113 protein-coding genes (1 of these 113 cut by a window edge) are annotated in these 113,170 nt (G+C 70.3%); 57 read left to right on the top strand and 56 right to left on the bottom strand.

Annotation, left to right across the window (positions count from 1 at the left end; translation table 11 throughout):
* Positions 1-403: 403 nt before the first annotated feature.
* On the top strand, positions 404-715 hold the full coding sequence (locus tag Psi02_RS09000; protein WP_203972979.1) for a hypothetical protein: 312 nt from the start codon (positions 404-406) through the stop codon (positions 713-715).
* A gap of 238 nt (positions 716-953) precedes the next feature.
* Here the strand turns inward: Psi02_RS09000 and ku are convergent, their stop codons facing one another.
* Positions 954-1,859 carry a non-homologous end joining protein Ku gene (ku, locus tag Psi02_RS08995; RefSeq protein WP_203972978.1) on the bottom strand — a complete coding sequence of 302 codons (906 nt, stop codon included), beginning with the start codon at positions 1,857-1,859 and terminating at the stop codon, positions 954-956.
* 77 nt (positions 1,860-1,936) lie between these two features.
* On the opposite strand from ku, the gene ligD (Psi02_RS08990) reads away from it, so the two are divergent.
* From ligD (Psi02_RS08990) to Psi02_RS08970, 5 genes are all read left to right on the top strand, one after another.
* A complete protein-coding gene (gene ligD, locus Psi02_RS08990) occupies positions 1,937-2,899 on the top strand; it encodes a non-homologous end-joining DNA ligase (protein ID WP_203972977.1) in 963 nt (320 codons plus the stop codon).
* Positions 2,896-3,783, top strand: coding sequence for a non-homologous end-joining DNA ligase (gene ligD, locus Psi02_RS08985; RefSeq protein ID WP_203972976.1), 888 nt, complete (start codon positions 2,896-2,898; stop codon positions 3,781-3,783). The genes ligD (Psi02_RS08990) and ligD (Psi02_RS08985) overlap by 4 nt, the downstream gene beginning before the upstream one ends.
* A gap of 45 nt (positions 3,784-3,828) precedes the next feature.
* Positions 3,829-4,032, top strand: coding sequence for an Rv3202a family protein (locus Psi02_RS08980; RefSeq protein ID WP_203972975.1), 204 nt, complete (start codon positions 3,829-3,831; stop codon positions 4,030-4,032).
* Between the two features lie 65 nt (positions 4,033-4,097).
* Entirely contained in the window at positions 4,098-4,718 is a 621-nt protein-coding gene (locus tag Psi02_RS08975; RefSeq protein ID WP_203953653.1) for a TetR/AcrR family transcriptional regulator, read from the top strand.
* A gap of 95 nt (positions 4,719-4,813) precedes the next feature.
* Positions 4,814-5,044, top strand: a complete 231-nt coding sequence (locus Psi02_RS08970; RefSeq protein WP_203953654.1) for a DUF3107 domain-containing protein — start codon at positions 4,814-4,816, stop codon at positions 5,042-5,044.
* A gap of 47 nt (positions 5,045-5,091) precedes the next feature.
* On the opposite strand, the gene Psi02_RS08965 is transcribed toward Psi02_RS08970, so the two are convergent.
* The 4 genes from Psi02_RS08965 to Psi02_RS08950 all read right to left on the bottom strand — a co-directional run bounded on the left by Psi02_RS08965 (position 5,092) and on the right by Psi02_RS08950 (position 7,263).
* Entirely contained in the window at positions 5,092-5,607 is a 516-nt protein-coding gene (locus Psi02_RS08965) for an SRPBCC family protein (protein ID WP_203972974.1), read from the bottom strand.
* A 216-nt stretch (positions 5,608-5,823) separates the two neighbouring features.
* Positions 5,824-6,162: an ArsR/SmtB family transcription factor gene (locus Psi02_RS08960; protein ID WP_239094728.1), complete on the bottom strand. Its 339-nt coding sequence runs from the start codon at positions 6,160-6,162 to the stop codon at positions 5,824-5,826.
* 12 nt (positions 6,163-6,174) lie between these two features.
* On the bottom strand, positions 6,175-6,522 hold the full coding sequence (locus Psi02_RS08955; RefSeq protein ID WP_203972973.1) for a VOC family protein: 348 nt from the start codon (positions 6,520-6,522) through the stop codon (positions 6,175-6,177).
* Between the two features lie 69 nt (positions 6,523-6,591).
* Positions 6,592-7,263, bottom strand: a complete 672-nt coding sequence (locus tag Psi02_RS08950; RefSeq protein ID WP_203972972.1) for a ferritin-like fold-containing protein — start codon at positions 7,261-7,263, stop codon at positions 6,592-6,594.
* A 399-nt stretch (positions 7,264-7,662) separates the two neighbouring features.
* Between Psi02_RS08950 and Psi02_RS08945 the strand changes: the two genes are divergently transcribed.
* The 3 genes from Psi02_RS08945 (at position 7,663) to Psi02_RS08935 (ending at position 11,496) form a co-directional block, all read left to right on the top strand.
* Positions 7,663-9,471: a DEAD/DEAH box helicase gene (locus tag Psi02_RS08945; protein ID WP_239094727.1), complete on the top strand. Its 1,809-nt coding sequence runs from the start codon at positions 7,663-7,665 to the stop codon at positions 9,469-9,471.
* A 221-nt stretch (positions 9,472-9,692) separates the two neighbouring features.
* On the top strand, positions 9,693-10,571 hold the full coding sequence (locus Psi02_RS08940; RefSeq protein ID WP_203972971.1) for an alpha/beta fold hydrolase: 879 nt from the start codon (positions 9,693-9,695) through the stop codon (positions 10,569-10,571).
* Between the two features lie 13 nt (positions 10,572-10,584).
* Complete coding sequence (locus tag Psi02_RS08935) at positions 10,585-11,496, top strand: oxygenase MpaB family protein (RefSeq protein WP_203972970.1); 912 nt, start codon at positions 10,585-10,587, stop codon at positions 11,494-11,496.
* On the opposite strand, the gene Psi02_RS08930 is transcribed toward Psi02_RS08935, so the two are convergent.
* From Psi02_RS08930 to Psi02_RS08920, 3 genes are read right to left on the bottom strand one after another with little or no spacing between them, the layout of a single operon-like run.
* Positions 11,493-12,500 (bottom strand): RecB family exonuclease, encoded by a 1,008-nt coding sequence (locus Psi02_RS08930; RefSeq protein ID WP_203972969.1) that lies wholly within the window; start codon positions 12,498-12,500, stop codon positions 11,493-11,495. The two genes, Psi02_RS08935 and Psi02_RS08930, sit on opposite strands and share 4 nt — an antisense overlap.
* Positions 12,501-12,506: 6 nt before the next feature.
* The gene (locus Psi02_RS08925) at positions 12,507-13,217 is read right to left on the bottom strand and encodes an MBL fold metallo-hydrolase (RefSeq protein ID WP_203972968.1); all 711 of its coding nucleotides are present in this window, start codon (positions 13,215-13,217) and stop codon (positions 12,507-12,509) included.
* A 39-nt stretch (positions 13,218-13,256) separates the two neighbouring features.
* The gene (locus Psi02_RS08920; RefSeq protein ID WP_203972967.1) at positions 13,257-13,901 is read right to left on the bottom strand and encodes a DUF6758 family protein; all 645 of its coding nucleotides are present in this window, start codon (positions 13,899-13,901) and stop codon (positions 13,257-13,259) included.
* A 73-nt stretch (positions 13,902-13,974) separates the two neighbouring features.
* Between Psi02_RS08920 and Psi02_RS08915 the strand changes: the two genes are divergently transcribed.
* The gene (locus tag Psi02_RS08915; RefSeq protein WP_239094726.1) at positions 13,975-14,379 is read left to right on the top strand and encodes an NUDIX hydrolase; all 405 of its coding nucleotides are present in this window, start codon (positions 13,975-13,977) and stop codon (positions 14,377-14,379) included.
* On the opposite strand, the gene Psi02_RS08910 is transcribed toward Psi02_RS08915, so the two are convergent.
* Together Psi02_RS08910 and Psi02_RS08905 are read right to left on the bottom strand one after the other, a co-directional pair.
* Entirely contained in the window at positions 14,360-17,740 is a 3,381-nt protein-coding gene (locus tag Psi02_RS08910; RefSeq protein ID WP_203972966.1) for a sialidase family protein, read from the bottom strand. The two genes, Psi02_RS08915 and Psi02_RS08910, sit on opposite strands and share 20 nt — an antisense overlap.
* Before the next feature lie 147 nt (positions 17,741-17,887).
* Positions 17,888-18,868 (bottom strand): CPBP family intramembrane glutamic endopeptidase, encoded by a 981-nt coding sequence (locus Psi02_RS08905; protein ID WP_203972965.1) that lies wholly within the window; start codon positions 18,866-18,868, stop codon positions 17,888-17,890.
* 132 nt (positions 18,869-19,000) lie between these two features.
* Between Psi02_RS08905 and Psi02_RS08900 the strand changes: the two genes are divergently transcribed.
* Positions 19,001-19,690 carry a hypothetical protein gene (locus Psi02_RS08900; RefSeq protein WP_203972964.1) on the top strand — a complete coding sequence of 230 codons (690 nt, stop codon included), beginning with the start codon at positions 19,001-19,003 and terminating at the stop codon, positions 19,688-19,690.
* A 40-nt stretch (positions 19,691-19,730) separates the two neighbouring features.
* Positions 19,731-20,282, top strand: a complete 552-nt coding sequence (locus tag Psi02_RS08895) for a DUF6529 family protein (protein WP_203972963.1) — start codon at positions 19,731-19,733, stop codon at positions 20,280-20,282.
* 6 nt (positions 20,283-20,288) lie between these two features.
* Here Psi02_RS08895 and Psi02_RS08890 read toward each other — a convergent pair whose 3' ends face one another.
* Complete coding sequence (locus Psi02_RS08890; protein WP_203972962.1) at positions 20,289-21,230, bottom strand: HpcH/HpaI aldolase/citrate lyase family protein; 942 nt, start codon at positions 21,228-21,230, stop codon at positions 20,289-20,291.
* Positions 21,231-21,499: 269 nt separating this feature from the next.
* Here Psi02_RS08890 and Psi02_RS08885 point away from each other — a divergent pair, with 269 nt between their 5' ends.
* Together Psi02_RS08885 and Psi02_RS08880 are read left to right on the top strand one after the other, a co-directional pair.
* Positions 21,500-22,066: a biotin transporter BioY gene (locus tag Psi02_RS08885; protein WP_203972961.1), complete on the top strand. Its 567-nt coding sequence runs from the start codon at positions 21,500-21,502 to the stop codon at positions 22,064-22,066.
* Positions 22,067-22,075: 9 nt separating this feature from the next.
* Positions 22,076-22,426, top strand: a complete 351-nt coding sequence (locus Psi02_RS08880; protein ID WP_239094725.1) for a hypothetical protein — start codon at positions 22,076-22,078, stop codon at positions 22,424-22,426.
* Between the two features lie 27 nt (positions 22,427-22,453).
* On the opposite strand, the gene Psi02_RS08875 is transcribed toward Psi02_RS08880, so the two are convergent.
* Positions 22,454-23,395, bottom strand: coding sequence for an EamA family transporter (locus Psi02_RS08875; RefSeq protein WP_203972960.1), 942 nt, complete (start codon positions 23,393-23,395; stop codon positions 22,454-22,456).
* Between the two features lie 83 nt (positions 23,396-23,478).
* On the opposite strand from Psi02_RS08875, the gene Psi02_RS08870 reads away from it, so the two are divergent.
* Complete coding sequence (locus tag Psi02_RS08870) at positions 23,479-24,687, top strand: magnesium transporter MgtE N-terminal domain-containing protein (protein WP_239094724.1); 1,209 nt, start codon at positions 23,479-23,481, stop codon at positions 24,685-24,687.
* Positions 24,688-24,691: 4 nt separating this feature from the next.
* Complete coding sequence (locus Psi02_RS08865; RefSeq protein WP_203972959.1) at positions 24,692-25,153, top strand: DUF1003 domain-containing protein; 462 nt, start codon at positions 24,692-24,694, stop codon at positions 25,151-25,153.
* Here the strand turns inward: Psi02_RS08865 and Psi02_RS08860 are convergent.
* On the bottom strand, positions 25,150-25,884 hold the full coding sequence (locus Psi02_RS08860) for an aspartate/glutamate racemase family protein (protein ID WP_203972958.1): 735 nt from the start codon (positions 25,882-25,884) through the stop codon (positions 25,150-25,152). The genes Psi02_RS08865 and Psi02_RS08860 overlap by 4 nt on opposite strands.
* Positions 25,885-26,001: 117 nt before the next feature.
* Between Psi02_RS08860 and Psi02_RS08855 the strand changes: the two genes are divergently transcribed.
* Positions 26,002-27,141: an Mrp/NBP35 family ATP-binding protein gene (locus Psi02_RS08855; RefSeq protein ID WP_203972957.1), complete on the top strand. Its 1,140-nt coding sequence runs from the start codon at positions 26,002-26,004 to the stop codon at positions 27,139-27,141.
* A gap of 11 nt (positions 27,142-27,152) precedes the next feature.
* Here Psi02_RS08855 and Psi02_RS08850 read toward each other — a convergent pair whose 3' ends face one another.
* The 4 genes from Psi02_RS08850 to sigE form a co-directional block, all read right to left on the bottom strand.
* Positions 27,153-27,500: a sec-independent translocase gene (locus Psi02_RS08850; RefSeq protein WP_203972956.1), complete on the bottom strand. Its 348-nt coding sequence runs from the start codon at positions 27,498-27,500 to the stop codon at positions 27,153-27,155.
* Between the two features lie 68 nt (positions 27,501-27,568).
* A complete protein-coding gene (locus Psi02_RS08845; protein WP_203972955.1) occupies positions 27,569-28,888 on the bottom strand; it encodes a S1C family serine protease in 1,320 nt (439 codons plus the stop codon).
* 59 nt (positions 28,889-28,947) lie between these two features.
* The gene (locus Psi02_RS08840) at positions 28,948-29,508 is read right to left on the bottom strand and encodes an anti-sigma factor family protein (protein WP_203972954.1); all 561 of its coding nucleotides are present in this window, start codon (positions 29,506-29,508) and stop codon (positions 28,948-28,950) included.
* On the bottom strand, positions 29,505-30,113 hold the full coding sequence (gene sigE / locus Psi02_RS08835; protein WP_203953890.1) for an RNA polymerase sigma factor SigE: 609 nt from the start codon (positions 30,111-30,113) through the stop codon (positions 29,505-29,507). The genes Psi02_RS08840 and sigE overlap by 4 nt, the downstream gene beginning before the upstream one ends.
* Positions 30,114-30,298: 185 nt before the next feature.
* On the opposite strand from sigE, the gene Psi02_RS08830 reads away from it, so the two are divergent.
* Positions 30,299-30,934 carry an O-methyltransferase gene (locus Psi02_RS08830; protein WP_239094723.1) on the top strand — a complete coding sequence of 212 codons (636 nt, stop codon included), beginning with the start codon at positions 30,299-30,301 and terminating at the stop codon, positions 30,932-30,934.
* On the opposite strand, the gene Psi02_RS08825 is transcribed toward Psi02_RS08830, so the two are convergent.
* Positions 30,931-32,349: a leucyl aminopeptidase gene (locus Psi02_RS08825; protein WP_203972952.1), complete on the bottom strand. Its 1,419-nt coding sequence runs from the start codon at positions 32,347-32,349 to the stop codon at positions 30,931-30,933. The genes Psi02_RS08830 and Psi02_RS08825 overlap by 4 nt on opposite strands.
* 84 nt (positions 32,350-32,433) lie before the next feature.
* Complete coding sequence (locus Psi02_RS08820; RefSeq protein WP_203883600.1) at positions 32,434-32,601, bottom strand: DUF3117 domain-containing protein; 168 nt, start codon at positions 32,599-32,601, stop codon at positions 32,434-32,436.
* Between the two features lie 180 nt (positions 32,602-32,781).
* On the opposite strand from Psi02_RS08820, the gene Psi02_RS08815 reads away from it, so the two are divergent.
* On the top strand, positions 32,782-33,555 hold the full coding sequence (locus Psi02_RS08815) for a PaaX family transcriptional regulator (protein WP_203972951.1): 774 nt from the start codon (positions 32,782-32,784) through the stop codon (positions 33,553-33,555).
* A 1-nt stretch (position 33,556) separates the two neighbouring features.
* Entirely contained in the window at positions 33,557-34,336 is a 780-nt protein-coding gene (locus tag Psi02_RS08810) for an enoyl-CoA hydratase-related protein (RefSeq protein ID WP_239094722.1), read from the top strand.
* Here Psi02_RS08810 and Psi02_RS08805 read toward each other — a convergent pair.
* Positions 34,302-34,877 carry a DNA-3-methyladenine glycosylase I gene (locus Psi02_RS08805; protein WP_203972949.1) on the bottom strand — a complete coding sequence of 192 codons (576 nt, stop codon included), beginning with the start codon at positions 34,875-34,877 and terminating at the stop codon, positions 34,302-34,304. The genes Psi02_RS08810 and Psi02_RS08805 overlap by 35 nt on opposite strands.
* Positions 34,871-35,371, bottom strand: a complete 501-nt coding sequence (locus Psi02_RS08800; protein WP_203972948.1) for a hypothetical protein — start codon at positions 35,369-35,371, stop codon at positions 34,871-34,873. Before Psi02_RS08800 ends, Psi02_RS08805 begins: the two co-directional genes overlap by 7 nt.
* A 44-nt stretch (positions 35,372-35,415) precedes the next feature.
* Between Psi02_RS08800 and Psi02_RS08795 the strand changes: the two genes are divergently transcribed.
* Positions 35,416-35,688: a hypothetical protein gene (locus Psi02_RS08795; protein ID WP_203972947.1), complete on the top strand. Its 273-nt coding sequence runs from the start codon at positions 35,416-35,418 to the stop codon at positions 35,686-35,688.
* A gap of 16 nt (positions 35,689-35,704) precedes the next feature.
* On the opposite strand, the gene Psi02_RS08790 is transcribed toward Psi02_RS08795, so the two are convergent.
* Positions 35,705-36,283, bottom strand: coding sequence for an LOG family protein (locus tag Psi02_RS08790; RefSeq protein ID WP_203972946.1), 579 nt, complete (start codon positions 36,281-36,283; stop codon positions 35,705-35,707).
* A gap of 4 nt (positions 36,284-36,287) precedes the next feature.
* Positions 36,288-37,034, bottom strand: a complete 747-nt coding sequence (locus Psi02_RS08785; protein ID WP_203972945.1) for an LOG family protein — start codon at positions 37,032-37,034, stop codon at positions 36,288-36,290.
* A gap of 106 nt (positions 37,035-37,140) precedes the next feature.
* Here Psi02_RS08785 and Psi02_RS08780 point away from each other — a divergent pair, with 106 nt between their 5' ends.
* Positions 37,141-37,605 carry a hypothetical protein gene (locus Psi02_RS08780; RefSeq protein ID WP_203972944.1) on the top strand — a complete coding sequence of 155 codons (465 nt, stop codon included), beginning with the start codon at positions 37,141-37,143 and terminating at the stop codon, positions 37,603-37,605.
* On the top strand, positions 37,602-39,764 hold the full coding sequence (locus tag Psi02_RS08775) for a bifunctional polysaccharide deacetylase/glycosyltransferase family 2 protein (protein ID WP_203972943.1): 2,163 nt from the start codon (positions 37,602-37,604) through the stop codon (positions 39,762-39,764). Before Psi02_RS08780 ends, Psi02_RS08775 begins: the two co-directional genes overlap by 4 nt.
* Positions 39,765-39,773: 9 nt before the next feature.
* Here the strand turns inward: Psi02_RS08775 and dapE are convergent, their stop codons facing one another.
* The 5 genes from dapE to fdxA are packed head-to-tail and all read right to left on the bottom strand — an operon-like array spanning position 39,774 to position 43,766.
* Positions 39,774-40,835 carry a succinyl-diaminopimelate desuccinylase gene (gene dapE / locus Psi02_RS08770; protein ID WP_203972942.1) on the bottom strand — a complete coding sequence of 354 codons (1,062 nt, stop codon included), beginning with the start codon at positions 40,833-40,835 and terminating at the stop codon, positions 39,774-39,776.
* A gap of 11 nt (positions 40,836-40,846) precedes the next feature.
* A complete protein-coding gene (locus Psi02_RS08765; RefSeq protein ID WP_239094721.1) occupies positions 40,847-41,650 on the bottom strand; it encodes a hypothetical protein in 804 nt (267 codons plus the stop codon).
* Positions 41,651-41,671: 21 nt separating this feature from the next.
* Entirely contained in the window at positions 41,672-42,316 is a 645-nt protein-coding gene (locus Psi02_RS08760) for a DUF4178 domain-containing protein (protein WP_203972941.1), read from the bottom strand.
* 11 nt (positions 42,317-42,327) lie between these two features.
* On the bottom strand, positions 42,328-43,407 hold the full coding sequence (gene dapC / locus Psi02_RS08755; RefSeq protein ID WP_203972940.1) for a succinyldiaminopimelate transaminase: 1,080 nt from the start codon (positions 43,405-43,407) through the stop codon (positions 42,328-42,330).
* Between the two features lie 32 nt (positions 43,408-43,439).
* Positions 43,440-43,766: a ferredoxin gene (gene fdxA, locus Psi02_RS08750; protein WP_203953690.1), complete on the bottom strand. Its 327-nt coding sequence runs from the start codon at positions 43,764-43,766 to the stop codon at positions 43,440-43,442.
* Between the two features lie 97 nt (positions 43,767-43,863).
* On the opposite strand from fdxA, the gene Psi02_RS08745 reads away from it, so the two are divergent.
* The 7 genes from Psi02_RS08745 to Psi02_RS08715 all read left to right on the top strand — a co-directional run bounded on the left by Psi02_RS08745 (position 43,864) and on the right by Psi02_RS08715 (position 52,968).
* A complete protein-coding gene (locus Psi02_RS08745) occupies positions 43,864-44,109 on the top strand; it encodes a hypothetical protein (RefSeq protein ID WP_203972939.1) in 246 nt (81 codons plus the stop codon).
* Positions 44,110-44,130: 21 nt separating this feature from the next.
* On the top strand, positions 44,131-45,216 hold the full coding sequence (locus Psi02_RS08740; protein WP_239094720.1) for an ABC transporter substrate-binding protein: 1,086 nt from the start codon (positions 44,131-44,133) through the stop codon (positions 45,214-45,216).
* 75 nt (positions 45,217-45,291) lie between these two features.
* Positions 45,292-46,068 carry a class I SAM-dependent methyltransferase gene (locus tag Psi02_RS08735; protein ID WP_203972938.1) on the top strand — a complete coding sequence of 259 codons (777 nt, stop codon included), beginning with the start codon at positions 45,292-45,294 and terminating at the stop codon, positions 46,066-46,068.
* Positions 46,069-46,134: 66 nt separating this feature from the next.
* Positions 46,135-47,781: a hypothetical protein gene (locus tag Psi02_RS08730; protein ID WP_203972937.1), complete on the top strand. Its 1,647-nt coding sequence runs from the start codon at positions 46,135-46,137 to the stop codon at positions 47,779-47,781.
* 4 nt (positions 47,782-47,785) lie between these two features.
* Complete coding sequence (locus tag Psi02_RS08725) at positions 47,786-49,846, top strand: UvrD-helicase domain-containing protein (RefSeq protein WP_203972936.1); 2,061 nt, start codon at positions 47,786-47,788, stop codon at positions 49,844-49,846.
* Between the two features lie 49 nt (positions 49,847-49,895).
* Entirely contained in the window at positions 49,896-51,740 is a 1,845-nt protein-coding gene (locus Psi02_RS08720) for a sigma factor-like helix-turn-helix DNA-binding protein (protein WP_203972935.1), read from the top strand.
* A gap of 10 nt (positions 51,741-51,750) precedes the next feature.
* Positions 51,751-52,968: a CysS/YqeB C-terminal domain-containing protein gene (locus tag Psi02_RS08715; RefSeq protein ID WP_203972934.1), complete on the top strand. Its 1,218-nt coding sequence runs from the start codon at positions 51,751-51,753 to the stop codon at positions 52,966-52,968.
* Here the strand turns inward: Psi02_RS08715 and rraA are convergent.
* Genes rraA through mshB form a run of 4 tightly spaced genes read right to left on the bottom strand, consistent with a single transcriptional unit; the run spans position 52,950 to position 55,203 of the window.
* Positions 52,950-53,432, bottom strand: a complete 483-nt coding sequence (gene rraA, locus Psi02_RS08710) for a ribonuclease E activity regulator RraA (protein WP_203972933.1) — start codon at positions 53,430-53,432, stop codon at positions 52,950-52,952. The genes Psi02_RS08715 and rraA overlap by 19 nt on opposite strands.
* Positions 53,413-53,865, bottom strand: a complete 453-nt coding sequence (locus Psi02_RS08705; RefSeq protein ID WP_203972932.1) for a hypothetical protein — start codon at positions 53,863-53,865, stop codon at positions 53,413-53,415. The genes rraA and Psi02_RS08705 overlap by 20 nt, the downstream gene beginning before the upstream one ends.
* Before the next feature lie 44 nt (positions 53,866-53,909).
* Complete coding sequence (locus Psi02_RS08700; protein ID WP_203972931.1) at positions 53,910-54,287, bottom strand: DUF6113 family protein; 378 nt, start codon at positions 54,285-54,287, stop codon at positions 53,910-53,912.
* A gap of 10 nt (positions 54,288-54,297) precedes the next feature.
* On the bottom strand, positions 54,298-55,203 hold the full coding sequence (mshB, locus tag Psi02_RS08695) for an N-acetyl-1-D-myo-inositol-2-amino-2-deoxy-alpha-D-glucopyranoside deacetylase (protein WP_203972930.1): 906 nt from the start codon (positions 55,201-55,203) through the stop codon (positions 54,298-54,300).
* Between the two features lie 57 nt (positions 55,204-55,260).
* On the opposite strand from mshB, the gene Psi02_RS08690 reads away from it, so the two are divergent.
* Positions 55,261-57,333 carry a DPP IV N-terminal domain-containing protein gene (locus Psi02_RS08690; RefSeq protein ID WP_203972929.1) on the top strand — a complete coding sequence of 691 codons (2,073 nt, stop codon included), beginning with the start codon at positions 55,261-55,263 and terminating at the stop codon, positions 57,331-57,333.
* Positions 57,334-57,400: 67 nt separating this feature from the next.
* Here the strand turns inward: Psi02_RS08690 and Psi02_RS08685 are convergent, their stop codons facing one another.
* The gene (locus tag Psi02_RS08685) at positions 57,401-59,149 is read right to left on the bottom strand and encodes an ABC transporter ATP-binding protein (protein ID WP_203972928.1); all 1,749 of its coding nucleotides are present in this window, start codon (positions 59,147-59,149) and stop codon (positions 57,401-57,403) included.
* Positions 59,150-59,151: 2 nt separating this feature from the next.
* Positions 59,152-60,852, bottom strand: coding sequence for an ABC transporter ATP-binding protein (locus Psi02_RS08680; protein WP_203972927.1), 1,701 nt, complete (start codon positions 60,850-60,852; stop codon positions 59,152-59,154).
* Positions 60,853-60,951: 99 nt separating this feature from the next.
* Between Psi02_RS08680 and Psi02_RS08675 the strand changes: the two genes are divergently transcribed.
* Both Psi02_RS08675 and Psi02_RS08670 read left to right on the top strand, forming a co-directional pair.
* Entirely contained in the window at positions 60,952-61,185 is a 234-nt protein-coding gene (locus Psi02_RS08675) for an RNA polymerase subunit sigma-70 (protein ID WP_203972926.1), read from the top strand.
* A gap of 3 nt (positions 61,186-61,188) precedes the next feature.
* Positions 61,189-61,761: a Clp protease N-terminal domain-containing protein gene (locus tag Psi02_RS08670; RefSeq protein ID WP_203972925.1), complete on the top strand. Its 573-nt coding sequence runs from the start codon at positions 61,189-61,191 to the stop codon at positions 61,759-61,761.
* Positions 61,762-61,914: 153 nt separating this feature from the next.
* Here Psi02_RS08670 and Psi02_RS08665 read toward each other — a convergent pair whose 3' ends face one another.
* Genes Psi02_RS08665 through Psi02_RS08655 form a run of 3 tightly spaced genes read right to left on the bottom strand, consistent with a single transcriptional unit; the run spans position 61,915 to position 65,346 of the window.
* On the bottom strand, positions 61,915-62,655 hold the full coding sequence (locus Psi02_RS08665; protein WP_203953706.1) for a succinate dehydrogenase/fumarate reductase iron-sulfur subunit: 741 nt from the start codon (positions 62,653-62,655) through the stop codon (positions 61,915-61,917).
* A 31-nt stretch (positions 62,656-62,686) separates the two neighbouring features.
* Positions 62,687-64,618, bottom strand: coding sequence for a fumarate reductase/succinate dehydrogenase flavoprotein subunit (locus Psi02_RS08660; RefSeq protein ID WP_203972924.1), 1,932 nt, complete (start codon positions 64,616-64,618; stop codon positions 62,687-62,689).
* Entirely contained in the window at positions 64,615-65,346 is a 732-nt protein-coding gene (locus Psi02_RS08655) for a succinate dehydrogenase cytochrome b subunit (protein ID WP_275415168.1), read from the bottom strand. The genes Psi02_RS08660 and Psi02_RS08655 overlap by 4 nt, the downstream gene beginning before the upstream one ends.
* A gap of 165 nt (positions 65,347-65,511) precedes the next feature.
* On the opposite strand from Psi02_RS08655, the gene Psi02_RS08650 reads away from it, so the two are divergent.
* The 7 genes from Psi02_RS08650 (at position 65,512) to Psi02_RS08620 (ending at position 73,246) form a co-directional block, all read left to right on the top strand.
* Positions 65,512-66,456 carry a LysR family transcriptional regulator gene (locus tag Psi02_RS08650; protein WP_203972923.1) on the top strand — a complete coding sequence of 315 codons (945 nt, stop codon included), beginning with the start codon at positions 65,512-65,514 and terminating at the stop codon, positions 66,454-66,456.
* Between the two features lie 51 nt (positions 66,457-66,507).
* On the top strand, positions 66,508-67,689 hold the full coding sequence (locus Psi02_RS08645) for a PP2C family protein-serine/threonine phosphatase (RefSeq protein WP_203972922.1): 1,182 nt from the start codon (positions 66,508-66,510) through the stop codon (positions 67,687-67,689).
* A complete protein-coding gene (locus Psi02_RS08640; protein ID WP_203972921.1) occupies positions 67,686-69,260 on the top strand; it encodes a sensor histidine kinase in 1,575 nt (524 codons plus the stop codon). The genes Psi02_RS08645 and Psi02_RS08640 overlap by 4 nt, the downstream gene beginning before the upstream one ends.
* Positions 69,253-69,690: a response regulator gene (locus Psi02_RS08635; protein ID WP_203972920.1), complete on the top strand. Its 438-nt coding sequence runs from the start codon at positions 69,253-69,255 to the stop codon at positions 69,688-69,690. Before Psi02_RS08640 ends, Psi02_RS08635 begins: the two co-directional genes overlap by 8 nt.
* Positions 69,691-69,792: 102 nt before the next feature.
* Positions 69,793-70,593: a succinate dehydrogenase subunit SdhC gene (sdhC, locus tag Psi02_RS08630; RefSeq protein ID WP_203972919.1), complete on the top strand. Its 801-nt coding sequence runs from the start codon at positions 69,793-69,795 to the stop codon at positions 70,591-70,593.
* 2 nt (positions 70,594-70,595) lie between these two features.
* A complete protein-coding gene (locus tag Psi02_RS08625) occupies positions 70,596-72,491 on the top strand; it encodes a fumarate reductase/succinate dehydrogenase flavoprotein subunit (RefSeq protein ID WP_203973040.1) in 1,896 nt (631 codons plus the stop codon).
* Entirely contained in the window at positions 72,491-73,246 is a 756-nt protein-coding gene (locus Psi02_RS08620; protein WP_203972918.1) for a succinate dehydrogenase/fumarate reductase iron-sulfur subunit, read from the top strand. Before Psi02_RS08625 ends, Psi02_RS08620 begins: the two co-directional genes overlap by 1 nt.
* Before the next feature lie 61 nt (positions 73,247-73,307).
* On the opposite strand, the gene Psi02_RS40670 is transcribed toward Psi02_RS08620, so the two are convergent.
* The 12 genes from Psi02_RS40670 to ychF all read right to left on the bottom strand — a co-directional run bounded on the left by Psi02_RS40670 (position 73,308) and on the right by ychF (position 88,555).
* Positions 73,308-74,387, bottom strand: coding sequence for a hypothetical protein (locus Psi02_RS40670; protein WP_203972917.1), 1,080 nt, complete (start codon positions 74,385-74,387; stop codon positions 73,308-73,310).
* 107 nt (positions 74,388-74,494) lie between these two features.
* Positions 74,495-74,890: a (deoxy)nucleoside triphosphate pyrophosphohydrolase gene (locus Psi02_RS08610; protein WP_203972916.1), complete on the bottom strand. Its 396-nt coding sequence runs from the start codon at positions 74,888-74,890 to the stop codon at positions 74,495-74,497.
* Between the two features lie 6 nt (positions 74,891-74,896).
* On the bottom strand, positions 74,897-75,985 hold the full coding sequence (locus tag Psi02_RS08605; protein ID WP_239094718.1) for a C40 family peptidase: 1,089 nt from the start codon (positions 75,983-75,985) through the stop codon (positions 74,897-74,899).
* Positions 75,986-76,035: 50 nt separating this feature from the next.
* Positions 76,036-76,683 carry a hypothetical protein gene (locus Psi02_RS08600; RefSeq protein WP_203972915.1) on the bottom strand — a complete coding sequence of 216 codons (648 nt, stop codon included), beginning with the start codon at positions 76,681-76,683 and terminating at the stop codon, positions 76,036-76,038.
* Positions 76,684-76,693: 10 nt separating this feature from the next.
* Positions 76,694-78,994 carry a type IV secretion system protein gene (locus tag Psi02_RS08595; protein WP_203972914.1) on the bottom strand — a complete coding sequence of 767 codons (2,301 nt, stop codon included), beginning with the start codon at positions 78,992-78,994 and terminating at the stop codon, positions 76,694-76,696.
* Positions 78,991-81,471, bottom strand: a complete 2,481-nt coding sequence (locus tag Psi02_RS08590) for an ATP-binding protein (protein ID WP_203972913.1) — start codon at positions 81,469-81,471, stop codon at positions 78,991-78,993. Before Psi02_RS08590 ends, Psi02_RS08595 begins: the two co-directional genes overlap by 4 nt.
* Positions 81,472-81,557: 86 nt before the next feature.
* On the bottom strand, positions 81,558-84,497 hold the full coding sequence (locus Psi02_RS08585; RefSeq protein ID WP_203972912.1) for a TcpE family conjugal transfer membrane protein: 2,940 nt from the start codon (positions 84,495-84,497) through the stop codon (positions 81,558-81,560).
* A 21-nt stretch (positions 84,498-84,518) separates the two neighbouring features.
* Positions 84,519-84,806 carry a hypothetical protein gene (locus Psi02_RS08580; protein ID WP_203972911.1) on the bottom strand — a complete coding sequence of 96 codons (288 nt, stop codon included), beginning with the start codon at positions 84,804-84,806 and terminating at the stop codon, positions 84,519-84,521.
* Positions 84,807-84,856: 50 nt separating this feature from the next.
* A complete protein-coding gene (locus Psi02_RS08575) occupies positions 84,857-85,876 on the bottom strand; it encodes a conjugal transfer protein (protein WP_203972910.1) in 1,020 nt (339 codons plus the stop codon).
* 516 nt (positions 85,877-86,392) lie between these two features.
* Complete coding sequence (locus Psi02_RS40665; protein WP_275415165.1) at positions 86,393-86,527, bottom strand: hypothetical protein; 135 nt, start codon at positions 86,525-86,527, stop codon at positions 86,393-86,395.
* A 210-nt stretch (positions 86,528-86,737) separates the two neighbouring features.
* Entirely contained in the window at positions 86,738-87,130 is a 393-nt protein-coding gene (locus Psi02_RS08570; protein WP_203972909.1) for a hypothetical protein, read from the bottom strand.
* A 336-nt stretch (positions 87,131-87,466) separates the two neighbouring features.
* Entirely contained in the window at positions 87,467-88,555 is a 1,089-nt protein-coding gene (gene ychF, locus Psi02_RS08565) for a redox-regulated ATPase YchF (protein WP_203972908.1), read from the bottom strand.
* 122 nt (positions 88,556-88,677) lie between these two features.
* On the opposite strand from ychF, the gene Psi02_RS08560 reads away from it, so the two are divergent.
* Positions 88,678-89,991 carry a DNA recombination protein RmuC gene (locus Psi02_RS08560; RefSeq protein WP_203972907.1) on the top strand — a complete coding sequence of 438 codons (1,314 nt, stop codon included), beginning with the start codon at positions 88,678-88,680 and terminating at the stop codon, positions 89,989-89,991.
* A 9-nt stretch (positions 89,992-90,000) separates the two neighbouring features.
* On the top strand, positions 90,001-90,498 hold the full coding sequence (locus Psi02_RS08555) for a DUF6542 domain-containing protein (protein ID WP_203972906.1): 498 nt from the start codon (positions 90,001-90,003) through the stop codon (positions 90,496-90,498).
* A gap of 22 nt (positions 90,499-90,520) precedes the next feature.
* Here Psi02_RS08555 and Psi02_RS08550 read toward each other — a convergent pair whose 3' ends face one another.
* Positions 90,521-91,486, bottom strand: a complete 966-nt coding sequence (locus Psi02_RS08550; RefSeq protein WP_203972905.1) for a 4-hydroxy-3-methylbut-2-enyl diphosphate reductase — start codon at positions 91,484-91,486, stop codon at positions 90,521-90,523.
* 88 nt (positions 91,487-91,574) lie between these two features.
* On the opposite strand from Psi02_RS08550, the gene Psi02_RS08545 reads away from it, so the two are divergent.
* The gene (locus Psi02_RS08545; protein WP_203972904.1) at positions 91,575-92,387 is read left to right on the top strand and encodes a DUF8129 domain-containing protein; all 813 of its coding nucleotides are present in this window, start codon (positions 91,575-91,577) and stop codon (positions 92,385-92,387) included.
* 8 nt (positions 92,388-92,395) lie between these two features.
* On the top strand, positions 92,396-93,598 hold the full coding sequence (xseA, locus tag Psi02_RS08540) for an exodeoxyribonuclease VII large subunit (protein ID WP_203953736.1): 1,203 nt from the start codon (positions 92,396-92,398) through the stop codon (positions 93,596-93,598).
* A gap of 4 nt (positions 93,599-93,602) precedes the next feature.
* Here xseA and asnB read toward each other — a convergent pair whose 3' ends face one another.
* The gene (gene asnB / locus Psi02_RS08535; protein ID WP_203972903.1) at positions 93,603-95,447 is read right to left on the bottom strand and encodes an asparagine synthase (glutamine-hydrolyzing); all 1,845 of its coding nucleotides are present in this window, start codon (positions 95,445-95,447) and stop codon (positions 93,603-93,605) included.
* 125 nt (positions 95,448-95,572) lie between these two features.
* Here asnB and Psi02_RS08530 point away from each other — a divergent pair, with 125 nt between their 5' ends.
* Positions 95,573-95,812 (top strand): exodeoxyribonuclease VII small subunit, encoded by a 240-nt coding sequence (locus tag Psi02_RS08530; protein WP_239094717.1) that lies wholly within the window; start codon positions 95,573-95,575, stop codon positions 95,810-95,812.
* Between the two features lie 11 nt (positions 95,813-95,823).
* Here the strand turns inward: Psi02_RS08530 and Psi02_RS08525 are convergent, their stop codons facing one another.
* Together Psi02_RS08525 and Psi02_RS08520 are read right to left on the bottom strand one after the other, a co-directional pair.
* The gene (locus Psi02_RS08525) at positions 95,824-96,363 is read right to left on the bottom strand and encodes a DUF4245 domain-containing protein (protein ID WP_203972901.1); all 540 of its coding nucleotides are present in this window, start codon (positions 96,361-96,363) and stop codon (positions 95,824-95,826) included.
* An 11-nt stretch (positions 96,364-96,374) separates the two neighbouring features.
* On the bottom strand, positions 96,375-96,965 hold the full coding sequence (locus Psi02_RS08520; RefSeq protein WP_203953740.1) for a TetR/AcrR family transcriptional regulator: 591 nt from the start codon (positions 96,963-96,965) through the stop codon (positions 96,375-96,377).
* 139 nt (positions 96,966-97,104) lie between these two features.
* On the opposite strand from Psi02_RS08520, the gene glpX reads away from it, so the two are divergent.
* Positions 97,105-98,133 (top strand): class II fructose-bisphosphatase, encoded by a 1,029-nt coding sequence (gene glpX / locus Psi02_RS08515; RefSeq protein ID WP_203972900.1) that lies wholly within the window; start codon positions 97,105-97,107, stop codon positions 98,131-98,133.
* A 97-nt stretch (positions 98,134-98,230) separates the two neighbouring features.
* On the opposite strand, the gene Psi02_RS08510 is transcribed toward glpX, so the two are convergent.
* Positions 98,231-98,887, bottom strand: coding sequence for a DUF1707 SHOCT-like domain-containing protein (locus tag Psi02_RS08510; protein WP_239094716.1), 657 nt, complete (start codon positions 98,885-98,887; stop codon positions 98,231-98,233).
* A 111-nt stretch (positions 98,888-98,998) separates the two neighbouring features.
* Here Psi02_RS08510 and Psi02_RS08505 point away from each other — a divergent pair, with 111 nt between their 5' ends.
* Positions 98,999-100,180, top strand: coding sequence for an MFS transporter (locus Psi02_RS08505; RefSeq protein ID WP_203972899.1), 1,182 nt, complete (start codon positions 98,999-99,001; stop codon positions 100,178-100,180).
* 18 nt (positions 100,181-100,198) lie between these two features.
* Here the strand turns inward: Psi02_RS08505 and pdxR are convergent, their stop codons facing one another.
* A complete protein-coding gene (gene pdxR, locus Psi02_RS08500) occupies positions 100,199-101,566 on the bottom strand; it encodes a MocR-like pyridoxine biosynthesis transcription factor PdxR (RefSeq protein ID WP_203972898.1) in 1,368 nt (455 codons plus the stop codon).
* 67 nt (positions 101,567-101,633) lie between these two features.
* On the opposite strand from pdxR, the gene Psi02_RS08495 reads away from it, so the two are divergent.
* From Psi02_RS08495 to Psi02_RS08480, 4 genes are all read left to right on the top strand, one after another.
* Complete coding sequence (locus Psi02_RS08495; RefSeq protein WP_239094715.1) at positions 101,634-102,599, top strand: DMT family transporter; 966 nt, start codon at positions 101,634-101,636, stop codon at positions 102,597-102,599.
* Positions 102,600-102,786: 187 nt separating this feature from the next.
* Complete coding sequence (locus tag Psi02_RS08490; RefSeq protein WP_203972897.1) at positions 102,787-104,457, top strand: fumarate hydratase; 1,671 nt, start codon at positions 102,787-102,789, stop codon at positions 104,455-104,457.
* Between the two features lie 293 nt (positions 104,458-104,750).
* Entirely contained in the window at positions 104,751-104,999 is a 249-nt protein-coding gene (locus Psi02_RS08485) for a hypothetical protein (RefSeq protein WP_203972896.1), read from the top strand.
* Positions 104,996-105,274 carry a hypothetical protein gene (locus Psi02_RS08480; protein WP_203972895.1) on the top strand — a complete coding sequence of 93 codons (279 nt, stop codon included), beginning with the start codon at positions 104,996-104,998 and terminating at the stop codon, positions 105,272-105,274. Before Psi02_RS08485 ends, Psi02_RS08480 begins: the two co-directional genes overlap by 4 nt.
* A 59-nt stretch (positions 105,275-105,333) precedes the next feature.
* Here Psi02_RS08480 and Psi02_RS08475 read toward each other — a convergent pair whose 3' ends face one another.
* Positions 105,334-105,660 carry a hypothetical protein gene (locus tag Psi02_RS08475; protein WP_203972894.1) on the bottom strand — a complete coding sequence of 109 codons (327 nt, stop codon included), beginning with the start codon at positions 105,658-105,660 and terminating at the stop codon, positions 105,334-105,336.
* A gap of 362 nt (positions 105,661-106,022) precedes the next feature.
* On the opposite strand from Psi02_RS08475, the gene Psi02_RS08470 reads away from it, so the two are divergent.
* The 6 genes from Psi02_RS08470 to Psi02_RS08445 all read left to right on the top strand — a co-directional run.
* Complete coding sequence (locus tag Psi02_RS08470) at positions 106,023-107,186, top strand: serine/threonine-protein kinase (RefSeq protein WP_203972893.1); 1,164 nt, start codon at positions 106,023-106,025, stop codon at positions 107,184-107,186.
* 42 nt (positions 107,187-107,228) lie between these two features.
* The gene (locus Psi02_RS08465) at positions 107,229-108,770 is read left to right on the top strand and encodes a serine/threonine-protein kinase (RefSeq protein ID WP_203972892.1); all 1,542 of its coding nucleotides are present in this window, start codon (positions 107,229-107,231) and stop codon (positions 108,768-108,770) included.
* Between the two features lie 12 nt (positions 108,771-108,782).
* On the top strand, positions 108,783-110,174 hold the full coding sequence (locus Psi02_RS08460) for a class II fumarate hydratase (RefSeq protein WP_203972891.1): 1,392 nt from the start codon (positions 108,783-108,785) through the stop codon (positions 110,172-110,174).
* A gap of 67 nt (positions 110,175-110,241) precedes the next feature.
* Complete coding sequence (locus tag Psi02_RS08455) at positions 110,242-111,003, top strand: 3-hydroxybutyrate dehydrogenase (protein WP_203972890.1); 762 nt, start codon at positions 110,242-110,244, stop codon at positions 111,001-111,003.
* Position 111,004: 1 nt separating this feature from the next.
* Positions 111,005-112,858 carry a helix-turn-helix domain-containing protein gene (locus Psi02_RS08450; protein ID WP_203972889.1) on the top strand — a complete coding sequence of 618 codons (1,854 nt, stop codon included), beginning with the start codon at positions 111,005-111,007 and terminating at the stop codon, positions 112,856-112,858.
* A gap of 78 nt (positions 112,859-112,936) precedes the next feature.
* On the top strand, positions 112,937-113,170 hold the 5' end (the start) of the coding sequence (locus tag Psi02_RS08445; protein WP_203972888.1) for an MFS transporter. The gene runs 1,113 nt beyond the window's last position; 234 of the gene's 1,347 nt are visible here — the first part of the coding sequence; the start codon lies at positions 112,937-112,939; the stop codon falls past the right edge of the window.

Here is a 113,170-nt window from a genome sequence, read left to right as displayed (position 1 = left end):
AGCCCGCCCGCCGCCCAGGAGGGACCAGGCGCACAGCGAAGCCGCTCGGGTCCCCGGAATACCGCGGGAGCTGCGTCGATGCCCCAGCGGGCCACTCAGGCCCGCGCGCCGTTTCACCCGCCTCCCGCCTCCACGCACCGCAGAGGACGGTACGGACGGAGCACATTCGATCAGCTTCGTTGAATCGGACATTTCGTGACAAAAACGTCATTAATGGTCTATGCTCGGTTATAAAGAGACAATAAGCCATCAAAAGCGCTCGCCGGTCGTTTGTGATCCGACTCTTCCGGCAATTAACTCAGCGCGGGAAAGATAGTCCATTAGGGGCTATCAGGGGCATTTTCTCTTTCGACGGAAAATGCGCCGATTAAGGGCAATCGAATCCTTTCAAGGGGGACACGCAATGCCCAAGTACAAGAACGTCATCGCAGGGCTCGCGATCAGCACGGCGCTGACCGGTGGGGCCGTCGCGCTCGGCGCTGCCACCACCACCACGACCGCGAGCGCGACCACTGTCTCCAGCTGGGGCGGCGGCGGCTGCGGCGGCGGCGGCTTCTGGCGCAGCGGCCACCGCCGCTGCGGTGGCGGCGGCTGCCACCGCGGCTGGTCGCGTGGCTGCCACAACCGGTTCCGCTCCACCTGGCGCAACAACGAGCACCGCCAGCTGAACAACATCAACGTTCGCAACTCGGACGCCGACGTCGTCGTCGGCTGACCACGCGGCCCGTCGCGATGAGCTCCGCGCCCCGAACTGAGGAGTGGGGAGACCGTAGTGCCCGGATGACACGGGCACCAGGCCTCATGACGCATCGACCTTTCATGGGCCGCCCCTCAGCGGAAACTGGAGCCCGTTCTCCAGGGGCGTAGAGGCGAGGGCTCCGGTGGATCACTTCCACCGGAGCCCTCACAGCGAGACATCACAAAACAACACGACGGCGAGACATCGGAGCGGCTCAGGCCGAGCGGCGGGTCCTCCGCTTCGCGGGCGCCTTCTCCTCAGATTTCTCCTCAGCCTTCTCCGCGGCCTTCTCAGACGCCTTCCCGGGAGCCTTCCTCTTGGCGGCGGGCGCCTCCCGGCCTCCCTCCCGCTCTTTCTTCGCGGCCTCGACGCTGGCGCGCAGCGCGGCCATCAGGTCGACGGCGGGCCCCGTCTCGGACGGAACCTCTGCGGCGACGACCTCCTTCCCCTCGATCTTGGCCTCGATGACCTGCTGGAGCGCCTCGCGATAGGCGTCCCGATACTCACCCGGGTCGAAGTCGGCGACCATGGTCTCGATCAGGGACTCGGCCATCTTGAGCTCCTGAGGCCGGATGTCGACGTCCTCCTCCAGGAACGGAAACTCGACCTCTCGAACCTCGTCCGGCCAGAGCATCGTCTCCAGCACGAAGATCCCGTCACGGACCCGGAGCGTCGCGAGCGCCTCCCGCTGACGCAGCGCCACCTTCACGATCGCCACCTGGCCGGACCGCTCCAGGGCGTCGCGCAGCAGCACGTACGGCTTGGCCCCCTGGGCGTCGGGCTCGAGGTAGTAGGACTTGGCGAAGTAAATGGGGTCGATCTGGTCGGCGGGGCTGAACTGCAGCACGTCGATCCGCCGCGAGGTGGTCAGCGGCAGGTCGGCGAAGTCCTCGTCGGTCAGCACCACGATCTCGCCCGTGGCCAGCTCGTATCCCTTGGCGATGTCGGCGTACGGCACCTCCTCGCCGTCCACGGTGCAGACCCGCCGGTACTTGATGCGCCCGCCGTCCGTCCGATGCACCTGGTGGAAGGTGACGTCCTTCTGCTCGGTCGCCGAGTACAACTTCACTGGGATGGTGACCAGTCCGAACGAGATGGCGCCTTTCCAGATGCTGCGCATAACCACATTCTCGTCTCTGTGTTCGAATACCACCATGGGGGGATTCAAGGGACTTACCTCATGGGCAGGTACCCACTATGGCAATGCCATATCCGGTCGAACCCATGCTCGCGGTCGCCGGCGACCTCCCCCTCGATCGTTCCGCGTACGCCCTGGAGGTGAAGTGGGACGGCATCCGGGCGATCGTCTACGTCGACGGCGGTGTCCGCGCCACCGGCCGCAAGGGCACCGACTGCACCTCCCGTTACCCCGAGATCGCGCGGGTCGTCGCCCCCCTCGCGGGCCGCAGCGCCGTCCTCGACGGCGAGGTCGTCGCCTTCGACGCCCTCGGACGGCCCAGCTTCGAGCTGCTCCAGCGGCGCATGCACGTGGCCGACCCCGCGGCCGCCGGGCTCCTCACCCTCGTGCCCGTCACCTACATGCCCTTCGACCTGCTCTATCTGGACGGCCACGCGCTGTTCGACCTGCCCTACCGTGACCGCAGGGAACTCCTGGACTCGCTCGGGCTGGAGGCCCCGCCGTACCTTCCCTGCGACCCCGACGTGCTGGAGGCCACCCGCCTGCAGGGCCTCGAAGGCGTCGTGGCCAAGCGGCTCGACTCGCCGTACCGGCCGGGACGGCGGACGGATTGGTGGGTGAAGGTCAAGAACCTCGACACCGCGGACGTCGTGATCGGCGGCTGGCGCCCCGGCAAGGGCCGCCGCGCGGGCGGCGTCGGCTCGCTGCTCCTCGGCATGTACGGACGACCGTCGCCGGGGCCGTCGGAATTCCTGTTCGTCGGCCATGTCGGCACCGGGTTCAGCGATGCGATGCTGGATGACGTGCATCGGCTGCTGGAACCCCTCGAAATCAGGCAGAGCGCCTTCTCCGCGCTGCTTCCACGGGAGATCAGCAGGGACGCGCGCTGGGTCAGGCCCGAGCTCGTCGGCGAGGTCGCCTTCACGATGTGGACGCACGAGGGGCGCCTGCGCCACCCCGTGTGGCGCGGCATCAGGGCGGACAAGGTGCCCGCGGACGTACGGCGAGAGGAGCAGGGGTGACAGAGAAGGTGCTGGTGCGGGTCGACGGCCGGGAGCTCTCCCTGAGCAACCTGACCAAGGTGCTCTACCCCGCAGGCGGCTTCACCAAGGCCGAGGTCATCGACTACTACACCCGGATCGCCCCGGTCATGCTCTCCCATCTCCATGGCCGGCCGCTGACCGTGAAGCGTTTCCCCAACGGAGTCGAGCGCCAGTCGTTCTTCGAGAAGAACGCCCCCGCCCACACCCCGAAGTGGGTCCGCAAGGTCACGCTTCCCGTGCCGGGCAGCACGATGAACCGCGAGAAGATCGACTTCGCGGTGGTCGACGATCTGCCGACGCTGGTCTACTACGCGAACCTCGCGGCCATCGAGTTCCACGTCCCGATGTGGCGGGTGGGCGTGGAGGGAGATCCGCTGCCGCCCGACACGCTCGTGTTCGATCTCGACCCCGGGGCCCCGGCCACGATCGTCGAGTGCTGCCGGGTCGCCGTCCTGCTCCGCGACGAACTCGAGCGGGACGGCCTTGAATGTCACCCCAAGACCAGTGGGAACAAGGGCATGCAGCTCTATGCACGCTGGGATCGCGGCCCGGGCACCGCCGACTACGCCAAGGGGCTCGCGCAACGCCTGGAGGGCGCCCACCCTCTGGTGACGAGCGTGATGGCCCGCAAGGTCCGCCCCGGCCGCGTATTCATCGACTGGAGCCAGAACAACCCGGCCAAGACCACGGTGGCGCCTTACTCGATGCGCGCGAACAGTCTCCCCACCGTGTCGACGCCGCTTCTCTGGGACGAGGTCGAAAAGTGCGACGAGCCCGGCCGGCTGGTGTTCACGGCCTCGGAGGTCCTGGCCCGGGTGGAGGAGCACGGCGACCTGTTCGGGCCCTCAGGCTCCGCGCCGTAGTGTGGGAGCTGTCGCAGCAGGCCCCTCGAACGAGAGGACGTGCACATGTCCGAGATGGACTCGCTCGACGACGTCGTCGAGGAGCTCTCGATCGAGGCTCCGGAAGCGGACGCCGTGGAGCAGCACCAGCTGGCCCGATCGTCCGGGGACGACCGCTGGCCCGAGCACGTCCCATTCGACGCCGACCCCGCGGACGTCGCGGAACAGGAGCGCACGGTGGACGTCGGCGACGATGAGGAATATCGCTGACCTGGCCACCCGCCCCGTAGGATGGGACGCTGGGGCGGCGAGCCCCTCGTATCAAGGAGACTGCCGTGACCACACCCCCGGACGCCAAACCCCGGGGCACCCGGCTGCCCCGCTTGGCCCGCCGCCGCCAGTTGTTGAGCGCCGCCCAGGAAGTCTTCGTGGAGAACGGCTACCACGCGGCCGCGATGGACGAGATCGCCGAGCGCGCCGGCGTCAGCAAGCCGGTCCTGTACCAGCACTTCCCGGGCAAGCTCGAGCTCTACCTCGCCCTGCTCGACCTGCACGTCGACGACGTGGTGAGCCGCTGCCGGGACGCGCTGGCCTCCACCACCGACAACAAGCAGCGGGTCCAGGCGGCCATCGGGGCGTTCTTCGACTTCGTCTCCAGCCAGGGTGAGGCCTTCCGGCTCGTCTTCGAGTCCGACCTGCGCAACGCCGCCCCGGTGCGCCAGCGCATCGAGCGCTCGCTGCGGGAGAGCGCCGAGGCGATCAGCCAGGTCATCCAGGAGGACACCGGCTGCTCCAGCGACGAGGCCCATCTGCTGGGCGTCGGCCTGGTCGGCATGGCCGAGGTCAGCGCCCGCTACTGGCTCACGAGCCAGGGCTCGATCCCCAAGGAGGCGGCCACCCAGCTGATGGCCCGTCTCGCCTGGCGCGGCATCAGCGGCTTCCCCCGCACCGGCTGACGGCGAATTCCTGTTCGCTTGACGCGATCAAAGGGCTCGGCGCGCCGCGAGGCGACGACGATGGGTACTACAAGCCCTCTCGAAAGGGGAGCCCGATGGAAATCAAGATCGGCGTACAGTCGGTGCACCGAGAGATCATTGTCGAGACCGACCTGTCGGCCGACCAGATCGAGGAGGAACTCCGCAGGGCGCTCGCCGCGGACAAAGGCGTGTTCTCACTGACCGACACCAAGGGCCGCCGCGTGGTCGTCCCCGTCCAGTCGCTCGGATTCGTCGAGATCGGCGAAGACGAGACGCGGCCCGTCGGCTTCGGCGGAACGTTGTGACCGTTCGGCCCCTGTGACCGACTCCATTTGACCAGCGCGACGTGTGACTAACGGCCCTCGGCGTGGGTCGCCAGGCGGTCCAGGATGAGACTCCACCCCGCGTTGTAGCTCCCGGGATAGCGGCGGGCGAGGTCGGGCGAAAGGCGTTCCCAGCCACGGTGCTCCAGCTCCACACGGGTCAGTGCGGGGCCGAGGGCCAGGAAGCGCAGCTCGACCTCGGTCACCGCCCCGTCGGGCGACAGCCGGCGCTCCGGCGCGCCGTGCTCGTAGCGGGTGGACTCCCAGGTCATGGCGAACCGTTCCGGCGGTTCCCAGGCCAGGACCTTCCCCCAGGCGCACTCCGTGCCGTCCGCGTCCGTCTCGTACACCCGGCCGCCGACGTGCCGCTCGACGGTGACGGAGACGACCTCGGCGGTCCCCAGCGAGTGGGACGACGTCGGCCACCACTGCCCGATCTCACGGACGAAGACGTCGAAGACATGGTCGCGATCGCTGCGGACCATGACGGACTTGTGAATCGGCGGGACGATCTCGGGCCCGGTTCCCTGCTCAGCTCCGGCCATGACGGCACCCGCGCGGGCGGCGGGTGAGGTCGGCGCCGTGGGTTTCACCCCGCCGCTGGCCGACAGTCGGGCAATGCTCGCTTCCTCTGCGCAACACCGCGCGCGAGGTCCAGCGATTCGGCCCACATCTCGTCAAGGAACTGCCGTAGCGGCGCGAGGCCCTCATGCCACGCACGCTACAACCATTTGGCCGCCGGAACAGCAGACCGGCCCATCTCATCCCGCCTGCGACCGGTGATCGGACACCCCGCGTTCGGCCTCCACGATCCGGCGCGCGAAGTCGAGCGACTCGCCCCACATCTCGTCGAGGAACTGCCGCAGCGGCGCGAGGCCCTCACGGCGGGCCCGATACAGCCGCTTGGTGCCCTCACGCCGCTCGATCAGCAGGCCGGCCTCCTTCAGCACCTGAAGGTGCTGGGAGACCGCCGGCCGGGTCACCTCGAAGTGCTCGGCGATCCGGCCCGCGGGCATCTCCTGGTTCGCGACGAGCCGCAGGATGGCACGGCGGCGCGGCTCCGCTATCGCCCGCAGCGCCTCATCCATCGGCTCGGTCATGCGTCGCTCCTGTCAGCGCTTCCAGAGCCCGATCCGGTTGCCCTGGGGGTCGGTGAACTCCGCGAGCGTACCCGTCCCCGGGACCTCGTACGGCGGCACGACGGTCTTGCCGCCGAGCGCCTCGGCCCTGTCCAGGTGTCCCTGGACGTCGTCGACGGCGACCACGATGCTCACGCCCTTCGCCGCCCCCTCCGCAGCGGTTCCGATGCCGCCCGGGACGCCGTCCTCGGCGGCCTCGACCAAGCCGTACCCCATGGGGTTGTCCGCGTCGATTCGCCAGTCGAACAGGTCGGCGTAGAAGCCGAACAGAGACGGCGCGTCACTGGTCGCGATGTCGAAGAAAACCACAGGCCGAGCCATGGCTGTGCTCCTTTCCTGGAACTGTCTCCAGGAAAGTTAGCCATTGCTTTCGTAAGTGTCAACTAACGCTTAGCCGCTCGTGGTGAGACCGATCGCCGCCATGCGCCTGCCGTGCTCCTCGGTCAGCCGGGCGAACAACCTGCCGATCTCCGCGAGGTCCTCCCCCTCCTCGCCCACCAGCATCGCGGCCAGTTCCGGACGCGCGGCGGCCAGTCGCTGGCCCTGGCTCAGCGCCTCCCCCACCATCCGCCGCGCCCACAGAGCCAGCCGGCCGCTCAGCCGGGGGTCGGCCTTGATCGCCGCCCGCACGCGCTCGACCGCGAACTCGGAACGGCCCTCGTCGGTCAGGACGTCGTCGACGAGCCGGCGGACGGACTCCTCCGCGTGGCGGGCGGCCTCGCGGTAGAAGTCCCCCGCGATGCCCGTGCCGACATAGGCCTTCACGAGTGCCTCATGCCAGTCCCTGGGCCTGGTCTGCGCGTGCCAGGCGTCGATCGCGTCCACGAACGGGTCCATCGCCTCCTCCGGGTCCACCCCGAGAGACGACAACTTGTCGCGCAACACCCGGAAGTGGCCGTATTCGGTCGCCGCGACGTCGCCCAGTGCCGCCCTGTCGTTAAGGGTCGGGGCGAGCAGGGCGGCGTCCTCCGCCAATTTGAGGAATGCCGTCAGCTCGGCGTACGCGAGCACGCCCAGCAGGTCCACGACGCCGGGGGAGAGGCCGGGAGAGGAATCAGTCATGGGTGCAGCGTACGTGTCCAAGGTCACCTCCCATCAGCCCGTCGACCACCTCCGCATCACTGGTGCGATGGAGACTATTGGTGGGAAGAAACAGAAATCGGTTCCCCGTTGTGGTATCGAGTAGACTGCTCAGTGAAAAGTGCGACCGCGCTGTGTTGATCCGGGGTTCGGCCCCGGCGCCCCCAGTTATTGGATGTGGCGGTCGCTCATCACGACGAAGGCGTGATCCACGAGGACCCGGACCGGGAAAGATCTGCCGGCTGGATGACCAGGAGGCCGCCTTCGCACCGATTTAGGCAGGCCACACTGACAACGACGTTCCGAGACCTGGGAGTCATCCCAGAGATCGCCGATGCCCTCGAGACCGAGGGCATCTCTTCACCGTTCCCGATCCAAGAGATGGCGCTCCCGCTGGCACTCGCCGGCCAGGACGTCATCGGCCAGGCGCGCACCGGCACGGGCAAGACCTATGCCTTCGGCGTCGCCATGTTGCAACTCGTCGGCAAACCGAGGAAGAACCGCAAGAAGCCACGCGGCCTGGTCATCGTGCCGACCCGTGAGCTCGCTCTGCAGGTGACCGAGGACCTGGTCCTCGCGGCCGGCAAGCTCGGCTCGCGGATCCTCACCGTGTACGGCGGCCGGGCGTACGAGCCCCAGATCGAGTCGCTCAAGAACGGCGTCGACGTCGTCGTCGGCACGCCGGGGCGCCTCCTCGACCTGGTCAAGCAGAAGCACCTCGACCTCGGCCAGGTCACCATGCTCGTCCTCGACGAGGCCGACCGCATGCTCGACCTCGGCTTCCTGCCGGACATGGAGCGGATCATCAAGCTGGTCCCCGAGCAGCGGCAGACCATGCTGTTCTCGGCCACCATGCCCGGTGAGATCGTCACGCTCTCCCGCCGTTACCTCACCAGGCCCACCCACGTCCGCGCGGAGAACAGCGCCGCCGAGGACGAGGCGCTCCCCCAGACGACCCAGTTCGTCTACCGCACGCACCGCATGGACAAGATCGAGATCGTCGCCCGGCTGCTCCAGAGCAACGGAAGCGGACTGACGATGGTCTTCTGCGAGACCAAGCGCGCCTGCGACATGGTCTCCGAGCAGCTTCAGGAGAAGGGCTTCGCCGCCGCGGCGGTCCACGGCGACCTCGGTCAGGGACAGCGCGAGCAGGCGCTGCGGGCCTTCCGCAACGGCAAGATCAATGTGCTGGTGGCCACCGACGTGGCCGCGCGCGGCATCGACATCGACGATGTCACCCACGTGGTCAACTACGACTGCCCCCAGGACGAGAAGGCCTACGTCCACCGGATCGGCCGCACCGGCCGGGCCGGGCGCACGGGTGTCGCGGTGACCTTCGTCGAGTGGACCGAGCTGACCCGCTGGAAGGTCATCAACAACGCGCTCGACCTCGACTTCGCCGACCCGGTCGAGACCTACTCCAGCTCACCGCACCTCTACTCCGACCTCGACATCCCTGAGGGGACGAAGGGCGTGCTGCCGCGCGCCAACCGCTCCCGTGCGGGGCTCGCGGCCGAGGAGATCGAGGACCTGGGCGAGACCGGGCGCATCCGGACCCGCAAGCAGGGACGCGGCGAGCGTGATCGCGACGAGGACGCGGAGGAGCGCCGCAAGCGCCCGGCCCGCACCCGCGAGCGACGCCGTACCCGCGGTGGCCGCGCCCAGGAGGCGGAGACCGACGGCGTGACCGCCGCCGAACCCGCCGCCGAGACCGCGACCGGCGTCGAACCCGTGAGCGCCCCCGCGCCCAGGGCGGAGACGGCGCCTCCGGTCGAGACGGTCCCCGCGGTCGAAACCGCCACCCCGGTCGAGGCCGAGCAGGCGAGCCCGGTCAAGCCAGTGAAGTCCACCAGGCGGGCGGCGTCCGCCAAGCGGGCGAGCTCCGTCAAGCCGGTCACCCCGGTCGAGACAGAGAGCGAGCCCGTGACCGCCGCCGAACCCGCCGTCACCATCGAACCCGCGAGCAGAATTCTGCCGGGGGACATCCTCGAGGAGGCGCCGCCCATGCTGCCCCCCACACCGCGTTCCGCGCCGCAGGCCGAGCGGATCGTCCCGGCGAGTCCCTTCGTCGTGGTCTTCCAGTCGCCCGACCTCGCGACCGAGGACGACGACCCCGCTCCGTCGGCGGCGACCGAGCGTGCCCAGAGCAGGCGCAGGGTGAGCCGTCCGCGGCCTCGCCGTACGACCTGATCCGGGAGGCCATCCTCCCAGTGGGTATGGACTTTGGCATGAGGCGTGTGCGATGACCAGCCGCAACCTGCATAAGTTTTTCGGCAGTGTCGCGAACGGTTTCGCTCGGTATCGTGATGCCACGTGAGCGAAGCAGCCGACAGGCACAGCAGCCGGTCCCACGCGGGTAAGCCGTCCCGCCCAGCGGTAACGCGGCTCCCGGGTGGGGCGGAGGAGACACTGTGAGCACGCCGCGGTTCCTGACGCTCCCGCCGGGAGTCTCCGTCCTCCCGATCGAGACGGAGCTGGGCTCGTTCACGGCCCTCGAGGCACTGCCGGTGAGCGGCGTCGCGGAGCGCTGGCCGGCGCTCCTGGTTCCCGGATACACCGGGAGCAAGGAAGACTTCATCGCGGTCCTCCAGACGCTGGCCCAGGCCGGCAGGCGAGTGATCGCGGTCGACATGCGCGGGCAGTACGAGACGCCCGGGCCCGACGACCCCCAGGCCTACACCTGCGCGTCGCTGGGCGCCGACGTCGAATCGATCGCCCGCGTCGTGGGCGCGGGCGAGCCGGTCCACCTTCTCGGCCACTCGTTCGGCGGCCTAGTGGCCCGTGAGACCGTCCTGAACGGCACGGCGCAGCTGGCCTCGTTCACACTGATGAGCTCGGGACCCGCGGGGATCATCGGCCCGCGGGAACGGGCGGGCCGGATGATGCTGGCGGAGCTGCCCGAGCACGGCGTGGACTACCTGTGGTCCAACCGGATGGAACCGGACGCACTCAGAGCGGGTGTGCCGGACGACATCGTCGCCTTCCTGCGCAAGCGCCTGCTGTCCAACTCCCCCGCCGGCCTGCTGGCGATGGCGGACGAGGTGCTGAACGCCCGCGACCGCGTGGCCGAGCTGGCCGAGAGCGGCCTCGACCTCCTCGTTCTGTACGGCGAGCACGACGACGGGTGGCCGCCGCTCCTGCAGGCCGAGATGGCCAACCGGCTGGAGGCCGACTGCGTGGTCGTCCCCGGCTCCGTCCACTCGCCCGCCGTGGAGGCTCCGGAGACCACCGCCGCGGCCCTCACCAGGTTCTGGAACGCCGCGGAGAGCCGGCTGCTCCAGTACGGCTGAAGGCGTGACCGGCATGGGGACGAGCGACGCGCCCACGGCGCAGCCACCGGAATCGGCCACGTGGCTGGTGCACATCGACAGGTCCATGTGGGTGGGCGGCGTCCGCGGCCTGATGTTGCAGGCGCTCCACCCGATGGCGATGCGCGGGGTCTGGCAGAACTCCAACTTCCAGGAGGATCCGTTCGGCCGGCTGCGCCGTACGGCGGACTTCGTCGGCCGGGTGACCTACGGCAGCCCCGAGGAGGCCGAAGAGATCGGCCGGCGCGTGCGGGGCATCCACCGCGGGCTGCGCATCCACGACCCGGAGACGGGGCGGCATCACCGCGTCGACGATCCCGAGTTGCTCCTGTGGGTCCACTGCGCCGAGGTCATGTCCTACCTGGAGATCGTCCGCCGGGCCGGCGCGAAGATCTCCGACAGCGTGGCCGACCGCTACCTGGCCGAGCAGCGACGTAGCGCGGCCTATGTGGGCCTCCACGCGGAGGACGTGCCGGGCTCGGTCGCCGAGATGGACGCCTACTTCACCGAGATGCGGCCCCATCTGAAGCCCATCCCCGAAGCGGTGGCGGCGGTGCGGTTCCTGCTGTGGCCGCGCCTGCCGCACGACCTTCGCTTCCTCAGCCCCGGCAAGCCTATGTACTTCCCGTTCGGGGCGCTGTGCTACTACACGCTGCCCGACTGGGCCCGCCGGATGTACGGCGTGCTGCCCGAGGTACCGCAGAGCGCCGTGACGGCCACGTTGAGAGCGTTCCGCACGGTGACGAACTCACTGCCGGAGTTCGTGCACCAGCGCGCGTTCACCCCGTCGACGAGGGAGATGTTGCAGGCGTCGCGGGAACGACTGGCCGCGGCCGGATACGACGTCAGCAAGGGTCTGCGCGGGCTGGTCGATCCGCGCAGGAGGCCCGGGAAGATCGTCGTCTAGGCCGTCGGGGTCGTGGCCTGAGTGTCCGTCTCCGAGTCGACGGCGAGCGCGGACCACGGCAGGCGGTCCGGAGAGGCGGCCCGGCCTTCCGGGCAGTGCCGCCGGAAGTCGCACCACGAGCAGATCGGGCCGGGGTTAGGCCGGAACAGCTCATCGATCTCGGGCGGCACCTCCGCGGGCGCGGTCCCCGTGCGGCTCGCGTCCGCCCGGCCCGTGTCCGTCCGCCCCGCGTCGGTCCGCCCCGTGTCCGTACGGCCTGTCCTCGTCCGGCTCGGTTCCGTCCGGCCGCCACGACGCCCCGCCCAGGCCCGGTAGGCCTCATCGGCCGCGGAGGCCTCCGTGGCGATCTCCTCGGCCCTGTGGAGATGGCGGGCGAGCGACTCGTCGGTGTGCTCCCACTCGGCGACGGCGCCCGTGGGCAGGTGGTGGAGTTCGACGCGGCGGCACGTGCGGTGCATCATGCGCGACGACGCGATGGCGTAGATGGCCAGGGCGATCGAGGACCTGGCGTCGTCGGCGTCCAGCGGCCGGCGGCCGGTCTTGTAGTCGACCACCACGAGCTCGTCGTCCCGCCGGTCGAGCCGGTCCACACGTCCCGACACCGCGATCACAGCCGTCCGGGTGGCCACCGTGCGCTCGACGCCGACCGGGTCGTCCGAAGGATCAAGCGTCCTGACATATCCGGACACCATTTCGCGTGCCCGATCACGCCATAACGCCGACTGCTCCTCGTCGCGGAAGCCCTCGGTGATCCACCCGTTCGTGACGAGGATGGCCGCCATCATCGGCGTCCGGCGCTCGTACGGCTCACGCCACCAGGCCGCCAGGGCGTTGTGAACCGACGCCCCGACGCTGTTGTGCGCCCACGGAGGGCCCTTCTGCGGCGCCGGGCGGTCGAGGTACGTGAAGCGGTACCGGCGCCCGCAGTCGAGCCACGAGTTCAGGCGGGACGGCGTGCACGTGTAGAGCCGCCTCGGCATGCCGTCGAGGCCGAGCTGCTCCATGATCGCCTACTCGTCGAGGTCCAGCCTGACACCGGAGACCCTGGTGCCGTCCACGAGAGGCGGCGGCTCCGCGATGCTCTCCTCCGAGGTCAGCGAGCCGGACAGCCACTTGTCGAACTGCGGCTCGAGGTCGCCGATGCTGCTCTCCTCGCCGTGCGTGGGGAGCACCCGGGTCGCGTGCGGGAGCGTGAACAACCGCTCGCCGATGGAGGTGAGCTGGTCGCTGAGGGCGGGGTACTCGCCCGCGAGCTTGCCCGGGCCGTCCAGCTGGAGCGTCTTGCCGGTGAAGACCGCGTCGAGCTCCTCACAGTAGAGGGACACGCCGCCGGGCGTCACGCCAGGAGTGGCCAGGACCTCGAGCTCGACGTCGGCGACGGCGAACAGGCCCTCGTCCTCCATCTCGATGTCGGGCCAGGTGTCCTCCCACGTCTGCCGCCACAGGCGCTTGTCCTTGACGTGGACGGCGATCACGGCCTCGTCCCTGGCGGCCACCTCGATCGCGGCGCCCACGTGGTCGGGCAGGCCGTGGGTGCAGATGACGGCGAGGACCTCGCGGTCGCCCACCTTCTCCAGGATCTTCTCCGCGTCACGCGCGGCGTCGATGACGATCACCTCGTCGTCGTCGCCCACGATCCAGGTATTGTTCTCGACCTTGTGCTCGACGTCTTCGATCTCGACGACGCCCGAAGTCACCACTCGTTCGATACGCGCTGTCACGGCTCAGAACCTTACTATCCCTAGCTGATCGCGCCCGCCTTACTGGACATCGGCGTCCAGTCTGGGCGAGAAGGCACCGAACGGAAGGTCCAGTGCCTGGTCGTGATCGCGCAGGTCGCGCAGAGAGAGATCGGCCAGCGCGATGAGGCAGCCGACCTCCGCAGGCCAGGCGATCGTCCACAGCCAGTTGCCGAGGGCCTCGCCGACGTAGGCCGCCCGGTCCTCCGGCACCCCTCCCGCGCACCACAGTGCGGTCGGATGGCCACGAGCGTCGACCTTCACGTGCGGCGGCCCCGCGTCGAACCCGGCGCCGGGATCCGGTCCGGGCAACCCCGCGTAGGCGGCGCCGAGACCGACCCCAGGCTCCTCGGCGACCAGCAGCATGTCGGCGGGTCCGTAGGTGATCGAGGGCCCCGAGATCGCGACGACGCTCGCCCTGACCCCGCTGCGCTCGTCGCCCACTTCGGCGAATCCGGTCACCAGCCAGTTCGGCGGCAGCGGCCACGGAAGCCAGACGGGGACCCTGGCGGCCCCGCGCAGCGCGTCGAGGGCGGCCTGAGAGGGGCGGCGGGGAGGCGGGAAGGGCAGCACGTCACCGTGCGCACCGCAACGCCAGGAGCTCGACCAGACGTTCGGCTCGTGCAGCGGCCCGAAACACCGCGGACAGGTAGGCGCGGTTCTCACAACTACTCACGGTGCTGCGGAGTGAGCGGTCGCGTCAAGAGTCTTCCTGTTATCCAGTCGTAATCTTGGTTCTGTGCGGCGTGTCAGATGTGTGGGAGCGATCGTGGTCGACGACGGCAGGCTGCTGCTGGTGCGCAGAGGCCGCCCTCCGGGGCAGGGGTTGTGGTCGCTGCCCGGGGGCCGGGTGGAGCCCGGAGAGACCGACGCGGAGGCGCTGCGCCGCGAACTCCTGGAGGAGACCGGGCTCGATGTGATCGCCGGCCCACTGGCCGGCACCGTCGAGCGGCCGGGCCCGGACGGCGTCGTCTACGAGATCCACGACTACCTGGCGACGAACGCCTCGGACGCCCGGCCCGTCGCAGGGGACGACGCCGCAGACGCCCGCTGGTGCCACCCCTCCGATCTCGTACGGCTCCCGCTGACCGACGGCCTCACGGCGGCACTGGCCGAGTGGGGGATCATCGGCCCTCCGCCGTGAGCGAGCTGCGCCAGATGGTGAGGTGGTCGTCGGCGTATCCCGTGGACCTGCCGATGGCCAGCACACGGGTCCCCGACACGGCCACGGCTCCCAGCCACTGTGTGCCGGCACCGCCGAGGCCGTCCTGGGTGAGCGTCTGGCGGGTCCAGGCGAGCCCGTCCTCGGAGATCCACGCGGCGCTGTCGCCCTCGCCCGCCGGGCCGTACGATCCCACGGCGACCAGACCGCCGTTGGCCGCGACCAGGTCGAGCACCACGGCCGTCTGCTCGGCGGGGAGCCGGCCGTACTCCCAGTGGGCGCCGTCGTCGGCCGACACGGCGGAGAACGGGCGGACGCCCTCCTCGGTGACTTCGGTGCCGATCGCGACGACTCCTGAGCCCGTGGCCACCACGTGCCGCAGTCCGGCCGAGCGGGCGTCATCGGGGATCACCCTGCCCGCCTGCGTCCACCGAAGCCCGTCGGGCGAGACCCAGACGACGCCGGTCTCGAGGTCGGGCGCGCCCGACCCGCCCACGGCCATGAATCCGGACGGCGTGGCGGTGACCGAGGTGAGGCGCACACCCGCTCCCCCGGCCGGCATGCCGGCCGACGGAACACGGGTGAACCGCTTGAGATCGGGGCTGAACCAGAGAGCGGGCAGCACGCCGGTGGCGCTGCGATCGTCGCCGGCCAGGACGTAACCCTTGGGCCCGCCCGCGACCAGGCGCGGCGCGACCAGGAAGTGACCGGCGGAGACCTCCATCGCCGGGCCGGCCTTCCAGGACCCGCCGTCCGACGAGGTCACCAGCAGCGGCCGGGTGACGGCGGGGTCGGTCATCGTGCTGCCGACCGCCAGCCAGCCCTTCGGGCCGTGCGCCACGCCGTTGAGGGCCTGGCGACCGGGTCCGCCGAGCAGCGCGGAGAGGCCGGCGTCGGTCCAGTTGGCCCCGTTGTTCCCGCTCGTCCAGATGGCGGCGTCGCCGTTGGCCGAGCCGACCGCGACGAACGCGCCGGCGAAGACCGCGACGTCGGCGGTGTCCCTGGCCAGGTGGCTGAGACCGGCGACGTTCCCCAGCGGCACCGACCGGGGCGCCTTGCCGTCTCCCGCCGTCATGAGGACGGGCAGGTTCTCCACGTCACCGGCGCCGCGTTTGTCCCCACCCGCGACGACCAGGCCCGCGTCGGTGATCGTCAGCCCGCGCAGGGTGCCCGGGATCTCACCCAGGTTCGCCGTCTTGGACCACTTGCGCCCGTCATCGCTGGTGTAGACGGCATACGTCTCCCAGGCCGACTCGACGACGGCCGCGACGCCCGCCGACGAGGACGCCAGCCCGCGGACTCCCGTGCTCTCGGGGCCGAGCCCGCCGATGCTCCCGCATTCGCTCCACCGGGCGCCCTCGGGCGAGCAGTACACGGTCACCTCACCGGCTGCCGAACGCTGGCGGGGCGGGACGAGGACGAACCCGTTCCCCGTCGCCGTGAGCGCACCCGGCTCGGGTTGCACCCCGGCGAGGGTCGCGGCGGTCCTCAGCCACGTCCTGCCGCCGTCAGTCGATCGGAGGATCACCGAACCCGAGTCGCCGGGACCGGGATCGGCCAGGGCCACGATCTGATCGCCTCGGGCGACGACCACGCGCATCCCCCGGACCTTGTCCGGCGTGCCGATGTCGCCCGCCCTCGACCAGGTCCTGCCGTCGGGCGACGTCCAGGCCACGGGACCGACCGTTCCGTTCTTGAGCGTGGACGCGCCCACGGCGACGAATCCCGCGGTGGTCCTGGCCACGTCGGTGATCCGGTCCTGGCTGCCGAAGACGGCGAGTCCCGCCGGGTCCACCGCCGTCCACGCCCGGCCGTCCGGCGACACCCACATCCCGCGTGCCGCCTGGCCCGCCCAGCCCGAGACGTCGGTCCCGACGGCCAGCCAGCGGCCGCCGCCTCCCACGACCCGGCCGACCGCGCCCGCGCCCGCCTCATAGCCGGCGGGACCGGCGACGCGTCCCAGGTCCCAGTCCTTGCCGCCGTCGGTGGACACGAGGAACAGGGGCCTCGGCAGTGTGCTCGTGGTGTCGCTGCCCACCGCCACCACGGTCGACCCCGCCGCGGCGATCGCGTTGAGTACCTGGCTGGAGCCGTTGCCCGGCAGGCCGGGCGCGGCGAAGGCGGCGTCCCCCGACTGGCCGTCGCCCGCCGCGAGGCGCAGTCCGGCGGACTGCGGGGCTCTGGCCCAGTTGACGGCCAGCACTCCCAGTCCCGCCGCCGCCAGCAGCACGATCGTCACCAGGACGGGGAGGACCAGCCTGCCGGGCCTGAAGCGGCGCGGCGGGGCGAGCCGCCGATGGTGCCGGCCCGCTCCCGTCCTCGGCGGGCCGATGGCGACCAGCACGTCGGGCCGGGCGGGCCGCCCTCCCGGAGGGCGGCCGATCCGTTCGACCGGTTCCCGCGGGGGCTCGGGATCCGCCGGATACGTGGCCTCGGGCACCGGCCGGTACGGGGGCTCGGGACCCGACTGGTGAACGGGAGGGTCGCCGGGCGAGGCGACGGGCTCGGGTTCCGCGGGGATCTCCGGACCCAGCCGGATGCCGCTGGGAGAAGGGGCGGCCGGGTCTTCGGCTCCCGGGACCGGCGGCCTGTGCGCCAGAGTGCGGTCGTCTCCGGACGAGTACGGCAGGCGCCGCTCACGCCGGGGAGCGCCGTCGGCGTCGGGGTCCTCCTTGGGAATGTTCGCCCGCGGCGTTCGCGGCGGCCCGGAGGCCACCAGCTTGTCGGGAGCGTCCACCAGCCGCCGCCGGGGCGGCTCGTCGGGAACGGCCGGCCCGCCGGACGAACCCGAGCCGGACGGGCCCGGGGTCGGCCCGGGCACCGGAGCAGACGACCCGGACGACCCGCCGAACGACCCGGCGGACCCAGAAGACCCAGAGGACCCGGACCCGCCGAACGCCTCAGACGACCCGGACGGCGGATCGGACCCGCCGGCCTGGCCGGGTGGCGAGTCGGGGGGAGGCGGCGAGGCGGGCGGCGGGGGCGTCTCGGATCGGCGGTCCCCTGTACGGCTGTGGCGGGGCTGCGCCTGGCCGGACGACGTCGAGTAGGGGCGGCGCCCGGTTCGCGGCTCCCGCTTGCTCTCAGGGGCGTCCGCGCCGTCCCCGGGAGAGGGCTCGGGCTGCGGCGCCCACAGATTCTGCGTGCTCTCCGGCTGCTGCGCGCCCTCGGGCTCCTCCGCGTCCTCGGGCACGGGAGCGCCGAACGGAGGCATCGCCCAGGGAGAGACGATCGGAGGCGTGTGATGAAGGGCCGGAGGGGGCTCCGGGTGGCCCTCGTCGTGTGCTCTGCCGTCGTCGTCGGCATCCTGCCGAGGCCGGCGCTCGTGGGGGCCCGAGGCCACGCTCAGTACCTCCTACCTCTGGCCCAGAGGGATATTAAGGACCGTTCCACCCCTTCTATGGCGAAGCGGGCGCGATCCCCTTGATACCCCATCACCGTTCCACAGCAACACGGGAACGCCGACGCGAACAGACCTCTCTAGTCAGATTTATCGCGAGAGCGTCTGAATTGCCCTCTTTCGGGCGATTATCACGACCGCGAAGCCGTACACGGCGAACTGGACGATCGTTCCGGTGATCGACTGCCAGGGAAGCGCACCCTGGGTCAGCGCGCTCCCGACGTCTCCGGAGGCGGCGGTGATGCCGAAGGCCGCGAGGTTGTTCATCACATGCAGGGCGATGGGGGCCTCGAGCCCTCCCGTGAGGATCGCCAGCCATCCCATGAGAACGCCGAACCCGAAGACGTAGGCGATGCCCCAGTCGGTGTAACCGTGCAGCGAGGCGAAGGCGGCGCCGCCCAGCAGGACGCCCGGCCACGGGTTCTTGAAATAGGTGCCGAACGCCTGGATGATCCAGCCCCTGAACGCGTACTCCTCCGCGGCCGCCTGGAAGGGCACGAGCAGAAGGATCACGACGAGGGGCGTCAGGAACCGATCCCACCCCACCCAGCCGAAGCCTGGACTCACACCGCTCAGCAGGAGCGTCCCGGCCTCGGCGAACTGCGCCAGCGCGACCGCCACGATCGCGATCAGCAGGCACTGCCCCAGCCACGCCCAGCGGAGGCGGAAGGCCACGGACGAGAGCGTGCCCGGCGGTCTCCGCTGGATCGCCCAGGCGGCCCCGAGGACGAGCGGGATGGACAACGCGATCACACCAAGCTGGAATCCCAGATCGGCCACCGGATCCATGAAGATGCGCGTGCCGTCCATCGACATGGGCAGACCGGCCACGATGGAGAGCAGGCCCGCGGCCAGCCCGAGCCCGATCGACACCACCAGGAACGCGGCCACGATCGCCAGCGTGCCGGCGATGGGCCGCCACCACCGGTGGGCCGACGTGCGGGCAAGCCTGTCGTAGCGAATCCCCGGCAGCGGCCGTACGGCCCATGGAGCCCGAACCGGCTGCCACGCGTACGGCGCCCCTTGGTAGGGGCCCGGGTAAGGCCACTGGTAGGGCTGAGGTTCGCTCATACCCCCATTGTTCGTGCCGGCCTCTGAACACTCGACGATGCCCCCTGGCCATTTGCGTAGAAGTTCACAGACAGTCGGTGCGAAAGAGGGTTCACTCGAAGCCAAGAGCCACTGCGAACCCAGGAGCACGCAATGAGCCGGCTAGGACCCGTCTACACGCTGGCCGCGGGCGCGGTGATCGTCGTCGCCCTCGGCGCGGCCAGCGTGAAGGCCGCCCCCTCCTTCCAGCAGGTGGGAGCGGGGCAGGACACGACCGCCGCGGCGCCCCCCGCGGAGCCGTTCCCCGCGCCGTCGCAGGAACCCTCGGATCAGCCGTCCGGCGAGCCTGCGGCGAAGCCGGACGCCACGCCCGAAAAGGCCGACTACGCGGGCGTGGTGCAGGGCAACGGCGGACTGGTGGCGATCGCCGTACGCGACGGGAAGGCCGTCGCCTACTTCTGCGACGGCCGCATCGAGGCCTGGCTGAAGGGCACCGCGGAGAACGGCACGGTCACCCTCGAAGGGAAGGACTCGCTGATCACCGCCGCCCTGGGCGGCGGCAAGGCCCAGGGCAGGCTGCAGGTCGGCAAGGCCAAGTGGCGCTTCACCGCCCCCCTGGTCAAGAAGCCGTCAGGTCTCTACCGGGCCAGCGCCGTGGTCCGCGGAGCGAAGATCGTCGGCGGCTGGATCGTCCTGCCGAACGGACAGGAGGTCGGCCGGGTGCAGATCGGCGGCAGCGGCGAGCCCGCTCCCCGTTTCGTGCCGGGCACGGCCGTGGACTACTACGGCATCACGCTGCGGCCCGAGGAGCCCGACGGCTTCATCGACGAACTCGCCCGGTAAGCCCCGCCCACTCGTCGCCGTTGATCGAGGAGCCTTCCCCGTGACCCACACCACCGTCATCACCAAGCGGAGCCTCGCCCCGCTTCTCGTCCCGCTCGGTGCCGGGGCCCTGGTCGCCGTCGCGCTCGGCGTGTACGGCAAGGCCCACGCCCCGACCGGCTTCGCCGTCGGCGTGGCCGGGTTCTCCGGCCCCCTGGCCATGAAGGCCTGGCTGACCACCGGCGCGGCCCTGCTCGCGATCGTGCAGGTCCTGTCCGCCAGGGCGATGTGGCGCAGGACGGGGACGAGATCCGCCTGGGTCGCCCCCCTGCACCGGTGGTCGGGCAGGATCGCCTTCCTGCTGACGATCCCGGTGGCCTTCCACTGCCTCTACGCACTGGGCGCCCAGTACGACAGCCCCCGCGTCCTGATCCACTCGTTGCTCGGAAGCTTCTTCTACGGCGTCTTCACGGCCAAGATGCTCGCGCTGCCCCGGCGCGGCCTGCCCGGCTGGAGCCTGCCGGTCCTCGGCGGCCTCGTCTTCACCGCGCTGATCGGGCTCTGGCTGACCTCGTCGTTCTGGTTCTTCACCACACTCGGCATCCGGCTGTAGGACCCGTCACGAGGCCGGAGGGGTGAAGGAGGTCGTGCGGGGAAGACCCGCCGCGCGGCCCTTGGCGGAGACCACGAGAGCCATCTTCCGCGAGGCCTCGTCGATCATCTCGTCACCGAGCATCACCGCGCCTCGCTTCTCGACGGTCGTGTAGTACTCGTAGGCGTCGAGGATCAACTCGGCGTGGTCGTAGTCCTCCTGGGAGGGCGAGAACACCGCGTTGGCGGCCTCCACCTGCGACGGATGCAGCACCCACTTGCCGTCGAACCCCAGGGCCGCCGCCCGGCGGGCCACCTGGCGGAAACCGTCCGCGTCGCGGATCTGGAGATAGGGCCCGTCGATGGCCTGGAGGTCGTGGGCCCGGGCCGCCATCAGAATCCGCATCAGGATGTAGTGGTAGGCGTCGCCCTCGTCGTATCCGGGCGGCTGCTGTCCGACGACGAGCGTCCGCATGCCGATCGAGGCCATGAAGTCGGCGGGCCCGAACACCAGGGTCTCCAGTCGCGGCGAGGCGCCCGCGATCTCGTCCACGGCGACCAGGCCCCGGGCGCTCTCGATCTGGGCCTCGATCCCGATCCGGCCATCCGGCAGGCCGGTGGCCCGCTCGATCTGGCCGAGCAGGGTGTCGAGCCAGGTGACGTGGGAGGCGTCCTCGACCTTCGGCAGCATCACGCAGTCGAGCCGGTCGCCCGCACCCTCGACGACCTCGATGACATCGCGATATGTCCACTCGGTGGTCAGGTCGTTCACCCTGACCACGACGGTCTTGCCCGCCCAGTCGCCGTCGCGCAGCGCGGCGACGATGTTCGCGCGGGCGTCCTTCTTGGCTCCCGGGGCGACGGAGTCCTCCAGATCGAGGAAGACCTCGTCGGCGGCCAGCCCCTGCGCCTTCTCCAGGAACCGGGGGTTGCTGCCGGGGACGGCGAGGCAGGAACGTCGAGCACGCATGGTCCACACCGTAGCGACAAGCGGCCGGGAGGGGTGGCCGGGGCAGGTACGACAGCGGTCGTTCGTAGACCTGCTACAACCGCGGCACGTCAGGGACCGCCTCGTCCGGGGTTGTACCGCCCGGCACCTGTTGATCTCGCACAAATCGGCCCACTTGTTCTTGGCGCCGCCGCCGTACGGCTTTCCGTCCCGCTCCCCAAGAATGGACTCGGCAAAGTGATCCTCCGCGCCGGTTCAGCCGGAGGCGACAAGTCGAGAGGGAGCCATTCATGGCCAACGCCGCCGCCGGTACCCGCCCCGCCGTACTGTCCGACCTCATCCCGGGAAGGCTCGTCCGCGACATCGCGCTGATCGCCGGCGCGGCCCTGCTCACGGGCCTGTCCGCCAAGGTCAGCTTCCCGGTGCCGGGCACGCCGGTCCCCGTGACCCTGCAGACCTTCGCGGTCCTGCTCTCGGGCGCCGCGCTCGGCCTGCACCGTGCCGCGATCAGCATGGCCCTCTACCTGGTGGCCGGCCTCGCCGGAGTTCCGCTGTTCGCCGCGTCCGGCGACGCCACCCTCGGTTACGTCGTCGGGTTCTTCCTCGCCGCGAGCGTCGTGGGGGCACTCGCGAGCCGGGGCGGCGACCGGACCGTCTGGCGGACGGTCGGCACCATGGCCGCGGGCACCGTGCTGATCTACGCGATCGGCATGCCGTGGCTCATGGTCGCCACCGGCATGGACCTGCCGACCGCCTTCGCTCAGGGTGTCGTGCCCTTCCTCATCGGCGACGGCCTGAAGGTCCTCATCGCCGCCGGTCTCCTTCCGGCCGCGTGGAAGCTCACCGGCCGGAGCTAGGCTGCCCTCATGAGCCTGCCGGTGATCGAGGAAGGCGCCAAGAAGTCCGGCGTCCTGTGGATCGGACGCCGACTGGCCTGGCACGCCTGGCATGACGGCGCGATCTACGTCGTGACCGGAGGGGGCGAGCAGGATCTGCCCGGCCTCACGGACGCGGGCGAGGTCGACGTCACGCTCCGCAGCAAGGACAACGGGGCGGAACTGGTCCGCTTCGCCGCCTCGGTCGAGATCGTCGACCAGGCGGCGGAGCCTGACGCGGTCGCCGCACTCGCCAAGGAGCGCCTCAACGCCCCCGACGCCGCCGGGCTGGCCGCCCGGTGGGCGGCGCACTCCACAGTCGTACGGCTCACGCCTCGCTGAGCGGCGCCGGGCGGCAGGGGGACGGCTTCACACTCGGACGGCCTCGGCGGTCTCCGCCGCCTTCTCCGGCGAGAGCCGTACGGTCGCCGTCTGGGCGAGCAGGGCGCCGACGAGCACGATCAGGCCCCCCACGATCTGGGCGGCTCCCAGATGCTCGCCGAGCAGGACCCAGGCGATGACCGCGCCGGTGATCACCTCGAGCGACGCGACGGTGGCCCCCACGGCGGCCGAAAGGCGACGGACCGCCGTCACCCCGGTGAAGTACGCGATCACCGTGGCGACCAGAACGAGCCACAGGGCGGCCCCCGCCACCGGGAGGCTGTGCCCGCCGAGGGCGGCGGTCGTGCCGAACGCCCCCCAGTGGATGTTCCACGGTTGTGAGATCGGCAGAAGAACGACCACCGAGCCCAACATGCCCCACCCGATGAGCCCGAACGTGTCCACGTCGTCGGAGAATGAATCGCTCATCAGGAAATATCCGGCGCTGCATCCGCCCGCCGCGAGGGCGATCACGAGCCCCAGCGCATCGACCCGCATGCCCTCCCAGACCTGGACCACGATCGCCAGGCCGACGACGGCGATCAGCGCGCCGAGGTAGGCCGCCCGCGGCAGCCGTACCCGCCGGACGAAGCGCACCCACAACACGACGATGACGGGAGAGGTGTACTCGATGAGCAGGGCGACGCCGACCGGCAGCCGCGTGATGGCCAGGAAGAACAGGGCCTGGACCGCCGCGACCGCGATGACCGCGTACGCGACGAAGAACGGCAGGCGCGCGCGGGGGATGCGCAACGCCCGCGGCCGGACGATCGCGAGGGCCAGGATCAGGAGCACTCCGGATCCGGCCATGCGGACCCAGACGGCTTCCAGCGGCGTGAGACCGGCGGCTCCGAGATATTTCGCCATCGGTCCGGAGAACCCGAAACAGACGGCTGACACGAATGCGATCGCCAAGCTCACAGCCCGCATACTCACCTGCCCATGTAATTACTGTTAAGTGCTCTTGATGCTGTCATATCGGCATCTAGCTCGCATCCGCGTAACCTGACTGCGTGGATCGGATCTTCGTGGCAAGGCTGGCCGGCCTCGCCGTCTTCGATCCGGCCGGAGACCAGATCGGCCGGATCCGTGACGTCGTGGTCTCCCTGCGCGGCCCGCTTCCGCCACGTGTCCACGGCTTCGTCGTCGAGGTGCAGCCACGCCGCCGGGTCTTCCTGCCGATCACCCGCATCACCAGCATCGAGGTCGGCGCGGTCATCTTCACCGGCAAGCTCAACGTGCGCCGGTTCGAGCGGAGGAACGCCGAGACGCTGGCCATCGGCGAGATGCTCGACCTCGGCGTGCAGTACAAAGGCGAACCGGTCACCGTCCTCGACCTCGCGATGGAACAGGCGCGGCCGTCCGAGTGGCAGATCGCCAAGGTCGCGGTCCGGAGAGGCACCCGCCGCCGGGGCGAGACGCTCGTCGTCGACTGGGACGAGGTCACCGGCTTCGGAATCACGCAGAAGGACCAGGGCGCGGCCAACCTGCTCGCGGCCTTCGAGTCCATGCGCCCGGCCGACCTGGCCAACATGCTCCACGAACTGCCCGGCAAGCGGATGGCCGAGGTGGCGGCCGCGCTCAACGACGACCGGCTCGCGGATGTGCTCGAAGAGCTGCCCGAGCGCGACCAGGTGGTCGTGCTGAGCCAACTCCAGAAGGAGCGGGCCGCCGACGTGCTGGAGGAGATGAGCCCCGACGACGCCGCCGACCTGCTGCAGGAACTTCCCTCCGAGCAGGCGGAGACGCTGCTGCGGCTGATGATCCCCGAGGAGGCCGCCCCGGTCCGGCGGCTGCTGACCTACCGCGAGGACACCGCGGGGGGCATGATGACGTCCGAACCGGTCGTGCTCCCCCCGAACGCCACCGTGGCCGAGGCGCTCGCGCACATCCGGCAGCGGGAGCTGACCCCGGCCGTCGCCGCCGAGGTGTACGTGACCCGGCCGCCCACCGAGACGCCGACCGGCAGGTTCCTCGGTGTGGCGCACTTCCAGCGGCTGCTCAGAGAGCCGCCGTCCACCCTGCTCGGCGCCATGATAGACATCACCCTGGACCCGATCAGGCCGGAGTTCAGCCTCCGAGAGGTGGCCTCCTACATGGCCACCTACAACCTGGTCGCGATTCCCGTCGTCGATGAGCTCGGGCGCCTGCTCGGCGCGGTGACCGTGGACGACGTGCTCGACCACATGCTGCCCGAGGACTGGCGGGAAAGGCACGACTGAGCGAATGACCGAGCGCCTCGACCAGCCGCGTGAGCTGACCTCCCGGGTACGGCTCTACTACGACCCCGAGGCCTTCGGGCGGCTCTCCGAGCGGATCGCCCGGTTCCTCGGCACCGCCCGCTTCATCGTCTACATGACGGTGTTCGTCGGGGCCTGGCTTCTGTGGAACTTCCTGACGCCCTGGGCGTTCGACCCCTATCCGTTCATCTTCCTGACGCTCATGCTCTCCCTCCAGGCGTCGTACGCCGCCCCGCTGATCCTCCTCGCGCAGAACCGGCAGGCCGACCGGGACCGGATCCAGTACGAGCAGGACAGGATCACGGCCGAGCGCAACCAGGCGGAGATCGAATATCTCACCAGGGAGATCGCCGGCCTGCGCATCGCCGTCGGCGAGGTGGCCACCAGGGACTACATCAGGGCCGAACTGCAGCGTCTCCAGGACGAGCTCTCCGGCCAGGCCTCCTAACCGGCCGGCGCGAACGGCCCGCCGCGCCAGTCCGGCAGCGGAGCGCGGCCAGTGGCCACCTCGAAGGCCGCCCGGGCGAGCAGGCGGGTCGAGTCCAGCGTCGGGAGCGGGGAGACGCCCGGCGTCACGAGGAGGGGGATCTCCGTGCACACGAGCGCCACCGCGTCGCATCCCCGATCCGCCAGCCGCCCGATGACGCGCGCGTACTCCCGCCGCCCGCGCTCGGAGACCACGCCGCCCAGCAGTTCCTCGAAGATGACCTCGTTGACGATCTCCCGGTCCCCCGCCTCCGGCACCTCGGCCGCGATCCCGCGCCTCTCGAACGCCACGGGATAGAGCGGGCCGTCCATCAGGTACCGGGTTCCGAGAACGCCGACCCGCGTCCTGCCGTCACGAGCGGCACGGTCCGCGACGACGTCGGCGATGTGCAGCCCCGGCAGGGCGAGATCCTCTCCGGGCAGTTCCAGCGCCATGTGGGCGGTGTTGTCCGGGCAGACGAAGAAGTCCGCCCCGGCCTTCGCGAGCCTCCCCACGCTCACCGACAGCGTGTCCCTGATCGAGGCGTGGTCCCCGGCGTCCCAGGCGGGCATGCTGCGCGCGAGGGCGACGCAGTCCATGGTCACGTCCGGATGATCGTGCGGGCCGAGCTCGGCGAACCCTTCTTGGCAGAAGGCGAGGAAGCACAGCGCGGCCCCCTCGGTGCTGTGGGCGAGAATGCCGAGGTGCCTCATCGCGGCTCAATCCTTTCCCGTAACCCGTTTCCCGTTGGTCTCCTATTGGCGCAAATCCTCGTGGACGCAGGCACACCCGCGTTCGTCGGACCGCACAAGAGTCCATAGCATGGATTCATGGCACCATCCCCAGAATTGGTAACGGCCGCGCTGGCTACGGTCAACGACCCTGAGATCCGCCGGCCGATCACCGACCTTGACATGGTCAAGAGCGTCGATATCTCCCCGGACGGGGTGGTGCGCGTCGGCATCTTCCTCACCGTCGCCGGCTGCCCCATGAGGGACACCATCACCCGCGACGTCACCGCCGCGGTCTCCAAGCTCGACGGCGTCGCCCGTGTCCACGTGGACATGGACGTCATGAGCGGCGACCAGCGCAAGAACCTGCAGACCAAGCTGCGCGGCGACCGCGGGCCGGAGAAGGAGATCCCCTTCGCCAGGCCCGGCTCGCTGACCCGCGTGTTCGCCGTGGCCAGCGGCAAGGGCGGTGTGGGCAAGTCGTCCGTCACCGTCAACCTCGCGGCCTCGATGGCCGCCTCGGGCCTGAAGGTCGGCATCGTGGACGCCGACATCTACGGCCACTCCGTGCCCCGCATGCTCGGGGTGAGTGACCGGCCCACCAAGGTCGAAGACATGATCATGCCGCCCGTGGCGCATGACATCAAGGTCATCTCGGTCGGCATGTTCAAGCCCGAGGGCAACACCCCGGTGGTCTGGCGCGGCCCCATGCTCGACCGCGCGCTGCACCAGTTCCTCGCGGACGTCTTCTGGGGCGACCTCGACGTGCTGCTGATGGACCTGCCGCCCGGCACCGGCGACATCGCGATCTCCGTGGCCCAGCGGATGCCCACGGCCGAACTCCTCATCGTGACCACCCCGCAGCAGGCGGCCGCCGAGGTCGCCGAGCGCGCCGGATCCATCGCGGCGCAGACCCACCAGCAGATCGCGGGTGTCATCGAGAACATGGCGTGGCTGCCCTGCCCGCACTGCGACGAGCGGATCGCGGTGTTCGGCGAGGGCGGCGGTCAGACGGTGGCCGACGCGCTCACCCGAACGCTGGGCTCCCGGGTGCCGCTGCTCGGCCAGGTGCCGATCGACCTGCGGCTGCGTGAGGGCGGCGACGAGGGCAAGCCTCTCGTCCTGACCGATCCGGATGCTCCGGCCTCCGCCGAACTGCGCCGGATCGCCGCCGGCCTGAGCAAGAAGTCCACCAGCCTCAAGGGCCTCAAGCTGGACATCTCGCCCACCAAGCACTGACGCGAGGGGGCCTACGTGGCCTCGTTGTCGTAGGGCGGGATCTCCCCGAAGCCGAGTTCCGGCTCGGCGGCCTCGATCGGCTCGGAAGCGGTGCTAGTCGTACCGTTCCAGTCGTTCTCGATGTCGTCGAGCAGGTGCTTGCGCACGAAGGTCTTCGGATTGAGGTCTGCCGGGTCGAAATTGGAGAACTCAGGCCCGAGATTGGCCTGGAGGTCCGCCTTGGCGTTGTTGGCCATCTGGCGAAGCTGCCGCAACGTCTTGCCGGCCTGTGAGGCCGCCTGTGGCAGCTTGTCGGGACCGAACACGAGCAGACCGATCACCACTAGCGCCAGGATCTCCCACCAGCCCAGTCCGAACACGGTGATCTCCTCAATAAGCAACGACTGGGTTCAGCCTAATACCCCCCATTCCGGCTCGGGACCGGGCCTCAGGACGGCCGCACCGCCGGAACGGGCGCAGCGCCCACCGTTACCGTGGCCGTCTTCATCTGGCCGTCGTGCTGGAACCCGATGGTCACCTTGTCTCCCGGTGCCTTGCTCCTGATCGTGACGACCAGTTCGCGGCTGCCCCCGACCGGCTGGCCGTCGACCTCCAAGATGACGTCTCCCGGCGCCAGACCGGCCTCGGCGGCCGGGCCGCCGGGAGTCACAGCGGGTTCACCCGACTCGGTCCTGGTCGCGATCCTGACGCCCTCGCCCTGGTAACCCTGATCGATGGTGATGCCGATCCGTGAGGTCCTGGCGACGCCGGTGGTGATGAGTTCCTGGGCGATCCTGCGCACATGGTTGACGGGGATCGCGAAGCCGAGGCCGATGCTGCCCGTCTGCTGGCCCAGAGCCGGGGAACCGCCGACCGCGGCGATCGCCGAGTTCACGCCGATCACCTCACCCGAGGCGTTGACCAGCGGACCACCCGAATTGCCGGGATTGATGGCCGCGTCCGTCTGGATCGCGTTGATGAGCGCGTAGTCGGACCCGGTCGACCCGCCCGCCTCGACCGGCCGGTTGAGTGAGCTGACGATGCCGGTGGTGACGGTGCCGGCGAGGCCCAGCGGCGAGCCGATGGCGATGACGGGGTCTCCGACCACCACGCTGTCGGAGTTGCCGAGAGGCAGTTCCGGGGCCGTGACCGCCGCATCTGGCTTGACCACGGCGATGTCCGAGTTGGGATCACGGCCGACGATCTTGGCGCCGGCGGACGTGCCGTCGTTGAACCGGATCTTGATCTCGCCGCCCTGCCCGCTGACCGCGGCCACGTGATCGTTGGTCACGATGTAGCCGCCCTTGATGACGAAACCCGAGCCGGTGCCCGCCTCGCTGCTGCCCCTGACCTCCAAGGAAACGACGCTGGGCAGCACCTTGGCCGCGACGCCCGCCACGGACGCGGGCGGACGGGCCGTCGAAACGGCCGCGGGGGCGGCCAGGGAGTATCCCGGGTCGGTGCCCGCGGGCGGCCGGGTGAGGAGCCACGTGCCCACACTCGCCGCTCCACCCGAGACCAGCGCGATGACCACGGCCAGCATCGCGAACAGCCCGGCCCGCGCCGGAGCCGGCCTGACCGGGCCGGCCGGCGGCGGACCGCTCGGCAGGAGGGCGGGAGGCGCCGTGGGAGGCGCCCAGCCCTGACCGATGCCATGCGCGCCCAGCGAGGGCGGTGACCCGCCGGGAGGGCCCCAACCGGGCTCCTCACCCACAGGGAAGAACTCGGGCCGGTCCGACGCGCTGGAGGGACGCGTGTGATCGGTCATCGGGGCAACCACTCCTCACGCGACGACGGCAACGCCTGATGCTATGCCGTTTCCCGTGGTCAGCGGGAGAACCGCGGGCTGGCGCTGCCTGACGGCGTCGGCGACGCCTTCACGAAGGGCGCCGGGTCCTGCGCCGGATGTACGAACAACACCTCGGGACCCGGATCCTGGTGGGCACCGGCCCCACCGACCATGAAGATCGTCCCGAGTGCCACCGCCGCGGAGGCGACGCCGACGGCGACGTATCCGGCGCGCCTGGCCCTGCCCGGCCGCCTTCCCGGACCGGACAACCCGCTGGGACGCCCCGGCCGGTTGTCGAGCGGGGCGATGCCGTGCATCCCCGGCAGGCCACTGGACGCGAACGCCGGATGGTCGGGAAAGGGACGCATGCGCGGCGGCAGCGGCCCTCCCGGTTCCGACATCCTCAACAGGGACATCGTCAGGTCGGCCGGCATGGCCGGCGGCTCCATGGACCGAAGACGGCTCTTCAGCGCGCGCAGCGCGTCGACCTCCGCACGGCAGTCCGCACAGAACGTCAGGTGGCCGAGCGCCCGTTCACGCTCGCTGTGGCCGAGTTCGCCGTCGATGAGCGCGGACACGCGCTCGCCAAGGTGATTCACAGTCCCTCCCTGCTGAATGACGGGGGGAACTGATCGCCGCTTCTGTCTGTGGAAGGTGCGCGGTGCTCCAGAGCCTCCCGGAGTTGTGCCCGGGCCCGGTGGATGCGGCTGCGCACGGTCCCGAGCTTCACGCCGAGTGTCGCGGCGATCTCTTCGTAGGACAGGCCCTCGATGTCGCACAACACGACCGCGGCCCGGAACTCGGGTGCCAGGGCGTCGAGCGCCGCCTGGATGTCGGGCTCCAGGTGCGCGTCGTCGTAGGCCTGCGCGGGCGAGGGCTCCCGGCCGCGCAGCCGCTCGGCGGCGTCGTCGGCCAGACCCTCGAAGCGAATGCGCTGCCTGCGCCGCGCCATGTCGAGGAAGAGGTTCGTCGTGATCCGGTGCAACCAGCCCTCGAACGTCCCCGGCGTGTAACTCGACAGGGAACGGAACACGCGGACGAAGACCTCCTGGGTGAGGTCTTCCGCGTCGTGCACGTTGCCCGTCAGCCGGTAAGCCAGCCGGTACACCCGCGCGGAATGCGTTCGGACGACCTCCTCCCAGGTGGGAGGCGTCCAGCCGGACACCGAAGTCTCCGCCTGGTGGTCGTGCTCGTCCACCGGCATTCCTCTCTGCAGGATCGTCGCTACAGCCATAGTGCCTGGTTTCGCCCCTTCCCGCGCACCGCGAGTCGAACGGCCTTGAACAAAGACCGTCCAAAGCGTGCAACGTCACCGTTGTGGCGTGAGTTCCCGTTCCGGTCCGACTCCCCTAGGCTGCGACCAACATGAACCAGGGGAAGGAGAGGCCGATGGCGACTCCGGCCAGCCTGGAGTACGCGGAGGACTTCGTTCCAGAGGACGAGATCCTCCAGGAGGCCCGCAGACGCGGCATCGAGGTGGGAGCGACGCCGCTCCTGCCCGGGTGCGGGGCGGCCTTGTGCTTCCTCGCGACAGTGGCCGGCGCCCGTTCGGTGGTCGAGGTCGGCACCGGATGCGGCGTCTCCGGCCTGTGGCTCCTGCGCGGAATGCGCCCGGACGGCACGCTGACCAGCGTGGACGTCGAACCGGAGCACCAGCGCATGGCCAGGCAGACGTTCGCCGAGGCCGGCTATTCCGGCAGCAGGATCCGCCTCATCGGAGGCCGCGCCCTCGATGTGCTGCCGCGCCTGGCCGACGGCGGCTACGACCTGGTCTTCTGCGACGCGGCGAAGCAGGAGTACCTCGACTACCTGGGCGAGTCGATCCGGCTGCTGCGCCCCGGCGGCGTGGTGGCCTTCGCGAACGCCCTCTGGCGCGACCAGGTCGCCGACCCCACCCGGCGCGACCCGGACACCGTCGCCGTCCGGGAACTCGGCCGGATGGTCAGGGAGGAGGAGCGGCTGCGCCCGCTCATGCTCCCCCTGGGCGACGGTCTCCTGGTCGCGGTCAAGCTGCCGCCCGCCTAAGCGGCCAGGTAGCTCAGCAACATCCTCACGCCGAAGCCCGTGGCGCCCTTGGTGAACTGGCCGTCGTCGGCGGCCGACCGCGCGGGCCCGGCGATGTCCAGGTGCGCCCAGGGCCGCTCGCCGACGAACTCCCGCAGATACAGCGCCGCGATGACCGACCCCGCGGCGCCGGACATCTTGCGGTCCACGTTGGTCAGATCGGCGACGTCGGAGTCCAGGTCCGCGCGGTAGTCCTCGAGCAGGGGCATGCGCCAGAACCGGTCTCCACTGATCTCACCGGCGGAGAGCAGGGAGTCGGCGACCGACTCGTCGGTGGCGTAGAGCGCGCCCAGGGAGACCCCCAGCGCCACCTTCGCCGCACCGGTGAGCGTGGCGATGTCGATCATCACGTCGGGGTCCAGTTCGGCGTCGGCGTACGCCAGGGCGTCGGCCAGCACGAGCCGGCCCTCGGCGTCGGTGTTGAGCACCTCGACCGTGCGCCCGCCGTACTGCGTGATGACGTCGCTCGGCCGCTGGGCCGAGCCCGAGATGGCGTTCTCCGCGCAGGCGATCAGGCCCGTCACGCGGACCGGCACCTCGAAGGCGGCCAGCGCGCTCATCACGGCCATCACGACCGCACCGCCCGCCATGTCGGTCTTCATGGTCTTCATGCCCTCGTTGGGCTTCAGGGACAGGCCGCCCGTGTCGAACGTGATGCCCTTGCCCGCCAGGACCACGTGCGGGGTGCCGTCACCGGCGTTCTCCGGCGTGTACTGGAGCTGGACGAACCTGGGCGGGTGGATCGAGCCCTGACCGACCGCCCGGATGCCCCCGAACTCGCCGAGGTCGCCGTCCGCCCAGACCCGTACGGCCAGGCCGTGATCGGCGGCGATGATCCGGGCCTGCTCGGCCAGCCATTCGGGAGTCTTCACGTCGGCCGGGGTGTTGACCAGGTCGCGGGCGAGGGCGGTGGCGCGGGCGGCCACCTCGCCGCGGCGCAGAGCCGGCTCGTCCGCGCCGGAGAAGACGATCTCCTCCACCGCGCTCGTCCGGGTCTGGCCGATCCTGAACGTGTAGGAGGCGAGGAGCGCCCCTTCGACGAGAGCGCTCACGTCACCATGGGCGGGGACCACGACGGAAAGGGAGGGGCGCCCCTTGGCCTTGCGCGCGATGGCCGCTCCCGCCTTGCGCAGCGCCGGAGCGGAGCAGTCGCCCGTGCCGTAGAGCAGCACGCGGCCCACACCGTCCCCCCTGACCACGGGAACCTCGAAGACCTCGCCAGGCTCGCCCTTGGCCTCGTAGTGGGACAGCAGGGCGCTCACCGGCACGGGCAACTCGACGGGCGAGGCGGCGAGGTCCGGCCCGAAGGGCACCGCGGTCAGCTCCGCGTTCTCGGGGAGCCGGTCAGAAACGGTCAACGTGGTCTCAATTGGCACGAACGCCTCCAAATAGGGCGGCCCCGGCGCGGGGGGGAAATCCCGTCACCAGGGCCGAAAAGTCGAACAAAGTCGGCTGAAACCTCAGCCGACCACTGTCTTCAGCGCGTCTCCGAGAGCGCCGGCCTCATCCGCCGAGAGCTCGACGACGAGTCGGCCGCCACCCTCGAGAGGGACCCGCATGACGATGCCCCGTCCTTCCTTGGTGACCTCCAGCGGACCGTCGCCAGTCCGTGGCTTCATCGCCGCCATGCGTGTATCCCTTCCCGCGTAGTCGGCCACCCCGAAGGGTGACCGGCGCATTCACGTTTCTGTGATGTTCTATTATCCCGCCTCCGAGCTCAAAAAGGTAACGGCCCGGCTCCGGTCAGTCGATCAATAAGGGCTCAGGCGCATTGTCGAGGAGCGATCCCGACCCTCAAACTGAGAGGGATGAACGCCCGAGCCGCACTTTTCGATCTCTACGGCGACCACCTCCGCACACGTCACGGGCGGGCTTCGGTGGCCGCGCTCGTCAGGCTGCTCGCGCCCCTCGACATCGCGGCCCCCGCCGTACGAACCGCGATCTCCCGCATGGTCCGTCAGGGGTGGCTCGACCCGGTGCGCCTGCCACAGGGGCCGGGATATGCGGTCACGCCGAAATGCGAGCGCCGTCTCGACGAGACCGCCGCGCGGGTCTACCGCGCGGGCGCCGCCGACTGGCGGGGACGGTGGCACATGCTGGTGCTCGAACCGGTCAGGGACCGGGCGAGGCGGGAGCGGATCCGGGCCGATCTGGCCTTCCTCGGCTACGCTCCGCTGACGGAGACCACCTGGATCGGGCCGTGGGCCTCACCGGAGCTGGACGCCTTGCGGCTGTCCGCCCACCGGTTCGACGCCGCGCTGGAGGGCGACCCGCGCGAACTGGTCGCCCAGGCGTGGGATCTGGACGGCATCGCCGGGGCGTACGAGGATTGGCTCGCCGGCGCCGTGGATCTCGTGGGATCGCTGCGGGGGGATTCCCCCGACCACCAGATCTTCGCGGTCCGGAGCAGGCTGGTGCACGGTTGGCGCAACTTCCTGTTCCGCGACCCCGGCCTGCCGGCGCGACTGCTGCCTCCGGGGTGGCCGGGCGACAAGGCCCGTGCCTACTTCGAGCAGGAGGCGGCCCGGCTGCTACCCGCGGCGGCGGCGTTCGTCGACCGCAACCTGGATGGGGGATCGTGAGATGAGTGTCGGCTACGAGGTCGAGCAGGCGATCGCGACGATCACCCTGGACCGCCCTGACGCGATGAACTCCCTGACCGTGGCCATGAAGGTCGAGTTGCTCGCGGCGCTGCGCCGGGCCGCCGCGGACGGGTCCGTCCGCGCCGTCCTGCTGACCGGGGCAGGCCGGGCCTTCTGCGCGGGACAGGACCTGCGCGAGCACGCCGACAACCTGGAAAGCGGCCTCGGGCTCGCGAACACCGTTCGCGAGCACTACAACCCGATCGTGCTCACGATCACCTCGATGGACAAGCCGGTGGTGGCGGCCGTCAACGGCGTGGCCGCGGGAGCGGGGGCGTCCCTGGCCTTCGCGTGCGACTTCCGCGTCGCCGCCGAGAGGGCCAAGTTCGCCATGGCGTTCACCGGGATCGGCCTCGGGCCCGACTCCGGCGCCTCGTGGACCCTCCAGCGCCTCGTGGGGCCGGCCGTGGCCAGGGAACTGCTGCTCCTCGGCGACGCCGTCGACGCGGCGCGCGCGCTGGAGCTGGGCCTGGTGACCAGCGTCGTGCCGGGCGACGACGTGGTGCCCGCGGCCCGCGATCTGGCGCTGCGGCTGGCCCAGGGCCCCACCCTGGCCTACGCCGCGACCCGGCGGGCGCTCGACTTCGCCGCGGCCCACTCGCTCTCCGACGCGCTCGACCTCGAGGCCGACCTGCAGGACGACTGCGCGGCCACGGTCGATCACCTGGCGGCGACCAAGGCCTTCCTCAGCAGGGAGCGGCCGCGTTTCGAAGGGCGCTGACCTCCTCGCGCACCCAGCAGTCGATCACGTGGTCGTTGACCAGGCCGATCGCCTGCATCAGCGCGTAGGCCGTCGTCGGGCCGACGAACCGGAATCCGTGCTTCTTGAGCTCCTTGGCCAGCGCCTTCGAACCCGCGGTCTGCGCCGGCACGTCGGCGAGGCCGGCCGGCACTGGCGCGGACCAGTCGGCGAACCTCCAGACCAGCTCGCAGAGCCCGCCCGGCAGCTCGACGGCCGCCCTGGCGTTGGCGATCGCCGCGTCGACCTTGGCGCGGTTCCTGACGATGCCGGTGTCGTTCATCAGCCGCTCGACGTCGGACTCGTCGAACGCGGCGACCTTGGGGATGGAGAACTCGGCGAAGGCCCGCCGGAAGTTCTCCCTCTTGCGCAGGATCGTCAGCCACGACAGGCCGGACTGGAACGCCTCCAGCGTGATCCGCTCGTAGACATGGTCGTCGCCGTGGACGGGACGTCCCCACTCGTCGTCGTGGTAGGCGATGTAGTCAGGGGCCGAGGTGGCCCACCCGCACCGGTTCACCATGACTCCTCCGCGTCCGAGCGGTCGTCCTCCCAGCCGCCCGCAGCGGTCTTGGAGGGGATCTCGGGCTTGGCGGGGACCTCGGGCCTGGTGGAGACCTCGGGCTTGGCGATGACTTCGGGCCTGGCGATGATCTCGGGCTGGTGCTCGGTGCGGACCGGCTCGGCCGGTCGCGCGAAGACCTCCTGCCGCGCATGGAGGCGACCCGCCAGCAGGTCCGCGACACGCTGCTCCAGCACCGCGATCCGCGTGTCCCGCTCGCCGAGCGCGGTCGACAACCGATAGAGCGCCTCGTCCACGACCTGGGTGTGGTACCCGACCAGGCTCAGGGGAAGCTGCAGGCCCATGAGGTCGGCGGCGGTCAGGTGACCGGCGTCGGGCAGCTCCGTCGGAGGCATGTCGGGCGGGAAGACCGCGAGCTCACCGCCACGGCCGAGCGACACCATCCACACGCAGACGAGGACGGCGAGACCGGCTATGACGAGGACGACCAGCACATACGAATCGTGCCACAAGTCGCACGCGTGCGAGCATTGAAGGCATGACCATTGTGATCCACCCGGATGACGAAATCGATCCGGCCTGGGCGGCGGCCTCCTCGCTGTCCGAGGTCTCCGCGCTGGCCCAGGCCGGCCGTACGGTCATGGTGACGTTGCCGGAGGACGAGACCGAGGCGGTCGCGGCGGCCGCCGCGTTCGCGTGGGCGGGGGCGACGGTGTTCCGCACCACCCACCAGGTACGGCAGGCGCTCGACATGACCGAGGTCCTGCTGGGCCGGCGCTCCCCCGCGCTCACCCGTCGCGGCCTCGCGTGACCCAGGTCGTGTCTCCCTAGGGCTCCCCGATCTCCTCGGCCGTCGGCAGGAGGTGCGGGACGGTCCGTTCCAGCTGGTCGAAGGCCTCCTCGACGGTGGTCGTCCAGGAGATCGCGTCGAAGACGTTCGGACGGGTGAACCCCTGCTCGTACATGCCGTCGACGAGTCGGCGCAGCGGCGCGTACAGGCCCCACGGGTCCAGCACCACCAGCGGCCTCTCATGGATGCCGAGCACCCGTGAGGTCCAGATCTCGAAGAGCTCCTCCAGCGTGCCGATCCCGCCGGGCAGCACGAGGAAGGCGTCCGACCGGGCGTCCATCAGGCCCTTGCGCTCGCGCATGTCGCCGGTGACGATCAGCTCGGTGGAGTCGGTGTCCGCGACCTCGATGTCCACGAGCACCTGCGGGATCACCCCCACGGTGTGGCCGCCGCCCTCCCGGACGGCCCGGGCGACCTCGCCCATGCAGGAGACGATGGCGCCGCCGCTGACGAGGCCGTGCCCGCGCCGGGCGAGCTCCGTGCCGACGTCGCGGGCGAGGTCGAGGTACTTGCGATCGATCTTCTGGCTCGACGCGCAGAACACGCAGATGAACATGTCGTCACGCTCCCGCGCGGTGCCGGTCGGCCTCGAGGATGATCCGGACGGCCTCGTCGGGGTCGTCGGTGACCCGCATGAGGTCCACATCCGACGCCGAGATCTTGCCGGTCTTCGCCAGTGTCGTACGGACCCAGTCGACCAGCGGCGTCCAGAACTCCGACCCCATGAGGATCACCGGGAACGAGGTGACCTTCTGGGTCTGGACCAGGGTGAGCGCCTCGAACAGCTCGTCGAGCGTGCCGAACCCGCCCGGCAGGGCGATGAAGCCGGAGGAGTACTTGACGAACATCGTCTTGCGGACGAAGAAGTAGCGGAACTCGACGCCCAGGTCGACGTACTCGTTCAAACGCTGTTCGTGGGGGAGTTCGATGCCGAGCCCGACGGAGACGCCGTCGGCCTCTAACGCCCCCTTGTTGGCCGCCTCCATGACGCCGGGGCCGCCGCCGGTGATGACGGCGTACCCCACCTTGGCCAGTGCGTGACCCACGCGGACGCCCATCTCGTAGTCGGGGCTGTCGCGGGGGGTGCGTGCGGATCCGAATACGGTCACCGCCGCGGGAAGGTTGGCCAGGGAGCCGAAGCCCTCGACGAACTCCGACTGGATGCGCAGGACCCGCCACGGGTCCATGTGGAGCCAGTCGGTCGGGCCCTTGCGGTCGAGCAGGCGCTGGTCATATGTCGAGTCGGGAACGAGATCGCCGCGGAGCACCGAGGATCCCTGGCGGCGTTCAGGCCGGTCGTGGTTCATGTGCTCACGCTAGCGGGCCATGGTCGGTGCGGGCGTTTCACACAGGATGGTCACAAACGTCGCTCTATTCCCGACTGTTTACGTCTGCTCACTAGTATCACGGCTCGTGGATGAGCCAGTCAGTCAAGACACCGCCGTGTTCGTGGACCAGAGCGGTCGACGCGGCCGGATTCTCACGGCGACGGCGATCGCTTCCGGAGCCGTCGTCGTGGCCCTCCTGGCCTTCGTGGTCACCGGAATGCTGGGTGGCACCGAGCTGCCCGGGCTGGGCTGGCCCGGCAAGGCTCCGGACCGACCGGCCGTCGGGGGAACCGCCTCTCGGCCGCCTGCCGGCTCGGCCACGCGAGCACCCGGTGTCGGCCCGTCTGCGTCGCCCGGGCCCACGGCGGTCCCGCAGGCGCCGGTGCCCGCCACCCCGACCTCATCGCCGCGACGGCCCCCTGCCACCGCGCCTGCGACCGGCGGCCCCGGCAAGACGCCTCCGGCCAATGCCGACGATGCCGTGGCGGGCAATCCAGGCCACGGCGGCATCCCACCAGGGCAGGTCGACAAGACGCACGGGCCGAAATGAGCGGGCGGCGGACCAAGCGAAGCGACCCGCGCGGCCACTGGTTCCTGGTCGCCCTGGCGGCCGTCCTGACCGGCGGGGCGCTCTTTCTGAACGGCTACGTCCACAACGTCGTCGGCGAAACTCACACTCCCGCGGCCGACACCGGCGATTCGGCGGTGCTCGACCGGCTGCACGCGGGCGGCCCCGTGGTGAACATGTCGGAAACACGGCCGCAGACCGTACACGTCGCACGGCGCACCGTGGCGCTCACCTTCGACGACGGGCCCGACCCGCGCTGGACGCCCCAGGTGCTCGACGTACTCCGCAAGCACGGCGCCACCGCGACCTTCTTCGTGGTCGGGGCGCACGTCGCCGAGAATCCGGACCTCGTCCGCCGCATGGTCGCCCAGGGCAATGAGATCGGCAACCACACGTATACGCACGCCGACGTGACGACGACACCGGACTGGCGAACCCGGCTGGAGTTGTCGCTCACGCAGAAGGCGTTGGCGGGGACCGCCGGCATCAACACCCGCCTGATCCGCATGCCGTATTCCGCGTCGCCGGACGCCGTGGGGGACAAGCAGTTCGCGGCGATGCGACTGCTCGGGGCAGAGGGCTATCTGGTGGCTCTGACCGATCTCGACTCCAAGGACTGGAGCCGTCCGGGGGTGGACCAGATCGTCAGGGCATCCCTGCCCCCGCGCGACGCTGGGGCCGTAATCATGTTCCACGACGCGGGAGGAGACCGTTCACAGACCGTGGCGGCGGTCGACCGGTTGCTGTCGGTCCTGGACAAGCGGGGCTACACGGCCACCACCCTGACTCGGGCGATCGGGCTTCCCTCGGCGCATGCGCCCGCCTCAACGGGCGACCGGCGGCTCGGCGAGGCCCTGATCCTCATCCAGCGGGCCTCCTCCGCATTCACCGGATCACTCAGCTGGATCCTCGCCGCGGCCGGGTTGCTGACCCTGCTCAGGCTGGCGCTGTTCGTCGTCTTCGCCTGGATCCACGCGCACAGGGCGAGGCGGCATCGAGGGGACAGGGACGCCGGACGCCGCCGCCATGGGATCGCACGGTGGCCCTCTCCGCCTCCCGTCACGGTGGTCGTCCCCGCCTACAACGAAGAGGCGGGCATCGAGGCCACCGTCCGCTCCCTCGTCGCGACCGACTACCAGGGGCGTGTGGAGGTCATCGTCGTCGACGACGGCTCCACGGACCGCACGGCGGAGATCGCAGCATCGCTGGGCCTCCCCGGCGTGCGTGTGATCCGTCAGCCGAACGGCGGCAAGCCGTCCGCCTTGAACACCGGAATCACGCAGGCGGCACACGACATCCTGATCATGGTCGACGGGGACACGGTCTTCGAACCGTCGACCATCGGCAATCTGATCCAGCCGCTGGCCGATCCGTCCGTGGGCGCGGTCAGTGGCAACACGAAGGTCGGCAACCGGCGGGGCATGATCGGCCGTTGGCAGCACATCGAGTACGTCATCGGGTTCAACCTCGACCGGAGAGCGTTCGACCTGCTCGGCTGCATGGCCACGGTCCCCGGCGCCATCGGCGCCTTCCGCAGGTCGGCACTGAGGTCGGTCGGCGGCGTCAGCCTGGACACTCTCGCCGAGGACACCGATCTCACCATGGCGATCTGCCGCACGGGCTGGCGGGTGGTCTACGAGGAGACCGCCCGGGCGTGGACCGAGGCGCCCACATCCCTCGGTCAACTCTGGCGCCAGCGTTACCGGTGGTGCTACGGCACGCTGCAGGCGATGTGGAAGCATCGCGGGGCGGTCGTGGAGCGCGGCTCCTTCGGACGCCGTTGCCTGGGCTATCTCACGCTCTTCCAGGTGATCCTTCCGCTGCTGGCTCCCGTCGTGGACATCATGGCGGTGTACAGCCTGGCCGTCGCGGACCCCCTGCCCGTGGTGGCCGTGTGGGTCGGCTTCGTCACCGCTCAGGCGCTCAGCGGATGGTATGCGCTCCGGCTCGACCACGAGCCGGCGTCCGCTCTGTGGGTGCTTCCGCTCCAGCAGTTCGTCTACCGGCAGCTCATGTACCTGGTGGTGATCCAGTCGGTGGCGACGGCCGTGCTGGGAGTGCGCCTGCGCTGGCACACCATCCGCCGGGAGGGCACCTTCACCACGGAATCGATGCTCACCGAGGTCACGACCGGCCGCTGACGGAGTCGATCAGCGCGGTGAGCCCAGCCAGTCGAGCATCCGTCGCTCGGTCTCTGCGATCATCGTCAGGCTCACGTGCTCGCCGCTGGTGTGGGCGAGGTTGGGGTTCCCGGGACCGCAGTTGACGGCGGGCATGCCGAGGGCTGAGAACCGGGCCACGTCGGTCCAGCCGAGCTTGGCCCGCGGCGTGCCGCCGATGGCCTCGGCGAACGCCGCGGCCACCGGATGGGTGAGCCCGGGCCTGGCTCCCGGCGCACCGTCCACGAGCCGCACCTCGAAGCCGCCGAACTGCTCCCTGACGTGGTCGAAGGCCTGCTCGACAGTCAGGTCGGGGGCGAAGCGGTAGTTGACGGTCACGACGCACTCGTCGGGGATCACGTTCCCCGCCACCCCGCCGCGGATGCCCACGGCGTTGAGGCCCTCGTGGTAGCGCAGGCCGTCGACCACGGGACGCCTGGTCTCATAGACGCTGAGGATGTCGATGACCGGCTTGATCCCGTGGATGGCGTTGACGCCCTCCCAGGATCGCGCGCTGTGCGCCCTGGCCCCCCGCACGACCACGTCGGCCCGCAGCGTCCCCTGGCAGCCGCCCTCGATCAGCCCGTCCGTCGGCTCCATGACGACGGCGAAGTCGCCGGCGAGCCACTCGGGGTGCTCACGGGTGAGGCGCAGCAGGCCGCTGCGCTCCGCCTCGATCTCCTCGCAGTCGTAGAAGACGAAGGTCAGGTCCTTGTTCGGGTCTTCCAGCAGGGCCAGCTTGAGCTGGACGGCCAGGCCGCTCTTCATGTCCGAGGTGCCGCAGCCGTAGAGCAGGTCGCCGTCGACGCGGCTGGGCAGGTTGGCCGCGACGGGGACGGTGTCGATGTGCCCGGCGATCACGACGCGCTCCGCGCGCCCGAGCGTCGTGCGGGCCACGATGTTCTGCCCGTCGCGGACCACGGTGAGGTGGTCCAGCGGGGACAGTGCCTCCTCGATGGCGTCGGCGAGGGCCTTCTCACCCCCGCTGACCGACTCGATGTCCACAAGGCGCGCCGTCAGCGCTCCGACGTCCTGTCCAAGGTCCAGCCGCATGCCCCCTGAGCCTAGGCGATGCGCACCGCGCCGGACGCCTTGGCATCGTCCTTCAGCCAGCCGTCGTGCCCCGCCTCCGCGGTCCAGGTCATTCCGCCGTAGTGCACCTCACGCAGGCCGTACTTCTGCGCGTTGGAGACGTACCACTCGGCGATGAGCCACCCGTGGTCGGCCGAGGAGTCGTCGCCGAGGGCGCGGACGAGTTGCTTTCGCGCCTCCTTCGGCTGCGGTGTGACCGGCTTGTCCGCCGGGGGGTACCAGCAGTGGACGGCCTTGGGGACTCGACCGGTGAAGGCGCCGGTGAGGATCTTCGCGGACGGCTCGTGCTGCGCGTACGCGGAGCCGTCGGCCGAACGCTGGACGGCCTGCGCCGCCTCGTGGAGAGGCAGGGTCTTGTAGTGCTTGACCTTCTCCAGCGCCGCGAAGAACTTCTTGGTCGCGTAAACGGGATCGTTGAGCTGCTCGACCGTGCCCCATCCCTGGGAGGGCCGCTGCTGGAAGACCCCCACCGAGTCCAGGTCGCCGAACGGCAGGTTGGCCAGCTTCGACTCCTGGATGGCGGTCACGTAGGCGATCTGCAGGGCGCGGTCCGGCAGCTTCCTGCGTGCGGCGACCGCCGCGATCGTGGCGGCGATCTGCGCCTGCTCGATGTCGAGGTCCAGCGTGCCGTCCGATGTCGTCACCAGGCAGTGTTCGCCCAAGGCGAACGGCTGGGCCTTCTTGATCAGGTGATAGACGCCGTACCCGAGGCCCCCCAGGATCAGGACGACGATGATCAGAACGGTCAGGCCTACGCGGGAACGACGCCGAGTCACCCCCCAGAAACTACCGGGCGATCAGGGGAGCCGCTCCACGCGGATCGAACCCGGCGTCAGCGGGCGGGTGTAGAAGGCCGACCACTGGCCGCCCTGGACGCGCTCGAACGACAGCAGCCGGCCGTCGGCGGCCCGGTAGTGGGCGAAGTCGAGAAGCCCCCGGTCGGGCTGGCCCGTCATCCCCTCGGAGCGGAAGGCCACCGTGCCTCGCTCGATGGGGAAGAACTCCACACCCTCCATGATCAGCATGTGCTTGGCCGGGACCATCCCCTGCGTCGGCACCTGAGTCCACAACATGACCTCGAGGTGGAGAGGCTCGCCGTCCGCGGGACCGCGCCGCTCCTCGACCGAGAGCCACTGGTAGCGCCGGACGCCCTCGTCGAGGAGGTACTCCGTCCACTGGTCGCCCTGCCTCGATAGGTGCAGCGCGCCGATGGCCCGGGACTTCACGCCCTGGATGTGAACGGTGTCCCCGACCTTGATCGTCCTGGGGTCGAAGTAGTCGGCCGCGGCGGCCGGAACGCGGACGGGCGCGGCCTCGGGCTGCTCCGGCGGCAGGGGCGGCATCGGAGCGGGAACCCGGCCCTGCCGGGCCGTCACGACGAACGCACCCAGGACGACGACCAGTGTGGCGACACCCAACACGAGCACGACCGCTGCCGTCATGCCGCGCGATCCTACTGGAGGCGGCGCACCACCGCATCGATCCGTTCATCGGTGGCCGTAAGGGCGACGCGTACGTGGGCGCGACCTGCGGCTCCGTAGAAGTCACCCGGTGCCACCAAAATGCCTTTTTCGGCCAGCCCGCGAACCTGATCCCAGCAGTCGGTGCCGTCGGTGGCCCACAGATAGAGGCCGGCCGTGGAGTGGTCGATCCGCCAGCCCGCCCGCTCGAGCGCCGGGCGCAGGACCTCACGGCGCCGGGCGTACCGCCCCCGCTGCTCGTCGGCGTGCTCGTCGTCGTCCAGGACCGCGGCCATCGCGGCCTGGACCGGGGCGGAGACCATCATGCCCGCGTGCTTGCGCACCTCCAGGAGCCGCTTCACCAGGACGGGGTCGCCGGCGACGAACCCGGCCCGATAGCCCGCGAGGTTGGACCGCTTGGACAACGAGTGGACCGCGAGGATCCCCTCGTGCGAGCCGCCGCAGACGTCGGGGTGCAGCACGGAGACCGGATGGTCCTCCCAGCCGAGTTCGAGGTAGCACTCGTCCGAGGCCACCACCGCACCGCGCTCGCGCGCCCAGGCGACGACCTTGCGCAGGTGCTCGGCGGGCAGCACCCTGCCCGTCGGGTTGGACGGCGAGTTGACCCAGACGAGCGGCACGCGCTCAGGGCCGACCGCGACGAGGCCGTCCACCGCGTACGGCTCGGCGCCCGCCAGGCGGGCGCCGACGTCATAGGTGGGATAGGCCAGTTCGGGGATGACCACGCGATCCCCGCGTCCGGCTCCCAGGAGCGTCGGCAGCCAGGCCACCAGTTCCTTGGAGCCGATCGTCGGCAGCACGTCGGCCGGGTCTACCGTGACCCCGTGCCTGCGCCGCAGCCACCCCGCGGCGGCCTCGCGCAGCCGCGCGGTGCCGTGGGTCTGGGGATATCCGGGGCTGTCGGCTGCCGCGGCGAGCGCCTTGCGGGCGACGGCGGGCACCGGGTCGACGGGCGTGCCGACCGACAGGTCGGCGATCCCGTCCGCGTGAGCCTGGGCGAGCTCCTTGTACGGCGCCAGCCGATCCCACGGGAAGTCCGGCAAGGCGATCAAGAGATCACCCCGGTCAGCGGACGGGCCCGCACTCAGTGGTCCTCGGCCTGCGGCGGGAGCGCGGCGACGACGGCGTGGTCCTTCTCGATCTTCCCGACCTTCGAGGCGCCGCCGGGCGACCCGAGCTCGTCGAAGAACTCGACGTTGGCCTTGTAGAAGTCCTTCCACTGGTCGGGAAGGTCGTCCTCATAGAAGATCGCCTCTACCGGGCACACCGGTTCGCAGGCCCCGCAGTCCACGCACTCGTCGGGGTGGATGTAGAGCATGCGCTCGCCCTCGTAGATGCAATCGACGGGGCACTCCTCGATGCACGCCTTGTCCAGGACATCCACGCAAGGCTGCGCGATGACGTACGTCACCTCGGGCTCCTTCTGGGTTGCACGGCTCGACCGCGGTTGCTACGCCCTAGTATTGCGGTGCCTGTCTAGTAGCCGGAACAGGAGGGGGCCAATCATCATGAGCCCTCAGTTCGGAGCCAGGCTGGTTGTGGCCATCACCCCCGGCGATGTGGGGCAACGGGTGACGGTGCGCCGCGTCGACACCGGTGGTTTCCGTGACGCGGTCGGCGTGTTGGAGTCGTGGACCGGCGGCGTGCTCATCCTTCGCAAGCGGGACGGCACGACGGTCGAGATCGCCGAGAACTCCATGGTCGCGGCCAAGATCGTGGCTTCTCCCCCGCGTGCCTCCTCGACCGGCGGCTGAGCAACACGGAATATACGTAGCGTGACCATACGTGCCAGTGCTGTAGTGGTGATGCTCGTCTCCGTGGCGGCCGCGTGCTCCGCGCCGTCGGAGGGCGGCAAGGAACTCCCGCCGGTCAATCCGATGGGGACGAGTATGAAGGACGGGTTCTCCACCATGGACAGGCTGGTGGAGGCCGCCAAGCGGGAGGGCACGCTGACCGTCGTGGGCCTGCCGCGCGGTTGGATGAACTACGCGGACATCATCGACCGCTTCTCCGACAAGTACGGCATCAAGGTCATCGGGACCTCCCCTGACGCGAACAGTCAGCAGGAGATCGACGCGGCGACCCGCCTGCGCGGATCCAAGGACGCCCCCGACGTGTTCGACCTGAGCCTCGACGTCGCGGTCGCGAACGCGAAGCGGTTCGCGCCCTACAAGGTCACCGGCTGGGGCGACATCCCCGATCGGCTGAAGGACGCCAAGGGCCTCTGGTACGGCGCCTACGGCGGCTACATGTCGATCGGCTACGACCCCAGGAAGGTCTCGGCTCCCGCGTCCTACGCGGCGCTGGTCAAGCCCGGAGTCTCCGTGGCGCTGCCCGGCGATCCCCTGCGGACCGCCTCCGCCTTCAGCGGCGTCATGGCCGCCTCGCTCAACGACGGCAAGGTCGACGCCGCGCGCGGCGTGGACCTGTTCTCCAGGATCAAGCGCGCCGGAATGCTGAGCCAGCCCGAGCGGGCCGCCTCCGTCGTCGACTGGGACTACCTCAATACCGCCAGGGCCGAGGCCTCCGCCCGCAACGACAAGCCCGCCTGGCAGGTGACGATCCCGCGTGACGCGGTCCTCGCGTCGTACTACGTGCAGGCCATCAGCAAGGACGCCCCGCATCCGGCCGCCGCGCGGCTGTGGGAGGAGTTCCTGCTGTCCGACGAGGGTCAGAACCTCTACCTCAAGGCCTACGCCCGTCCGACCAGGACGGAGGCCATGGAGATGCGCGGAACGCTCGACAAGACCGCCGCCGCCAAGCTTCCCGCGGCGACCGGAACCCCCGTCATTCTCACGATCCCGCAGCAGGATGAGGCCAAGTCCTACCTCAAGACACATTGGTCACAAGCGGTGGGCTAAGCATGCACAACTCGCAAGGGCATCTGAAGCCGTAAAGTGTGTCGCTATCTGAATGACTCAGAATGCGAGCTGATCTTGCGGTACGAAACCCCCAATCTCACGAGATGGAACGCTCGTGCGTACGACAGCTCCTTCGGCTACGTCTCCGCGCACGGAGCGCCGCTCGTGGAGCTGCTCGATCCCCAGCCGGGTGAGCGCGTGCTCGACCTCGGCTGCGGGACCGGCGTGCTCACGGCCGACATCGCCGCCCGCGGCGCCGAGGTCCTCGGGATCGACGGCTCCCACTCGATGATCGAGACGGCCATCTCCCAGCATCCCGGGCTGGACTTCGCCGTCGGCGACGGTCACGATTTCACGGTGGCCCAGCCGTACGACGCGGTGTTCTCCAACGCCGCGCTGCACTGGATGAGCCGTGACCCCGAGGCGGTGATCGCGTGTGTTCGCATGGCCCTGCGCCCTGGCGGGCGGTTCGTGGCGGAGCTCGGCGGCGCCGGCAACTGCGCGGCGCTCACCTCCGCCATGCTGACCGCCTGGCGGGAGTACGGCCTGCGCGAGCCCGAGCTTCCCTGGTACTTTCCCAGCCCGGCCGAGTACGCCCGGCGCCTGGAGCAGGGGGGCTTCACCGTCCGGATCCTGGAATACTTCGACCGCCCGACGCCGCTCGACGACTGTCCGAACGGCGCCGCGGACTGGGTGCGACTGTTCGCCGGCTCGCTGCTGGACGGTGTGCCGCTCGCGACCGTGGAGCCGCTGCTGCTGCGGGTCAACGAGCTCGCCGCCCCTGCCCTGCGCAGGGAGTCCGGGTGGATGGCCGACTACGTCCGGCTGCGTTTCGCCGCCGTTCGTCCCTGACGCAGTGCCCCATCGAATGGGGATTTGTCAGACTATGGTCTGGTCCGACGGAGTGATGGGGAAAGCATGAACTTCTGCCTGAGTGACCTCGTGCCACCGCTGCGCTGGAGTGACGCCTCCCGCATCGGAGTCCTGAGCGAGCAGGGCGAGCTGCCGGACGCCTGGTGGCGCAGCCTGCCCATGGAGCGGGTGCTCGGTGTCATGGACCCCGACGCCCTCGGCGAGCTGATCACGGATCTGGCGCTGGAGCACTGGCCGGCCGCCGCGGTGGGTGACGTCCTGCCCGCGCTCTACGTGCTCGACCCCGACGAGGCCGACGACCCCCAGGTCGCGATCGCGCTCGACCGGGCCGGCTCCTGGGTGGGCCTGCTGACCCTGTCCGGCCGTGAGCTCACCGACCAGCCCTTCATCAAGGCCCGGCCGGTCCTGACCGCCCTGTTCACCGCCGTGTTCGCCAAGCTGGCGCCGTCCCTGGCCGCACCCGGCGAGGTCCCCGAGCCGGCCCCCGTCAGGGCGCGCCCGGCCCACGGCGCGGTCAGGCACCTCAGGCCGGCGCCCGAGGTTCCGGCCCCGCGTGCGCCGCAGAGCGACGTCGACTTCCCCGCGCTGATCGACGGGGCGTTCTCCGACATGGACGACCGGACCTGGATGGTCGCCCAGAACCGGGTCTTCACGGACTCGCCTTCGGCCGTCGAGGAGCTGGGCAAGCTCCTCGCCGTCTCCCCTGACGTCCTCCAGGCGCTGGAGACCACTCTGCGCCTCTGGCTGGCCGAATGGCTCGACAAGCCGGAGGCCGCGCCGTACAAGGCGCATCTGGCCTGGCTCTCCGGCGAACTGGGGGTCGCGGCGCCCAAGAGCAGGCTGATCGCGGCGGCCGAGTGGCACAAGGAGGAACTGCGCTCACTCGACGTGCCCGCCTGGCACTTCGTGGTGGCGACCCTGCCCGGCTACCAGGTCTCGGGCGACTGGCTGGTGGCGGGAGACCTCGCCGATCTGCACGAGCGGACCCGCGGCCTGATCCTGAACGCCGAGCGCCCGACCGTCGCCCGGGCGCTGGAGCTGGTCTCCTCCCTCGGCATCCACCCGGACGTGGCCAAGGAATGGCTGGAGAACGTCCCGCAGCTGAGCATCCAGAGCGGCAAGAGGAGCACCAACGGCGTGCCCCGCTCCGCGAACGGCGCGACGACGGCGAAGCCTCCGGGCCAGCTCAAGGACGTGGCCCTCACCCGGAGGTGTTTCCGCCAGCCTGACGGACGCTGGTGGCTGCGGGTGGACGTCACCGGCGAACACATCCAGGGCGCCGAGGTGCCCATGCCGACCGGTTTCGCCGCCTATCTCGGCCTCAAGCCAGGGGAGAACCGTCCGGCGCGGAGCGCCGCCGGGGACGTGGAACTGACCTGGGCGTCGCGCCCCGGCTTCGGCTCACTGCAGCGGATCCTCACCGAGGTGGCCGCCAAGGAGGGCAGCCACGTCTTCCTGACCATCTCCGACGAGGGCATGCTGCGGGTGCGGCACCTGTCCGCGTCCAACGGCGGCGACCCGACCTCGCAGGCGTTGCGCCTGGTCGGGTACACCGCTCCGGGGGGAACCCCCGACCAGGCCGTACGAGTGATCGCGACGAGGATCGGCCTCAGCGGGCCGGCGGGAAGGCCCGAGCTCCTCACCCGGCTCCGCGAACGAGGCGACCGCGACCTCATCTCCTTACTGGACTAGCACGGTGCCCCGGCTCGCGATCTCCCCGGAGTTCACCAGGGAGCTCAGCACCCTGGCCCGGCCGGTGCGCCGGGACGCCGTAGTCGCGGTCCGCCGATTCCTCGGCAACTCCCCCTCTGCGCCGCATCCGGAGCGGGTGCGCAACAGCCGCGACCACCGGGTGACCACGCTGCGCCTGGCCGATCGCCACCGGGCCGTCGCCTTACGCCAGGGCGACACGTACTGGCTGGTCACGGTGCTGCCCGACGCGGCGGCATGGGCGTACGCGCAGCGCCACAGGTTCGGGGTCAACCCCGCCATCGGGGTGATCGAGACCTGGGACGCCGAGGCACTGGAACGCGTCGAGCCCGCACTGCGAAGGTCGGCCCAGCGGTCGAAACGGCGGTTGTTCTCCCAGTTCTGCGACACCGACCTGCTCGAGATCGGCGTCGACCAGCAGTTGCTCCGCCTGCTGCGCCTGATGACCACCGAGTCCCATTTCGAGGCGCTGGAGCCCCTGCTGCCGGAAAGCCAGTTCGCCCCCCTGTCGGCGCTCGCCCGTGGCGGCACCCTCACCGAGGCCTGGCGCGAGCTCGACGCCTGCCGTTCCTCGGAGCCCGGCGTGATCGACACCGGCGACCTGGCGGCCGCGCTGCGTCGCAGCCCCCACCTCGCGGCGTTCGCGGCCGAACGCGACGAGCTCGACCGGATCATGGCCCTGCCGCACTGGTGCACGTTCCTGTATCCACCGCAGCACACCTACGCGAACTGGGCCGGCTACCACGAACCCGTGCTGGTGACGGGGGGCGCGGGCACCGGCAAGACGATCATCGCCCTGCACCGGGCGGCCCATCTCGCCCGCGCCGGCGCCGGCGCCGTCATGCTCGTGACGTTCTCCCAGGGCCTGGCCACCGAGTTGTCCGCGCGGCTCGACCTGATCATCGAGGACGAGGTCGAGCGCAAGCGGGTCGAGGTCGGCAACGTCGACCGGCTCGCCCACCGGATCGTCGCGGAGGCGGAGGGACGTCCGCCCGCCCTCGTCGGCGCCGGAGATCTGGCCACGCTCTGGGAGGAGGCGGCGGGCAGCCGCTTCGGGGCCGCGTTCCTGCTGCGGGAGTGGGAGCAGGTCATCCTCGCCCAGAACCTCCGCACGCTGGAGGAGTACCAGACCGCGAGCCGCCCGGGCCGGAGCGTGGAACTCGGCCCGGAGAGCCGGGTCGTGGTGTGGGAGGCCGTCCGGCACGTCGTCGACCGGCTGAGGGAGTCGGGCCGCCGCACGCTCCTCCAACTCGCCTCCGAGGCGGCGGCGCTGCTCGGGCAGTCGACGGGCGACCTGCTCGGTCAGGAGGCCCCGGGGCTGGAGCCGTACCGGCACATCGTGGTGGACGAGGCACAGGACCTGCACCCGGCGCAGTGGCGTCTGCTGCGGGCGGCCGTTCCCGTGGCGCAGGACGACCTGTTCATCGTGGGCGACCCCCACCAGCGCATGTTCGACACCCGCGTCGCGCTGGCGAACGTCGGCATCCCCGCCCGCCGGTTTCAACTGAAGATCTCCTATCGTCTTCCACGGGAGATCCTTTCCTGGGGCGTCCGGCTTCGCGGCGGAGGACCCGCTGACGGGCTCGTCGACGGAATCGCCGACCTGTACGGCTTCCGCGCCGTGCGGAACGGGGCGCGCCCGACGGTCCTGGGGTACGTCAGCCCCGAGGCCGAGATCGCCGGGCTGATCTCGCATGTCTCCGAGTGGATGGAGGAAGGCGTGCCGACGCAGGACATCGCCGTCGCCGCTCGGACCGCCGAGTTGGTGAAGGCGGCCCGGACGGCCCTGCGTGACGCAGGGATAACAGTGAAAGTCACGATGCTGCATGGGATGAAAGGGCTGGAATTTCGCAGGGTGGCCGTGATAGGCGTGGCTGACGGAATCGTGCCGGCGCCCGACGCGCTGACCCCGGCCTCGGAAGACCCCACAGCCCGGGCCCACGACCTGCAACGAGAACGGGGGTTGCTCTACGTGGCGTGCACGCGGGCCGGCGAGCTGCTGTATGTGTCCTATTCCGGCCGGGCGAGTCCCTTCCTGCCTGGCTGATCCCCTACCCTGAACTGCGGATATATTCCCCTTGCCGGTTGGACCTGCATTGAATCTGAGCCTGAGCGACATCGTGCCCCCCCTGCGCTGGACCGCGCCGAGCCAGGTGGAGCCGATCGCGAGCGATCCCGGCCTTCCCGACGCCTGGTGGCAGTCGCTTCCGCTCGACCGGGCCTGTGCCCTGGTGGGAACCGCGCAGGTCGCGTCCCGCCTCACCGACCTCACCAGCGCCTGCTGGGAGCATCTCGTCCTCGGCGACATCCTGCCGCTGCTCAGATTCACCGACCCCGCGGACTGTCTCAAGACGCCGGGCTCGCGTGACAGCGTGCACGGGCTCTTCACCGGGGTGCTCGACAAGCTGCTGGAGACCGAGCCGTCGGACGACCCCTCGACCGGCGCGCTGCCCGAGATCATCGACCGGCTCTTCGCCCGGCTCGACGACCGGCAGCGGGCCATCGCGAGGGATCGGCTGTACTTCGACGCGTCGCAGAACCCCACCCAGACCGCGCAGCGGGCGACGCTCGACGAACTGGCCCAGAGGTTCTCCGTCACCCGTGAGCGGATCAGGCAGATCGAGCGCGATCTCCGCGAGCACGTCCTGAGCTGGCTGGCCGGTCAGGAGGCCGCGCCTCTCAACACGCATCTGTCCTGGTTGCACACCCGGCTCGGTTCCGCCGCGCCCGCGGACGAGCTCGCCGGCGCAGCGCCGTGGCACCGGACGGAGCTGGCCACTCTCGCGATCCCCGCGTGGCGCTTCGTCCGCACCCTGCTCACCGGCTACGAGCAGGGTGACGGCTGGCTGGTCGCCGGAGGCGCGGAGGAGATGCGGGAGAAGACCCGGCAGCTGTTCTCGGACGGCCCGCGGAAGCTGGAGGAGTCCGTCTCCCTGGTCTCCCAGCTCGGCGTCCGCGAGGATCTGGCCGAGCGATGGCTCGCCTCCGTCCCCCACCTGCGGGTGCTGGAGGGACACGTGGTCCTGTGGCCGCGCGGCGTCAACGACAAGGCGGAGGCGGTGCTGGCCGTCGCGGGCGCACCCCTGAGCCCCGAGGAGATCCAGGAGCGGATCGGCGAGGACCACAGCGTCGTCGGCGTCCGCAACCAGCTCGCCTCGGACGAACGCTTCGTCCGCCTCGACCGCAACAAGTACGGCCTGCGGCGCTGGGGCGGCGGCGAGGAGTACCTCGGCATCCGCGAGATGATCGCCCGAGAGATCGAACGGGCGGGCGGCGAGGCGTCGGTCAACACGATCGTCGGCAACCTGACGTCGCGATACGAGGTGAGCGAGAGCTCGGTCCGCGCGTACGCGGGCGGGCCGGGGTTCGAGCGCACCCAGCGCGGCTGGATCCGGGTCGCCGGGCCGGAGCAGGCGGAGCCGTACCATCCGCGCAAGGACGTCTCGATGACCCGGCGGTCCTTCCGCAGCCGCGACGGCCGCTGGTGGCACCGCGTCGACATCAACGCCGAGCATCTGCGCGGGTCGGGGTCCCCGCTGCCGACCGGTTTCGCCGCCCACCTGGGGATGGCGCCCGGGGGGCAGCTGACCACCTCCACACCGGCGGGCGACGTGGTGATCAGCTGGCACAACCAGCCGACCATGGGCTCGATCAGGCCGGTGCTGGTCGATTACAACGCCTCGGACGGCGACCACGTCTTCATCACCGTCTCCGACGGCGGCGAGCTGCTGACCCGCTTCCTCCCGGCCTCGGCGGCCGGGCTCCCGCCGCTCAACCGGGCCCTGCACCTCATCGGCTACACGGCCCCCGTGGCGTCCGACGCGGAGGGCGTCCGGCTCATCGGCTCCCGCATCGGCCTGCCCGAGGGCGCGGCCCGCGAAGAGGTGCTCGAGCGTCTCAGGGAACGGGGGGACCGGGACATCCTCGGCTTCCTCGCCTAGGCTCAGGAGCATGCTCCGGGTCTACGACACGCGCGCCGGGCGGATGGATCCGGTGGTGGCCACGGGTTCGCGGGTCCTGCGGATGTACGTCTGCGGGCCCCCCGCCCACCGATACGCCCACATCGGGGACCTCCGCTCGCTCCTGCTCGCCGATCTGGTCAGGCGGGTGGCGGAGCGACGGGGGCCACGGGTGATCGCCTGCCGGAGCGTCGCCGACGTGAGCGGCCACGGCGAGGCGGCAAGCCTCCTCGACGGCAAACCGCCCGCGCCGCTCTACGAGGACACCTTCCGCGCCGACGCGCTCGCCCTGAACATCCGCACCCCGGAGCACACCCCGCGGGAGTCGGAGAACGTCGACGCGGTGATCGAACTGATCACCCGGCTGATCGAGCAGGGCCGGGCCCGTCCCGCGCCCGACGGGTCGGTGTACTTCGACGCGGACCCCCAGCGGCCGCTGTGGACGGCCGCCGTGCCCGCCTGGGACTCTCCCTGGGGCCCCGGCGCCCCCGGCCCCCACGTCGGCTGCTCGGCCCTGTCCCTGCGGCATCTCGGCGGGCGCGTCGACCTCTACGCCGGCGGCGACGCCGGCCATCGCGAGGGCGTGCGCGCCGAGTCGGGCGCGGCCACCGGCAGGGAGACGACCGCCCCCTGGCTTCACGGTGGGCGCCTGCTCTTCGAGGGCAGGCAGGCGGACGGGCCGGACCCGGTGCTCCTGTCCTCCGTGACGGAGGAGGGCCTCGACCCGCTGGCCGTACGGCTCGCGCTCATGGGGTGGCACTACCGGGAGCAGGCCGACCTCACCCGGGAGGGCCTCCGGACGGCGGCCAGGACTCTCCGGCGCTGGCGGCGGCGGGTGGCCGACTGGGCCGAGTCGCCGAGCCGTCCCATCGATGCCGACCGGGCGGCGGCGGTCCAGCAGGCGCTCGACGACGACCTCGACATGCCGCGGGCGCTGGGGCTCCTGCACGACCTCGAGGACGACGACGGCGTGACGCCGGGCTCCCGGTTCGAGACGTTCCTCCTCTTCGACCACGTGCTCGGCCTCGACCTGTCGATCGACATCGGGAAGGTCCCCACGCTCCCGCCCGGCGCGGGGGAGCTTCTGCGGGCGCGCGAGCGTGCGCAGACGGGAGGCGACTGGGCCGCCTCCGACCGGCTCCGCGACGATCTGGCCGATCTCGGCGTGAAGGTCGCCGACACCCCGACCGGTCAGTCCTGGACCCTCTGAGCGCTCACGACCACGCCGTCCTCGTCGCTGTAGAGCCAATCGCCCGGCGCGAACGTCACTTCGCCGAAGGTCACGGGGACGCCCGCCTCGCCCCGCCCCTCCTTCGCGCTTCTGCGCGGGTTGGACCCGAGGGCCTTGACGCCGAGTTCGAGCCCGGCCAGCGCCACCGTGTCCCTGACCGCGCCGTTGATGATCACGCCCGACCATCCGTTCCGTACGGCGGACGCCGCGATGAGGTCGCCCAGCAGGGCCGTCCGCAAGGATCCGCCGCCGTCCACGACGAGGACCCGCCCCTCTCCGGGCGTCCCGAGCACCTGTTTCACGAGCGCGTTGTCCTCCAGGCAGCGAACCGTCTCGATCTCCCCGGAGAACCGCGTGCGGGAGCCGTACGAGCGGAACTGGGTGACGCAGCTGCTCAGCGCGTCGCCGTGGGCGTCGAACAGGTCAGCGGTCGTGAACGTCATGACCGGATCGTCCCTCTCGTGATCGGCGCCACCGGACGTCCTTGTGGGGGTAGCCGCCGTCGTCCAGGCCGGCCAGCCGCTCGAAGGCGTTCCACGACGCGGGATTCCCGCAGAGGGCGTAGGACACGCCCGAGGCGACGAGGTACAGCACGATCATGGGGAGACCGACGCACGCCACGTATTGGCTGGCGTGCCGGGCCTCGTGGTCGAGCAGCCTGCCGCTGAGGTAGCCGTCGGCGTTCTTGGTGAGGACCACGTTGCCCACCGTGAACGCCCCCGCGACGGGGAAGGGGATGCGGTACCCGTGGGCGAAGATCAGCCCCTGCTCGCCCCTGCGCGGCCGCGCACCGCCGATCAGTGCGATGAGCAGGCCGGCCGGGGTGGAGAGGTTGACGTAGTTGATCACCTGCCGGGTTCGGTGCCATCGCCGCATGACCTCAGAATCGGCGAAGGCCGCCCCGAGGTAAAGCACCTGTCTCAGGTGCCGCCTGGCGACTTCAGCAGCCACGACCCGCTGGAGCGGGTGACCATGATGGCGGCCGCGACGGCGACGGCTCCGCCGTAGAGGTACCAGTACCCGGCCGAGTCCCCGGCGATGGCCAGGTCTCCCGCGGGCTGCCGGGTGGCGAGCAGGAACGACGACACGAGCCAGCCCAGCGCCGGCGCCGTGGCCCCGAGCCTGCCGCCCATCAGCCTGCCCATGGCGTACGGCACGGCGAACAGGATCAGGAGCCATCCCAGCGCGGCGATCGGCACACTTCCGGCATACCAGGAGTGCTCGAACCCGCCGACGACGCCCAGCACGAGGCCCAGCAGGAACAACATCCCGTAGGCCGCGCCCGTCACCGCTGTCATGCCGCAGAGGTTAGCGGATGCCCGCGAACAGGTCGTCCTCGCGGTTGTACGGCTCACCGATGCCGCCGGCCTCATAGGGCGCGCCGGCGCCGGACGGCCCGGGGACCCCGGCGCGCAGGATGAAGTGCTCCACGCCGAGGACCTGCTGTCCGATCTTGTTCGAGAGCGCGAACCACGGGGCGTCGACGGCGATCTGGGAGGCGTGCGCACGCATGGCGTCGAGCTTCTCCTCCACGTGGGGCCGGGCGTCGATCTCCGTCGTGACGTCCCCGTCCGCGCAGCCGAAGGGCATGTCGTCGGAGTCGACGTTCCAGAACTCCACGTCGGCGTCGCGCATCGCCTCGGCCGTCCGCCTCATCACCGACTTGGGCATCGCCGTGTAGTAGAACTTCGCGATCCGCCACGGGTCGCCGCCCGGATGGCGGGAGTCCGCCGCGAGCTGGAAGGCCCGCCAGGCCACCCGATGGGCCTGGATGTGGTCGGGGTGCCCGTAGAAGCCGTTCTCGTCGTAGGTGACCAGGACCTGCGGCCGGACCTGGCGGATCACGGTCACGAGCTCGGCCGCGGCCTCGTCGAGATCCGCGCGCCAGAAGCAGCCGGGGCGGTCGTTGGTCGCGGCGCCCATCATCCCCGAGTCGCGCCAGCGGCCCGCGCCGCCGAGGAACCGGTGATCGGTGACGCCGAGCGCCTTGCAGGCCGCGGCGAGCTCGCCGATGCGGTACTGCCCGAGGGTGTCGTCGCGTTCGGCCGCGTGGTGGGCGAGCTCTGGCGGGATGATCTCCCCCTCCTCGCCGAGCGTGCAGGTGACCAGCGTGACATGGGCACCCTCGGCCACGTATCTGGCCATCGTCGCTCCCGTGCCGATCGATTCGTCGTCGGGATGGGCGTGGACGAGCAGCAGGCGCCGATCAGTCATGCCTCCGAGCCTAGGTCATCGCCCTGACCGTCGAGCCAGCTGACAGTATGTGGGGCTATGACTGAGAGCTTCCCACGGTTGTATGCCAGGACCCGCCGGTTCACCCTCGGAATCCCCCGTGGTTTCACGGTCTCTCCGGAAGGCGGCCGGGTCGTCTTCCTCCGGACGAAGTCGGGCACGGATCCGGTCACGTGCCTGTGGGAGCTCGACGCCGCCACGGGGGTCGAGCGCCTGGTCGTCGACCCGCTCTCGCTGGGGGCCGCCGACGAGGACCTGCCCGCGGAGGAGCGGGCCCGCCGCGAGAGGTCGAGGGAGTCGGCCGGCGGCGTGGTCGCCTACGCGACGGACCGCGAGGTGCGGCTGGCCGTCTTCGCGCTGTCCGGCGAGCTCCACCTGGCCGACATCGCCACAGGTGCCGTGCGCCGGCTCACGACCCCGGGCGCGGTGATCGACCCCCGGCTGAACCCCGACGGGACCCGGGTGGCCTACGTCACGGCGGGCGCCCTGCACGTCCAGGACGTGGCGACGGGTGAGGACCTGGTGCTGGCCGCGCCCGAGGGCGACGAGATCGCCTACGGCCTGGCGGAGTTCATCGCCGCCGAGGAGATGGACCGCATGCGCGGCTACTGGTGGGCCCCGTCCGGCGACCGCCTGCTGGCCGCGCGCGTCGACGAGTCGCCGGTCGGGTTGTGGCACATCGCCGACCCGGCGAACCCCGACCGCCCCGCGACGGCGCAGCGCTATCCTGCCGCCGGCACGGCCAACGCGGAGGTCTCGCTGTTCGTGCTCGGCCTCGACGGCTCCCGGGTCGAGGTGCCGTTCGAGCAGGAGTATCTGGTGACGGCCTCCTGGAACGGGCACGGCGCGGACATCGTCACGCTCTCGCGTGACCAGCGGACCAGGCGCCTGTTCTCCGTCGACACCTCGACCGGCGCGACGGAGCTCGTCAGGGAGGACACCGACCCGGCCTGGCTGGACATCGTCCCCGGCGTGCCCGGCCGCCTGTCCGACGGGCGCCTCGTCTGGGTGACGGTCGCCGAGGGCGGGCATCGCCTGTTCATCGGCGAGGAGCCGGTGACGCCACCGTCGTTGCAGGTGCGGGCGGTGCTCGACGTCGACGGCGACACCGTCCTGTTCACGGCCTCGACGGAGCCCACCGAGATCCAGCTGTGGACCTACTCGGGCGGCTCGCTCCGCCCGGTGACCACCGAGCCCGGCGTGCACTCCGGCCGTCTCTCCGGCGGCGTCACCGTCATCCTGCGGCAGAGCGTCCAGGCCGAGGGCATGTCGGTGACGGTCGTGGGCCGCGACGGCGCCTCGGCGCCCATCGCCTCGGTCGCCGAGCGGCCCGGCCTCGAACCGCGGGTCTCACTCGTGCGCGCGGGATCGCGCGGCCTGTCCACCGCCGTCCTGCTGCCGTCCTGGCACATCCCGGGCTCCCGCCGCCTGCCGGTCCTGATGGACCCGTACGGCGGGCCGCACGCACAGCGGGTCCTCGCCGCCGGGCGGATGTTCCTGGAGCCCCAGTGGTGGGCCGAGCAGGGCTTCGCCGTGGTGGTCTCCGACGGCAGGGGCACGCCCGGACGCGGCCCCGCGTTCGAGCGCGAGGTGCTGCACGACCTGTCTCTGGCGCTCGAGGACCAGGTGGACGCCCTCCAGGGGGTGGCCGCGCTGCATCCCGACGACCTCGACCTGTCGCGGGTGGCGATCAGGGGCTGGTCGTTCGGCGGTTACCTGGCGGCCCTCGCGGTGCTCCGCAGGCCCGACGTCTTCCACGCCGCCGTCGCCGGAGCCCCCGTCACCGACTGGCGGCTCTACGACACCTGCTACACCGAGCGTTACCTCGGCCACCCCGACGAGGGCCACTACGAGGCGTCGTCGCTGATCGGCGACGCGGAGAAGCTCGAGCGGCCGCTCCTGCTGGTGCACGGCCTGGCCGACGACAACGTGGTCGCGGCGCACACGCTCAGGTTGTCCTCGGCCCTGCTGGCGGCGGGCCGGCCGCACACCGTCCTGCCCCTGTCCGGAGTCACCCACATGACCCCGCAGGAGGTCGTGGCGGAGAACCTGCTGCTGCTCCAGCTGCAGTTCCTCACCAGTTCGCTCGGCGGGGAGTTCCGCCGGGACTGAGCCGGACGAACGGCCTGAGGGCGGCCGGTCCCGCGATCGTCGCGGGGCCGGCCGCCCTCGGTCGTTCTCAGCGGCCCTTGCCGTGCCAGCTGTCCCACAGCGCGGCGTACGCCCCGCCGGCCGCGACGAGTTCGTCGTGGGAGCCGAGCTCGCTCACGCGTCCGTCCTCCACGACGGCCACGCGGTCGGCGTCGTGGGCGGTGTAGAGCCGGTGCGCGATCGCGATCACCGTGCGGCCGTCCAGGACGGCGGCCAGCGAACGCTCCAGGTGCCGGGCCGCCCGCGGGTCGATCAACGAGGTGGCCTCGTCGAGCACCAGCGTGTGCGGATCGGCCAGGACGAGCCTCGCGAGGGCGAGCTGCTGCGCCTGGGCCGGGGAGACGGCCTCGCCGCCCGACCCGACGATCGTGTCGAGGCCCTCGTCGAGGGCCTCGGCCCAGTCCCAGGCGTCCACGGCCTCCAGCGCCCTGCGGACCTCGTCGTCCGTCGCGTTCGGCCGCCCGATCAGCACGTTGTCGCGAAGCGTCCCGCGGAACACGTGGTGTTCCTGCGTGACGAGCGCCACGTGGCCCCGCAGCTCGTCGAGCGGCAGTTCGACGAGCTCGACGTCGCCGACGGTGACGGAGCCGGTCCTGGGGCCGTGGATGCCCGCGAGCAGGCGTCCGAGCGTGGACTTGCCCGCGCCTGACGGGCCGACCATGGCGAGCCGCTCCCCCGCCCGGACGTCGAGGTCGATGCCGTGCAGCACGTCGTGACCCTCGCGGTAGGCGTAGGTCACGCCGGTCGCCTTCAGCTCCTCGCCGTCCGGCCGCGTGTCTCCGGCGACACGGTCGTCCGGCACGTTGACCACGCCCAGCAGCCGGGCCATGGACGCCCCGCCGACCTGGAGCTCGTCCATCCACGACAACACCCGGTCGAGCGGGTCGATCAGCTGCTGCACGTACAGCGTGGCCGCGGTGACCTGGGCGAGGGAGACCCAGCCCTCGGCGTGGAACAGCCCTCCCAGCAGCAGGGTCGCCACGACGGGGATCACATAGCCGATCTCGACGGACGGGAACCAGACCATCCGCAGGCCGAGGGTGTAGCGCTCCGCCGCGAAAGACCGCGAGATGTCGCCGTCCGTCCGCTGGTGGCGGCGCTTCTGGATGCCCAGGGCCTCGACGGTCCTGGCGCCCTCGACGGTTTCGGACAGACCTTCGGTCATGTCCGCGTAGGCGGCGTTCTCGCGGAGGTATCCGTCCCTGGCCCGCTTCAGGTACCACCTGGTGGAGATCCACAACACGGGGACCGCCACCAGGGAGGGCACCGCCATGACCGGGCCGACGAGCAGCAGCGCGCCCAGGGCGAACACGCACGTGACGACCGCGATCAGCGTCTCGGGGACGGCGTGCCGTACGGACCTGGACAGGGCGTCCACGTCCCGCGACGTGCGCGTGATGAGGTCGCCGGAGCCGGCTCGCTCCACCGTCGACAGCGGCAGGGCGAGCACCTGGTCGACGAAGTCCTCGCGGAGTTCTGCCAGCACCTTCTCGCCGAGGCGCGAGGACGCGTAGACCGCCAACCGCACCAGGACGGCCTGCACGACGACGAATCCCGCGATGGCCAGCGCGATCGTGTCCACGTGGACGTCGCCGGACCCGTCGGCGACGGCCTGGACCAGCTCGCCCAGCAGCCGCGGCGAGGCGAGGCCCGAGATCGCCGCGAGGGCGTGCAGGGACAGCGCCAGTCCGAGTTCCTTCGGATACTTCAGGGTCAGCCGCCGCGCGTAGGCACGCACCTGCGCGCGGTCGGCGACCGGCAGAATCCGGCCTGCCATGGTCAGCCCTCCCCTCTCGTGACGGTGGCCGAGTAGCCGGGCTCCACTTGAAGCAGCTCCCGATGTGCGCCCTCGGCCCGGACCTTGCCGTCCTCGACGAACAGGACCAGATCCGCACGGTCGAGGACGAGCGGACTGGTGGTGCAGACCAGCGTGGTGCGGCCCGCGCGGGCCGCGCCGAGCCGGTCGGCGATGCGCGCCTCGGTGTGGGCGTCGACCGCGCTGGTCGGCTCGATCAGGACCAGCACGTCCGGATCGGCCGCCAGCGCCCGGGCGAGCCGCAGCCGCTGCTGCTGCCCGCCGGAGAACTCCCGGCCCGCCTCGGCGACATGGGCGTCGAGGCCGTCGGGCAACGACTCGACGATGTCGTCGGCGCAGGCGGCGTGCAGGGCCAGCCGTACGTCGTCGTCGGTCGCCGTGCCCCGCACGTCGAGCTCGTCGCGCAGGCGGCCGGTGAACAGCCGGGAGGCGTTGTCGGCGACCAGGATGTGCCGTCTGACCTCGTCGATCGGCAGCTCTTCCAAGGAGACGTCACCGAGCGTCACCTCGCCGGGCGCGTAACGTCCCAGCCGGTCGGCGATCGCCGCCGCCTCCTCGGGCACGGCCGTGACGAGCGCGGTGAGCCTGCCCGGCCGTACGGCGACGCCGGACTCGCCGTCCACCAGGACGTCGGACGCGGCGTCGGCGGGCAACGTGCCCGTGCCGTCCTGGATCTCGGGGTCCAGCGACAGGATCCGGCAGACGCGACGGGCGGCCACGTGTCCCTTGGTCAGCCTGTCGGCGGCCTCCGTGAGCGTCCGGAGCGGTGCGATCAGGAATGCGGCGTAGGCGTAGAACGCGACGAGCTGACCTGGGCTAATCCGCCCGTCCAATGCGAAGTGCGCGCCCAGCCAGGTGACGGCGGCGATGAGCACGCCGGGCAACAGGATCTGCGCGCCCTCCAGCGCCGACTCGACCGAGGCCACCCGCACGCCGGCCCGCCGGACCTTCTGCGACTCCTCGCGGTACCGGGCCGAGAAGAGCTCCTCTCCGCCGATCCCCCGCAGGACCCTCAGGCCGCCGACGATGTCGGAGGCGCGGGTCGCCAGGTCGCCCTGCAGGTCGCGCTGCGCGTGCTGCCTGTTGTGGAGCGGCCTGAGCAGCGGGCCCACGGCCCCGACCATCAGCGGCACGCCGATGAGCACGACCAGTCCCAGGGGCGGAGACGTGGACAGCAGGATCACCGTCACTGTGCCGACCGCGACGAACGCGCCCGTGCCGCGGAGCAGGATCTCCATTGCGTTGCCGATGTGGGCGATGTCGGAGTTGCCGACGCTGACGACCTCGCCGGTCGACAGGCGCTTCGGCAGCGTCGCGCCCAGCCGGGTCGCCTGGCGGGTGGTGACCTGGACCGTCCGGTAGGACGCCCCGAGCCAGGTGAGCACCGCGAACCGGTGCCGCAGGACGCCCGCCACCGCCTGGATCACGCCCAGGCCGAAGATCGCGGCCGACCACTGCACCAGGACGTTCGTACGGCCATCGGCCAGCGCGTCGATCGCCCGGCCCAGTGCGGCGGGGACGAGCGCCTGCGCCAGCCACCACAGGATCGCCAGGCCGATGCCGACGAGCAGCGGCCACTTCTGGACACGCGCCACCCACCACAGGTACCGGATGGGACTGCGGGCGTCTGGAGTGCCGGGATCGGCGACAGGCAAGGAAATCATGGTCATTCTAGGCTCGCAAGATCGCAGGTCACCGGGCAAATGGTTTTCTGTCGTCAACCGAGGTTGACAGGGAGAGGATTGTCAACTTAGGTTTACGGCATGAGCGACACGGCACAGCTGGCCAACGACGCCGGCAGCCGCGACCCGGCCACAGGGCTGCGGGCCGTACGGGCCCTGCGGCTGCTGGTCGAGCGGCTGGAAGCACTGCAGGTGGACAACGCCCGCAACGCGGGGTGGTCCTGGCAGGACATCGCGCTCCTGCTGGGCGTCACGCGGCAGGCGGTCCACAAGAAGTACGCGGGCGGACGGGGACTGATGAGGCGGGAGAAGTAGACGATGTTCGAACGATTCACCGACGAGGCCCGGCAAGTGATCAAGCTCGCGCAGGGGAACGCCCGGAGCCTCCGGCACAACCACATCGGGACCGAGCACCTTCTCCTCGGCATCCTGGAGCAGCCGGACACCGTGTCCGCGCGGCTCGTCAACAGGCACGGCCTGGACCACGAGCAGGCCTCCGCGGCGGTGGTGCGCGTTCTCGGCACCCTGCCGGCCGGCGATCTCGACGCGGACGCCCTGGACTCCATCGGCATCGATCTGGCGGCGGTACGCGAGAAGGTCGAAGCCGTCTTCGGGCCGGGAGCCCTCGACCGCCATCCGAGCAGGGACCGGCGGGGCGCCCTGGTCAGCGGTCGCGGCATCCCCTTCACGCCACGGGCCAAGAAGACCCTCGAACTGGCCCTGCGCGAGGCACTCGCGCTCAAGAGCCGCGACATCCGCGACGGCCACATCCTGCTCGGCCTGCTCCGCGAGGGAGAAGGCCTCGGCGCCAGGATCCTCGCCGACGCCGGCATCGACCTTCCGACCCTTCGTGTGGAGATCCGCGCCGAGATGGGGCCCTCACCCCGGTAGGAGCCCGGCCACTGGCGCGCCGGGCGCGACCCGACGGCGGTACGGGAGACGCCGGTGCTGGTGACACCGGTATTGGAGACGCCGAACCGGGAGACGCCGATGCGGCGGACGCCTCTCGGCGACGTCCACCACATCGGCACAGGATTGCGCGCCCTACTTCGACGCGGTCTTGAGATAGTCGGCGTTCATCCGGGCGATCGCGTCCAACGGGATGCCCTTCGGGCACACCGCGGTGCACTCCCCCGTATTGGTGCAACCGCCGAAGCCCTCGGCGTCCATCTGCTCGACCATGGCCTTCGCCCGCGCGGCCCGCTCGGGCTGCCCCTGCGGGAGCAGGCCCAAGTGAGTGATCTTGGCGGCCGTGAAGAGCGAGGCCGAGCCGTTCGGGCAGGCGGCCACGCAGGCGCCGCACCCGATGCAGGTGGCCGCGTCGAACGCCGCGTCCGCGTCGTCCTTGGGCACCGGCACGGCGTGCGCGTCGGGCGCGGACCCCGCGGGAACGGAGATGAACCCGCCCGCCTGGATGATCCGGTCGAAGGAGGACCTGTCCACCACGAGGTCCTTGACCACGGGGAACGGCGCCGCACGCCAGGGCTCGATCGTGACGGTGGCGCCGTCCTCGAAGTGCCGCATGTGCAGCTGGCAGGTCGTCGTCGCGCGCTGCTCACCGTGGGCGACGCCGTTGATGACCATGCCGCACATGCCGCAGATGCCCTCGCGGCAGTCGTGGTCGAAGGCGACGGGGTCGTCGCCCTCGAGGGTCAGCCGCTCGTTCAGGACGTCGAGCATCTCCAGGAAGGACATGTCCGGTGAGACGTCCTGGACCTCGTAGGTCACCATCCGTCCGCGATCCGACGAGCCGTTCTGGCGCCAGATCTTGAGGGTCAGGTTCATGCCCGCTTCCCCTTGCCTGCGGCGCGCTCGCTCACTTGTAGCTCCGCTGGGTCATCTTGACGTATTCGTACTCGAGCTCTTCCTTGTGCAGGATCGGGCCCTCGGGGCCCCACTCCCACGCGGCGACGTAGGCGAAGTGCTCGTCGTCGCGCAGCGCCTCGCCGTCCGCGTCCTGCGACTCGGCCCGGAAGTGGCCGCCGCACGACTCGGTGCGGTGGAGGGCGTCCAGGCACATGAGCTCGGCCAGGTCGAAGAAGTCGGCGACCCGGCCCGCGCGCTCGAGCGCCTGGTTGAGGCCTTCGCCGTCACCCGGCACCTTCACGTTGTTCCAGAACTCCTCGCGGAGCTCGGGGATCCGCTCCAGCGCCTTGCGCAGCGACTCGTCGGTCCGCTCCATGCCGCAGTAGTCCCACATGAGACGGCCCAGCTCGCGGTGGTAGGAGTCGGCCGTGCGGGTCCCGTCGACGGCGAGCAGCCTGTCGATCTTCTCCTGGACCGCGGCCTCGGCCTGGGCGACCTCGGCCGGCTCCACGTCGCCGAAGCCGCCCGCTCCGGCCAGATAGTCGCCGAGGGTCGTCGGCAACACGAAGTAGCCGTCCGCCAGGCCCTGCATCAGCGCTGACGCGCCGAGTCGGTTGGCGCCGTGGTCGGAGAAGTTGGCCTCGCCGATCACGAACAGGCCGGGGATCGTCGACTGCAGGTCGTAGTCGACCCACAGGCCGCCCATCGTGTAGTGCACGGCGGGATAGATGCGCATCGGCGTCTCGTAGGGGTTCTCCCCGGTGATGCGCTCGTACATCTCGAAGAGGTTGCCGTACTTCTTCTCGACGGCCTCGCGGCCGAGCCTGGCGATCGCGTCGGCGAAGTCCAGGTAGACGCCGAGCCCGCCGGGACCGACGCCGCGGCCCTCGTCGCAGACGTTCTTGGCGGCGCGGCTGGCGATGTCCCGCGGAACGAGATTGCCGAAAGCCGGATATATCCGCTCAAGGTAGTAATCGCGCTCGTCCTCGGGGATGTCGGCCGGCATCCGGTCGTCGCCCGTGCGCTGCGGCACCCAGACCCGGCCGTCGTTGCGCAGCGACTCCGACATCAGCGTCAGCTTCGACTGGTACTCCCCGCTGACGGGGATGCAGGTCGGGTGGATCTGCGTGTAGCAGGGGTTGGCGAACATCGCCCCACGCTGGTGGGCCCGCCAGATCGCCGTGGTGTTGCAGCCCTTGGCGTTGGTGGACAGGAAGAACACATTGCCGTAACCGCCGGTCGCGAGCACCACCGCGTCCGCGAGGTGGGTCTCGACCTCCCCCGTGACCAGGTCGCGGACCACGACTCCGCGCGCCCGCCCGCCGCTGATGACGAGTTCGAGCATCTCGTGGCGGGTGTGCATCTCCACGGTCCCGGCCGCGATCTGCCGCTCCAGCGCCTGGTAGGCGCCGAGCAGCAGTTGCTGACCCGTCTGGCCCCTGGCGTAGAAGGTGCGGGAGACCTGGGCGCCTCCGAACGAGCGGGTGTCGAGCAGCCCGCCGTACTCACGCGCGAACGGCACGCCCTGCGCCACGGCCTGGTCGATGATGTTCACGCTGACCTGGGCGAGCCGGTAGACGTTCGACTCGCGGGCGCGGAAGTCGCCGCCCTTGACGGTGTCGTAGAAGAGCCGGTGGACGCTGTCGCCGTCGCCGCGGTAGTTCTTCGCCGCGTTGATCCCGCCCTGCGCGGCGATCGAGTGCGCGCGCCGGGGCGAGTCCTGGTAACAGAACGACTTGACCTTGTAGCCCAGCTCACCGAGCGTCGCCGCCGCCGAGCCGCCCGCGAGGCCGGTGCCGACGACGATGACGGTCAGCTTGCGCTTGTTGGCCGGGTTGACCAGCTTGGCCTGGAACCTGCGGGTGTCCCAGCGCTCCTCGATGGGTCCCGACGGGGCCTTCTCATCCTTGATCGGCTCGCCGATCGTCCACGAGAGGCTCATTTCACCACTCCGATCATCACGGCTAGGGGTACGACGACGAATCCGGCCACGAGCACGACGGAGATCACGGTCGAAGCCGTCTTGAGTGCCTTGTACCGGTGGGCCAGGCCGAGCGTCTGGAGCGCGCTCCACAGGCCGTGCCGCAGGTGGAGGCCGACCATCGCCAGGGCGACCACGTAGAACACCGTGACCCACCAGCGGTCGGGCGCGAACCCGGCCACCACCCGGTCGTACGGCATGGCCTCCCCGCCCTTGGGGTTCACGACCCCGAAGGTGAGGTCGAGCAGGTGCCAGATCACGAAAAGCAGGATGATGACGCCGCCGTAGCGCATGGTCCGCGTGGCGTACCCTCCCGCCTGCGGCTTCACCCGGGCCGCGTACTTGACGGGCCTCGCCTTGGCGGCCCGCCTGGCCAGCGACACCGCCGACCACATGTGCAGCACGACGGCGACCGTGAGGCCGATCTCGGCGAGGGTCAGCAGGGTGCGGTTCGGCAGCGCGGGCGAGCCCACCGTCCGCAGCCATTCGGCGTAGTGGTTGAACGAGTCGGCGCCCAGGAACACCTTGAGGTTCCCCAGCATGTGGGCGACCAGGAAGAGCACGAGGACGGCGCCCGTGACGGCCATGACCGCCTTCTTGCCGTTCGACGAGCCGTAGAAGCCGCGGGGGCGCCTCCGCACGGGGGCGGCGGGCGCGCGGTCCACCTTGTGGTCAACAGTGGCTGTCACATCGGGAAACGCTAGGCAGAACCGCGTTCGGGCGTCCAAGTCATCGCAGGTCTGGTTTCGATAGCCGGGGGCTATCCGCCGTGCCCGGCAGGGTAGACGGGCCTCCGCGGCTCCGGCCCGGTGCGACCAATCTCACAGAGTGGACAGGTCGTAGGCTATCGACACGTGCAGTTCCAACAGCTGGCCTACTTCCTCGCGGTGGCCGAGGCCCGGCACTTCACCCACGCCGCCGAGCGGATGCGGGTCGCCCAGCCGTCCCTGAGCAAGCAGATCAAGGCTCTCGAGACCGAGCTGGGGGCGCCCCTGTTCAGCCGGGCCCGGGGCAACGTCACGCTCACCCCCGCAGGGGAGGCCCTCCTCCCCCTCGCGCGGCGCATGCTGGCCGACGCGGAGACGGCCCGGCGTGAGGTGGCCGAGCTCGCCGGCCTCCGGCGAGGCCGTGTACGGCTCGGCGCGACGCCCTCCCTGTGCGCGGGGCTCCTCGCGGACGTGCTGGCCCGCTTCCACGGCGACTATCCGGGCGTAGAGCTCCAGGTCGAGGAGGGCGGCTCGCGCGACCTCGTCCGCGACCTGGCGAGGGGACAACTCGACCTCGCGCTCATCATCCTGCCCTTGCAGAGCAGCGATCCCTCCCTGGTCACCGAGGAGATCCTCCGGGAGGACCTCGTGGTCGCCTCGGCCGTCAAGCCGGGCCGCAGGACGCACATGCGGATCGACGAGCTGCGCGGACGCCCTCTGGTGATGTTCCGGCGCGGCTACGACCTGCGCGAGGCGACGCTCACCGCGTGCAGGCAGGCGGGGTTCGAGCCCCGGTTCGCCGTGGAGGGCGGGGAGATGGACGCGGTCCTGCGGTTCGTCGAGGCCGGGCTGGGGGTCGCCGTGGTGCCCTCGATGGTGCTCGACGGCCGGCCGGGGCTGGTGGGAACACCGATACTCCCGGGGCTGCGCAGGACCGTCGCCCTCGCCCACCGCAAAGACGTCGAACCGACGCGAGCGGCCCAGGCCTTCCGTTCCGAGCTTCTGTCCTTCCTGGTGGAGGCGTCCGACATGGGGACCCTGTCTCCGGGGATAGAGGCACTCGCCCATCGCCGGCCAGGCGAGAATTCGTAAATTGACGGTAAGATTTCCCGACCGTGTTCCCCGACGCTTCGAGAGGCGTAAGTGATCACGCCCTCGCCTGATCTGCCCGACCCGCTCACCCTCCTGTTGATCGAGGATGATTCGGCCGACGCGTTCCTCGTCGAGGAACTGCTCGCGGACGCCGAGCGTCCACCGAAGATCACTTGGGCCCGCACTCTGGCCGAGGGGCGCGAGCGGCTGACCGACGACGTCCACTGCGTGCTCGTCGACCTGTCTCTGCCGGACGCGAGCGGCCTGGAAGCCCTCGAGCAGGTGCTGTCCATGGTCTCGGACACCGCCGTGCTGGTGCTCACCGGTCTCAACGACGCGCACGTCGGAATCGAGGCGGTGGCCGCCGGCGCCCAGGACTTCCTGGTCAAACAGGATGTGGACGACCGACTGCTGACCCGCGCCATCCGCTACGCCATCGAGCGCAAGCGCGCCGACGTCGCCATGCGCGAACTGGTCGAGGAGCGCATCGTCGGACAGGAGAACGCGCGCCTGGAGCGCGGACTGCTTCCCGTCCCGCTGCTCGCCCCGGGCTCCCTCCTGGACCACCAGACGAGATACCTGCCCGGGCGGGTGCGCGGCCTGCTGGCCGGCGACTTCTGGGACACCGTGCAGACCGCCGACGGCGCGGTGCACATCCTGATCGGCGACGTCTGCGGTCACGGGCCCGACGAGGCCGCCCTCGGCACGGCTCTGCGCATCGGCTGGCGCACACTCGTGCTCGCCGGCCATACGGGCGACGAACTGCTGGGGACGCTCGACACGCTGCTCAGGAACGAGCGGAAGTCACCGGAGATCTTCACGACCCTGTGCATCGCCACCATCGACCCTGACCTCCGCAACGCCCGCATGCACGTGGTCGGCCATCCGTCGCCGCTCGTGATCAGGAACGGCGTCGTGGACATCGTCACCGACATCCCGTCGGGGCCGCCGCTCGGCATCTTCGACGACGTCGTCTGGAACCCCGTCGACATCCCTCTGGGCGACACGTGGTCGCTCCTGCTGTACACCGACGGGCTCATCGAGGCGACGACCGGGGCCGGCCGCGACCTGCTGGGCACCGACGGCCTGGCCGACATCGTCCGCGACCACGGCGGCGTCGATCTCGACCGGATCATCGCCCAGGTCGGCGACGGGCTGAACGACGACGTGGCCGCCGTGCTGCTCACCAGGAACGGTCCCGGGGACGACTTCAGGGAGGCCGAGAGGTCATGATGAAACCTGAGCCTCTCGCACCGCTGGCGCCTCATACCGGCAGGCGGGGGCTCCCCCTGGCCCGATGGTTCGTCCTCGCCGGCACGGCCTCCGCCCTCGTCTTCGTGCTGGGGGTCACCGCGATCCTGCTGACGCTCAGCACGACGCGCCAGGCCAGGGAGACGCTGGTCGACGTGATCGACCCCGCCACGCTGCACACCCTGGAGATCTCCACCGCCATCCAGGCCCAGGAGAGCGCCATCAGGGGATACGGCCTGACGACCGACCAGCAGTACCTCACTGAGTACCGCCAGGGCGTCGCCGCCGAGCAGACCGCCACCGCCGCCACCGCCGCGCTGATCCCCCGTCTCCCGGAGGCGCCGGCCGTACGAGCCGGGCTGGACCGGCTGACCGCGGCCTCAGCGGACTGGCGGCGTGACTACGCGGAGAAGATCGTCGAGGCGGTGCCCACATCCGGGACCAGGGCGGTGAACCGCGACACCGCGAAGGTCAACGTCGAGCGCTTCGCCCGTGTCCGCGCGGCACTGAACGCGCAGCAGAACCAGCTGAACCGGCTCCACGACATCGGCAGGACCAGCCTGTACAACGGCTGGAACACCATCTACGTCGCGGTCGGCGCGCTCGTGGCCGCCGTGGTGGCCGCGGTGATCGGCTGCGCGCTCATCGTGCGCAGGTTCGTGACCCGCCCGGTGGCACGCCTCGCCGGACAGGTCAGGACGGTGGCCGCCGGAGACTTCGACCACGAGCTCGGCGTCGACCGGCCGTACGAGCTGCGGGAGCTGTCCGCGCACGTCGACGGAATGCGCAGGCGCATCGTCTCCGAGTGGCGGGCGGCGGTGGACGCGCGCCAGCAGCTCTCCGACCAGACCAGGGAGCTCACGCGCTCCAACGGCGAGCTGGAGCAGTTCGCCTACGTGGCCAGTCACGACCTCCAGGAGCCGTTGCGGAAGGTCGCGAGCTTCACCCAGTTGCTCGAACAGCGCTACGGCGACCAGCTCGACGACCGCGCCCGCCAGTACATCGCCTTCTCGGTCGACGGCGCCAAGCGGATGCAGCTGCTCATCAACGATCTGCTCGACTTCTCCCGGGTCGGCAGGGTCGGCGGGGACCTCCACCCGGTGCGGTCCGCCGACGCGCTGGACGCGGCCCTGCACAACCTCGACGCCCTCCTGGCCGACGCGGACGCCGCCGTCACGCACGACGACCTGCCGGAGGTCCTCGGCAACGTGCCGCTGCTGACCCAGCTGTTCCAGAACCTGGTCGCCAACGCCGTGAAATTCCGCTCCGCCGATCCGCCCCGCGTCCACATCGGCGTACGGAGGAACGACGCGATGTGGGAGTTCAGCTGCTCGGACAACGGCATCGGCGTCGACCCCCGGTACGCCGACCGGATCTTCCTGATCTTCCAGCGTCTGCACCCGCGCGACGTCTATCCAGGCAGCGGCATCGGACTCGCCCTCTGCCGCAAGATCGTCGAATACCATGGCGGCCAGATCTGGCTCGACTCCGGGGAGGGGCCGGGAGCCACGTTCCACTGGACGCTGCCGACCGTGGGAGAACCCGATGCCTGACTTCCGCCCCATCGAGGTGCTCCTCGTCGAGGACGACCCCGGCGACGTCCTCCTGACCAGGGAGGCGTTCTCCTACAACAAGGTCGGCAACCGCTTACACGTGGTGCACGACGGCGAGCAGGCGCTGATGTTCCTGCGCGGCGAGGGCGCCTACGAGGCGATGCCGCGGCCCGACCTGGTCCTGCTCGACCTGAACCTGCCCCGGGTCGACGGCTTCGAGGTTCTGCAGGAGATCAAGAACGATCCGGATTTGCGGATCATCCCGGTGGTGATCCTCACCACATCGGAAGCGGAGCAGGATATCCTCAAGGGTTACAACCTGCATGCAAACGCGTACGTGACAAAACCGGTGGACTTTGACCAGTTCATTCGCGTGGTGCGACAGATCGACGATTTCTTCGTGACTGTGGTCAAACTGCCGGGGAAGTGACGGGAATCACAGACGGTTGGGAGTGACCCTCCTCACACTTCGGGATGTGGCCGTCGTAATGTTTCCCCCACCATAAGCGTGCCAGAGGGTGGAAAGTCTCCGATGACCCAGACAACGGCCGAGAGCCCGACAAGCAAACAGCGAGCGCAACTGAAGGTGCGCACGCTCCGCACCGACAGGTGGTGGCTGGTCCCGGCGCTGACATTCGCCGGACTGATGTCATTCCTGATCTACGGAGTCTGGGCGATCTTCGACAAGAGCTACTTCGCCGAGCCGTACATCGCGCCGTTCTCGTCGCCCTGCCTGGCGACGTCCTGCCCGGAGGGGGCCCGCTTCCTCGGGCTCGCGCCGTTCGGCGACTGGTACGGCCTGCCGCCCGGCCTCCTCATCCTCGGCCTGCCGGGTGGTTTCCGGCTCACGTGTTACTACTACCGCAAGTCGTACTACCGGTCGTTCTGGCTGTCACCGCCGGCGTGCGCCGTGTCCGAGCCGCACAAGAAGTACTCGGGCGAGACCAGGCTCCCGCTGATCATCCAGAACGTCCACCGCTACTTCTTCTACCTCGCCGTGGTCATCGGCGCGATCCTGGCCTACGACGCTGTGCTCGCGTTCAGGGACGAGCACGGCAACTGGGGCCACGTGGGTCTCGGCACGATCATCCTGGTGGCGAACGCCGTCCTGATCGCCTGCTACACCCTCGGCTGCCACTCCTGCCGGCACATCACCGCCGGCCGCCTGAACCACTTCTCCAGGCACCCGATCCGATACAAGGCGTGGACCTTCGTCTCGAAGCTCAACGCCAGGCACCAGCAGTTCGCCTGGGCCTCGATGTACTCGGTCATGATCGCGGACCTCTATGTGCGCCTGGTCGCCAAGGGCGTCATCAACTTCCCGTTCGCTTAAGGATTCTCAACGTGGAGCGTCACGAATACGACGTCGTCGTCATCGGAGCCGGCGGAGCCGGCCTGCGCGCGGCGATCGAGGCGCGGCAGCAGGGCAAGCGGACCGCCATCATCTGCAAGTCGCTCTTCGGCAAGGCCCACACGGTCATGGCCGAGGGCGGCGCCGCCGCCGCGATGGGCAACGTCAACTCCGACGACAACTGGATGGTTCACTTCCGCGACACCATGCGCGGAGGCAAGTTCCTCAACAACTGGCGGATGGCGGAACTGCACGCCAAGGAGGCCCCGGACCGCGTCTGGGAGTTGGAGGAGTGGGGTGCGCTGTTCGACCGCACCAAGGACGGCAAGATCAGTCAGCGGAACTTCGGCGGCCACGAGTACCCGCGTCTCGCCCACGTCGGCGACCGTACGGGCCTGGAGCTGATCCGCACGCTGCAGCAGCGGGTCGTCGCCCTCCAGCAGGAGGACGAGCGCGAGCACGGCGACCCCGAGGCGTTCATCAAGGTGTTCGCCGAGTGCACGATCACGCGCCTCCTCAAGGACGGCGACGCCATCGCCGGCGCGTTCGGCTACTGGCGTGAGACGGGCGACTTCATCGTCTTCGACGCCCCCGCCGTGGTGCTGGCGACCGGCGGCATCGGCAAGTCCTACGTCGTCACCTCGAACTCCTGGGAGTACACGGGCGACGGCCACGCGCTGGCCGTGCTCGCGGGCGCCAAGCTGATCAACATGGAGTTCATCCAGTTCCACCCGACCGGGATGGTCTGGCCTCCGTCGGTGCGCGGGATCCTCGTCACCGAGTCGGTCCGCGGCGACGGCGGTGTGCTGCGCAACTCCGAGGGCCGCCGGTTCATGTTCGACTACGTGCCGGACGTCTTCAAGGACAAGTACGCGACGACCGAGGAGGAGGGCGACCGCTGGTACACCGACCAGGCGAACAACCGCCGGCCTCCGGAGCTGCTGCCCCGTGACGAGGTGGCCAGGGCCATCAACTCCGAGGTGAAGGCCGGGCGTGGATCGCCGCAGGGCGGCGTGTTCCTCGACGTCTCCAGCCGCCTCCCCGCGGCCGAGATCATCAAGCGTCTGCCGTCCATGCACCACCAGTTCAAGGAGCTGGCGGACGTGGACATCACCCAGGAGCCCATGCAGGTCGGTCCGACCTGCCACTACATCATGGGCGGCGTGGAGGTGGAGGCCGACACGGGCGCCGCGTCCGTGCCCGGCCTGTTCGCCGCCGGAGAGGTCTCGGGCGGCATGCACGGCTCGAACCGCCTGGGCGGCAACTCCCTGTCCGACCTCCTGGTCTTCGGCCGCCGCGCCGGCCTGGGCGCGTCGGCCTACGTCGACGGGCTGGCCACTCGGCCCTCGGCCGCCGACGTGACGGACGCCAAGGCGGAGGCCGTGGCGCCCCTGGAGCGGACCGGAGGGGAGAACCCCTACGAGGTGCACCACGAGCTCCAGCGCACGATGAACGACCTCGTCGGGATCATCCGGAAGGCCGGAGAGATCTCCGAGGCGCTCCAGGTCGTCGAGAAGCTCAAGGAGCGGTCGAAGAACACGGGCTCGTCCGGCAGCCGCGTCTACAACCCCGGCTGGCACCTGGCGATCGACCTGCGCAACATGCTCCTCGTGAGCGAGTGCGTGGCCCGCGCCGCGCTGCTGCGGGAGGAGAGCCGCGGCGGTCACACCCGCGACGACTTCCCCGTCATGTCCGCCGATTGGCGGCAGAAGCTGCTCGTCTGCTCCGCCGCGCCGGACGGTTCCGGCGTTACGGTCGAAGAGAAGGTCCAGCCGTCCATGCGGGGCGACCTGATCAGCCTCTTCGAGCGGTCCGAGCTTGAGAAGTACCTCACCGAAGACGAGCTGGCGGAGTACGACGCCGCGGTCAAGGAGTCGTGATGGGTTACAAGGCGAAGTTCCGCGTCTGGCGCGGCGAAGGCGGCGAGGGACAGCTCGAGGACTTCACCGTCGAGGTGAACGAGGGCGAGGTCGTCCTCGACGTCATCCACCGGTTGCAGGCCACCCAGGTCCCCGACCTCGCGGTCCGGTGGAACTGCAAGGCCGGCAAGTGCGGGTCGTGCTCGATGGAGATCAACGGCAGGCCCCGGCTGGGCTGCATGACCCGGATGTCCACGTTCGAGGAGACCGAGACCATCACGGTCACGCCGATGCGGACGTTCCCGGTCATCAAGGACCTGGTCTGCGACGTCTCGTTCAACTACCAGAAGGCGCGGGAGATCCCCTCGTTCACCCCGCCCAAGGATGTGAAGCCGGGCGAGTACCGCATGCAGCAGATCGATGTCGAGCGGTCCCAGGAGTTCCGCAAGTGCATCGAATGCTTCATGTGCAACAACGTCTGCCACGTGATCCGCGACCACGACGAGAACAAGCCGGCCTTCGCCGGCCCGCGTTTCCTCATGCGCATCGCCGAGCTCGACATGCACCCCTATGACGAGCTCGACCGCAAGGAGTCGGCCCAGGAGGAGCACGGCCTCGGCTACTGCAACATCACCAAGTGTTGTACGGAGGTCTGCCCCGAGCACATCAAGATCACCGACAACGCGCTGATCCCGATGAAGGAGCGCGTGGTCGACCGGAAGTACGACCCGCTCGTGTGGCTGGGCTCCAAGATCTTCAAGCGCTCCGGCGTCTGAGAGTCCACACAGAAAAGCGCCGGCCGGAGGAATCCTCCGGCCGGCGCTTTTTCTTTCTCGTTTAGTCCTTGCCGACCTTGTCGGTCTGCTCAGACTCGGCCTTCGCGCCCTCGACCTTCGCGCCCTCGGCCTGCTCGGGCCCCTCCGGCTTGCCGGCCTGATCGACCTCGGCCTTCGCGGCCTCGACCTTCGCGGGCTCGGCCTGCTCGACCTCGACCTCGGCCTGCTCGGGGTACGGGTACGGGTACGGGTGGGCGTAGATCTGCGGGTACCCGTAGGCCTGGGGGTATCCGTACGGCAACTGTCCCGCCGGATAGCCCTGCACCGGCACGTAGCCGACCATCTGCGGGTGCCCCTGGCCGTCGGGCACGGAACCCTCGGGCGCAGGCGTCGTGGGAGTTCGCCACGCCCGCGGTCCCGCCTTCCGCACAGCCGCCGCGTGCGCCATCCGCCGGAGCCTGCCTTCGAAGATGAGCCAGGCGAGCAGGGCGAGCAACACCAGCACCGCGGCCAGGATCGACAGCTTGCGGCTGACCGTCACCTGGTCGAACTCGGGAGTGGCGTTGCGGATCTCGATCGGCACCGACTCGGGCGTCGGATCCTCGAACGTGGGCGTCGGCATCGGCATCGGCGTCGGCTGCGCGGGAGCCAGGATGACAGCCGGGTCCGGCGTCGGCGTGGTCAGCGCCAGCGGCGGCGGGGCGGCCACGTTCGTGGACAGGAGCGGCAACCCCAGGCCCGGAATCGTCGCGGTCTGGGTGACGGTGACGGGCGGCGGTGTCCGCGCCTGGGTGACGGTGACCGTGACGACCGGGGTCGACTTCGCCGTCGGCGTCGGCGTCTTGGTGATCGTCACCGTGACCACAGGCTGCGACACCGGCGGAGGCGGCTTCACGGTCTTGGTCGCCGTCGCCGTCGCGGTCGCCGTCGCGGTCGCCGTGGCCGTCTCGGTCGTGGTCGTGGTGACGGTCGTCGTCACCGTGACCGTCGGCGCGGCTCCACCCGGATCACCCGCGGGGTCGGTCGGCTCGGCGTCGGCGGTCACGCCGAACACCGGCCCTGCCGCGAACACCGCCACGGCGGCGACCCCCAACGAGGCCGCGACGGAGGACACGGCTCTCAGCTGTGCGCGTCGTACCACCCGCTCGCCTCCACCCTTTCGGTCTAGGCCTTGGAACAGTCTAGTTCTGCTCAAATGATGGCAAAGCCTGCCCCCGAACGCCATTTCCGTTCCCCACTCGTCACCCACTATTCCCAGAGGATCTTTTCGACCGCCGCCACGATCGGCAGGTCGGGGGACAGCCACGCGACGTCGTACAACTCGTGGTGCGGCAGCCAGCGCAACGCGAGGTGTTCCCGGGCCTCCGGCACGCCTCGCCGGATGCTTGCGAACCAGACGCGCATCACGTAGCCGTTCGGCAGCGGCCATTCCCCCGCGACCCGCTCACCCGGGACGATCTCGACGCCCAACTCCTCCACGCACTCGCGGACCAGCGCGTCGAGGTCGCTCTCACCGGGTTCCACCTTCCCGCCGGGGAACTCCCAGCCTCCCCTGAGCGCCTCCGGCTCCGCCCGCTGCGCGGCGAGAACCCGGCCGTCCTGCACGATCGCGGCCCCCACGACGAGCCTTCTGATGGCGTCCATGGTCGATCAGGTTATGGCGCGCTTCAACTGCGCGAGCACATCGGCGTTCTCCAGCGGGCGGGTGAATCCCACGATGTTGGGCCGGTCGGTGTATCCCGTGACCTTGATGGGCCCGCACAGGGTGCACCGGGCCTCGATCATCTTCCCCTTCGAGACGACCATGCCGACGTGGCCGGGGCGGCCCGGGCCGTTGTTCGGGCCGGCGTTGAAGAACACCAGGTCGCCCGGCTGTTCGTTGCCGGCGCGCACCTGTACGCCGAAGGGCCACTGCCCGAACGTCGTACGCGGAATCGACAACCCGGCGTTCCGGTAGGCCATGTAGATGATTCCCGAGCAGTCGAAGGCGTCGGGACCCGTCCCACCCCAGCGGTACGGCTTGCCCCGCTGGGCCAGCGCGTACTCCAGAATCTTCTGCACGACCTCGCTGGACGCGCTGTCCACGTATCCGCCGTCGCACGCGGGATCCGCATCGGACGGGACGCCGATCTCCCCTGTGGCCGCGTAGCGCTTGGCGATCTCCAGAACCTGGTCGACGTACCACGTCGCTCGGTTGTAGACGAAGATCGCCCGTGGCAGGTCGTCGGGGGCGCCGTTGCGTTTGAGCATCTTGGCCGCGCCCAGGATGGCGTCGGCGGGATCGTAGACGTCGCCGTAACCGTCGCCGTCGCCGTCCGACGCGTACCCGTTGATCCCGGGACGTATCTTGATCTTGGACTTGCCGCCCCAGGTGCTGATCAGGAACTGCATCGGGCCGGCCGCGCCCGCGTAGTTGGTGCCGCTGCTGACACCGGGAAGCTGTGATCGGCCGTGGTCGGTCTCCCGCTTGCCGATGGCGGCCAGGACGTTCCATTGGACGCCGATCTCCTGGCCGACCTTCTTGTAGATCCGCAGATAGTCCGCCGGGATGTCGGAGGCCGCGGTCTGCGACGCGTCCGCCGCCGAGGCCGCCGACGCGCAGTCCGCGCCGAAACTCCCTCCGATGAAGATCGACGGGGACGGCGACATCAGGATGATCGAGCCGAACAACGTCAGGGGAACGATCAGTGTGAGAACGATGGCGATGACCCGCCACGAACCCCCGCCCGCTCTGATCACCCGCAGGCTCCGCAGGCCCCGCGAAGCCAAGCCTGTGCGCGGAGGTGCCGTCACGGTGAGGTGTCCCCGTCCTGACCGGCACCCGCGGGTTCCATGTCGTAGACCCGCCAGTCGGCGGCCGCCTTGATCACGGTGACGGCGTACTGGTCGTTCTGGTCCTTCTCACCGCTCCGGGCGATCACGTGGCGGACGGAGCCGACGACGAACACGACCGTGTTGGCCGTCATGTCGCGGATCGAGACCACCTGTGCCGAGCCCGTGGAGACGACGCGGTCGGCCTTGTTCTGCTGGACCACCGCCGGGTCGGTCATGGCCCGGGTGAGCTGCGCCCCGAATTCGGCCGTGGAGAACGCGTTCAGCCGCGTCGCGAAGGCCGCCGGGTCCTCGGAGTACTCGAACGTCCCGTACGAGGCGGTGAACCGCCGAGCGAGGTCGGCCGCCGCGCCGAGCTCGCTCCTCGACAGCGGCAGGTAGCGGTACACGTCGAACGTGCCGGGGGTGACCGCCACCTGGCTCGGCGCGGGGGCCGGAGCCTGGGTGGACGCGACGGCGGCCGGCGCCTGCTCCGCCACCGTCTCCGTGCGGTCGGCGCCTCCGGACGACGGGCTCATCGTCAGGTACACGCCGACGGCCGCGAGCACGACGACGGCGCCCGCGAAGGCGAGCCCCTTCCTGCGGTCGGTTCCTTGGGTCGTCATCAAGCCTGCGTCAGGTGTCTCGGGAGTCTCGGTCGGTGGGGCGCGCCCAGAACGGGGTGGGCGCGTCGCCGGATCCTCGCCTGGTGTCGCCCCTGCTCTGCAACCACAACGGTGGCGCGTCGGAGGATCTCGACCTGCTGGAGGACCCGTTGTCACGCGGAGGCGCCGGACGGGAGCGACCCCCCGAGCCTCCGGACGAGTCGGATCGGCGTGACGACGAGGAGGAGCCGCCACCACCACCGGACGATCGTCCGCCGCCTAAACCGCGCGAGCCGCTGGGTGTGGAAGGCCGGGAGGACCAGCCGCCCGAGCGACCACTGAACCAGCCGCCGCCACCACCGGAGCCGGATCTCGAACCCGAACCCGAACCGGATCCTCCGGAGCTCGGGACCGGTCCGCCGCCGCCTCCGCCGGTTCCGCCGCGCGGCGCCGGGCTCGAGGGAGGACGACCCGGCCGCGCGGGCCTGGACGGCCGGGGGGCGTCGGCGGGCCGGACGCCGGTGAGGTTGAGCGGCGGCGCCGAGCCGGTGCGGGGAACCGTTCCCCCGGCCTTGCGGCGCCCGGCGGCCTGCGGGTCGGTCTCCAGCGGTTCCGGCTGAGCGCCCGCCCTGGCACGGGCCTGTCCCGCCGCCGTGGCCGCACCCTCCTCACCGCGTACGCGGCCCTGCGCCACGGACGTCGCCGCCGCGGCGGTCGCCACCCCGGTCGCCATCGCGGCCGCGCCCATGACGGGCTCGGCCTTGCGCAGGCCCCACCGGGCGGCACGTGTGGCCGCCACCGGCGGCAGCGCGTTCGCCGCGCGCGACAGCGTGGGCGCGGTCGCCGCGTCTCCGAGCATCCTGGTCGCGAGCGTGTGACCGTCCATCGAGGCGAACAGATGCTGGAACGGACGTCTGTAGAAGAAGACGGCGATCGTCAGCAGCGCCATGAACAGGATCTGCATGCCCCACGGCAGGTTGGTCGAGATGATCAACGCATAGCCGTACACCAGGATGCTCAGGACCAGGGCCAGCACGGCCTGGCGCAACAATGTGCCGACCAGCATCTCGACCCAGCGCATCGCGATGATCCGCCCGGAGCCGGGATGCACGCCGATGAGCAGGAAGATCGGCCCGAGCATCAGCAACAGCAGGAAGCCCACCTTGAGCACCAGCAGTGACACCGCCACCAGGAAGATGAGCAGGCCCGCGACCATCGCCGCGATGAAGGCGCCGATGGCGATGCCGAGACGGCTGGTCCAGTCCTTGCCCTGAAGGAGGAAGAACGTCGGGTTGTTCTCCAGCGGCTTGGCGATCTCCTCTTCGAACCGTTTCTGGTGGGCGTCGCCGCTCGGCATCTGTTTCGCGGCCTGTTCGCCGGCGTCGATCGCCTGGATGTCGAGCAGGTCGGCGCCGAACGTCTTGACGATCGGGGCGTTCGCGTCGGCGGTGCCGAACTCGCCCATCAACCAGGGCTTGCACACGAGCGTGGACCACAGCGCGTCGGCGTTCTGGTCGACGCCCGGAGTGCCCTGCTGGCCGTACCCGCCGGGCTGGGGTTGCGCGGTGGCGTCGCCCTTGGTCGGCAGGCAGGACGCGCCGCCCGCGCCCGGCAGCCCGGAGAAGGCGGAGTTGACGACCTCCCCGGTCTTGTCGGTCACGGTCTTGCCGAGAGAGGTGAAGTCGCCGGGGCGGCTGAAGAACCAGATCGCCACCGTGACCGCGAGGACCATCCAGATGACGCCCTCGGTCGTGGTGGTGGCCCGCTTGCGGATCAGGCCGTACCACGCCAGCCAGATCGCGCCGAGGATGACGATCGGCCGCAGATAGGGCCAGTACATCGCGTCGGCGAGGTTGGTGACGACCTCGTCGGCGACATTCTTGATCGGCTGGAGCGGTCCCTCGGCGGCCGCGGCCTGGTAGGTGCTGATCGTGATCCGGTCGACCGCCTTGGCCCAGGAGAAGACCGTGTTGGCCCACGCGTTGCCGAGGACCGCCGTGACGTCCGAGCAGCCGAGGCCGTAGGTGTGCCAGTACTGACCGGCCATGCCGTACCGGTCGTAATTGGTGAGGGGCTCCTTGGGGGCGGCCTGCGCTCCGGCGGCTCCCGCCGTGCCGTCCGAGTCCGGCGGCGGGGGCTCGACCAGGCCGTCCACGCCGCCGCCCACGATCTCGGGGGCGAGCTCGGACGAGAGGTCACACGGTCCGGCCGCGCTCGCCGTGTCGGCGGGGAACGCGAATGGCAACATCACGAACGCCGCGAAGGCGACGAGGAGCAGGGCGAGCTTGCGCCGTACTCCGAATCGGACGCGACCGTTCCTGCGCAATCTCAAGACCGCACCTCCTGAGCGACCCCCGACCGATCAGCGCCCCCGTTAAGACGATCATGCACTTTCTCGCCTGGTTTGTCGTGCGTCGGATTGGTATCGAGCCAGCGAAGGAGTTCCTCGGAGACGAGGTCCACCCCGATCCGGCCCGCCCGGCCGTCCAGGTCCCGGAAGACGCATTCGCCGTTGCCCAGCGACCGCAACACGGCCTTGTGCTCCTCCGACGGATCCACCCCGAGCAGTTCCATCACGTGCCCGACCTCGACCCGCTCGGACGAGCGGAACGCGAAGACCGAGGAGAGACAGTTGGTCACCTGCTCGTTGAGCAGGTCACCCGCGTTCTGGGACACCAGGACGAGCGCCGTGTTGCGGGAGCGGCCCATCCGGGAGACCTCCGGCACCAGCTTGGCGCCCTCGGGCGTGGACGTGATCGCCCACGCCTCGTCCAGGAAGATCGCCTTGGGCGTGCGCCGGTCGAGTCCGTTCATCAGCCGCCGGGCGAACTGGGACACCAGATAGAGCAGGGCCACCGACAGCCGCTGCTCGTAGGAGTAGTCGTCCCTGGTGGTCGCCACGTCGGGCAGCGTGAGACCGCCCAGCGTGAACACCGTGGTCCATCCCTCGGTGTCGATCTGGTCGCCGCCGAATCTGTCGAAGCAGAGTTGCGCGAGGTGCATCTCGGACATCGACCGCAGGACGGCCCCGAGGTTCTTCGACGCCGGATCCGGGTTCTGCTCCAGGTGGTCGACCACCTTGCCGAGCGAGGGGTCGGGCTCGTTGGAGACCGCGGCCACCGCCTGGATCATCGCCGACTCGCGCTCCTCCGACATGCGGGGCAACAGCAGCCGCAACGTCTCGGAGGCCATCGTCTTCTTCGCCGCGATGTCGTCGCCGAACGAGAACGGGTCGAGCAGGCCGGGCGCCGCCGACCCCAGCGGGATGATCCGCGCCTTGCGTCCGCGCCGCTGAAGGAGCTGGACCAGCGACTCAGCGTCGCCCTTCGGGTCGATGACCGCGACGGTCACCCCGCGCAGGGCCATCTGGTAGATCAACAGGAGCGCCAGAGTCGTCTTGCCGCCGCCGGGCTCCCCCGTGATCGCGATGGCCGTCGGGCGGTTCCTGGTGGCCGCGACCAGCGGGTCGAAGTGGACGATGCTGCGGGCCCGCCCCAGGGTCTCCCCGATGTACGGTCCGACCCAGCCGGCGTTCGACTCGTCCACCCGGTCGCCCAACTCCACGGTGGCCGTCGACATGCCGCCCGCGATCGTCCGGAGGGGCTGGCGCTGGGCGTAGGCGTTGACCCGGACCTTCTCCCCCGGCAGGGCTTCGCAGAACAACGAGAACTGGTCGCCGGTGGAGTTCACCACGTCGATGCCGATGTCGCGGTAGTGCTCCACCACCGCCTCGACCCGCTGGACGCAGATCTCCTCGGTCGGCGCGCTGACGCTCAGCCGGTGCCAGCCGTACACGAACGGGAGCCGCTCCTTGGTGATGCCGTGTTCCAGCATGCGAGCGGCGTCGATCTGCTCGGCCAGCGCGAGGGGCGCCTCCGCGCCCGCCTCGCGGATGTGGATGTCCATGTCGCGCGCGTGTGCCAGTTTCCTCGCCACGTCCTTGCTCGCGCGGACCGGCGAGATCAGCCGCATCCTGCTCGAGATCTCCACGGGGAACGGCAGTTGGTCGGCGAAGTGCAGCCACGGCTCCCCGTCGGGGAAGGCCATCAGGTCGGGGAACCGGGCGAAGGACAGATGCGCGGTGAACGCGTCGCCCGACATCTGCTCGATCCGCAACAACGACCTGCCGTTGTGGATCTGCCCCTCGACCAGGGCCTCGATCTCGCCCTTGCCCCACTTGCGGCGCGGCGAGGCCGAATGCGGCGGCTCGCCGAGCGCCCCCGAGGCGGCGTGCTGGAACAGCCAGGCGATCTCCGTGGAGGTGGCGTGCCGCGCGTAGAGGGCGCTGGAGGTCAGGGCCCGGCCGAGCCGTTCCGCCTGACCGGTCCACCGCTCGACCTCGCGGTCGGGCACGTGGTCGTCCTCGATCCCGAGCGCCCGCTCGCTTCGCTGGTAGAAGCCGAACAGCTGGGACAGCACTCCGCTGCCGAGTTGGGCGCCGCGCGGGCCGAGCCGTACGCCGAGGTAGACCTCTTTGCTCCAGAAGTCCTTAGCCCAGACGTGGCGGTACATCTCCTCCAGGTAGTCCCGCCAGCCGGCCCCCTCGTCGGAGGTGGCGTTGAGCGCCATCGCCCATTCGGCCGCCGGATACGCCCGGTGGGCGATGCGCAGATGCACCTCGGCGTCGGGCATCCTGATCGCGGCCAGCGCGATCGTGATGTTGGTGGCGAGCGCCTCCCGCTCCTCGGGCGTGAGGAACTCATAGCTCACCGTCGGCAACCGGAAGTAGGCCCACGCCGCCGAGTCGGTGAGCAGGACACGGTCGTCGAAATACCGCACCGCGAGGCGGCTCCGCGCCCCCTTGCTCATCGGTCGCTCACCGACTTCCTCGCTCGCAGATTCCAGCGCCGCTCACTCATCGCTCGCTCACCGGCTCCCCTTCTCGCACCGGGCGCTCATCTGGCCACCTCCTGCTTCGCCTGGATCGTCGCCAAGCCACTCACGATCACTCCGGCGAGTGCAACGTACGCCCTGCGGCCGCCGATCCGGAGGTGGTTGACGTCAACTGGTCCGGGACGCCCCGGAGCCAGCTCGTCCTCCCAGGGCACGCGGACGATGGCCCGGCAGCGGCCGCTGGCCACGGCCTCGGCCTGCTCCACGTCCGGCATGCTCCGCCGGCTCACGCCGTTGATCACCATGACGGCCCTGCGCCGGAGATCGGAGACGCCGTGGCCGTCGAGCCACTCGTACGTCATGGCGATCGCGTCCGACGCGTCCTCGCTCGCGGGCGCGACCAGCACCAGCTGATCGGTGTACGGCAGGAGCCTCGCGGCGAGAGCGGCGGCCGGGTCGACCACGACCAGGCGGTAGTGCTGGTCCAGCGCGGAGAGCGTCCGCCGCCAGTCGTTCAGCAGGGCCCGGTCGGACAGGCGCTGCTCGGCCCCGGCGTCGGTGTCGGCGCCGACCACCTCGAGCCCCGACTCGCACCGCGTCGTGTAGGCGCGCATGCCGAGGTAGCCGGACACCGCGTGCGACCCTTCGAGCAGCGAGCTCAGCGTCTCGGGTGACTCGGCCTGGATCCTGGTCGTCAGCGTGTTGTCCCCGGTGTTCGCATCGAGGGCCAGCACCCTGTCTTCCCGGTAGCGGGCGAGCGTGTGGCCGAGCATGAGCGCCGTGGTCGTCTGCCCGGCGCCGCCGGTGCAGCCCAGCACCATGACCCGCCTGCTCGTGGTGAGCGGCGTGCGTGCCCGCGCCTCGTCGACCTCCATGCCGTCGGTACGGCTCCCGCCGACGACCACCTGGGCGATCCTGCGCCAGCCGCCCGAGGAGCCGCGCCCGACGACGGACTCCACACGGCGGACTCTGGGCTCGTCCACCGGCGAGGACGGCAGGGCGGCGGGAGGAAGCACCGGAGTGGCGGGCCCGCTCGCCTGGGGAAGCGTGGGAACCCTCCGGATCGACACTCCCCTGTTCCCGCTTGGCGGCGGCGCCACACTCGCGGCGGGAGCCGGCGAGGGCCCCGCGGGGCGCTCGACGGGCGGCTCGGCCGACGGCGGCGCGGGCGGCTGTGCAGGCGACTGAGCGGCCGGCCGGGCAGCGGGCAGCTCAGGGGCCGGCCGGGCGGGCGGCTGCGCGGTGGGCGGCTCGACGGCCGGCCGCGTGGGCGGCTGGACGGAGGGCTCGGCAGCGGGTGGCTCAGCGGTCGACGACTGGGCGGCGAGCGGCGGAGCGGCCGGGGCAGGGGGCACGGCGGGACGGACGAGCCGTGGCGGCTGGCCCTTCCGGTGCTGCTCCCAGGCCTCCCGCTGCCGATCGGACGTTCCTGGGCGCGGCTCCCGCACCCTGTCTTGCTCGACCCGTCCGGCCTGACCGGACTCCGTTGCCGGCTCGCTGACGACGTTCTCCGCGGCTTCCCGGACCGGCTCCCGCACCGGGGCCTGAGCAGGCGTCTGGGCCGTTCCTTGTACAGGGGCTTGGTCTGGCGTCTGCGCCGTTCCTCGCCCGGCGTCCAGGGCAGGGCTCTGTGCCGGCGACTCCTGCGGGGAGTCCGGCATCGGATCCGCGGGCGCGGCGTCGCGCGTCGGTTCCTGAGCGGATTCCCGTGCGGGGATCGGAGCCGCGTCGTGTGCCGCGGATCGGACCGCTTCCCGCGTGGAGGTCGGAGCCGCGTCCCGCACCGGCTCAGAGACCGCCGGGTCGCGCATCGCCTCGGGAGAGGCCTGCCGTACGGAATCCGGTTCAGGGCCCGCGTGGCGCACCGGATGCGCCGCATCCGTACCGAGGTCCTGTGCCGACTCCGGGCCGGCGTGACGCGTCGGGTGGGAGGCGGGTTCCTGCACCGATTCGGGCGCGGACTCGGCACTGGCCGCGAGCCTGCGCAACCGCCGCAGCGCCTCGGTCCCGATGGGTGGCACGGGAGCGGCGGACTCCTCGGCAGCCGGACCGGGCTGCGTCGGCGGCGGTGTCGAGGGTGCGGGAGGCAGCGCGAGCGGCGCGGCCCGCTTCGGCAGCGCCACCCGGATCGGCGGCTTGTCTCCCGGGGACACGGACGGCTTGGGCATGTAGAAGACGGGCTCGTCCGCGGAGACGGCCTGCACGGGCTCACCCGTCGTGGCCGGCTTCGCGGTGGGCCTGCTCCACGAGTCGGGAGGCGAGTCGGTGACCGGCGCGGCGGCGGCCGCGGCCGCCGCCACGGCGGGGTGCACGGTGGCGGGTCGCCCGGCGGAGGAGGGAGGCAGCGCACGGGCCGGAATGACGCGATCGGGCGTCCACGGCTCGACGGCCTTGCCTCTGCCCTTGGTCTCCCCGGCTCTGGCCCTGACTCCCACGCCGGTCGCCGTGGTCGCCGTGGTCTCCGGCGTCCTCGTCCGGGGCCCCGCGCCGCGCACCTTCTCCGTACCGCGTGCCTTCGTCTCGACGCCTCTGGTCTTCGTCGCCGCGCTTCGTCCCTTGGTCTTCGCGTCCTGCCCCGCCGCCTCCGCCGCCACGGCCTTGCGGGCGGCCTTGACGCGGACCGGCGCGGCCGACGGCGCGGTCCGCCAGACACGAGCGGTCAGGGTGATCGTCTCCGGCTCCGCGACCGGCGCCATGCGAGCCCAGGTGCGCGGCTCCGCCAGGTAGCGCAGCTGCGACTGCAGCACCTCGGTCAGCCGCTTGCCCTCGATGACGGGACGGGTGGACAGCCAGGTGACGACGCCCGGCGGGACCAGGTAGACCACGTGCCAGGGCGCCGCGAACGGCACCTTGACGAGGTAGAGGAAGAGCCACCAGGGGACCAGGACACCCACGAACACACCGATCCAGACGATCGGAAGAGGCATGGGCAGCCGTAGGTCGTACAGCTTGTAGAGCCGCTTCTCAATTCGCCAGATATTGGTGTATGTGGGGAGATCCACCCGATCCTCCTCTCCGCCGGATCACTTGATTCCGAGCGCGCCCGCGATCGCCTTCGCCGTCACCTCGATGATGTTGGGCACATAGAAGATCACGCCGATGGCGATCGCCAGAATGATGAACTGCACGAACCTGGTGATCTCACGGGTGAAGAGGAAGAAAAGCGCCACGATGGAGACGACCACGAGGAACAGCGGCGCGAAGAAGGTACGGAGGAAGTCCGCCAGACCTTCGGTGTTGATTCCCCCCGTCGGGGGCTGCGAGGGCGCGGCCAGTTCCAGGGAACTGTCCACGATGGTCTTCAGAATCAATTCTCGCCCTCCCGGGGGTATGGATCAGCGATGTCATGGCCGGGCATGCGCTACCCCACGGACCGGCTCGCACCCTGGACCTGCTGGACGAACCACTTGCCGCCCTGCTTCTCCATGGTCAGTCGGTAGGCCTGCTCGAGGCCGCCGGGCTGGACGGCCGGGTCGTTCTGCTCGGAGGTCGAGACGGCGTCCGTTCCGTTCGACGAGACGGCCCACACGACCACTGCGGTGACCTCCCTGGTGTTCGCCTCGCCTTCCGGCACGACGAGATCCTTGAGCTGGGCCAGGGTGAACTCCCCGTTGAAGCCGTCGATCGGCTTCCCGCTCGCGACATACCGCTGCAGATCCACCTGGTTGCCCGCCGCGAACGCCTTGAAGAAGCCCTCGACCTGCGGCCGTAGCTCCGCCTCCGTCGCCGAGTCCCGCGACGGGCCGGAGACCTGGGGGAACCCCGGCAGCGCGGGAGCGGGCAGCAGTCCCGGCTGTCCCGACACGACGAAGTGTCCGCCGTCGTTGTAGATCGGAACGGACAGCAGCCCACGGTGCCCACCGGTCTGGTAGGCGACCGTGACGACGGCGTCGTGCTCGTCGCTCACCTGAATTCCGGAGAACTGAAATGCGCCGGCCGCCATTCGTCCATAGCCGTTCCAGCCGAACTGCTCGTCCGCGCCTTCAGGAAGAAAAGCCTTCAACCGTTCCGCTCTTTGCTGCGCGTCGGTGGCGTCATAATTCAAATAGACGGCGGCGAACTGATTGGCGAATGCGGCCGCCTGCGTCACGGGAAAATCACGACCACTCGAACTCGGCGTCGTTTCCGAATCCGTCGCGGCGCCGTTCTGGCTCAGCCGCTCGAAAGGCGCCCGGACGCCGTTGACGACGATCACGATGATGAGCGCCCACAGAACGGCACGCCCCGCCCACACGAGCCAGCGGCCCCCGCCACCGCCCCAGCCTCCACGCCTGGAGGACGTTCCACGCGACACTGTCACCCGATCAGGGCCCTCCAGAGGGTACGACTCGGGGTCGCCAGCGATCCGCGGATCCTGCTGGACGGTTGACCTGCGAGCCATCACGCCTCCGCTCGCGCCGATCCCCCCGGCTGGCGCGGTGTCGTCTTACTCTCGATCCGGTTAGCCGCATTGAAGTATTCACCCTAGCGGTCTCGCCAATTCTTCCAGGAAAGCCACGCCCATGGTGCAAGCATCGCCGTGACCGAGCAAACCAGGTCTACTTCCAGATGAGACGACCCCACGCCTGACGCTCCGCGGGAAAGCACGTTACGCCTGGCCAGCGCGGACATCGATTACCTAACCGCCACGTATTGCTGTCCTCGCAGCTCAGAGAGGTATCACGATGCCGATCTCGACCTGCGGCGGAACACTGGCCGCCGCTCGGCCGGCCCCAGGGCCGGGGAGTTCGCGCTGATGGCCGCGCGGCCATCCGACCTCGCGTCGGCGGTTGATCGTTGCCGAAAGTTCACGGTGTCTTGGGCCCCGTGCGCGCCCCGGGAGCACAGACCCGAGCGGCGGGCGACACCGAGCCGCACACAGGAAGAGATCGGCGAACGGTACGGGGCACTCGAATGGTCAACCCCGCTGTACGGGGTCCAGGGCGAACACGGCGACCAAGACGAAGTCGTAGATGAGGAATGCCGCGTAGCCGATCAGGGCGACACCGGCCAGCATCGCGACCGCCCTCTTGGGCGCGATCAGCCGGGTCAAGTGTTGCGCCAGGCCAAGGCTCCGGCTAGGGGTGCGGGAGATTCTTCACGCGACTCATACGAGCCTCCTCGGCCCGGGCTGCCGGTGCCGCCTCACGTGGCGTTCTGACCAGGCAATACAGCTCTCAACGTCTCTTGTCGACTTCCGGCGCTTTGCGCCTCGGACGGAACCAGAACGGAACTGGGGAGGCCCAGCGGTGCGGAGTGGACGTTAATCAACCGAGATCGGGCACTCCTCGAAGCGGACTCCAGTGAGTTCGCATACGGCTGCGTCCCTTTGATCTCCGGACGGTTGCCGGCTCAGGACAGATGCTGTCGCACGAGCCTTGGCATCGAAGCACGACGGATTCTGGTTGACGGCCATGATGAGGATCTTGACCCTTCCTTCTTCCATGGCGCCAGTTCGACTGTCCATTTCCGGCTCTTGGCTTACCGGCTGCTTCCGCACCTGATCGGCAAGCTCCTTGATTGTTTGATTGGCCTGCCCACACCCCTCCGAAGGCGCCGAAGCGACATCTCCCTTTGCGGCACCAACGGCATACCCGCCCAAGGTAAACGCGATCGCTCCCGCTGTACTCGCCAGCGCGATGATCAGTCTTCTCATGACGCGGGATGCTATCGGGAGGCGTCGACTTAATAGGCCCTGTCCATCCCACCGCGCGGAGCGGCAGCCAGGCCTGGCGACGAGGTCGCCAACGCTGGGCTGCCGGAGAGCACGACGTCTCATGACCTTCGCCATCATCATGCTTCGCTGCTGTTGATGCAGGGCGAATCAGTCATCGTCGTAGCCGAGGGTCTGGGGCATGAGAACGCCAACCTCGTTCTCTTGATGCCGGGCTCCGAGGAACGCACTCGTCGAGCGGAGGACGATGCCAGGTCGTGTGCCCGGACGTGCCCAACACGACGACCCGAACGCCTGACCTGGGCGGACGGCGCCGGGTCAGACGTTGAAGCGGAACTCCACGACGTCGCCGTCACGCATGACGTAGTCCTTGCCCTCGATCCTGGCCCGGCCGGCGGACCTGGCGGCGGTCATCGATCCCGCCTCGACCAGGTCGTCGAACGAGACCACCTCGGCCTTGATGAAGCCGCGCTGGAAGTCGGTGTGGATGACGCCGGCGGCCTCGGGTGCGGTGGCGCCCTTGCGGATCGTCCAGGCCCGGGCCTCCTTGGGCCCCGCGGTCAGGTAGGTCTGCAGGCCGAGCGTCTCGAAGCCGACCCTGGCCAGCTGGGACAGGCCGGACTCCTCCTGGCCGACCGACTGCAGCAGTTCCAGCGCCTCGTCGTCGGGCAACTCGACCAGCTCGGACTCGATCTTGGCGTCGAGGAACACGGCCTCCGCGGGGGCGACGATCGCCGAGAGCTTCGCCCGCAGGTCGTCGTCCGTCAGCTCGTCCGCGTCGAGGTTGAACACGTACAGGAACGGCTTGGCCGTCAGCAGGTGCAGCTCACGCAGGTCGGCGAGGTCGATCCCGGCCGCCTTCGCACCGGCGTACAGCGTCGTCCCGGTGTCGAGCAGCTTGGCGGCGGCCTCGGCGGCCTCCAGGACAATCTTGCGGTCCTTGTTGGTCCGCGCCTCCTTCTGGAGCCGCGGGACCGCCTTCTCGATCGTCTGGAGGTCGGCGAGGATCAGCTCGGTGTTGATCGTCTCGATGTCGCGCGCGGGCGAGACGTCACCGTCGACGTGGGTGACGTCGGGGTCGGTGAAGACCCGGATGACCTGGCAGATGGCGTCGGTCTCGCGGATGTTGGCCAGGAACTGGTTGCCCCGGCCCTGTCCCTCCGAGGCTCCCTTGACCAGCCCCGCGATGTCGACGAACTCGACCTTGGCGGGCAGGATCCGAACGGAGTCGTAGATCTCCGCCAGCCTGCCCAGCCGCGCGTCGGGCACACCCACGATGCCCACGTTGGGCTCGATGGTGGCGAACGGATAGTTCGCCGCCAGGGCGTTGGCGCTCTTGGTCAGGGCGTTGAAAAGCGTGGACTTGCCGACGTTGGGCAGGCCGACGATGCCGATGCTCAGGCTCACGTTGGCCGAGTTTACGGGCCTGCGCCGGTGAGCAGGACATCAGCGCTTCAGCGTGCCCGCAGGCGCGCCCGGGTGAGCGCGCCTCCACGTCATGGAAGGGACAACCTGGGATCATCCACACCGTGGATGTCGTGGCTCTCGCACTCTGGCTGGCCGTGGGGCTCCTCGCCGGGCTCGTGGTCGGTTTCGCACTCGGGCGGGGCCGGATGACCCGTGAGGCGGCCGAGTCCGCCGTCAAGCTGGCCGAGGCCCGGGGACGGGCGCAGGCGGCCGAAGACCGGATGGCCTACGTCGACGCCCAGCTTCCCGAGAGGTTCCAGGCCCTGTCCGCGCGGGCCCTCGACGTCGCCAACCTCCGCTTCCTCGAACTCGCGGAGAACCGGCTCAACACCACGCGGGCCGAGGCCGCGGGCGATCTCGACCAGCGGCGCCAGGCCGTCGAGGGCCTGGTCGCCCCGCTCAAGGAGACGCTCGCGAGGGTCGAGGAGCAGCTCAGGGAGACCGAGTCGGGCTCAAGGGCCGCCCGCGCCGAGCTGAGCAAGCAGATGGAGTTCGTCAGGGCCAGCTCGGAGCAGCTCAAGACGCAGACGACGGCCCTCGTCCGGGCCCTCCAGCGGCCGGAGGCACGCGGCCGCTGGGGAGAGCTTCAACTGCGCCGCGTCGCCGAGATCGCCGGCATGGCCCGGTTCTGCGACTTCGACGAGCAGGTCAGCGCCGCGACCAGGGACGGGCTCGTCCGCCCCGACATGGTCGTACGGCTCAGCGGCGGCAAGAACATCATCGTCGACTCCAAGGTGTCCCTCGCGGCCTATCTGGAGGCCGCGGAGGCGACCGACCCCGACCTCGCCTCGGCACGGCTCGACGCACACGCCCGCCATCTGCGCGAGCACGTGGACCGGCTGGCCGCCAAGACCTACTGGCAGGCTTTCAGCCCGTCCCCCGAGTTCATGGTGCTGTTCATCCCCGGTGAGGCGTTCCTCGCGCCCGCGCTGGAGCGCGATCCCGCGCTGCTCGAATACGCGATGAAGCGGCGTGTGCACATCGCGACCCCGACCACGCTGATCACCATGCTGCGGACCGCCCAGTACGCCTGGCAGCAGGCGGCGCTGAGTGAGAACGCCAAGGCGGTCTTCGACCTCGGCAAGGAGCTGTACGAGCGGCTGGGCAACCTCGGCCGCCACGTCGACGGCCTGGGCAAGGCGCTGTCGAGGGCGGTCGTCGCGTACAACCAGACCGTGGGGTCGCTGGAGACCCGGGTCCTCGTCAGCGCCCGCAAGATGAACGACCTCGGCCTGGTGAGCACCCCGCTCAACGCGCCGGAACTCGTCGAGGAGGTCCCCCGCCTCGTCGGGATACCGGAAGTGGAAGGTGAAGAGCAGGTAAGCCACCCTCCATTCCCGCGCCAGAACGGTAAATTGACGCGAGACTTGTCGTAAGGGGGGCTCATGACAGGCACCGATCAGGCAAGGCTCAAGCTGACGGCCCGTGGCGCCGTCGCACTGCTCTTCATCGTCACGCTCCTGGGGCAGATCGTCTCCCTCCCCGGACCGGCGTTCGTCGTCGGCTGCATAGGCGTCGCCTTGCTCGTGCAGCCGCGAGACCTGCTGCCGATGGTCGTGACCCCGCCGCTGGTCTTCTTCACCGCCACGACGTTCATCGAGGTCGTCCGGTCGATCGGGGCCGATTCGATGGCGCAGGCGCTCGGCCTCGGCCTGTTCACCGCGCTCTCGTCCGGTGCGCCCTGGCTGTTCGGCGGCTCGGCCCTGGTGCTGGGGATCGCGTGGCCGCGGGGCCTGTCCGACAACGTGCGCGACCTCCGGCACGATCTCGCCATCAAGACCCCGGGCATCCCGAAGCAGCGGGTGAGCAGCGAGGGAACCTACGCTCCCGAGCCCGAGGGCTACTTCGAGCCCCGCGTGTACGGCAAGACCACCGACGACTGAGCCCTGATCGGGCGGGCCCCGATCAGGCGGTGCGCAGATCGCGCCGCAGCTCGTGCGGCAGGGCGAACCGCATGCTCTCCTTGACGGACTCGACCTCCTGCACGTCGATGAAGCCGAGCTCCGCGAGCCGTGCCAGCACGCCGTCCACCAGTTCCTCGGGGACGGACGCGCCACTCGTGACGCCGACGGTGGTCACGCCGTCGAGCCACTCCTCCTGGACGAACGATGCGTCGTCCACGAGGTAGGAGGCGTCGGCGCCGTAGTCCTTGGCCACCTCGACCAGCCGCTTGGAGTTGGAGGAGTTGGTGGAGCCGACCACGATGACCAGCTCGGACTCGGCCGCGATCTCCTTGACGGCCGTCTGCCGGTTCGACGTGGCGTAGCAGATGTCGTCGCTCGGCGGGTCGATCAGGTTGGGGAAGCGGCCGCGCAGCCGGGCGACGGTCTCCTCGGTCTCGTCGACCGACAACGTCGTCTGGGAGAGCCAGACCACCTTCTCCGGGTCGCGGACCTCGATGCCCTCCACGCCGTCGAACCCGTCGACGAGCTGGATGTGCTGCGGGGCCTCTCCCGCGGTCCCCTCGACCTCCTCGTGGCCTTCGTGGCCGATGAGCAGGATGTCGTAGTCCTTGGCGGCGAACCGCCTCGCCTCGTTGTGGACCTTCGTGACCAGCGGGCAGGTCGCGTCGATCGTCTTGAGGTGGCGGCCGGCGGCCTCCTCGTGGACACTGGGCGCCACGCCGTGGGCGGAGAACACCACGATCGCGCCCTCGGGGACCTGCTCGGTCTCCTCGACGAACACCGCGCCCCTGGCCTCGAGCCGCTTCACCACGTGGGTGTTGTGGACGATCTGCTTACGCACGTAGATGGGCGCGCCGTACTGGTCGAGCGCCCTCTCGACCGCCTCGACGGCTCGGTCCACTCCGGCGCAGTAACCGCGCGGCTTGGCGAGCAGGACACGGCGGGCCCGAGGGGTCTCTGAATCCATGTTCCTATGCTATGTGGAACGCCAGCCACCTCTTGACTCCGGTCTTGCGAGACTGGACGTCCACCGAAATATCTCCCCAGGAGTAGCGATGTCCGTCCTTAGAACCATTACGAAACCGCTACGCGACGCCCTACATCGCCGCGACCAGCTTCGCGACAAGGCAAAAGACCTGCCCGTGAACGCCCTCCAGACCGCTTTGAGCAGCGTCGGGCACGCACTGCTCCTCAGCGACCGTGTCAGGACGGCGCTCAAGCGGCTGACGACGTCCGAGGAGAAGGAGGCGGCGGACACCTCGCGCACCGCGACCACCGAGGCCGCTGCCGCGCACGAGGAGCCGGCCGCCCCCCAGGCGGAGGAGCCCAAGCCCGCACGGCGTGAGCCGGTGATCTACGCGCCGCGGCAGGAGAGCAAGAAGGCCGAGGCGGAGGCGCCCGTAGAGATACCGGTGGAGACGCCGACTGCGGCTGCGGTCGAGCCCGAGACGCCGGCCACGGTCGAGCCGAAGGCGGCCGAGGCCGAGACGCCCGTGGAGACGCCCGTGGAGACTCCGGCCAAGGCCCCGGCGAAGGCTCCGGCCAAGCCCAGGGCCAAGGCGGCCCCCAGGACGACCGCCAAGACCGCCGCGAAGCCGAGGACCAGGACGGCCGCGAAGACGGCGGACACGACCGGCGCCGAGGCGGCCACCGCGACGAAGACCACCACGGACACCGCGGTGGACACCACAGGGGAGCCGCTGCCCGGCTACGGTGAACTGACGATCGCGTCACTTCGCGCGAGGCTCCGGAGCCAGTCGATCGACCAGATCCGGGACCTGCTCGCCTATGAGAAGGCGCACGCGGGCCGCGCCGAGGTCGTCCGCCTGTACGAGAACCGCCTGGCCAAGCTCGAAGCCCAGCCCTAGGAGCACATGTGACCGCGAAGACGTCACCGGAGGCGCCGCTCCCGATCAGGTCGGTGCTGCAGATGGTCGCCCAGTGGATCGGCAAGCTGGGAACCATCTGGGTCGAGGGACAGATCACCGAGCTGACCGCCCGCGGCGGCACGGTGTTCCTGACTCTGCGCGACCCGGTGGCCAACGTCTCCGCGCGGGTCACCTGCACGCGGAACGTCTACGAGGCGAGCGTGCCCCGGCCGGTGGACGGGGCACGGGTGGTCATGCACGTGAAGCCGGACTTCTGGGTCAACAAGGGCTCGTTCTCGTTCACCGCGACGGAGATTCGGCCGGTCGGCATCGGGGAGCTGCTGGCCAGACTCGAACGGCTCCGTCACGTCCTGGCCGGTGAGGGCCTGTTCAACGTGGACCGCAAGAGACGGCTGCCGTTCCTGCCGTCCACGATCGGCCTGATCTGCGGGCGGGACTCCGCCGCGGAACGCGACGTGCTGGAGAACGCCCGGCGCCGCTGGCCGGCCGTCCGGTTCAAGGTCGAGGCGGTGGCCGTACAGGGGCCGTACGCCGTCGGCGAGGTCACCGATGCGCTGAGCAGGCTCGACGCCGATCGGGAGGTCGACGTCATCATCGTGACCCGCGGCGGCGGTTCCCTGGAGGACCTGCTGCCGTTCTCCGACGAGTCCCTGGTACGCGCGGTCGCGGCATGCCGTACGCCCGTCGTCAGCGCCATCGGCCACGAGCAGGACAGCCCCCTGCTGGACCTCGTGGCCGATGTGCGGGCCTCCACCCCGACCGACGCGGCGAAGAAGGTCGTGCCCGACGTCGGCGAGCAGCTCACGCTGGTCCGCCAGCTCAGGGATCGCGGCCGCCGCGTCGTCGGCGGCTGGGTCGAGCGCGAGCTGTCGTGGCTGGGCTCGGTGCGCTCCCGGCCCTCCCTCGCCGACCCGGTCCGCGAGCTGGACCGCCGGGCCGAGCAGGTGGACGCCCTGCGTGAGCGGTCCAGGCGCAGCCTCACCTCGTCGCTGGACCGCTCGGCCGACTCGCTCGAGCACCTGCGCGCCCGGCTCGTGGCGTTGTCACCGGCCGCCACGCTGGAGCGCGGCTACGCGATCGCGCAGCGCGCCTCCGGCGAGGTCGTACGGCTGGCCGGCGACGTGAAGCCCGGCGACGAGCTGACGATCCGCTTCTCCGACGACCGGGTGACCGTTACCGCCCAGGAGTGACGCCCTAGACGACGATCCGCGTCCCGTAGTCCTCCAGCCAGGTGTTGAACTGGAGCAGCCCTTCCAGTGCGGCCCTGGGACCCTGGAGGCTGGTGGCTGCCAGCGGTTCGGCGAGGATGGCCCGCACCTTGGCGGTGTCCACCAGAGACTCGGCGGCGAACCCTCCGCCGTCGAGCAGCCTGGCGGTCTCCGCACGCAGGGCCTCCTCGTAGGACGGGTCCTGCGTCGACGGGTAGGGGCTCTTGACGCGGTCACGCACCGAGACCGGCAGGACGTCCCCGGCGGCCGCCCGCAGCAGGCTCTTCTCCCGGCCGTCGAAGGTCTTCATGCTCCACGGGGCGTTGAAGACGTAGTCGACCAGCCGGTGGTCGCAGAACGGCACCCGGACCTCGAGCCCGACGGCCATGCTCATGCGGTCCTTGCGGTCGAGCAGGATCTGCACGAACCGGGTGAGGTGCAGGTAGCTGACCTCTCGCATGCGCCGCTCCAGGCCCGTCTCGCCGGAGAGCCTGGGGACCTCGGCCAGCGCCTGCTGGTAGCTGTCCGCCCGGTAGGCGGGGATGTCGAGCTTGCGCAGCAGATGCTCCTCGAGGAAGTGCCCCCTGCTGGTGTGCCCGGCGAGGCCCACGCCCGCCAGCCACGGGAACGTGCCGGAGTTGACCGCCTCCGGGTCGTGGAACCACCTGTACCCGCCGAAGACCTCGTCGGCCGACTCGCCCGACAGGGCCACCGTCGAGTGGCTGCGGATCGCCTTGAAGAGCAGGTAGAGCGAGGTGTCCATGTCGCCGATGCCGATGGGCAGGTCACGCGCCCGCAGCACGGCGTCCCGCACGGCCGGATCCATGAGGTCGGCAGACTCGAGGATGATGTCCGCGTGCTCGGAGCCGACGTGCCGCACGAGGTCGTGCACGTAGGGCGTGTCGGGCGTGTCACGCATCTCGTCCGGCTGGAAGTTCTCCGCGTACCCGGTGAAGTCCACCGAGAAGGACCGGACCTTGTCCTGGCCTTCCAGCGCCCGCGCGGCGAGCGCGGTGACGACGCTGGAGTCGAGCCCTCCGGACAGGAGCGTGCACAGCGGAACATCGGAGATGAGCTGCCGGGTGACGATGTCGTCCAGGAGGTCGCGGACGGTCCTGACGGTGGTCTCCAGGTCGTCGGTGTGCTCGCGGGACTCCAGCTGCCAGTAGCGCCGCTTGCTCAGGCCCTCGCGGCGGATCCGGACGATCTGACCGGGGCGCACCTCGTACATGCCGCGGAAGACGGCGTTCTCCGGGGTCTTGACGAAGGCGAGCAGCTCGCGCAGCCCGTCGGCGTCCACGACCGGCCGCGCCAGCGGGTTGGCCAGGATCGCCTTGGGCTCGGACCCGAAGAGCACGCCGGTGGGGGTCGGGTAGTAGTACAGGGGCTTGATGCCCATCCGGTCGCGGACCAGGAGCAGTTCCTCGCGCCGGGTGTCCCAGATGGCGAAGGCGTACATGCCGTTCAGGCGGGTGACGAAGTCCTCGCCCCATTCCAGGTACGCCTCGAGGACGACCTCGGTGTCGCTGGACGTGCGGAAGCGGTGGCCCCGCTGCTTCAGTTCGTCGCGCAGCTCGTGGAAGTTGTACGCCTCACCGCTGTAGGTGAGAACGGCGATCGGGCGGCCGTCCTCCTCGGCGATCATGGGCTGGCGGCCGCCCTCGATGTCGATGATCGCGAGTCGCCGGTGACCGAGGGCCGCGTGCGGCGAGAGCCACAGCCCCTCCGCGTCCGGTCCCCTGCAGGCCATCGTGTCCACCATGGCCTGCGCCGTCCCCCGGGCCTGCTGGAGATCACGCTCATAGTCGACCCAGCCGCTGATTCCACACATCGTCGAGTCCCCCGACTTCGTCGTAGTGGTTAGCCGTGCTAAGTGAAAAACGTTCAAATATGCACTTTTATGCCCATATCAGACACTCGGCACTCCGGCACCGGAGGGCCTCTATGGTGGGGGACGTGGCTGAGGACAAGCAGACGCCGTCGTACGAGCAGGCCCGGGAAGAGCTCACCGAGGTCGTGCGCCGGCTGGAGACGGGCGGGCTCACGCTGGAGCAGTCCATCGAGCTCTGGGAGCGCGGCGAGAAGCTGGCCGCGCTCTGCGAGGAGTGGTTGCAGGGCGCCCGGGTGAAGCTGGCCGCGGCGATGGCCCAGCGCCAGGAGCCCCAGGCGAGCGGAACCGACGAGGCGCCCTTCTGACGGAAGGCCCCTCAGCCTGCCGTGGCGGCGTGGGACTGGGGGGCGAGCGAGGCGGCCAGATCCGCCAGCTCCTGCCAGTCGGCCGAACCGGTGACGACCACCGCGTGGGTCGGCTGGACCTGGACGAGAGATCGCTGGTTCTTGTCGGAGCGGAATCGTTCCTGCCAGGCCGTGCCGTTGATCTCACGACTTCCGGTGACCTTGTCGGTGTTGGCCATCCGGTTGGCGAACTCGGCCGCGGGCTGCTCGTTGCTCTGGGCGACCAGGGCGTGCATCTGCTTGCCGGTGGCGAAGCCCAGCCGCCAGGTCACGGTCGACCCGTTCTGGGTGACCGACGAGCTGTTGGGGACCCAGTTCGGCGGAACCTGCCGGGGCGCCTCGATCGGATACGACGCGGCACGTACGGCGTTGGCCTGGTCGATCGAGTAGTCGATCCGGGGAACGTGCTGCTCCCCGCTCTGCGGCGTGACGAGCAGGAACAGCCCGACCGCGGCGAGGCACACGAACAGAGCGAATGCGTAGCCGTAGAAACCCTGCGTGAATCGTCCCACGTAACCGCAGATTACCCGGTCGTGCGGGCGATGATGAGAAGAGCGTCCTCGGCCAGCTTGCGGGCGGCCTCCGGATCCTCGGAGAGGGTCACCTCCTGCACGACCGCCGACAGGGCGCCGGTGACCACGATGACCAGGGTGTCCTCGTGCTCGAACAGGGCCGCCGTCCGCCGGGCCCACTGGCGGAGCCGGTCGCGCATGATGACCTCGAAACCGGGAGGGGCGTCGCCCCGCAGGAAGAGCGCGGCGAGGTCGCGCTCGGTCAGGCAGCCCTCGAGATAGGCCCGCGCCCCGGCGAGGAACAGGGGCATCGGCTCGTTCTCCCCCGCCGTCCTGGCGTCTTGGACCGCCTGCCGGGTCCGCTGCGTCTGCCGGTGCTGGAACTCCTCGAAGAGCGTCAGATAGAGGTCGGCCTTGCCGGAGAAGTGGTGGTAGAGACTGCCCACACTCGCCCCCGCACGTGCCACCACCTCGGTCACACCGGCCTCGGCGAAACCGCTTGTGACGAATATCTCCCTTGCGGCGTCGAGAAGCGCACCCCGCGTGGCGGCTCCACGCTCTGACGTGCGTACTGTTACCGTTCGCTCGGTGTCGCTGCTCATGACGGCGACGATATCCCGCCCTGCCTCCCCTGGGGCAGTCCCGGACCAAATGGCCCCTCACCTGCGGCAACAGGTCCAGACCAATCGGACAAAGGGCGGTCCCGGGAACTACGATCTCTTGAAGACGGGAAGGGGATCGATGTCCGACCACGTACCGGCCGCCCTGGCGACAGGCGAGCACGCACCCGACCGAAACCTGGCACTCGAACTCGTACGGGTGACCGAGGCCGCCGCCATGGCCGCCGCCCGCTGGGTGGGCCGCGGCGACAAGAACGGGGCCGACGGCGCCGCCGTGAACGCGATGCGACAACTGATCAACACCGTCTCCATGCGAGGCGTGGTCGTGATCGGTGAGGGCGAGAAGGACAACGCGCCCATGTTGTTCAACGGCGAGGAGGTGGGCGACGGCACCGGCCCCGAGTGCGACGTGGCCGTCGACCCCATCGACGGCACCCGGCTCTGCGCCCTCGGCATGAACAACGCGATCTCCGTCATCGCCGTGGGCGAGCGGGGCTCCATGTACGACCCGTCCGCGGTCTTCTACATGGAGAAGCTGGTCACGGGCCCGGAGGCCGCCGACAAGGTGGACATCGAGGCGCCCGTCGCCGACAACATCAAGGCGGTGGCCAAGGCCAAGGGCGCCAAGCCGTCCGATGTCACGGTCGTCGTGCTCGACCGCCCCCGGCACGAGGGCATCGTCAAGGACATCAGGGAGACCGGAGCACGGATCCGGTTCATCACCGACGGCGACGTGGCGGGCGCGATCATGGCGGCCCGCGCCGGGACCGGCGTCGACCTGATGCTCGGCGTCGGCGGCACACCCGAGGGCATCGTGGCGGCTTGCGCGATGAAGTGCCTGGGCGGGGTCATCCAGGGCAAGCTGTGGCCCCGCGACGAGCAGGAGCGCGCCAAGGCCCTCGACGCCGGGCTCGACCTCGGGCAGGTGCTGACGACCGACGACCTGGTCCGTTCCGACGACGTGTTCTTCGCGGCGAGCGGGATCACCGACGGCGAACTGATGTACGGCGTGCGTTTCAAGGGCGGGGCCGCCGTCACGAACTCGCTGGTCATGCGGGGCCGCTCCGGCACGATCCGCAAGATCGAGAGCGAGCACCGGCTCTGGAAGCTCGGGGCCTACAGCGCGATCAACTTCGACACGGCGGTCTGAGGGCGGGCCTCGGCCGCCACGGGGCTCGGCCACCACAGGCCTCAGCCGCCACGGGCCCCGGCCGCCGAAACGAGTCCCGGCGGCTCGATGACGGGCCTCAGTCCCGGCGGAAGAGCCCCTTCCTGGGGCGTTGCGGCGACTTGGCGACGACCTTGCCGCCGAACACGAATCCCGCCAGTTCGATGACGGGCGCGTCCGGAGCGTGACCGGTCGCGCCCGGCGGCAGCCGTACCTCGTTGCGCAGGGAACCCACGCGCGCCGACGGGCCGGTCACGATGCGCACCCCCTCGGGGACGATCAGCGTGACCGTGCCGGCCATGACCGCGAGCTGGACCACCACCCGGCGTGACTGGAGCAGGGCCTCGCACAGGTCCATGGTGACCCGGCCGCCGACGGACGTGACGGGGACGTGCGAGGGGACGACCCAGCGGCCCCCGCGGCTCTCGTTGCGGAACAAGGCCGTCAGCGGTCGGCCGTCCATGCGGACCGGCTGCTCTTCCGGCGGGAGCAGGTCCGCGGTCAGTGCGGCGAGGGCGCCGAGCGTCCGGGCGGCGTAGGCCTGCTCGACGCGCTCCTCATGCTCGGGATGGGTGAGCCGGCCGTCGGTGACCGCGTCCGTCAGCGCGGCGATCACCCGCTCGCGGTCCGCGTCGGACGCCCGCAGGTCCTCGGCGGGAGCCGCCTCCGGGCTCCGCGAGGCGAGGAAGGCGGACAGCAGGTTGTTCAGCCGGGATGCGCGGGGCTCACTGCTCACATCTTCGAGACTAAACCGATTCCCGGGGTCGATCACCCGGCCATTGACCGCATGGTCCACGGCTCCTAGTCTGACGGAACTTGAACCCCCCTCATGTTCGTGGAGGCCGCGGTGCCCCAGCCACGCGACCGGCGGGCGCGTCTCGCCACCTTCGCCGTCTTCTTCGTCCAGGGCCTCACGTTCGCCACCCTGCTCACCCAGGTCTCCGCGCTGCAGAAGAAACACGGGCTCACCGACGGCGAGTTGTCGATCCTGCTGCTCGTGGTCCCGGTCATCGCCGGGATCGGCAGCGTGGTGGCGGGAAGCCTCGCGACGCGGTTCGGCAGCCGCTGGATCCTCAGGTTCGTCCAGCCGCTCGCGTGTGTCGCGGTCGTCCTGGCCGGCGCCGCCCCCAACGTCCCGACGCTCGTGGCGGCCAACGTCCTGTTCGGGCTCAGCCTCGGCGGGGTCGACGCGGGCATGAACATGCAGGGCGTCACCGTCGAGCGCCGGTACGGCAGGCCCGTCCTGACGGGCTTCCACGCCCTGTGGAGCGCCGCGGCGGTCATCGGAGCGTTGTGGGCGTCCGCCGCGGGCGGCATGGACCTCGCCCTGCCCGCCACGTTCGCGATCGCCCTGGCACCCGCCGTGGTCATCTCACTGGTCGCCTCCAACTGGCTCTGCACGCCGGAGGAGGAGCACGTGGAGGTGGAGGCCGCGCACGCCGGCCCCCAGGTCCCCTGGAAGGCGATCATCCCGCTCTGCCTCGCGATGGCCTTCCTCTACGTGGGCGACTCGTCGGTCTCCAACTTCGGCTCCGTCTTCATGGACAAGGTCATGCACGCGTCGGCGGCGGTCGTGCCGCTCGCGCTCGGCGCCTACCAGGCGACCACGTTCGTCGTCAGGATCGGCGGCGACCTCGCCGTCCGCAGGTGGGGGCCCGCCTTCATCGTCAGGATCGGCGGAGCGGTCGCCACGCTGGGCTTCGTCGCGATCGTCGTCGCGCCCTCCGAGCCGCTGGCCATCGCCGGCTTCGCGCTGACCGGAATCGGCCTGTCGGTCGTCGCCCCCCAGTCGTTCTCGGCCGCCGGCCGCCTGGACCCCGCGGGGACCGGCGTGGCGATCGCGCGGGTCAACCTGTTCAACTACGTGGGCTTCATCGTCGGCGCCGCCCTGGTCGGCGGCATCGCGGACGCCGCCGACTACCGGATCGCCTTCACCGCGCCGCTCGTGCTCGCCGCCGTGATCATCCTGCTCGCACGGGGTTTCCAGCCTCGTACGGCTCCCGCCGCGACGGCGCCCGCCACCTCCTGAGGCAGGGACCCGGGCGGCCTATCCGAGACGTCCGGCGACCTCCTCGACCGCCCGCAGGATGCGGTGGGCGGGCAGCCGCGCGAATCCGATGACGAGCGCAGGGGACCGACTTCTCGCTCCGTCCCGGGTCACCGGATCGACGCTCAGCCCCGCGGCCCTCGCCGCCTCGGTGACGGCCTCCTGCCTGCCGTCCGGCAGTTCGGCGTAGAGGTGGAGGCCCGCGGAGATCCCGTGCACGGTGATCTCCGGAAGATGCTCGGCGAGGGCGTCCACCAGTGCGTCCCTGCGCACCCGGTACTCCCTGCGCATGCGGCGCAGGTGCCTGTCGTAGCCCCCCGACCCGACGAGGTGGGCGAGCGCGTGCTGGTCGATGACGGGAGAGCCGAGGTCGAGTTCCCCCCTGGCCCGCCGTACCGACCCGGCGATGTGCGGCGGGGCCACCAGCCAGCCGAGCCGCAGCCCGGGGGCGAGCGACTTGCTGACGCTGCCCGCCAGGACGACCCGGCCGGGGGCGAGCCCCTGCAGGCAGCCCACGGGCTCGCGGTCGAAGCGGAAGTCGGCGTCGTAGTCGTCCTCCAGCACCACGGCCCCGGTCCTCGACGCCCAGGCGATCAGCTCGGCCCGCCGGCGGGGAGAGAGCACGACCCCCGTCGGGTACTGGTGCGCGGGCGTGAGAAGGGCGACCTCGGCGCCCGTCCCCGCCAGGTCCTCGATGACCATGCCCTCCTCGTCGACGGGCACCCGGATCAGGTCGGCCCCCGCGCGGGCCAGCAGCGGGAGCTGGCGCGGGCTCGTGGGGTCCTCGACGGCGAGGGCCACCCTGCGCCCCGCCCGCTCCGCCAGGACGCGGATGACCAGGCTGAGCCCCTGCGCCATGCCGGTGACGATCACCAGGTTCTCCGGGGTCGCGTCCGCGGCGCGCACCCGGCGCAGATACGGAGCCAACTGCTCGCGCAACTCCGGGACGCCGCCGGGATCGCCGTAGTCGAGCGCGTCGTTGGGCACCGTCATGAGCACGTGCCTGATCGCGGCAAGCCATGCCTGGCGGGGGAACGCCGCCAGGTCGGGCGAGGTCGGCCGGTGCCCGTAGTACGGCGCGGCCGGCTCGGGCCTGTCGCCCGCGACCGAGGCGGTCTGGCTGGGCGCGGCCGCCACCCGGGTCCCGGCACCGACCCTCGCCTCCAGGAAGCCCTCCGCGACCAGCTGCTCGTAGGCCTCGACGACGACGCCGCGCGACAGTCCGAGGTCCCTCGCGAGGTCCCTGCTGGCCGGAAGGCGGGTGCCCTGGGCCAGGCGCCCCGACCGGATCGACTCTCTCAGCTCGCGGGCGACCTGCCCGGCGAGCCCGCCCGCGCTCCGGTCGAGCGGGAGATGCAGGTCTGCCATTGGTACTCGATTCCACTGCCCGATTGGACCCGTTCAGTGAACCATTGGCTTCCTAGCATCTCCACACGTGACTTCCCTCAGTGAGACCTCTCCCCGTCCCCGGACCATGCCCGCCGCGGCGGGCGCGGCCGCGGCGATGTTCATGGTGGGCACGCTGGCCGCCGTCTCCGGCCTCATCGGCGGCTACCCCCTCTACGGCGGGCAGGCCCTGCGTTATGCGCTCGCCGCCGTGATCCTGCTCGTCGTCGCGAGGGCCCGCGGACCCGTACGGCAGGCGAGGCTCGGGCCGTCCGCCTGGGGGCTGCTCTGCGGCCTGTCCCTGACCGGACTGGTGATCTTCAACGTGTGCGTGATCGAGGCCACCAGGGCGTCGAGTCCCGCGCTGACGGGCACCGTCCTCGCCACGGTGCCGCTGGCGCTCGCCGTCCTCGGCCCGCTCGCACGGGGGTCGGGGCCGTCACTGCCCTCACCGAGGGTGATCGCCGCCGCGCTGGTCGTGGTCGCCGGCGCACTGCTCGCGACGGGCTTCGGCAGCGGCAACCTGCCCGGCTTGATGTGGTCGCTCGGCGCGATCGCCTGCGAGGTCTGCTTCTCGCTCCTCGCGCTGCCCCTGCTGCCCTCGCTGGGCCCGATCCGGGTCTCGGCCTACTCGACGGCCCTCGCCGTCCCGTTCCTGCTGGTCATCGGCTTCGTCATGGACGGGCAGGCCATGTTCAGGATGCCGACGATCCCCGAGGCGCTGGGGCTGGGCTATCTGTCCCTCATCGTGACCACGGTGGCGTTCTTCCTCTGGTACGACTCGCTGCCCCGGCTCGGCGCCGACCGCGCCGGACTGTTCGCCGGGATGATCCCGGTCGGCGCGATCAGCACCTCGGTGGTCCTCGGCCTGGGCCTGCCGTCGGCGCCGGACCTCGCCGGCGCGGCCGTCGTCATCGCCGGGATTTCGCTCGGACTTCGGACGACCGGTTCGAACGCTCGTCGCGGATCTCGTGCAGAACGATCGCGAGCAGCGAGAACGCCAGCGCGACCATGATCCCCGCACCGAAGAAGATCATCATCATGACTTCGGTCCCCATGGCCTCCCCCTCATGCCATCAGGGCTAATTATCCCGTTTTATGACCTTATTGACGTATAAATTCGATCAAAAGAAGGGCGAAGCGGAACCGCGCCGGCAGAGCCGTACGCTGTGGGGAAAACGCGATGACGCAAGGGACCGAGGATGCCCGAGTTCGACTACACCGACCTGCTGCCGCTGGGCCCGGACGAGACGGAATACCGCCTGATCACGACAGAGGGGGTGCGCGTCACCGAGGCGGCGGGACGGAGGTTCCTCGAGGTCGATCCCGAGGCCCTGCGCCTGCTCACCGAGACCGCGGTCCACGACATCTCGCACTACCTCCGCTCCTCCCACCTCGCCCAGTTGCGGAAGATCGTCGACGATCCCGAGTCGAGCGGGAACGACCGTTTCGTCGCGCTCGACCTGCTGAAGAACGCGAGCATCTCGGCGGGCGGCGTCCTGCCGATGTGCCAGGACACCGGCACGGCGATCGTGATGGGCAAGCGCGGCAGGCACGTCCTCACCGACGGGAGCGACGCCGAGCACATCAGCCGCGGCGTGTACGACGCGTACACCAAGCTGAACCTGCGCTACTCCCAGATGGCTCCGCTGACCATGTGGGACGAGAAGAACACGGGCAACAACCTGCCCGCCCAGATCGAGCTGTACGCCGAGGACCCGGCGGGCCACCCGGACGAGTACAAGCTGCTGTTCATGGCCAAGGGCGGCGGCTCGGCCAACAAGTCGTTCCTCTACCAGGAGACCAAGGCCGTCCTCAACGAGAAGCGGATGCTCCAGTTCCTCGAGGAGAAGATCCGCTCCCTCGGCACCGCCGCCTGCCCGCCGTACCATCTGGCGATCGTGGTGGGCGGGACCAGCGCCGAGTTCGCGCTCAAGACGGCCAAGTACGCGTCGGCGCGGTACCTGGACTCCATTCCGACGGAAGGCTCCACGAGCGGTCACGGCTTCCGCGACCTCGAGATGGAGAAGAAGGTCTTCGAGCTCACCCAGAAGCTCGGCATCGGCGCCCAGTTCGGCGGCAAGTACTTCTGCCACGACGTCCGCGTGATCCGGCTGCCCCGGCACGGCGCGTCCTGCCCCGTCGCCATCGCCGTGAGCTGCAGCGCCGACCGCCAGGCCCTGGCCAAGATCACTTCCGAGGGGGTCTTCCTGGAGCAGTTGGAGACCGACCCGGCGAAGTTCCTGCCCGACACGACGGACGAGCACCTGTCCGACGACGTCGTCGCCGTCGACCTCAACCGCCCGATGCCGGAGATCCTCGCCGAGCTCAGCGGGTATCCGGTCAAGACGCGGCTGTCCCTCACGGGACCGCTCGTCGTCGCCCGCGACATCGCCCACGCCAAGATCGCGGAGCTGCTCGACGAGGGTGGCGAGATGCCCGGCTACCTCAAGGACCACGCGGTCTACTACGCCGGCCCGGCCAAGACGCCCGAGGGGTACGCCTCCGGGTCGTTCGGGCCGACCACGGCCGGGCGCATGGACTCCTACGTCGAGCGCTTCCAGGCCGCCGGCGGGTCCATGGTGATGCTGGCCAAGGGCAACAGGTCCAAGCAGGTCACCGACGCGTGCCGGGAGCACGGCGGCTTCTACCTCGGCTCGATCGGCGGCCCCGCGGCACGTCTGGCCCAGGACTGCATCACCAAGGTCGAGGTCCTGGAATACCCCGAGCTCGGCATGGAGGCGGTCTGGAAGATCGAGGTGGTCGACTTCCCCGCGTTCATCGTCGTCGACGACAAGGGCAACGACTTCTTCACCGCACAGCAACCATCACCGACGTTCACCACCATCCCTGTACGCACCTCGGGCGCGTAGGGCCCACGCCTGAGTGCCGCGCTCGGCCGGGTATCCGTGCCCCCCACGGGGCACAGCCCGCCGGAGCGTGGCACCCAGGGCCGAGGGCCACCTCTGTCGCACCCACCCAGATGCGGACCCATTCCGCCAAGGCTCGCGAAGGAGCCGTGCCAGCCGTTCAAAACCCGTACGGCCTACATACGCGGTTTCAGACCAAACGAGGTTGCACGTGGGGCTAAACCAACGGCCATGGCCGGCCTGTGGCAACGACTGCAATTCCACTTAGCGCGGTCACTACGTGCCGCCCCAGCCTCGTGGGGAATTTCGAAATCGGCCATAATCCCATACGCCGCCTGGGAAAGGTCCAGCAGGCAACGTTCTCCACCTGCGGCCAGGCCCAGGTCTTCAGCATCCATGACGACGCCCAACGCATGAGCGAACAGGGCCTTGCCGCGAACAAGCTGTTCGGTTCAGTGGGACAGCTCGGCGGCGAAATATACGAGTACCCGAACAACCCCGACAGCGTTTACCCGTTCTGTGATCATGCGACGATCGACAGGTGACAGTTCGCCTTGAGCACGGCCAACGGCAGTTCCACGTCATGGCCTACCGCGACGCGATATATGACGACGCATGGGCAATCGAACTGGCAGAGCTCGTTGATCAGGAGCTCGGGCCTGCGCTGGTGACTGTGCTTTATCCCAGCGATGGCATCTGCACGGACCCGCAGGTCCTGCTGAAAGACAGCAGCCTTCCGTTGCCGATCTTGACGAGCTTCATTGACGAGGTTGCCCGGGAAGAACGGCGGATACGTGAGGAACCCGAGCCCCGAGGCTGACTGTTTCGAAACGGGCTCAACTTTCGGCACCGCAGGCAGGATAGGTAAGACACGGGGGTCTATTCCGAATAGATGGGGGCCGTGCCGGTCGCCTCCTGCTCCTCGTCCCATTCTTCTACCAGCCACGCGTCGACGCGCACAACGGCAACGTCCAGTCCGGCAGCCTTGAAGGCGTCTCGGATGGAACGCCCGGCGAACGGCGCAACATCCCACAGGGACGGCACGCCTACAGTCATGGTGAACTCGCTCCGGTCCTGCCAGAGCCGAGCCGCGGGCGAATACATCAGAAGTTCACCGGTCACCAGGTCGAGTGTTTCCCGCGCGTCGTCCTCGGACAGGGTCAAGCCCTCGTGGGCGACCCTGACGACGGCCTGATATTCACGCATCGTTTAAACACTCTCCAGGTCAGGAACAGGCCGATCCTCTCGGCTCTTTTCCTCGACCTTAGAGGGAAATACCCGTCCGGCCCCTTCAGGCCCGCCTTCTCGGCGATCTCGGAAAGCTCGGCCATCCGGATGATCACACGGCGAGAACCCTGCTCGGCACATCCAGATCCTGCGCCCAGCCCGACCCGCGACGCGACCGTCAACGACCCGGCCGGTCGCCCGATGCGCTGCCGCTGCTCGCTCCTTACCATCGGTCGTCGCTGACCTACGACCCGCAAGTCAGAACATTTGACAGAAGATCTCAACAATTTCCCGGCATGGTCTCTACAGGTCATGTGGCACGAATCGGTAAGCTGCCACCCATGCGTGCGCCGTCCGGATACCAGTTAGCCGCGCGCTACCGGCTCATGGAGCCGGTCGGCCGCGGCGGCATGGGCACCGTTTGGCGTGCGCGCGACGAGCTTCTCGACCGTGACGTGGCTGTCAAGGAAGTCCGGCTGCCACTGGTCCTCGATGAGGAGTTGCGGGCCGAGCTGTGCGCGCGGACCGAGCGCGAGGGCCGAGCCACCGCCATGGTGGCCCATCCCTCCGTCATCACGGTGTTCGACGTGATCACCGAGGACGAACGTCCGTGGATCGTGATGGAGCTGCTCAAGGCCCAATCCCTCGAGGAGATCGTCAAGCAGGAGGGCCCGCTCGACCCCCGGCACGTGGCGGACATCGGCAGGCAACTGCTGGGCGCGCTGCGCGCCGTCCACGCCAAGGGCATCCTCCATCGCGACGTGAAGCCCAGCAACGTGCTGGTGACCCAGGACCGGACCGTGCTGACGGACTTCGGGCTGGCCGCTCTGGAGGGCGACGTCTCCCTGACCCAGGCGGGCATCGTGCTCGGCTCCGCCGGTTACATCGCGCCCGAGCGGGTGCTGGGCGACAAGGCCAGCCCGGCGGCCGACCTGTGGTCTCTCGGCGCGACGCTCTACACCGCGGTCGAAGGACGCGGCCTGCACGGCCGCCGTTCCGCCGCGGCCGCCCTGGCGGCACTCACCAGCGGCGCGCCGATCCCCATGGAGCGGGCGGGCCCGCTCGCGCCCGTCCTTCGCGGGCTGCTCCAGATCGACCCGGCCGTCCGCCTCGACGCGGTCCGCGCGGCGGTGCTTCTCGCCAGGATCGCCGCCGGCGGGAGCGGGGAGGACCTGAGCCCGCAACCGCACCGGCCGATCCGTCCCCAGGCTTCGACGGCGGTGCCGACGGCTCCGCGCAGGCCACAACACCGGGGGCAGCACCGGGCCGAGCCCCGGCCCGCGCCGGGCGTGGCGCCGCGCAGCTATCCGCGCGACCCTCAGGACTCGGGCCCGCACCAGACCAGGAGCTACCCCCAGAATCCGCGACGACCGGCCGAGGGCGTGCATCGCAAGCCCACCGGACCCACCAGGCATCACTCCGTCGGCGTTCCGGTGATCCAGCGGCTGGTCCAGGTCATCGCGATGGTGCTGCCGCGTCGGTACCGGCCGAAAAAACTCAAGTGACCGGAAGACGCTTCTCAACCGAGAATCGCTATCTTTCTTAATATGCCGGAACAGCAACCGCGGCTGATCGCCGGTCGATACGAGCTGATCACACCCATCGGCCGGGGCACGATGGGCACCGTCTGGCGCGCCTTCGACCGCTCACTCGCACGCGTCGTGGCGCTCAAGCAGATCCGCCAGGACCCGGGGCTCAACCGTGCGCAGCGCGAGGAGCTGCGGGAGCGCATGATCCGCGAGGGCCGGATCGCGGCCCGGGTCCGTCATCCGTCGGTCGCCACGATCCATGACGCCATCGAGGTGGACGGCAGTCCGTGGATCGTCATGGAACTGGTCGACGGGCGATCACTCGAGCAGGTGATCGACGAGGAGGGCCCGCTCCCGCCCCGGCTGGTCGCCCAGATCGGCTACGACCTGCTGGGAGCGCTGCGGGCCGCGCATGCCCAGAACATCCTCCACCGCGACGTGAAGCCCGGGAACGTGCTGCTGACCGACGCGGGCAGGGTCGTCCTGACCGACTTCGGCATCGCCAAGGCGCCCGGCGACAGCCCTCTCACGCGGACCGGCATGGTGATCGGATCGCCGGGGTACACCGCGCCGGAACGGGCCAGAGGCGACTACACCGGTCCCGAGTCGGACATGTGGTCGCTCGGCGCGACGTTGTACTTCGCCGTCGAGGGGCGGCCCGCCTACGAACGGGGCACGGTCCAGGAGACGCTCGCGGCTCTCATGACCGAGACCGCGGACCCGCCGACCCAGGCGGGCCCGCTGCGCCCCGTGCTCGAGGGCCTGCTGAACAAGGACCACACCTTACGGCTCTCGCCCGACAGGGCGGCCGCGATGTTACGCGCGGTGGCCGACACCCCGTCAGGCCGGCCGCACCCCTCCGCGGCTCCCCGTACGGCTTCGCCGTCCCCGGCCCCCCGGACGCCGCCCGCCGCTCCCCGCTCCGCGCCACCTCCCGCTCAGCGCTCCGCGCAGGCACCCCGGCCCGCGCCGCCTGCCTCCCCGCGCTCCGCGTCACACCGGGCGGACGACGAGGGGACGATGGTGATCAAGCGGCCCCTGCCCGGTCCTCCGGGACCGGCGCCCGCCTCCTCGCCGACGTCCGCTTCGGCGAGCCCGCCACCCGGGCCGGCCGCGGCCGGGACTTCTGAGGAGGACACGACGGCCCCCGGCAGGCTGCCGGGTCGCCCCCTTCCGCGTGAGGGTTCAGGCCGTCCCCCCGGTCCGGCCGCTCCCGCCGCGGGGCATCCGGCGCCGCGACCCGCCATGCCGGGGCCGGGCGCACCGCGACCCGCCGCACCGCCACCGGGCGCAGTCCGACCCGCCATGCCGGGGCCGGCGGCTGCGCCTGTCGTGCCGACGCCGCCGCAGGTCTCCGGCCCGCCGCCCGAGCTCCCCGCCCCGTCCGGTGATCGCGGGCTCGGCACGGACCTGTTCGCGATGAGAGGTGATCCCTCCCAGCCGGAGACGGACGGCACCGGGAGGCGTCTCCTCACGGTGCTCGCGATCGCACTCGCCGTCTTCATCGTGCTCGCCGTCGTGGCGGTGGCGGCCTTCGCCGCCGGTCCCGGCGGCACTTGATAGGACTGGGGCATGGACGATTTCCGGATCGAGCACGACTCCATGGGCGAGGTGCGGGTTCCCGCCCGCGCGAAATGGCGGGCGCAGACCCAGCGGGCCGTGGAGAACTTCCCCATCTCAGGCCGCGGGCTAGAGCCCGCGCACATCTCCGCACTCGGGCGGATCAAGGCGGCCTGCGCCACGGTCAACGCCGAGTACGGAGTCATCGACAAAGACCTGGCCGAGGCCGTACGGGACGCGGCGGACGAGGTGGCCGAGGGCCGCTGGAACGACCAGTTCCCCGTGGACGTGTTCCAGACCGGCTCGGGCACCTCGTCCAACATGAACGCCAACGAGGTCGTCGCCACACTCGCGGAGGAGCGGCTGGGACGGCCGGTACACCCGAACGACCACGTCAACGCGGCCCAGTCGTCCAACGACGTGTTCCCCTCCTCGATCCACGTGGCCGCCACCATGGCGGTCGCGCACGACCTGACCCCCGCGCTCGAGCACCTCGCGTCGGCGCTCGAGCAGAAGGCGGCGGAGTTCGCCGACGTGGTCAAGTCGGGCCGCACGCACCTCATGGACGCCACGCCCGTCACGCTCGGCCAGGAATTCGGCGGCTACTCCACGCAGATCGAGCTGGGGATCGAACGGCTGCAGAGCGTGATCCCGCGCCTCGCCGAGCTGCCCCTGGGCGGCACGGCCGTCGGCACCGGCATCAACGTCCCCGCCCCCGACTGGGCGGCCACCGTCATCGCGGAGCTGAGCCGCACGACCGGTCTCCCGTTCACCGAGGCCAGGAACCACTTCGAGGCGCAGGGCGCCAGAGACGGCCTGGTCGAGCTCTCGGGTGCGCTGCGGGTGGTCGCGGTCTCCCTCAACAAGATCGCCAACGATCTCCGCTGGATGGGCTCGGGTCCGCGGGCGGGCCTGGGGGAGATCAACCTTCCCGATCTCCAGCCGGGTTCCTCGATCATGCCGGGCAAGGTGAACCCGGTCATCCCCGAGGCGGTCACGATGGTGGCCGCGCAGGTCGTCGGCAACGACGCGACGATCGCGATGGCCGGGGCCTCCGGCGCGTTCGAGCTCAACGTGATGCTCCCGGTCATGGCGCGCAACGTGCTGGAGTCCATCAGGCTGCTGGCGAACGTCTCGCGACTGCTGGCCGACCGGTGCGTCAGCGGGATCACCGCCAACGCCGACCGGCTCAGGGAGTACGCCGAGTCGTCCCCGTCCATCGTCACCCCGCTGAACCGGTACCTCGGGTACGAGGAGGCCGCGAAGATCGCCAAACAGGCGCTCGCGGAGCGCAAGACGATCAGGCAGGTCGTCGTCGAGCGCGGCCACGTCGCCGACGGCACGGTGTCGGAAGCGCAACTCGACGAGATCCTCGACGTGCTCTCCATGACCCGGCCCACATAGGAGGACGACGATCTATGTCTGCCGCCCCCATGGGCCGGACCGGCCGCGATTCCTAGGGTGAATCGTCATGAGCCTTGAAGGGCGTACCGCTCTGGTGACGGGTGCGGGCAGCGGCATCGGCCGGGCCTGCGCCCGCCGGCTGGCCGGCGAGGGCGCGCACGTGATCGTCGCCGACGTGAACGGCGACGCCGCGAAACAGGTGGCCGCGGAGGTCGGCGGCGCCCCCCTCGTCGTCGACCTGTCCGACCCCGCCTTCCTGACCGCCTGGCAGGACCAGCTGGGCGGCGAGATCTCCGCCGACATCGTGGTCAACAACGCGGGTTTCCAGCACGTCGCGCCGATCGAGGAGTTCCCTCCCGAGACCTTCTCGAAGATCCTCCGGGTCATGGTCGAGGCGCCCTTCCTGCTGGCCAGGGCCATGTTGCCCGGTATGTACGAGCGAGGCTGGGGACGGGTCGTCAACATCTCCTCGGTGCACGGCCTGCGCGCCTCGCCGTACAAGTCGGCCTATGTGACGGCCAAGCACGCACTCGAGGGACTCTCGAAGGTGATCGCGCTCGAAGGGGCGCCGCACGGCGTCACGTCGAACTGCGTGAACCCCGCCTACGTCCGCACCCCGCTCGTGGAGAACCAGATCGCCGACCAGGCGCGGACCCACGGCATCAGCGAGGACGAGGTCGTGGAGCAGGTCATGCTCGCGCCGGCGGCGATCAAGCGGCTGATCGAGCCCGACGAGGTCGCCGCGATGGTGGCCTACCTGTGCGGCCCGCAGGGGTCGTTCATCACCGGGGTGTCGATCCCGCTCGACGGAGGATGGAGCGCGCGCTGACGTGAACGTCTACCTCGAACTCCTGGTCAGGGAGGCTTCGGCCGTGGAGTTCGAGGGGCCGGTCCTGCAGGCGCGCGCGGCCGGCGCCGACTCCGCGACGCTCGACGACCTGGAGCAGGCCAAGGTCGCCGCGCTCAAGGTCCGTGCGATGTTGCGCAGGAGGGCCAAGCGGGAGGCCGAACTGTCGGCCCTGTTCGACACGGCGAGCGACCTCGCCGGGCTGAGCGACCTCGACGCGGTGCTCGAGGCGATCGTGCACCGGGCCCGGCTGCTGCTCGGCACCGACATCGCCTACATGACGCTGAACGACCCGGAGCACGGCGACACCTACATGCGGGTGACGGACGGTTCCATCTCCGCGCACTTCCGGCGGGTACGGCTGGCCATGGGCGCCGGCCTCGGCGGACTCGTCGCGCAGACGGGCATGCCGTACAACACGGCGGACTACTTCGACGACCCGCGCTTCCGGCACACGAACACGATCGACGAGGCGGTGCACGAGGAGGGCCTGGTGGCCATTCTCGGCGTCCCGCTCCGCATCGGCGCCCAGGTGATCGGCGTGCTGTTCGCCGCCAACCGGAGCGCCCGGCCGTTCCTCCAGGAGGAGGTGGCGCTGTTGGTCTCGCTGGCCGCGCACGCCGCCGTCGCGATCGACAACGCCCGGCTGCTGCAGGAGACCAGGGCCGCCCTGGCGGAGCTGAGCCAGGCGAACGGTCTGATCCGCGCGCACAGCGAGGCCATCGAGCGGGCGGCGGACGCCCACGACCGGATGACCGGCCTCGTCCTGCGGGGCGGCGGCGTGGAGGACGTCGCGGCCGTCGTGACCGAGGTGCTCGGCGGCAGCCTGACCGTCCTCGACGACGAGGGCCGGCCGCTCGTCGGGCAGGCGGGCGACCTGGACGCGGGAGTGTTCGACGCGGCCCAGTCGTCGCGCGCGCTCGGCCGTACGGTCAAGAGGGGCGACGCGTTCGTGGCCTCGGTCGACGTCGGCGCGGCGCCGCTGTGCACGCTGGTGTTGCGGACCGACAGCCCGGTCTCCGACACCGACCAGCGCATCCTGGAGCGGGCGGCCCTGGTGACCGCACTGTTGCTGCTGTTCAGGCGCAGCGTGTCCGAAGCCGAGGGCAGGGTACGCGGCGAGCTTCTCGACGACCTCATCTCCCGGCCCGACCTCGGCGGCCTGCGTGACCGGGCACGCAGGCTCGGCGTGGACCTCGGCGCCCCGCACGTGCTGATCGTCGCCCGGCACGAGGGGCAGCGGGAGCGCGCCGCGTTCTGGGCATCGTCGCAGGCGTCCGTCGCCCACGGTCTGGCCGCCGCGCGCGGTGACGAGGTCGTCCTGCTGCTCCCCGGCGACAAGCCGGGCCTGATGGCGCGCCGAGCCGCGGCCGAGCTGAGCGCCTCCCTCGGGCGTCCGGCGACGGCGGGCGCCGCGGCGGGCAGCCCCGCTCCGGTGGCGGAGGCCTACCGCGAGGCCCAGCGCTGCGCCGACGCGCTGATCTCTCTCGGGCGCACGGGCGACGGGGCGAGCGCGGAGGAACTCGGCTTCGTCGGCCTGCTGATCGGCGAGGGCCGCGACGTCGCCGGCTTCCTCGTCTCGGCTCTCGGCCCGGTGCTCGACTACGACACGCGGCGCGGGACCGCCCTGGTCAAGACGTTGACGGCCTACTTCGGCGTGGGCGGCTCCCTGTCCCGTACGGCTGACGCGCTGCACATCCACGTCAACACGGTGACCCAGCGGCTCGACCGGGTGGGGCAACTCCTCGGCGGCGACTGGCAGGAGCCCGAGCGTGCCCTGGAGATCCAGCTCGCCCTGAGACTGCACCGCCTGCGCACCCACATGCCCGACGCCTGAGGTGTGTGTGGAGGCCCCATAGGAGTGATCCGGGTCACTGCGTACGTTGGCCGGAACCCCCCATGCGAGGAGTTCGAGATGGTCAGCACATCGCCACCCCGCACCCGGATCGGCAAGATCGTCGGCGCCAGCCTGATCGGTACCACGATCGAGTGGTACGACTTCTTCCTCTACGGCTCCGCGGCCGCGCTCGTCTTCAACAAGCTGTTCTTCCCCACGCAGGACGCACTCACGGGCACGTTGTTCTCCTTCCTCACCTACGCCGTGGGATTCGCCGCCCGCCCGCTCGGCGGGCTGGTCTTCGGCCACTAC

Origin of the sequence: Planotetraspora silvatica (assembly GCF_016863315.1) — a bacterium.
In the GTDB taxonomy this organism is placed as follows: Bacteria; Actinomycetota; Actinomycetes; order Streptosporangiales; family Streptosporangiaceae; genus Planotetraspora; species Planotetraspora silvatica.
Note: the sequence above shows the minus strand (reverse complement) of the source record. Positions and strands in the feature narration are given on the sequence as shown.

Coding starts and splice junctions, on each gene's coding strand:
- Psi02_RS09000 (WP_203972979.1), top strand. CDS start 404: ATGCCCAAGTACAAGAACGTCATCGCAGGGCTCGCGATCAGCACGGCG.
- ku (WP_203972978.1), bottom strand. CDS start 1,859: ATGCGCAGCATCTGGAAAGGCGCCATCTCGTTCGGACTGGTCACCATC.
- ligD (WP_203972977.1), top strand. CDS start 1,937: ATGGCAATGCCATATCCGGTCGAACCCATGCTCGCGGTCGCCGGCGAC.
- Psi02_RS08980 (WP_203972975.1), top strand. CDS start 3,829: ATGTCCGAGATGGACTCGCTCGACGACGTCGTCGAGGAGCTCTCGATC.
- Psi02_RS08970 (WP_203953654.1), top strand. CDS start 4,814: ATGGAAATCAAGATCGGCGTACAGTCGGTGCACCGAGAGATCATTGTC.
- Psi02_RS08965 (WP_203972974.1), bottom strand. CDS start 5,607: ATGGCCGGAGCTGAGCAGGGAACCGGGCCCGAGATCGTCCCGCCGATT.
- Psi02_RS08960 (WP_239094728.1), bottom strand. CDS start 6,162: ATGACCGAGCCGATGGATGAGGCGCTGCGGGCGATAGCGGAGCCGCGC.
- Psi02_RS08955 (WP_203972973.1), bottom strand. CDS start 6,522: ATGGCTCGGCCTGTGGTTTTCTTCGACATCGCGACCAGTGACGCGCCG.
- Psi02_RS08950 (WP_203972972.1), bottom strand. CDS start 7,263: ATGACTGATTCCTCTCCCGGCCTCTCCCCCGGCGTCGTGGACCTGCTG.
- Psi02_RS08945 (WP_239094727.1), top strand. CDS start 7,663: ATGGCGCTCCCGCTGGCACTCGCCGGCCAGGACGTCATCGGCCAGGCG.
- Psi02_RS08935 (WP_203972970.1), top strand. CDS start 10,585: ATGGGGACGAGCGACGCGCCCACGGCGCAGCCACCGGAATCGGCCACG.
- Psi02_RS08930 (WP_203972969.1), bottom strand. CDS start 12,500: ATGGAGCAGCTCGGCCTCGACGGCATGCCGAGGCGGCTCTACACGTGC.
- Psi02_RS08905 (WP_203972965.1), bottom strand. CDS start 18,868: ATGAGCGAACCTCAGCCCTACCAGTGGCCTTACCCGGGCCCCTACCAA.
- Psi02_RS08900 (WP_203972964.1), top strand. CDS start 19,001: ATGAGCCGGCTAGGACCCGTCTACACGCTGGCCGCGGGCGCGGTGATC.
- Psi02_RS08890 (WP_203972962.1), bottom strand. CDS start 21,230: ATGCGTGCTCGACGTTCCTGCCTCGCCGTCCCCGGCAGCAACCCCCGG.
- Psi02_RS08885 (WP_203972961.1), top strand. CDS start 21,500: ATGGCCAACGCCGCCGCCGGTACCCGCCCCGCCGTACTGTCCGACCTC.
- Psi02_RS08880 (WP_239094725.1), top strand. CDS start 22,076: ATGAGCCTGCCGGTGATCGAGGAAGGCGCCAAGAAGTCCGGCGTCCTG.
- Psi02_RS08875 (WP_203972960.1), bottom strand. CDS start 23,395: ATGCGGGCTGTGAGCTTGGCGATCGCATTCGTGTCAGCCGTCTGTTTC.
- Psi02_RS08865 (WP_203972959.1), top strand. CDS start 24,692: ATGACCGAGCGCCTCGACCAGCCGCGTGAGCTGACCTCCCGGGTACGG.
- Psi02_RS08860 (WP_203972958.1), bottom strand. CDS start 25,884: ATGAGGCACCTCGGCATTCTCGCCCACAGCACCGAGGGGGCCGCGCTG.
- Psi02_RS08855 (WP_203972957.1), top strand. CDS start 26,002: ATGGCACCATCCCCAGAATTGGTAACGGCCGCGCTGGCTACGGTCAAC.
- Psi02_RS08845 (WP_203972955.1), bottom strand. CDS start 28,888: ATGACCGATCACACGCGTCCCTCCAGCGCGTCGGACCGGCCCGAGTTC.
- sigE (WP_203953890.1), bottom strand. CDS start 30,113: ATGCCGGTGGACGAGCACGACCACCAGGCGGAGACTTCGGTGTCCGGC.
- Psi02_RS08830 (WP_239094723.1), top strand. CDS start 30,299: ATGGCGACTCCGGCCAGCCTGGAGTACGCGGAGGACTTCGTTCCAGAG.
- Psi02_RS08820 (WP_203883600.1), bottom strand. CDS start 32,601: ATGGCGGCGATGAAGCCACGGACTGGCGACGGTCCGCTGGAGGTCACC.
- Psi02_RS08815 (WP_203972951.1), top strand. CDS start 32,782: ATGAACGCCCGAGCCGCACTTTTCGATCTCTACGGCGACCACCTCCGC.
- Psi02_RS08810 (WP_239094722.1), top strand. CDS start 33,557: ATGAGTGTCGGCTACGAGGTCGAGCAGGCGATCGCGACGATCACCCTG.
- Psi02_RS08805 (WP_203972949.1), bottom strand. CDS start 34,877: ATGGTGAACCGGTGCGGGTGGGCCACCTCGGCCCCTGACTACATCGCC.
- Psi02_RS08795 (WP_203972947.1), top strand. CDS start 35,416: ATGACCATTGTGATCCACCCGGATGACGAAATCGATCCGGCCTGGGCG.
- Psi02_RS08790 (WP_203972946.1), bottom strand. CDS start 36,283: ATGTTCATCTGCGTGTTCTGCGCGTCGAGCCAGAAGATCGATCGCAAG.
- Psi02_RS08785 (WP_203972945.1), bottom strand. CDS start 37,034: ATGAACCACGACCGGCCTGAACGCCGCCAGGGATCCTCGGTGCTCCGC.
- Psi02_RS08775 (WP_203972943.1), top strand. CDS start 37,602: ATGAGCGGGCGGCGGACCAAGCGAAGCGACCCGCGCGGCCACTGGTTC.
- dapE (WP_203972942.1), bottom strand. CDS start 40,835: ATGCGGCTGGACCTTGGACAGGACGTCGGAGCGCTGACGGCGCGCCTT.
- Psi02_RS08760 (WP_203972941.1), bottom strand. CDS start 42,316: ATGACGGCAGCGGTCGTGCTCGTGTTGGGTGTCGCCACACTGGTCGTC.
- Psi02_RS08745 (WP_203972939.1), top strand. CDS start 43,864: ATGAGCCCTCAGTTCGGAGCCAGGCTGGTTGTGGCCATCACCCCCGGC.
- Psi02_RS08730 (WP_203972937.1), top strand. CDS start 46,135: ATGAACTTCTGCCTGAGTGACCTCGTGCCACCGCTGCGCTGGAGTGAC.
- Psi02_RS08715 (WP_203972934.1), top strand. CDS start 51,751: ATGCTCCGGGTCTACGACACGCGCGCCGGGCGGATGGATCCGGTGGTG.
- rraA (WP_203972933.1), bottom strand. CDS start 53,432: ATGACGTTCACGACCGCTGACCTGTTCGACGCCCACGGCGACGCGCTG.
- Psi02_RS08705 (WP_203972932.1), bottom strand. CDS start 53,865: ATGCGGCGATGGCACCGAACCCGGCAGGTGATCAACTACGTCAACCTC.
- Psi02_RS08700 (WP_203972931.1), bottom strand. CDS start 54,287: ATGACAGCGGTGACGGGCGCGGCCTACGGGATGTTGTTCCTGCTGGGC.
- mshB (WP_203972930.1), bottom strand. CDS start 55,203: ATGACTGATCGGCGCCTGCTGCTCGTCCACGCCCATCCCGACGACGAA.
- Psi02_RS08690 (WP_203972929.1), top strand. CDS start 55,261: ATGACTGAGAGCTTCCCACGGTTGTATGCCAGGACCCGCCGGTTCACC.
- Psi02_RS08685 (WP_203972928.1), bottom strand. CDS start 59,149: ATGGCAGGCCGGATTCTGCCGGTCGCCGACCGCGCGCAGGTGCGTGCC.
- Psi02_RS08680 (WP_203972927.1), bottom strand. CDS start 60,852: ATGATTTCCTTGCCTGTCGCCGATCCCGGCACTCCAGACGCCCGCAGT.
- Psi02_RS08675 (WP_203972926.1), top strand. CDS start 60,952: ATGAGCGACACGGCACAGCTGGCCAACGACGCCGGCAGCCGCGACCCG.
- Psi02_RS08670 (WP_203972925.1), top strand. CDS start 61,189: ATGTTCGAACGATTCACCGACGAGGCCCGGCAAGTGATCAAGCTCGCG.
- Psi02_RS08665 (WP_203953706.1), bottom strand. CDS start 62,655: ATGAACCTGACCCTCAAGATCTGGCGCCAGAACGGCTCGTCGGATCGC.
- Psi02_RS08660 (WP_203972924.1), bottom strand. CDS start 64,618: ATGAGCCTCTCGTGGACGATCGGCGAGCCGATCAAGGATGAGAAGGCC.
- Psi02_RS08640 (WP_203972921.1), top strand. CDS start 67,686: ATGATGAAACCTGAGCCTCTCGCACCGCTGGCGCCTCATACCGGCAGG.
- Psi02_RS08635 (WP_203972920.1), top strand. CDS start 69,253: ATGCCTGACTTCCGCCCCATCGAGGTGCTCCTCGTCGAGGACGACCCC.
- sdhC (WP_203972919.1), top strand. CDS start 69,793: ATGACCCAGACAACGGCCGAGAGCCCGACAAGCAAACAGCGAGCGCAA.
- Psi02_RS08620 (WP_203972918.1), top strand. CDS start 72,491: ATGGGTTACAAGGCGAAGTTCCGCGTCTGGCGCGGCGAAGGCGGCGAG.
- Psi02_RS08610 (WP_203972916.1), bottom strand. CDS start 74,890: ATGGACGCCATCAGAAGGCTCGTCGTGGGGGCCGCGATCGTGCAGGAC.
- Psi02_RS08600 (WP_203972915.1), bottom strand. CDS start 76,683: ATGACGACCCAAGGAACCGACCGCAGGAAGGGGCTCGCCTTCGCGGGC.
- Psi02_RS08590 (WP_203972913.1), bottom strand. CDS start 81,471: ATGAGCAAGGGGGCGCGGAGCCGCCTCGCGGTGCGGTATTTCGACGAC.
- Psi02_RS08575 (WP_203972910.1), bottom strand. CDS start 85,876: ATGGCTCGCAGGTCAACCGTCCAGCAGGATCCGCGGATCGCTGGCGAC.
- Psi02_RS08570 (WP_203972909.1), bottom strand. CDS start 87,130: ATGAGAAGACTGATCATCGCGCTGGCGAGTACAGCGGGAGCGATCGCG.
- Psi02_RS08555 (WP_203972906.1), top strand. CDS start 90,001: ATGACAGGCACCGATCAGGCAAGGCTCAAGCTGACGGCCCGTGGCGCC.
- Psi02_RS08550 (WP_203972905.1), bottom strand. CDS start 91,486: ATGGATTCAGAGACCCCTCGGGCCCGCCGTGTCCTGCTCGCCAAGCCG.
- Psi02_RS08545 (WP_203972904.1), top strand. CDS start 91,575: ATGTCCGTCCTTAGAACCATTACGAAACCGCTACGCGACGCCCTACAT.
- asnB (WP_203972903.1), bottom strand. CDS start 95,447: ATGTGTGGAATCAGCGGCTGGGTCGACTATGAGCGTGATCTCCAGCAG.
- Psi02_RS08520 (WP_203953740.1), bottom strand. CDS start 96,965: ATGAGCAGCGACACCGAGCGAACGGTAACAGTACGCACGTCAGAGCGT.
- glpX (WP_203972900.1), top strand. CDS start 97,105: ATGTCCGACCACGTACCGGCCGCCCTGGCGACAGGCGAGCACGCACCC.
- pdxR (WP_203972898.1), bottom strand. CDS start 101,566: ATGGCAGACCTGCATCTCCCGCTCGACCGGAGCGCGGGCGGGCTCGCC.
- Psi02_RS08490 (WP_203972897.1), top strand. CDS start 102,787: ATGCCCGAGTTCGACTACACCGACCTGCTGCCGCTGGGCCCGGACGAG.
- Psi02_RS08475 (WP_203972894.1), bottom strand. CDS start 105,660: ATGCGTGAATATCAGGCCGTCGTCAGGGTCGCCCACGAGGGCTTGACC.
- Psi02_RS08470 (WP_203972893.1), top strand. CDS start 106,023: ATGCGTGCGCCGTCCGGATACCAGTTAGCCGCGCGCTACCGGCTCATG.
- Psi02_RS08465 (WP_203972892.1), top strand. CDS start 107,229: ATGCCGGAACAGCAACCGCGGCTGATCGCCGGTCGATACGAGCTGATC.
- Psi02_RS08460 (WP_203972891.1), top strand. CDS start 108,783: ATGGACGATTTCCGGATCGAGCACGACTCCATGGGCGAGGTGCGGGTT.
- Psi02_RS08455 (WP_203972890.1), top strand. CDS start 110,242: ATGAGCCTTGAAGGGCGTACCGCTCTGGTGACGGGTGCGGGCAGCGGC.